At 66.3% G+C, this 112,850-nt stretch carries 116 protein-coding genes, 3 pseudogenes and 1 riboswitch (2 of these 120 cut by a window edge); of the genes and pseudogenes, 69 read left to right on the top strand and 50 right to left on the bottom strand.

Features of this window, described 5'->3' with window-relative positions; genetic code table 11:
• A protein-coding gene (locus I1A62_RS25295; protein ID WP_219460771.1) for a GAF domain-containing protein crosses the window boundary here: on the bottom strand, positions 1–326 show its beginning. Its footprint begins 1,543 nt before the window's first position; the window shows 326 of its 1,869 coding nt (coding positions 1–326); its start codon is at positions 324–326; the stop codon falls past the left edge of the window.
• A 105-nt stretch (positions 327–431) separates the two neighbouring features.
• Between I1A62_RS25295 and I1A62_RS25290 the strand changes: the two genes are divergently transcribed.
• A complete protein-coding gene (locus I1A62_RS25290; RefSeq protein ID WP_219460768.1) occupies positions 432–1,799 on the top strand; it encodes an FAD-binding oxidoreductase in 1,368 nt (455 codons plus the stop codon).
• Between the two features lie 145 nt (positions 1,800–1,944).
• Here the strand turns inward: I1A62_RS25290 and I1A62_RS25285 are convergent, their stop codons facing one another.
• The 4 genes from I1A62_RS25285 to I1A62_RS25270 form a co-directional block, all read right to left on the bottom strand.
• Positions 1,945–3,099, bottom strand: a complete 1,155-nt coding sequence (locus tag I1A62_RS25285; protein WP_257890920.1) for a Dyp-type peroxidase — start codon at positions 3,097–3,099, stop codon at positions 1,945–1,947.
• Between the two features lie 160 nt (positions 3,100–3,259).
• A complete protein-coding gene (locus I1A62_RS25280) occupies positions 3,260–3,772 on the bottom strand; it encodes a hypothetical protein (protein WP_124391568.1) in 513 nt (170 codons plus the stop codon).
• The gene (locus I1A62_RS25275; protein WP_219460766.1) at positions 3,769–5,280 is read right to left on the bottom strand and encodes a PepSY domain-containing protein; all 1,512 of its coding nucleotides are present in this window, start codon (positions 5,278–5,280) and stop codon (positions 3,769–3,771) included. The genes I1A62_RS25280 and I1A62_RS25275 overlap by 4 nt, the downstream gene beginning before the upstream one ends.
• Positions 5,281–5,550: 270 nt before the next feature.
• Positions 5,551–6,081 (bottom strand): hypothetical protein, encoded by a 531-nt coding sequence (locus I1A62_RS25270; protein WP_219460763.1) that lies wholly within the window; start codon positions 6,079–6,081, stop codon positions 5,551–5,553.
• Between the two features lie 100 nt (positions 6,082–6,181).
• Here I1A62_RS25270 and I1A62_RS25265 point away from each other — a divergent pair, with 100 nt between their 5' ends.
• Entirely contained in the window at positions 6,182–7,780 is a 1,599-nt protein-coding gene (locus I1A62_RS25265; protein WP_219460761.1) for an FAD-binding oxidoreductase, read from the top strand.
• A 264-nt stretch (positions 7,781–8,044) separates the two neighbouring features.
• On the opposite strand, the gene I1A62_RS25260 is transcribed toward I1A62_RS25265, so the two are convergent.
• From I1A62_RS25260 to I1A62_RS25250, 3 genes and pseudogenes are all read right to left on the bottom strand, one after another.
• Complete coding sequence (locus tag I1A62_RS25260) at positions 8,045–8,383, bottom strand: histidine phosphatase family protein (protein ID WP_124391565.1); 339 nt, start codon at positions 8,381–8,383, stop codon at positions 8,045–8,047.
• A gap of 81 nt (positions 8,384–8,464) precedes the next feature.
• Positions 8,465–8,681 (bottom strand): annotated as a pseudogene (locus I1A62_RS25255) (CbtA family protein); the annotation flags it as partial.
• Between the two features lie 271 nt (positions 8,682–8,952).
• Complete coding sequence (locus tag I1A62_RS25250; protein WP_124391564.1) at positions 8,953–10,374, bottom strand: short-chain fatty acyl-CoA regulator family protein; 1,422 nt, start codon at positions 10,372–10,374, stop codon at positions 8,953–8,955.
• 151 nt (positions 10,375–10,525) lie between these two features.
• Here I1A62_RS25250 and prpD point away from each other — a divergent pair, with 151 nt between their 5' ends.
• The 6 genes from prpD (at position 10,526) to I1A62_RS47280 (ending at position 16,552) form a co-directional block, all read left to right on the top strand.
• On the top strand, positions 10,526–12,046 hold the full coding sequence (prpD, locus tag I1A62_RS25245; RefSeq protein ID WP_219460757.1) for a 2-methylcitrate dehydratase PrpD: 1,521 nt from the start codon (positions 10,526–10,528) through the stop codon (positions 12,044–12,046).
• Positions 12,046–12,960, top strand: a complete 915-nt coding sequence (prpB, locus tag I1A62_RS25240) for a methylisocitrate lyase (protein ID WP_124391562.1) — start codon at positions 12,046–12,048, stop codon at positions 12,958–12,960. The genes prpD and prpB overlap by 1 nt, the downstream gene beginning before the upstream one ends.
• Positions 12,960–14,105 (top strand): bifunctional 2-methylcitrate synthase/citrate synthase, encoded by a 1,146-nt coding sequence (locus tag I1A62_RS25235; RefSeq protein WP_219460754.1) that lies wholly within the window; start codon positions 12,960–12,962, stop codon positions 14,103–14,105. Before prpB ends, I1A62_RS25235 begins: the two co-directional genes overlap by 1 nt.
• Positions 14,106–14,134: 29 nt before the next feature.
• Positions 14,135–14,270, top strand: a riboswitch (cobalamin riboswitch).
• Between the two features lie 40 nt (positions 14,271–14,310).
• Complete coding sequence (locus I1A62_RS25230; RefSeq protein WP_219460751.1) at positions 14,311–15,351, top strand: ABC transporter substrate-binding protein; 1,041 nt, start codon at positions 14,311–14,313, stop codon at positions 15,349–15,351.
• Positions 15,352–15,353: 2 nt separating this feature from the next.
• Entirely contained in the window at positions 15,354–16,388 is a 1,035-nt protein-coding gene (locus I1A62_RS25225; protein WP_219460748.1) for an iron ABC transporter permease, read from the top strand.
• Entirely contained in the window at positions 16,385–16,552 is a 168-nt protein-coding gene (locus I1A62_RS47280) for a hypothetical protein (RefSeq protein ID WP_374710830.1), read from the top strand. The genes I1A62_RS25225 and I1A62_RS47280 overlap by 4 nt, the downstream gene beginning before the upstream one ends.
• A gap of 37 nt (positions 16,553–16,589) precedes the next feature.
• Here I1A62_RS47280 and I1A62_RS25215 read toward each other — a convergent pair.
• The 4 genes and pseudogenes from I1A62_RS25215 to I1A62_RS25200 form a co-directional block, all read right to left on the bottom strand.
• Positions 16,590–16,736: pseudogene (locus tag I1A62_RS25215) on the bottom strand (hypothetical protein); the annotation flags it as partial.
• 104 nt (positions 16,737–16,840) lie between these two features.
• Positions 16,841–17,866 carry a methionine synthase gene (locus tag I1A62_RS25210; protein ID WP_124391559.1) on the bottom strand — a complete coding sequence of 342 codons (1,026 nt, stop codon included), beginning with the start codon at positions 17,864–17,866 and terminating at the stop codon, positions 16,841–16,843.
• 26 nt (positions 17,867–17,892) lie between these two features.
• On the bottom strand, positions 17,893–18,864 hold the full coding sequence (locus tag I1A62_RS25205; RefSeq protein ID WP_124391558.1) for a putative oxygenase MesX: 972 nt from the start codon (positions 18,862–18,864) through the stop codon (positions 17,893–17,895).
• 231 nt (positions 18,865–19,095) lie between these two features.
• Entirely contained in the window at positions 19,096–20,049 is a 954-nt protein-coding gene (locus I1A62_RS25200) for a LysR family transcriptional regulator (RefSeq protein WP_124391557.1), read from the bottom strand.
• 85 nt (positions 20,050–20,134) lie between these two features.
• Between I1A62_RS25200 and I1A62_RS25195 the strand changes: the two genes are divergently transcribed.
• Positions 20,135–20,281 (top strand): hypothetical protein, encoded by a 147-nt coding sequence (locus tag I1A62_RS25195; protein ID WP_192581826.1) that lies wholly within the window; start codon positions 20,135–20,137, stop codon positions 20,279–20,281.
• Positions 20,282–20,523: 242 nt separating this feature from the next.
• On the opposite strand, the gene I1A62_RS25190 is transcribed toward I1A62_RS25195, so the two are convergent.
• A complete protein-coding gene (locus I1A62_RS25190) occupies positions 20,524–21,339 on the bottom strand; it encodes an enoyl-CoA hydratase (protein ID WP_257890919.1) in 816 nt (271 codons plus the stop codon).
• Positions 21,340–21,657: 318 nt separating this feature from the next.
• On the opposite strand from I1A62_RS25190, the gene I1A62_RS25185 reads away from it, so the two are divergent.
• A complete protein-coding gene (locus tag I1A62_RS25185) occupies positions 21,658–23,013 on the top strand; it encodes an MFS transporter (protein ID WP_219460747.1) in 1,356 nt (451 codons plus the stop codon).
• A gap of 14 nt (positions 23,014–23,027) precedes the next feature.
• On the opposite strand, the gene I1A62_RS25180 is transcribed toward I1A62_RS25185, so the two are convergent.
• On the bottom strand, positions 23,028–23,501 hold the full coding sequence (locus I1A62_RS25180) for an Lrp/AsnC family transcriptional regulator (RefSeq protein ID WP_072946680.1): 474 nt from the start codon (positions 23,499–23,501) through the stop codon (positions 23,028–23,030).
• Positions 23,502–23,671: 170 nt separating this feature from the next.
• Between I1A62_RS25180 and pdhA the strand changes: the two genes are divergently transcribed.
• The 4 genes from pdhA to lpdA all read left to right on the top strand — a co-directional run bounded on the left by pdhA (position 23,672) and on the right by lpdA (position 28,464).
• On the top strand, positions 23,672–24,757 hold the full coding sequence (gene pdhA / locus I1A62_RS25175) for a pyruvate dehydrogenase (acetyl-transferring) E1 component subunit alpha (protein WP_124391555.1): 1,086 nt from the start codon (positions 23,672–23,674) through the stop codon (positions 24,755–24,757).
• Positions 24,754–25,743: an alpha-ketoacid dehydrogenase subunit beta gene (locus I1A62_RS25170; RefSeq protein ID WP_219460745.1), complete on the top strand. Its 990-nt coding sequence runs from the start codon at positions 24,754–24,756 to the stop codon at positions 25,741–25,743. The genes pdhA and I1A62_RS25170 overlap by 4 nt, the downstream gene beginning before the upstream one ends.
• 16 nt (positions 25,744–25,759) lie before the next feature.
• Positions 25,760–27,025, top strand: a complete 1,266-nt coding sequence (locus tag I1A62_RS25165) for a dihydrolipoamide acetyltransferase family protein (protein WP_219460743.1) — start codon at positions 25,760–25,762, stop codon at positions 27,023–27,025.
• Between the two features lie 62 nt (positions 27,026–27,087).
• A complete protein-coding gene (gene lpdA / locus I1A62_RS25160) occupies positions 27,088–28,464 on the top strand; it encodes a dihydrolipoyl dehydrogenase (RefSeq protein ID WP_219460741.1) in 1,377 nt (458 codons plus the stop codon).
• 109 nt (positions 28,465–28,573) lie between these two features.
• Here lpdA and I1A62_RS25155 read toward each other — a convergent pair whose 3' ends face one another.
• Positions 28,574–28,870: a HigA family addiction module antitoxin gene (locus I1A62_RS25155; protein ID WP_219460740.1), complete on the bottom strand. Its 297-nt coding sequence runs from the start codon at positions 28,868–28,870 to the stop codon at positions 28,574–28,576.
• Positions 28,871–29,421: 551 nt separating this feature from the next.
• On the opposite strand from I1A62_RS25155, the gene I1A62_RS25150 reads away from it, so the two are divergent.
• Positions 29,422–32,700, top strand: coding sequence for a protein kinase (locus I1A62_RS25150; protein ID WP_219460739.1), 3,279 nt, complete (start codon positions 29,422–29,424; stop codon positions 32,698–32,700).
• A 33-nt stretch (positions 32,701–32,733) separates the two neighbouring features.
• Here I1A62_RS25150 and I1A62_RS25145 read toward each other — a convergent pair whose 3' ends face one another.
• The 7 genes and pseudogenes from I1A62_RS25145 to I1A62_RS25120 all read right to left on the bottom strand — a co-directional run bounded on the left by I1A62_RS25145 (position 32,734) and on the right by I1A62_RS25120 (position 37,035).
• Complete coding sequence (locus I1A62_RS25145) at positions 32,734–33,039, bottom strand: DUF1416 domain-containing protein (protein WP_087555683.1); 306 nt, start codon at positions 33,037–33,039, stop codon at positions 32,734–32,736.
• A gap of 20 nt (positions 33,040–33,059) precedes the next feature.
• Entirely contained in the window at positions 33,060–33,893 is an 834-nt protein-coding gene (locus tag I1A62_RS46515) for a sulfurtransferase (RefSeq protein ID WP_225858070.1), read from the bottom strand.
• 87 nt (positions 33,894–33,980) lie between these two features.
• Positions 33,981–34,421 (bottom strand): annotated as a pseudogene (locus tag I1A62_RS46510) (DUF4395 domain-containing protein); the annotation flags it as partial.
• A 299-nt stretch (positions 34,422–34,720) separates the two neighbouring features.
• Complete coding sequence (locus tag I1A62_RS25135) at positions 34,721–35,650, bottom strand: NADP-dependent oxidoreductase (protein WP_219460735.1); 930 nt, start codon at positions 35,648–35,650, stop codon at positions 34,721–34,723.
• 414 nt (positions 35,651–36,064) lie between these two features.
• Positions 36,065–36,226, bottom strand: a complete 162-nt coding sequence (locus tag I1A62_RS25130) for a hypothetical protein (RefSeq protein WP_192581825.1) — start codon at positions 36,224–36,226, stop codon at positions 36,065–36,067.
• Positions 36,227–36,459: 233 nt separating this feature from the next.
• Positions 36,460–36,645, bottom strand: coding sequence for a hypothetical protein (locus I1A62_RS25125; protein ID WP_124391547.1), 186 nt, complete (start codon positions 36,643–36,645; stop codon positions 36,460–36,462).
• A gap of 81 nt (positions 36,646–36,726) precedes the next feature.
• Positions 36,727–37,035, bottom strand: coding sequence for a WhiB family transcriptional regulator (locus I1A62_RS25120; protein WP_124391546.1), 309 nt, complete (start codon positions 37,033–37,035; stop codon positions 36,727–36,729).
• A gap of 642 nt (positions 37,036–37,677) precedes the next feature.
• Between I1A62_RS25120 and I1A62_RS25115 the strand changes: the two genes are divergently transcribed.
• A complete protein-coding gene (locus I1A62_RS25115; RefSeq protein ID WP_219460733.1) occupies positions 37,678–38,055 on the top strand; it encodes a hypothetical protein in 378 nt (125 codons plus the stop codon).
• 36 nt (positions 38,056–38,091) lie between these two features.
• Here the strand turns inward: I1A62_RS25115 and I1A62_RS25110 are convergent, their stop codons facing one another.
• The 3 genes from I1A62_RS25110 to I1A62_RS25100 form a co-directional block, all read right to left on the bottom strand.
• Entirely contained in the window at positions 38,092–38,739 is a 648-nt protein-coding gene (locus I1A62_RS25110) for a PAS and ANTAR domain-containing protein (protein ID WP_124391544.1), read from the bottom strand.
• A 101-nt stretch (positions 38,740–38,840) separates the two neighbouring features.
• A complete protein-coding gene (locus tag I1A62_RS25105) occupies positions 38,841–39,089 on the bottom strand; it encodes a hypothetical protein (RefSeq protein WP_219460730.1) in 249 nt (82 codons plus the stop codon).
• Between the two features lie 216 nt (positions 39,090–39,305).
• A complete protein-coding gene (locus tag I1A62_RS25100) occupies positions 39,306–39,632 on the bottom strand; it encodes a hypothetical protein (protein WP_124391542.1) in 327 nt (108 codons plus the stop codon).
• A 313-nt stretch (positions 39,633–39,945) separates the two neighbouring features.
• Here I1A62_RS25100 and I1A62_RS25095 point away from each other — a divergent pair, with 313 nt between their 5' ends.
• Positions 39,946–41,223 (top strand): APC family permease, encoded by a 1,278-nt coding sequence (locus tag I1A62_RS25095; protein WP_219460729.1) that lies wholly within the window; start codon positions 39,946–39,948, stop codon positions 41,221–41,223.
• Positions 41,224–41,447: 224 nt separating this feature from the next.
• A complete protein-coding gene (locus I1A62_RS25090) occupies positions 41,448–41,711 on the top strand; it encodes a WhiB family transcriptional regulator (RefSeq protein WP_124391540.1) in 264 nt (87 codons plus the stop codon).
• Positions 41,712–41,832: 121 nt separating this feature from the next.
• On the opposite strand, the gene I1A62_RS25085 is transcribed toward I1A62_RS25090, so the two are convergent.
• From I1A62_RS25085 to I1A62_RS25070, 4 genes are all read right to left on the bottom strand, one after another.
• The gene (locus I1A62_RS25085) at positions 41,833–42,363 is read right to left on the bottom strand and encodes a hypothetical protein (protein ID WP_219460726.1); all 531 of its coding nucleotides are present in this window, start codon (positions 42,361–42,363) and stop codon (positions 41,833–41,835) included.
• 163 nt (positions 42,364–42,526) lie between these two features.
• Positions 42,527–43,474 carry a DUF808 domain-containing protein gene (locus I1A62_RS25080; protein WP_219460725.1) on the bottom strand — a complete coding sequence of 316 codons (948 nt, stop codon included), beginning with the start codon at positions 43,472–43,474 and terminating at the stop codon, positions 42,527–42,529.
• A gap of 179 nt (positions 43,475–43,653) precedes the next feature.
• On the bottom strand, positions 43,654–43,902 hold the full coding sequence (locus tag I1A62_RS25075) for a hypothetical protein (RefSeq protein WP_124391537.1): 249 nt from the start codon (positions 43,900–43,902) through the stop codon (positions 43,654–43,656).
• A 133-nt stretch (positions 43,903–44,035) separates the two neighbouring features.
• Complete coding sequence (locus tag I1A62_RS25070) at positions 44,036–44,206, bottom strand: hypothetical protein (protein ID WP_192581824.1); 171 nt, start codon at positions 44,204–44,206, stop codon at positions 44,036–44,038.
• Between the two features lie 122 nt (positions 44,207–44,328).
• Between I1A62_RS25070 and I1A62_RS25065 the strand changes: the two genes are divergently transcribed.
• The 8 genes from I1A62_RS25065 to I1A62_RS25030 all read left to right on the top strand — a co-directional run bounded on the left by I1A62_RS25065 (position 44,329) and on the right by I1A62_RS25030 (position 51,748).
• A complete protein-coding gene (locus I1A62_RS25065) occupies positions 44,329–45,729 on the top strand; it encodes an MFS transporter (protein ID WP_124391536.1) in 1,401 nt (466 codons plus the stop codon).
• A 58-nt stretch (positions 45,730–45,787) separates the two neighbouring features.
• Positions 45,788–46,447 (top strand): response regulator transcription factor, encoded by a 660-nt coding sequence (locus I1A62_RS25060; RefSeq protein ID WP_124391535.1) that lies wholly within the window; start codon positions 45,788–45,790, stop codon positions 46,445–46,447.
• Between the two features lie 17 nt (positions 46,448–46,464).
• Positions 46,465–47,901: a HAMP domain-containing sensor histidine kinase gene (locus I1A62_RS25055; RefSeq protein ID WP_219460723.1), complete on the top strand. Its 1,437-nt coding sequence runs from the start codon at positions 46,465–46,467 to the stop codon at positions 47,899–47,901.
• A complete protein-coding gene (locus tag I1A62_RS25050; RefSeq protein ID WP_124391533.1) occupies positions 47,894–48,820 on the top strand; it encodes a TAXI family TRAP transporter solute-binding subunit in 927 nt (308 codons plus the stop codon). Before I1A62_RS25055 ends, I1A62_RS25050 begins: the two co-directional genes overlap by 8 nt.
• Positions 48,821–48,968: 148 nt before the next feature.
• Positions 48,969–50,159, top strand: coding sequence for a CaiB/BaiF CoA-transferase family protein (locus tag I1A62_RS25045; RefSeq protein WP_124391532.1), 1,191 nt, complete (start codon positions 48,969–48,971; stop codon positions 50,157–50,159).
• Positions 50,160–50,166: 7 nt separating this feature from the next.
• Positions 50,167–50,946 (top strand): alpha/beta fold hydrolase, encoded by a 780-nt coding sequence (locus I1A62_RS25040; protein WP_219460720.1) that lies wholly within the window; start codon positions 50,167–50,169, stop codon positions 50,944–50,946.
• Positions 50,947–51,032: 86 nt separating this feature from the next.
• On the top strand, positions 51,033–51,590 hold the full coding sequence (locus I1A62_RS25035) for a LysR family transcriptional regulator (RefSeq protein ID WP_257890918.1): 558 nt from the start codon (positions 51,033–51,035) through the stop codon (positions 51,588–51,590).
• Complete coding sequence (locus I1A62_RS25030; protein WP_219460717.1) at positions 51,587–51,748, top strand: hypothetical protein; 162 nt, start codon at positions 51,587–51,589, stop codon at positions 51,746–51,748. The genes I1A62_RS25035 and I1A62_RS25030 overlap by 4 nt, the downstream gene beginning before the upstream one ends.
• 276 nt (positions 51,749–52,024) lie before the next feature.
• On the opposite strand, the gene I1A62_RS25025 is transcribed toward I1A62_RS25030, so the two are convergent.
• Positions 52,025–53,242 carry a fatty acid desaturase gene (locus I1A62_RS25025; protein WP_219460712.1) on the bottom strand — a complete coding sequence of 406 codons (1,218 nt, stop codon included), beginning with the start codon at positions 53,240–53,242 and terminating at the stop codon, positions 52,025–52,027.
• Between the two features lie 120 nt (positions 53,243–53,362).
• Here I1A62_RS25025 and I1A62_RS25020 point away from each other — a divergent pair, with 120 nt between their 5' ends.
• Positions 53,363–54,070, top strand: coding sequence for a TetR/AcrR family transcriptional regulator C-terminal domain-containing protein (locus I1A62_RS25020; protein WP_219460709.1), 708 nt, complete (start codon positions 53,363–53,365; stop codon positions 54,068–54,070).
• A 19-nt stretch (positions 54,071–54,089) separates the two neighbouring features.
• Here I1A62_RS25020 and I1A62_RS25015 read toward each other — a convergent pair whose 3' ends face one another.
• Together I1A62_RS25015 and I1A62_RS25010 are read right to left on the bottom strand one after the other, a co-directional pair.
• A complete protein-coding gene (locus I1A62_RS25015) occupies positions 54,090–54,473 on the bottom strand; it encodes a PPOX class F420-dependent oxidoreductase (protein WP_219460706.1) in 384 nt (127 codons plus the stop codon).
• A 63-nt stretch (positions 54,474–54,536) separates the two neighbouring features.
• Positions 54,537–55,130 carry a dihydrofolate reductase family protein gene (locus tag I1A62_RS25010; RefSeq protein ID WP_219460704.1) on the bottom strand — a complete coding sequence of 198 codons (594 nt, stop codon included), beginning with the start codon at positions 55,128–55,130 and terminating at the stop codon, positions 54,537–54,539.
• A gap of 90 nt (positions 55,131–55,220) precedes the next feature.
• Here I1A62_RS25010 and I1A62_RS25005 point away from each other — a divergent pair, with 90 nt between their 5' ends.
• Positions 55,221–55,673: a helix-turn-helix domain-containing protein gene (locus I1A62_RS25005; protein WP_219460701.1), complete on the top strand. Its 453-nt coding sequence runs from the start codon at positions 55,221–55,223 to the stop codon at positions 55,671–55,673.
• A 34-nt stretch (positions 55,674–55,707) separates the two neighbouring features.
• On the opposite strand, the gene I1A62_RS25000 is transcribed toward I1A62_RS25005, so the two are convergent.
• The 8 genes from I1A62_RS25000 to I1A62_RS24965 form a co-directional block, all read right to left on the bottom strand.
• Positions 55,708–56,313, bottom strand: a complete 606-nt coding sequence (locus I1A62_RS25000) for a zeta toxin family protein (protein WP_219460698.1) — start codon at positions 56,311–56,313, stop codon at positions 55,708–55,710.
• Positions 56,310–56,693, bottom strand: coding sequence for a ParD-like family protein (locus tag I1A62_RS24995; RefSeq protein WP_219460696.1), 384 nt, complete (start codon positions 56,691–56,693; stop codon positions 56,310–56,312). Before I1A62_RS24995 ends, I1A62_RS25000 begins: the two co-directional genes overlap by 4 nt.
• A gap of 179 nt (positions 56,694–56,872) precedes the next feature.
• Entirely contained in the window at positions 56,873–58,381 is a 1,509-nt protein-coding gene (locus I1A62_RS24990; RefSeq protein ID WP_219460693.1) for a YdiU family protein, read from the bottom strand.
• 34 nt (positions 58,382–58,415) lie between these two features.
• Positions 58,416–59,021 (bottom strand): TetR family transcriptional regulator, encoded by a 606-nt coding sequence (locus I1A62_RS24985; RefSeq protein ID WP_219460690.1) that lies wholly within the window; start codon positions 59,019–59,021, stop codon positions 58,416–58,418.
• Complete coding sequence (locus I1A62_RS24980) at positions 59,014–59,883, bottom strand: ABC transporter ATP-binding protein (RefSeq protein ID WP_219460688.1); 870 nt, start codon at positions 59,881–59,883, stop codon at positions 59,014–59,016. The genes I1A62_RS24985 and I1A62_RS24980 overlap by 8 nt, the downstream gene beginning before the upstream one ends.
• On the bottom strand, positions 59,880–60,704 hold the full coding sequence (locus I1A62_RS24975) for an ABC transporter ATP-binding protein (RefSeq protein WP_219460686.1): 825 nt from the start codon (positions 60,702–60,704) through the stop codon (positions 59,880–59,882). The genes I1A62_RS24980 and I1A62_RS24975 overlap by 4 nt, the downstream gene beginning before the upstream one ends.
• Positions 60,701–61,780, bottom strand: coding sequence for an ABC transporter permease (locus I1A62_RS24970; RefSeq protein ID WP_219460683.1), 1,080 nt, complete (start codon positions 61,778–61,780; stop codon positions 60,701–60,703). Before I1A62_RS24970 ends, I1A62_RS24975 begins: the two co-directional genes overlap by 4 nt.
• A gap of 78 nt (positions 61,781–61,858) precedes the next feature.
• The gene (locus tag I1A62_RS24965; RefSeq protein WP_219460680.1) at positions 61,859–62,392 is read right to left on the bottom strand and encodes a putative immunity protein; all 534 of its coding nucleotides are present in this window, start codon (positions 62,390–62,392) and stop codon (positions 61,859–61,861) included.
• Positions 62,393–62,583: 191 nt separating this feature from the next.
• On the opposite strand from I1A62_RS24965, the gene I1A62_RS24960 reads away from it, so the two are divergent.
• Genes I1A62_RS24960 through I1A62_RS24945 form a run of 4 tightly spaced genes read left to right on the top strand, consistent with a single transcriptional unit; the run spans position 62,584 to position 66,952 of the window.
• Positions 62,584–62,961 carry a PEP-utilizing enzyme gene (locus tag I1A62_RS24960; RefSeq protein WP_124391517.1) on the top strand — a complete coding sequence of 126 codons (378 nt, stop codon included), beginning with the start codon at positions 62,584–62,586 and terminating at the stop codon, positions 62,959–62,961.
• Positions 62,958–64,154: a hypothetical protein gene (locus I1A62_RS24955; RefSeq protein WP_257890917.1), complete on the top strand. Its 1,197-nt coding sequence runs from the start codon at positions 62,958–62,960 to the stop codon at positions 64,152–64,154. Before I1A62_RS24960 ends, I1A62_RS24955 begins: the two co-directional genes overlap by 4 nt.
• A 3-nt stretch (positions 64,155–64,157) precedes the next feature.
• Entirely contained in the window at positions 64,158–65,783 is a 1,626-nt protein-coding gene (locus tag I1A62_RS24950; protein ID WP_219460677.1) for a PEP-utilizing enzyme, read from the top strand.
• Between the two features lie 23 nt (positions 65,784–65,806).
• Positions 65,807–66,952, top strand: coding sequence for a hypothetical protein (locus tag I1A62_RS24945; protein WP_257890916.1), 1,146 nt, complete (start codon positions 65,807–65,809; stop codon positions 66,950–66,952).
• 45 nt (positions 66,953–66,997) lie between these two features.
• Here I1A62_RS24945 and I1A62_RS24940 read toward each other — a convergent pair whose 3' ends face one another.
• Positions 66,998–67,828: a helix-turn-helix transcriptional regulator gene (locus I1A62_RS24940; protein ID WP_219460674.1), complete on the bottom strand. Its 831-nt coding sequence runs from the start codon at positions 67,826–67,828 to the stop codon at positions 66,998–67,000.
• A 120-nt stretch (positions 67,829–67,948) separates the two neighbouring features.
• Here I1A62_RS24940 and I1A62_RS24935 point away from each other — a divergent pair, with 120 nt between their 5' ends.
• The 14 genes from I1A62_RS24935 (at position 67,949) to I1A62_RS24870 (ending at position 82,283) form a co-directional block, all read left to right on the top strand.
• Entirely contained in the window at positions 67,949–68,665 is a 717-nt protein-coding gene (locus I1A62_RS24935) for a PEP-utilizing enzyme (protein ID WP_225858062.1), read from the top strand.
• Between the two features lie 4 nt (positions 68,666–68,669).
• On the top strand, positions 68,670–70,229 hold the full coding sequence (locus tag I1A62_RS24930) for a hypothetical protein (RefSeq protein WP_124391514.1): 1,560 nt from the start codon (positions 68,670–68,672) through the stop codon (positions 70,227–70,229).
• 2 nt (positions 70,230–70,231) lie between these two features.
• The gene (locus I1A62_RS24925; RefSeq protein ID WP_374710824.1) at positions 70,232–71,701 is read left to right on the top strand and encodes an AMP-binding protein; all 1,470 of its coding nucleotides are present in this window, start codon (positions 70,232–70,234) and stop codon (positions 71,699–71,701) included.
• Positions 71,702–71,724: 23 nt separating this feature from the next.
• Positions 71,725–72,333 (top strand): hypothetical protein, encoded by a 609-nt coding sequence (locus I1A62_RS24920; protein ID WP_124391512.1) that lies wholly within the window; start codon positions 71,725–71,727, stop codon positions 72,331–72,333.
• Complete coding sequence (locus I1A62_RS24915) at positions 72,330–74,069, top strand: pyruvate, phosphate dikinase (protein WP_124391511.1); 1,740 nt, start codon at positions 72,330–72,332, stop codon at positions 74,067–74,069. Before I1A62_RS24920 ends, I1A62_RS24915 begins: the two co-directional genes overlap by 4 nt.
• Before the next feature lie 221 nt (positions 74,070–74,290).
• The gene (locus I1A62_RS46505; RefSeq protein ID WP_225858061.1) at positions 74,291–74,596 is read left to right on the top strand and encodes a biotin/lipoyl-containing protein; all 306 of its coding nucleotides are present in this window, start codon (positions 74,291–74,293) and stop codon (positions 74,594–74,596) included.
• Entirely contained in the window at positions 74,589–75,998 is a 1,410-nt protein-coding gene (locus I1A62_RS24905; protein ID WP_124391509.1) for an acetyl/propionyl/methylcrotonyl-CoA carboxylase subunit alpha, read from the top strand. Before I1A62_RS46505 ends, I1A62_RS24905 begins: the two co-directional genes overlap by 8 nt.
• Positions 75,995–77,497: a carboxyltransferase gene (locus tag I1A62_RS24900; protein WP_124391508.1), complete on the top strand. Its 1,503-nt coding sequence runs from the start codon at positions 75,995–75,997 to the stop codon at positions 77,495–77,497. Before I1A62_RS24905 ends, I1A62_RS24900 begins: the two co-directional genes overlap by 4 nt.
• A complete protein-coding gene (locus I1A62_RS24895) occupies positions 77,494–77,907 on the top strand; it encodes a Zn-ribbon domain-containing OB-fold protein (RefSeq protein ID WP_124391507.1) in 414 nt (137 codons plus the stop codon). The genes I1A62_RS24900 and I1A62_RS24895 overlap by 4 nt, the downstream gene beginning before the upstream one ends.
• Positions 77,904–79,043, top strand: coding sequence for a thiolase family protein (locus I1A62_RS24890; RefSeq protein ID WP_219460672.1), 1,140 nt, complete (start codon positions 77,904–77,906; stop codon positions 79,041–79,043). The genes I1A62_RS24895 and I1A62_RS24890 overlap by 4 nt, the downstream gene beginning before the upstream one ends.
• A complete protein-coding gene (locus I1A62_RS24885; protein WP_219460670.1) occupies positions 79,040–79,816 on the top strand; it encodes a tyrosine-protein phosphatase in 777 nt (258 codons plus the stop codon). The genes I1A62_RS24890 and I1A62_RS24885 overlap by 4 nt, the downstream gene beginning before the upstream one ends.
• Complete coding sequence (locus tag I1A62_RS24880) at positions 79,807–80,226, top strand: SRPBCC family protein (RefSeq protein WP_219460668.1); 420 nt, start codon at positions 79,807–79,809, stop codon at positions 80,224–80,226. The genes I1A62_RS24885 and I1A62_RS24880 overlap by 10 nt, the downstream gene beginning before the upstream one ends.
• Positions 80,227–80,848: 622 nt before the next feature.
• Positions 80,849–81,535, top strand: a complete 687-nt coding sequence (locus I1A62_RS24875) for an MspA family porin (RefSeq protein WP_219460665.1) — start codon at positions 80,849–80,851, stop codon at positions 81,533–81,535.
• 64 nt (positions 81,536–81,599) lie between these two features.
• Positions 81,600–82,283, top strand: a complete 684-nt coding sequence (locus I1A62_RS24870; protein ID WP_219460663.1) for an MspA family porin — start codon at positions 81,600–81,602, stop codon at positions 82,281–82,283.
• 119 nt (positions 82,284–82,402) lie between these two features.
• Here I1A62_RS24870 and I1A62_RS24865 read toward each other — a convergent pair whose 3' ends face one another.
• Together I1A62_RS24865 and fgd are read right to left on the bottom strand one after the other, a co-directional pair.
• Positions 82,403–82,726 (bottom strand): cytochrome P450, encoded by a 324-nt coding sequence (locus I1A62_RS24865; RefSeq protein WP_219460660.1) that lies wholly within the window; start codon positions 82,724–82,726, stop codon positions 82,403–82,405.
• Between the two features lie 221 nt (positions 82,727–82,947).
• A complete protein-coding gene (gene fgd, locus I1A62_RS24860; RefSeq protein ID WP_219461407.1) occupies positions 82,948–83,955 on the bottom strand; it encodes a glucose-6-phosphate dehydrogenase (coenzyme-F420) in 1,008 nt (335 codons plus the stop codon).
• Between the two features lie 340 nt (positions 83,956–84,295).
• Between fgd and I1A62_RS24855 the strand changes: the two genes are divergently transcribed.
• The 7 genes from I1A62_RS24855 (at position 84,296) to I1A62_RS24830 (ending at position 90,976) form a co-directional block, all read left to right on the top strand.
• Complete coding sequence (locus tag I1A62_RS24855; RefSeq protein ID WP_219460658.1) at positions 84,296–85,129, top strand: mycofactocin-coupled SDR family oxidoreductase; 834 nt, start codon at positions 84,296–84,298, stop codon at positions 85,127–85,129.
• Positions 85,130–85,232: 103 nt separating this feature from the next.
• Positions 85,233–85,412, top strand: coding sequence for a hypothetical protein (locus tag I1A62_RS46500; protein ID WP_257891005.1), 180 nt, complete (start codon positions 85,233–85,235; stop codon positions 85,410–85,412).
• On the top strand, positions 85,336–86,883 hold the full coding sequence (locus I1A62_RS24850) for an ABC transporter substrate-binding protein (RefSeq protein ID WP_308340781.1): 1,548 nt from the start codon (positions 85,336–85,338) through the stop codon (positions 86,881–86,883). Before I1A62_RS46500 ends, I1A62_RS24850 begins: the two co-directional genes overlap by 77 nt.
• A 26-nt stretch (positions 86,884–86,909) precedes the next feature.
• The gene (locus I1A62_RS24845; protein ID WP_219460652.1) at positions 86,910–88,034 is read left to right on the top strand and encodes an ABC transporter permease; all 1,125 of its coding nucleotides are present in this window, start codon (positions 86,910–86,912) and stop codon (positions 88,032–88,034) included.
• A complete protein-coding gene (locus tag I1A62_RS24840) occupies positions 88,021–88,965 on the top strand; it encodes an ABC transporter permease (protein WP_219460647.1) in 945 nt (314 codons plus the stop codon). The genes I1A62_RS24845 and I1A62_RS24840 overlap by 14 nt, the downstream gene beginning before the upstream one ends.
• A gap of 29 nt (positions 88,966–88,994) precedes the next feature.
• Positions 88,995–90,002, top strand: coding sequence for an ABC transporter ATP-binding protein (locus I1A62_RS24835; RefSeq protein WP_219460645.1), 1,008 nt, complete (start codon positions 88,995–88,997; stop codon positions 90,000–90,002).
• The gene (locus I1A62_RS24830) at positions 89,999–90,976 is read left to right on the top strand and encodes an ABC transporter ATP-binding protein (RefSeq protein WP_219460643.1); all 978 of its coding nucleotides are present in this window, start codon (positions 89,999–90,001) and stop codon (positions 90,974–90,976) included. Before I1A62_RS24835 ends, I1A62_RS24830 begins: the two co-directional genes overlap by 4 nt.
• Positions 90,977–90,983: 7 nt before the next feature.
• Here the strand turns inward: I1A62_RS24830 and I1A62_RS24825 are convergent, their stop codons facing one another.
• The 6 genes from I1A62_RS24825 to I1A62_RS24800 form a co-directional block, all read right to left on the bottom strand.
• The gene (locus I1A62_RS24825) at positions 90,984–91,841 is read right to left on the bottom strand and encodes an LLM class F420-dependent oxidoreductase (RefSeq protein ID WP_219460641.1); all 858 of its coding nucleotides are present in this window, start codon (positions 91,839–91,841) and stop codon (positions 90,984–90,986) included.
• A gap of 17 nt (positions 91,842–91,858) precedes the next feature.
• Complete coding sequence (locus tag I1A62_RS24820; protein WP_219460639.1) at positions 91,859–92,341, bottom strand: nuclear transport factor 2 family protein; 483 nt, start codon at positions 92,339–92,341, stop codon at positions 91,859–91,861.
• Positions 92,342–92,390: 49 nt separating this feature from the next.
• Positions 92,391–94,013, bottom strand: a complete 1,623-nt coding sequence (locus I1A62_RS24815) for an AMP-binding protein (RefSeq protein ID WP_219460637.1) — start codon at positions 94,011–94,013, stop codon at positions 92,391–92,393.
• 184 nt (positions 94,014–94,197) lie between these two features.
• Positions 94,198–94,875, bottom strand: coding sequence for a TetR/AcrR family transcriptional regulator (locus I1A62_RS24810; protein WP_219460636.1), 678 nt, complete (start codon positions 94,873–94,875; stop codon positions 94,198–94,200).
• 55 nt (positions 94,876–94,930) lie between these two features.
• On the bottom strand, positions 94,931–95,347 hold the full coding sequence (locus I1A62_RS24805) for a Zn-ribbon domain-containing OB-fold protein (protein ID WP_219460634.1): 417 nt from the start codon (positions 95,345–95,347) through the stop codon (positions 94,931–94,933).
• Positions 95,344–96,495 (bottom strand): acetyl-CoA acetyltransferase, encoded by a 1,152-nt coding sequence (locus I1A62_RS24800; protein WP_219460632.1) that lies wholly within the window; start codon positions 96,493–96,495, stop codon positions 95,344–95,346. The genes I1A62_RS24805 and I1A62_RS24800 overlap by 4 nt, the downstream gene beginning before the upstream one ends.
• 209 nt (positions 96,496–96,704) lie before the next feature.
• On the opposite strand from I1A62_RS24800, the gene I1A62_RS24795 reads away from it, so the two are divergent.
• The 15 genes from I1A62_RS24795 (at position 96,705) to I1A62_RS24725 (ending at position 111,383) form a co-directional block, all read left to right on the top strand.
• A complete protein-coding gene (locus I1A62_RS24795) occupies positions 96,705–97,469 on the top strand; it encodes a hypothetical protein (RefSeq protein ID WP_219460630.1) in 765 nt (254 codons plus the stop codon).
• A gap of 39 nt (positions 97,470–97,508) precedes the next feature.
• Positions 97,509–98,423, top strand: a complete 915-nt coding sequence (locus I1A62_RS24790; RefSeq protein ID WP_219460629.1) for an LLM class F420-dependent oxidoreductase — start codon at positions 97,509–97,511, stop codon at positions 98,421–98,423.
• Between the two features lie 87 nt (positions 98,424–98,510).
• Positions 98,511–99,596, top strand: a complete 1,086-nt coding sequence (locus tag I1A62_RS24785) for an LLM class flavin-dependent oxidoreductase (RefSeq protein ID WP_219460627.1) — start codon at positions 98,511–98,513, stop codon at positions 99,594–99,596.
• A 40-nt stretch (positions 99,597–99,636) separates the two neighbouring features.
• Positions 99,637–101,199 carry an AMP-binding protein gene (locus I1A62_RS24780; protein WP_219460626.1) on the top strand — a complete coding sequence of 521 codons (1,563 nt, stop codon included), beginning with the start codon at positions 99,637–99,639 and terminating at the stop codon, positions 101,197–101,199.
• 5 nt (positions 101,200–101,204) lie between these two features.
• Positions 101,205–102,785 carry a class I adenylate-forming enzyme family protein gene (locus I1A62_RS24775; RefSeq protein WP_219460624.1) on the top strand — a complete coding sequence of 527 codons (1,581 nt, stop codon included), beginning with the start codon at positions 101,205–101,207 and terminating at the stop codon, positions 102,783–102,785.
• A 2-nt stretch (positions 102,786–102,787) separates the two neighbouring features.
• Complete coding sequence (locus I1A62_RS24770; protein WP_219460623.1) at positions 102,788–103,624, top strand: SDR family NAD(P)-dependent oxidoreductase; 837 nt, start codon at positions 102,788–102,790, stop codon at positions 103,622–103,624.
• Between the two features lie 51 nt (positions 103,625–103,675).
• Positions 103,676–105,151 carry an aldehyde dehydrogenase family protein gene (locus I1A62_RS24765; RefSeq protein ID WP_219460621.1) on the top strand — a complete coding sequence of 492 codons (1,476 nt, stop codon included), beginning with the start codon at positions 103,676–103,678 and terminating at the stop codon, positions 105,149–105,151.
• A gap of 58 nt (positions 105,152–105,209) precedes the next feature.
• Positions 105,210–105,800 (top strand): LLM class flavin-dependent oxidoreductase, encoded by a 591-nt coding sequence (locus I1A62_RS24760; protein WP_219460619.1) that lies wholly within the window; start codon positions 105,210–105,212, stop codon positions 105,798–105,800.
• Between the two features lie 14 nt (positions 105,801–105,814).
• Entirely contained in the window at positions 105,815–105,943 is a 129-nt protein-coding gene (locus I1A62_RS24755; RefSeq protein WP_219460617.1) for a hypothetical protein, read from the top strand.
• A 158-nt stretch (positions 105,944–106,101) separates the two neighbouring features.
• Positions 106,102–106,689 carry a TetR/AcrR family transcriptional regulator gene (locus I1A62_RS24750; protein ID WP_219460616.1) on the top strand — a complete coding sequence of 196 codons (588 nt, stop codon included), beginning with the start codon at positions 106,102–106,104 and terminating at the stop codon, positions 106,687–106,689.
• A gap of 239 nt (positions 106,690–106,928) precedes the next feature.
• Positions 106,929–107,402, top strand: a complete 474-nt coding sequence (locus tag I1A62_RS24745; RefSeq protein WP_219460614.1) for a hypothetical protein — start codon at positions 106,929–106,931, stop codon at positions 107,400–107,402.
• A gap of 92 nt (positions 107,403–107,494) precedes the next feature.
• On the top strand, positions 107,495–108,676 hold the full coding sequence (locus tag I1A62_RS24740) for an LLM class flavin-dependent oxidoreductase (protein WP_219460612.1): 1,182 nt from the start codon (positions 107,495–107,497) through the stop codon (positions 108,674–108,676).
• Positions 108,673–109,422 carry an SDR family NAD(P)-dependent oxidoreductase gene (locus tag I1A62_RS24735; RefSeq protein ID WP_219460610.1) on the top strand — a complete coding sequence of 250 codons (750 nt, stop codon included), beginning with the start codon at positions 108,673–108,675 and terminating at the stop codon, positions 109,420–109,422. Before I1A62_RS24740 ends, I1A62_RS24735 begins: the two co-directional genes overlap by 4 nt.
• A 41-nt stretch (positions 109,423–109,463) precedes the next feature.
• Positions 109,464–110,447, top strand: a complete 984-nt coding sequence (locus I1A62_RS24730; RefSeq protein WP_219460609.1) for an alpha/beta hydrolase — start codon at positions 109,464–109,466, stop codon at positions 110,445–110,447.
• A gap of 6 nt (positions 110,448–110,453) precedes the next feature.
• Positions 110,454–111,383 (top strand): TIGR03621 family F420-dependent LLM class oxidoreductase, encoded by a 930-nt coding sequence (locus I1A62_RS24725; protein WP_219460607.1) that lies wholly within the window; start codon positions 110,454–110,456, stop codon positions 111,381–111,383.
• 58 nt (positions 111,384–111,441) lie between these two features.
• Here I1A62_RS24725 and I1A62_RS24720 read toward each other — a convergent pair whose 3' ends face one another.
• Positions 111,442–112,212, bottom strand: coding sequence for an SDR family NAD(P)-dependent oxidoreductase (locus tag I1A62_RS24720; protein WP_219460606.1), 771 nt, complete (start codon positions 112,210–112,212; stop codon positions 111,442–111,444).
• Between I1A62_RS24720 and I1A62_RS24715 the strand changes: the two genes are divergently transcribed.
• A protein-coding gene (locus I1A62_RS24715) for an SDR family NAD(P)-dependent oxidoreductase (RefSeq protein ID WP_219460604.1) crosses the window boundary here: on the top strand, positions 112,211–112,850 show its 5' portion. Its footprint extends 275 nt past the window's final position; 640 of the gene's 915 nt are visible here — the first part of the coding sequence; it begins with the start codon at positions 112,211–112,213; its stop codon lies beyond the right edge, outside the window. The genes I1A62_RS24720 and I1A62_RS24715 overlap by 2 nt on opposite strands.

Raw genomic sequence — 112,850 nt, 5'->3', positions numbered from 1 at the left:
ACCGATCCCATGTAGGCGAGATCCACACCGAGCAGTTGCCGCGCCTGGTCGACCACCTCCTGCAGCAGCGCCCGGTCGTCGCGGACAGTGGTCAGCCGGACGGCGATGTCGTTGAGCGCCGCCAGTTCCCTGCTGCGCTGCCGGCGCTGGTCGAGTTGGGCGCGCAGTCGTAGCGCGGCGGTGGCCTCGCGTTCGACCGTCGCCCGGTCGGACGGGTCGGAGCCGTCGATCAGCGTGCGCCGGAGGGTCTCGAGTTCGTCGAGGGGTGCGTCGTCGAGCAGCAGCTCCATCCAGCCGCGATCGGCAGTGCTCACTGGTGTCTCCATCCATGGATTCCTGGATTCGATAGATGGAATCTACATTGGCCGAGATCCAGATCACAGCTACGTTTGAACCATCACCTTCTCGCCCGCAAAGGACTGGTTCTCGTCATGTTGATCGATGCACTGTTGGCAGCCCTTCCGGCGGATCGTGTCGTGCGCGACCCCGACGTCGTCGCCAGGTACCAGCACGACGAGGCGGAGTGGGCGCCGTACGCGGCGCCGCTCGCCGTCGTCCGGCCCCGAACGGCGCTCGAAGTCCAGGCCGTCGTGCGCGCCTGCCTCGAGCACGACACCGCCGTCGTCACGCGGGGCGCCGGCACCGGCCTGTCCGGCGGGGCGAACGCGACCGACGGCTGCGTCGTCCTCGCGCTCGAGGGCATGACCGCGATCAAGGAGATCGATCCCCTCGAGCGGTACGCCGTCGTCGAACCTGGCGTGGTGAACGATCATCTCCGGGCCGCGTGCGCCGAACACGGACTCTGGTATCCGCCGGACCCGGCCAGCGCGCCGTGGTCGACGATCGGAGGGAACGTCGCCACCAACGCGGGCGGACTGTGCTGCGTCAAGTACGGCGTCACCCGTGACTACGTGCTCGGCATGCAGATCGTCACCGGCACCGGTGAACTCGTGCGCCTCGGACGCAAGACCGCCAAGGGGGTGGCCGGCTACGACCTGGCGGGTCTGATGGTCGGATCCGAAGGAACGCTCGGCGTCATCACCGAAATCACGGTCAAGTTGCGCCCGCTGCAGGACCCGCAGCGCACGGTGGCCGGCTACTTCGACTCCATCGTCGACGCGGGCCGGGCCGTCAGCGCGGTGGCCGCGGCGGGGCTCACCCCGTCGGCGCTCGAGTTGGTGGACAAGCAGTGCCTCATCGCCGTCGACGCGTGGAAGAAGATGGGACTGTCGGTGGAGGCGAACGTCGTCCTCCTCGGCCGCATCGACACCGCGGGCGTCATCGGTGACCAGGAGGCGGAGAAGATGCTGTCGTGCTTCGACGAAGCCGGAGCCACGTGGTCTGCCGTGTCCACCGACCAGGAGGAGGCGGATGCGTTGTTCGCTGCACGCCGCCTGGCCTACCCGGCGATGGAGCGGCTCGGACCGGTCCTCACCGAAGACGTGTGCGTGCCGAAACGGGCTGTCCCCGAGATGCTTGCCCGCATCGAGCAGATCGGCATCGCCCACGAGACCACGATCGCCAACATCGCACACGCCGGCGACGGAAACCTGCACCCGCTGCTCATCACACCCCGCGACGACGAGCCCGCTCGCGCCCGCGCGCAGGCCGCCTTCGCGGAGATCATCGACGCCGCACTCGAACTCGGCGGCACCGTCACCGGCGAACACGGTGTCGGACTGCTGAAGATGGAAGGTCTTGCCCAGGAACTCGATCCGGTCGTGCTGGACATGCACCGATCGGTGAAGAACGCCCTCGACCCGCACGGAATCCTGAACCCAGGAAAGGTCTTCTCGTAGAGTGTCGATCCGACCAGGGTCAGATGGGGGTAGAGACGAGGATGTCGACGCGCCCGAGTCGGGCGATCAGTTCCGGGGCGGTTCTCGGGCGGCCAGCATGTGGGCGACGATCGGTTCGAGTCCCGGATCGGACCGGATCCGGGCCTCAGGTGGTGTCCAGCAGGGTGTCGCCGAGGTGGCCGTCGGGGCCGGTGCCCGGTGGCAGGGCATAGACGGCGGAGCCGATCGGGGTGGTCCACTGGTTGAGGGCGTCGAACTCGGCGAGTCGCTGCTGGACGGGTAGGAACTGGGTGTCGATGTCGCGTTGGTAGGACGCGAAGATCAACCCCGAGTTCGATGTCTGCCCGGGCTGGGGTGGGTCGTCGTAATTGTAGGCGCGGCGGTGGAACCGTTCACCGTCGTGAATGTGGTGGGCGCGGGCGATGTGCGATCCCGGTGGGATCACCGGGATGCCGTACCGGTCGGTGGCGGTGAAGTCCGGTTCGTCGTGCTCGGCTTTGCCGGTCAGCGGCGCCCCGGTGTCGAGGGTGCGCCCGACCGTCAATTCCCTGCCGGGCCGATCGATTTCCTCCCAGGTGTCCAGTTCCATCCGGATTCGCCGCAGCACCAGGGACGTACCACCGGCCAGCCACCGATGGAGGCTGCCGTCGTCCCAGACCAGGCGGTCGAACTCCTCGGTGGCCGGGGCCGGGTTGACGGTGCCGTCGACCTGGCCCATCAGGTTCCGCATCGTGGTGCCGTCGGGGTGGCTGCGCCGAGCATTGCGGAACCCGCGTTGGGACCAGCGGACCGTGACCAGTGAGCGCACGTTCTTGGTCAGTGCCCGCACCGCGTGCGCCACCGTCACCGGGTCGTCGGCGCACACCTGCAGCAGCAGATCCGTTTGACCCCAAGCATTCTCGTCGAGTCGGTCGATCGGAAACGCGGGCAGCGGCCGCAGCCACGACGGCTGGCGGTCGGCGACGTCGGCGGCGCTGAACACCCCGGGACCCAGACCCACGGTGACGGTCAACCGGGCCGGGGTGGCGGCGAGTTCGGGTTCGGTGTCCGCCAGCGCGGGGGTGCCGGCGGTCAGCCGGGCCGCGTCCTGTGTCCACACCTTCAGCAGCCCGGCGACCATGGCGCGGTCGGCGTTCTCCCGCAGGTCCAGGCCGACGAACTGGGCGTGCGCCTGTGGCGGGGTGGCGATCCCACCCTGATGTGGGCCGTGGAACGGTTCGGTCAGCCCGCCGTCGGTGTCGGTCTCGGCGGTGCTGTGGTCGACGATCTCCTGTGCGCGTCGTCGGTGGTCGAGGAGCATCCGGTCAGCAGCACGGCCGCGCAGGCGCTACCGACGGCGAGACGCCGAAGAGTGAAGGAAGACATGTCAATTCTCCATGATGTGTGGGCATGCGGAGGGCATGCGGGTGTACCGCTACCCCGCACCGAGTGCGAGTCAGGCGTCGGTGCGGGTAGTGGTGTCAGGGGCGGTCGGTGTCGCCGGGCGGGGGCAGGATATTGCTGCGGGAGGTGACGATCGGGATCCACAGGACGGCCAACGCGGCCATCGCAGCCCACGTGAGCATCAGCCCGATCCCGGCACCGCCACGCAGGGCGGTGCCGGGCATGGCCTGCTGGGACCAGTACGCGAACATTCCCAGCAGGGCGCCGAGACCGGTGCCTGCCATCGCAATCCACGCCGCCACCCACCGGCGGGTGGTCACCGCGACCGCGGACACCACGACGCCGAAGACGATCGCGAATCCGGTGAACACCCGGAGCGGGACCCCGGCACCGGAGTGTGCGGTGGTGGCGACCGACCACCCCGGCACCGCCCCGGTCCCGGTGTGGGGCAGGGCGAGACCGACGACGAGGACGGTGACGGCGGCCGCGATCGCCGGCCCGCGCCACCCGGTCTCGACCTCGCGCGCCACCCGGGATTCGATCGCGACCAGATCGTCGCGGTACTCCGACAGGTCGGAGTCGACCATCACTGCGGCACGGCGGTGTTCGCCGACGGCGGGCGGTTCGCCCGGGCCCGGCCGATCGCACCGACGGCCACGTCGACGAGCAGGAACGCCGCCAGCGACAGCCCGAGCAACGGCACGAACCAGCCCACCGCCACCGTCCCGACGACCACCGCGACCGCGGCGACCGGATGGATACGACGCCACGCCCCGCGCACCGGCGGGCGCCCGACCCGGCGGGTGCCCCGCGTCGGGCGGCGGCGCCACCACAGGATGTAGCCGCGGACGATCACCGTCAGCAACGCCACCGCCAGCGCGGCGAGGGCGAGCTGACTGAGGAGCCCGAACAGCAGGCCCATGTGCAGGGCGATCCCCCAGGAGGTGAGTTTCGCGGCCAGCGGCCAGTCCGCGAACCGCTGCACATCGGTGACAGTCCCGGTGGCACCGTCGACCGCGACCGAATCGGTCGAGAACTGCCAGGGCTGGCGCGTCTCGGTGACGGTGAACGCGGTGCCCGCGTCGGCAGGAATGCCGGCTTCGACGGCACCGGTGACCCCGTTGCTCGCGGCGACATCGAGGACGATGTCGAGTTCGCTGACGTTCCGATCGAGCAGACCGGGATCTGCGGCCGCCGGGGTGTGCCCGCCACCGTGCCCGTCGTGACCGTCCGACCCGCTGCTGTCGGTGGGTGTGGCAGCCAGTTTCTTGTTCAGCGTCGGGGTCGTCCAGCCCGAGGCGGTACGCAGTTCGCTGACGTTCTCACCCGCATACTTCGACCAGGTCAAGCCGGTCGCCGATAGGAACACCAGACCGACCGCCATCCAGATGCCGGCCACCCCGTGCCAGCTCAGGGTGCGGGCCCGCCCGCGGGCCGACCGATCCAGGGTGAACAGGCGGGCGGCGTCGGCGCCGCGGGCGCGGCGGACGGTGCGGTACCGCTGCACCCACAGGTAGATTCCGCCGAGGGCGATCACCCACAGCCACGAGGCGGCCAGCTCGCTGTATATCCGGCCCGGCTCCCCGAGATGCAGATGCCGGTGCAGCTGCGAGATCCAGGTCCGCATCGGCAGTGCGCTGCTGCTGCCGTAGACCACCGACTCGCCCACGGACCGGGCGGTGGCCGGGTCGATGAACACGGCGCGGCGTTCGGATTCACCGAGACTGGGGTCGGTGAACAGCACCCGCGTCGTCTCGCCCTCCGACGCGGCGGGCCGCACCGCCGCGACCGTCAGGTCGGGGCGGATCCGCTGGGCGGCGCCCACCTGCTCGGCCACCGGCACCGCCGGACCGGTGGAGTCGACGTGCAGGTAGTCGCGGTAGACGAGCTGCTCCATCGAGGGCGCCAGGGCATAGAGGCCGCCGCTGACGGCGGCGATGATCAGGAACGGTGCCACCAGAATCCCGGCGTAGAAATGCAGTCGCATGATCAGTGGCCGGAAGCTGTGCGGCGGCGACGAATCCTTGCTCGCCGCAGACGAGGGCGGCGGCGCGGTATCGGCGACAGGGGCGTCGCGTTCGAGTTCGGGAATGGACATGGGCATATCTCGATTCGGTATGGGGCGGCCGCCGTTCACCCCCGCGCCAAGCATTCGGGGAGGGAGGGCGACGTCGCTTCAGATGGGGTCGGCGCCCGGACTCGCGCAACGAATCCGGCCGGCGCCGACAAGGCACGCGCGTACCGCAGCCCACCCACAGCCGGGTGGCGCCGGGACGGCGGAAGAGGAGGGGCATCGAACCTACGGACACCTTCCGTGCGCGACGCAACACATCGCGGAAACGGACGGAATCCGGAACGGGGTAACGACTTACGCGAGGGCGGGCGGACCGCGGGTGCCGGCGGCCGAGCCGACCAGCAGCCAGAGCGACAGCTTCGCCCGATAGACGGGGGTCGCCGACCAGGTTCCGGTACTCACCGGCGCCGGGGCCAGAATCGCGAGGACGATGCGGGTGACGGCCGCCAGTGCTCGCAGGCAGGCGCGTTCGGCGCCGCGCACCAGCCCGGCGGAAATAGCGATCGCGGCGAGGTGGGCGGCGATCATCGGGGTGGACAGTCCCAGGCTGTGGGCGTGCTCGCCGGCCAACCCGAGGGTGGTGTGCCCGATCAGCTGCCCGGCGGTCAGCGCCGCCACGAGGACCAGCCCGTCTCGACCGGCGATCCGGATGGCGGCCACGGCCGCACCGACCGCGGCGCAGGCGACCAGTAGCAGTACCACCGACGCCTCGCTCGGCGGCATACCGCCACCGGCGATGCCGTGGGCGGCGACGCTGACCGCGCCGGATGACGAACCCACGACGGCGCCGCGCACCTGCGCGAGCACCTCGGTCCGTGAATTCACCCCGCGAGAGTACCGCTGCTACTACCGGGACTAGTACCCCGGACCCGGGGTTCGCGTCGATTCCCACAGCCCAGGCGCCCCCGACCCGTACACTGACGCGATGCGCGCACTGTCCCGCCGGCGGCTGCTCCTCGGTGCTGCGGCGCTCGCCGGGGTCGCCGCGACCGGCGTCAGGCCCCGGACCGCCCTCGCCGCCCCGACTCCCGTGCCTGTTGCCGCAGCGGAGCTCACGCCCGCCGATCCGGGATTCGCCGAGCTTGCGCAGCGCGGATACAACCCGCGCTTCGTCGCTCACCCCCGGTCGATCTTCGTGCCAACCACCACCGAGGAGACCGTCGCCGCGGTCCAGCGGGCGGTCGACAGCGGGCTGCGCATCGCGGCCCGCTCGGGCGGGCACTGTGTCGACGGTTTCGTCGACAACCCCGCGACCGAGGTGATCGTCGACCTGCACCAGCTGACCGATATTCATTTCGACCCGGCGCACCGGGCGTTCTCGGTCGGGGCGGGCGCCGACCTCGGCACCGTCTACGAGCAGTTGTACCGCGGCTGGGGTGTGACGATCCCTGGCGGCAGCTGCCTCGGGGTCGGCATGGGCGGCCACGCCGCCGGCGGCGGCTTCGGTCCGCTGTCGCGATTGTTCGGCTCTGTCGTCGACCACATCTACGGTGTCGAGGTCGTGGTGGTCGACGCCGACGGGAACGCATCGGCCGTGCTCGCCACACGCGACGGTCCCAATCCGGATCTGTGGTGGGCGCACACCGGCGGTGGAGGCGGAAACTTCGGTGTGGTGACCAGGTACCTCCTGCGCTCGCACGACGCCGACGGGTCCGATCCGGCGCGGATCCTGCCGATACCCCCGGCGAATCTGATCACGAGCCAAATTGTCCTTCCCACCGCGACGGAAGAATCCTTCGTCCGATTCGTGGGTAATTTCCAGCGCTTCTTCGAATACAACAGTGAACCGGGGTCACGGTTCGCGAGCCTGTACGCGCAGTTCTTCGCCAGCGCGTTCCTCGGCGGGTCCTGTCAGCTCACACCTCGTCTCGACGCCGGCCTGCCCGGCGCCCGGGGACTGCTCGACGAGTTCGTCGCCGCGGTGAGCGACGGGGTGTGGCCGCCGCCGGTGGTGGTCCCCGCAACCGAGGGCCCGTTCCTGGACGTCTCGACCCGCCTGTCCGCACCTCGCGGCCGGGCTCCGTTCCTGGGAAAGTACAAGAGCGCCAATCTGCGCCGGTCCCACACCCCCGAGCAACTGCGCACACTGCACCGGTACCTGACCGATCCGCGCTTCCAGAGCCCCGACTCCGGGGTGGAGTTCTTCCCCGCCGGCGGCGCGATCAACGCCCGCCCCGCCGACGCCACCGCGATGCCGACCCGTAACTCGTTCATGAAGGCGGTCTTCGTCACCGCCTGGCGCAACCCCGCGGACGAAGCCGCGTACCTCGAATGGTCACGGAACATGTACCGCGACATCTACACCGACACCGGCGGCGTCCCCGCACCGAACCACGCCAACGCCGGCAGCTACATCAACTACCCCGACCCCGACCTACAGGACCCGCGGTGGAATACCTCCCCGGTGCCCTGGTCCACCCTGTACTACGGCGACAACTACCCACGGCTGCAGCAGATCAAAGCGACCTGGGATCCCGGAAATCTCTTTCACCACGACCTGTCGATCGAGCCCCCGGGGCGTTGAGGCGGATGGAAGACCCGCGCCACTATGCGTCGCGTCCGAGCACCGCTGCCCCGGGTTCGCACCCGCACGAATGAGAGAAAGCACCCCGGGACGATGCCGGTCGGGTGCAACAGACCCCGCTCTGGATGTGTGGCCCGGCCCGGGCTTCGCCGGCGGTCCCCGATCGGAAACGCAGTGCGCGGTCGCGGGCGATGAGCGCGGCGAGTGCTGATGCCCGCGAAATCGCCACCTTCGTGAACACGTAGCCGATCAAGCGCCTCGACATCATCGACTCGACGTCAGGACAGGTGCGGGGAGGTCGATCGTAATGTCCACCCGGACCCGGTCGATCAGATCGGTGATGCTCTCGCCGCCGTGGAGGCACGCGGTGGGGTCGGTCAACCAGGTCAGCAGCTGATCCTGCGGTATCTCGTCCATCTCGAGGCCTGCCCAGCGGCCGTAGTCGAGGTCGCGCAGCGCCGACGCAGGCTCGGCAATGATTCCGAGTTCCTTCGCGGTCTGTATCGTCCGGGTTTCCGGGGCGGTGAGCACCGCGTGCGCGCGGTCCGCGTCGACGACGAGACCGCGAGCTTTCCCGAGGTCCCGCAGGCCTACGAGGTTCAGGGGTTTCGTCGATCGGGAAGCAGGCGGTGCGTGTCGCGTGTGTCTGGGCGTGCGCGATCAGGATCAGCCGGGAGATGCCGTTCACGGGGTCTGCCGCACCGACGATTGGTGGGTGCGGTCGGTGTCGGTGCGTCGGCCGACGCGCCGGTCGGCAAGCGGGGCGAACGCGAGTCCGATCGTTGACCACAGGATCAGTTGCGCGGCAACCGAATAGAGCCGGAACTGGTAGAGGTCGTCGGCGGGGAACCCGGGGGTAGACGATGGTGCCGGCGGGATCGGTGAGCGGTTGCGGGGTTTCGGTGGCGTAGTTGCCGTATTCGGCGGTGTTCGCCGCCAGCTGCCCGAGGGACGGGGATGACGCGTCCCCGTCGTCGCGAGTGGTCGGTGAACCGAGTGCCTGACTCCATCACCGGGTGGTGATGTGCACAGTGGCGCAACCGTTCTGGTTTTCACCAGATTCCTCGGTTCATGGGGTATGCGAGCATAGAACCGCCCGTGGGGACGGGCAACGCCACCCTGGAAGCTCAACCGCAGGTAAAGTCAGGATTATGTGCTGCCCCGACGTGGGTTCAGTGGGTGCCGGGAGTGTAGGGGATGTTGGCGGCGCTGTTCTCGTCGACGTTGATGCTGCACCCCAGTTGCGGAAAGGCACGTTGGGCGCAGTCGGGGCGCTCGCACACCTTGCAGCCGGGGCCGATGGGGACGGCGGCGGACGGGTCGTCGATCTGCAGGCCGTGGGAGTAGACGAGTTTGCTCGCGTAGGTGAGGTCGCAGCCCAGGCCGATCGCGAAGTCCCGCTTCCGGGACAGGTAGCCGGGGGTGGACTCGTCGGTGGTGCGGGCCAGCCACAGGTAGGAGCGCCCATCGGGCATCTGCGCGATCTGGGTGCGGATCCGGCCCGGGGTGGCGAACGCGTCGTGCACCACCCACAGTGGGCAGCTGCCGCCGACCCTCGAGAAGTGGAAAGCGGTGGCGGACTGGCGTTTGGAGATGTTGCCGGCGCGATCGGTGCGGACGAAGAAGAACGGCACCCCACGCCGGCCGCGGCGTTGCAGGGTGGAGAGGCGGTGGCAGATGGTCTCGAAGCCGACCTCGAATTTCATCGACAACAGGTCGATGTCGTAGCGCAGTGCCTCCGCGGAGGCCAGGAACGGGGTGTAGGGCAGGATCAGTGCGCCGGCGAAGTAGTTCGCGAGCCCGATCCGGGCGAGGTCCCGGGACTGCGCAGGAAGTGATTCCGCCGTCCCGATGATCACGTCGATCGTCTCGGCCTGGGTGAGAAACGCCAGCTGCGTGGCGAGTTGGAAGGCGCGCTGTCCGGGGCTGAGCCTGCGCGCCAACGTGAGGATCCGGGCACCGGGGTCGAACGTGCGTTTCGGGCCGGGCCGGTCGGGGTCGTCGGTGCGGATGGTCACGGTGATGTCGTGCTCGTCGTGCAGCAGCCGGCTCAGTTGCAGATCCATCCCACCGAGGGTCAAACCCCGGGAGGTGAACAGCTTTTCGGCGGCGGTGTCGAGTTCGGGAATGTGATTGCGGCGGTCGTAGAAGAAGTCGCGGACATCCTCGTAAGGCATCGCCGTCGACGGGTCCGCCAGTGCGCCATCGACGCCGGAGGAGAACTGCTCGAGTTGCGCGGTGGCGCCGCGCAGCCGCCGGTGCAACCCGACCAGCACCCGGGCGGCGGCCGGGACCCGGGAGATGAGTTCGTCGATATCGGTGGTGGACAGGTCGGCGGCCTCGGGGTTCTCCCCGAACACCTCCTGCAGGTCGGCCAGTAGCCGGGCGTCGGTGTCGGCGGCGAAGAACGACATGTCCAGATCGAGTTCGGCACCCAGGCGCAGCAGCACCGGGACGGTCAGCGGGCGTTGGTCGTTCTCGAGCTGATTGACGTAGCTGGTGGACAACCCGAGGGTCCTCGCGAGCGCGGCCTGGGTCAGCCCGCGTTCCTCCCGGAGCCGTCGAAGCCGGCCACCGGCATACATCTTCTGCATACCCGAAAGGTAGCACCCACCGATTACGCAAAGTTCGCAAATTTGCAGGATGAGATCCGCAAAAATACTCATTTGCGGCGTATTTCGCAGGTAGATGCATCTGTGTAGCGTGCGAAAACGAGACAGCTCAACGATGCCCGGAGGCACACCTGTGAAGACCCATCTCGTACGCACACACCGCTCCGTCGAGGACTTCCCGCGCGACGAGCACCTGGCGTGGAAGATCGCCGAGGTCGCCACCGACCCCGCCCCGGTGCCCGCCGAGACCGCGGAGATGATCGTCAACCGGATCATCGACAACGCCGCCGTCGCCGCGGCCTCCCTGACCCGCCGCCCGGTGTCCAATGCCCGGGCCCAGGCGCAGTCGCACCCCTACCCGCAGTCGCCATCGAGCGCACACGGGTCGACCGTGTTCGGCATCGACGGCACCTTCTCGCCTGAGTGGGCGGCGTGGGCGAACGGTGTTGCGGTGCGGGAGTTGGACTTCCACGACACGTTCCTCGCCGCCGAGTATTCACACCCCGGTGACAACATTCCGCCGATCCTCGCGGTCGCCCAGCACACCGGCCGGTCCGGAGCCGACCTGATCCGCGGCCTGGCCACCGGCTACGAGATCCAGGTCGACCTGGTCCGCGCGATCTGCCTGCACGAGCACAAGATCGACCACGTCGCGCACCTCGGGCCCTCCGCCGCGGCCGGGATCGGCACCCTGCTGGGTCTGGACACCGGCACCGTCTACCAGGCGATCGGGCAGGCGCTGCACACCACCACCGCCACCCGTCAGTCCCGTAAGGGCGAGATCTCCAGTTGGAAGGCGTACGCCCCCGCGTTCGCCGGCAAGATGGCCGTCGAAGCGGTCGACCGGGCACTGCGCGGCGAGGGGGCACCGTCGCCGATCTGGGAAGGCGAGGACGGCATCATCGCCTGGCTGCTCGGCGGACCCAATGCCGAATACCAGGTGCCGCTGCCCGGACCCGGCGAGGCCAAGCGGGCGATCCTCGACACCTACACCAAGGAACACTCCGCCGAATACCAGAGCCAGGCCCCGATCGACCTCGCCCGCCGGATGCGCGGCCGCATCGGCGATCTCGACCAGATCGCGTCCATCGTGCTGCACACCAGCCACCACACGCACGTCGTGATCGGCACCGGCTCGAACGACCCGCAGAAGTTCGACCCCACCGCCTCCCGCGAAACCCTGGACCACTCGGTGATGTACATCTTCGCCGTCGCGCTGCAGGACGGCACCTGGCACCACGAACGTTCCTACGCCCCCGATCGCGCCCAGCGCCCCGACACCATCGAGCTGTGGCAGAAGATCTCCACGGCCGAGGATCCGGAGTGGACCCGCCGCTACCACTCGACCGACCCGGACGAGAAGGCGTTCGGCGCCCGCGCCGAGATCACCCTGAAGTGCGGTGAGGTGATCGTCGACGAACTCGCGATCGCCGACGCACACCCGCTCGGTGCCCGGCCGTTCGCCCGCGAGCAGTATGTCGCGAAGTTCCGCACCCTCGCCGAGGGTGTGATCGCACCGGACGAGCAGGACCGGTTCCTCGCCGCCGCCGCACGCACCCCCGAACTGCAGGCCGGTGAGCTGGGCCAGCTCACGTTCACCGTGACCGGCGACGTCCTCGCCCGCGCACCGAAGTCGCCGAAGGGACTGTTCTGATGACCGGCCTCATCGCCGCGGCCACCACCGCCACCGACAAACGGGCCGCGTTCCGGGCCGGTCTGACCTCGGGCACGATCCAACGGCTGCCCGGTGCGATCAACCCGCTGACCGCGAAACTGATCCAGGAGATCGGGTTCGAGGGCGTCTACGTCTCCGGCGCCGTGGTGTCCGCGGACCTGGCCCTGCCCGACATCGGGCTGACCACCCTGACCGAAGTGTCGGGCCGGGGCCGGCAGATCGCCCGCGTCACCGACCTGCCGGTGCTCATCGACGCCGACACCGGGTTCGGGGAACCGATGTCCGCCGCCCGCACGATCACCGTCCTCGAGGACGCCGGGATCGCCGGCTGCCACCTCGAGGACCAGGTCAACCCGAAGCGGTGCGGGCACCTCGACGGCAAGGCCGTGGTGCCGACCGAGGAGATGATGCGCCGGCTGCGGGCGGCGGTGTCGGCTCGGCGGGATCCGAACTTCGTGATCTGCGCCCGCACCGATGCCGCCGGGATCGACGGCATCGACGCGGCGATCGAGCGGGCCAAGGCCTACGCCGACGCCGGTGCCGACCTGATCTTCACCGAGGCCCTGCACACCGAGGAAGAATTCGCGAAGTTCCGTGCGGCCGTCGATATTCCGTTGCTGGCGAACATGACCGAATTCGGCAAGTCGCAGCTGATCCCGGCGCAGGCCCTCGAGGACATCGGCTACAACGCGGTGATCTACCCGGTCACCACGTTGAGGCTGGCGATGGGTGCCATCGAGGCCGGGCTCCGCGAAATCCACGACACGGGCACGCAGGAAGGGCTCCTCGGCCGGATGCAGACGCGGTCGCGCCTGTACGAGCTGCTCGAGTACGAGCGCTACAACGAGTTCGATTCCGGAGTCTTCGACTTCACACTCACGGGGAGCCAGTGATGACCGAAACCGCGATACCCACCATCTACAAGGGGCTGGCCGGTGTCGTCGTCGACACCACCGCCATCTCCAAGGTGGTGCCGGAAACCAATTCGCTGACCTACCGCGGCTACGCGGTGCAGGATCTGGCGGCGCACTGCAGCTTCGAGCAGGTCGCATATCTGCTGTGGAACGGGGAGTTGCCCACCGACGCGCAGCTGGCCCTGTTCACCCAGCGTGAGCGCGCCGCCCGCCGGGCCGACCGGTCCCTGCTGTCGCTGGTGACGAAGCTGCCGGAGAACTGCCACCCGATGGACGTGGTGCGCACCGCGATCAGCTACCTCGGCGCCGAGGACCCGGAAGAGGACGACAACACCCCGGCCGCCAACCGGGCCAAGGCTGTGCGGATGATGGCGGTGCTGCCGACCATCGTGGCCGCCGATCACCGTCGCCGCCGCGGTCTCGACCCGATCGCCCCGCACAGCCATCTGGGGTTCGCGGAGAACTTCCTGCACATGTGCTTCGGGGAGGTGCCGGCCCCGGAGCTGGTGAAGGCGTTCGAGGTGTCGCTGATCCTCTACGCCGAGCACTCCTTCAACGCGTCCACGTTCGCCGCCCGGGTGGTGACCTCGACGCTGTCGGACATCTACAGCGCCGTCACCGCCGCCATCGGCGCGCTGAAGGGGCCGCTGCACGGCGGCGCCAACGAGGCCGTCATGCATCACATGCTCGAGATCGGTGACCCCGCCCTCGCCGAGCAGTGGCTGCTCGGCAAGCTCGCCGCCAAGCACAAGGTGATGGGCTTCGGGCACCGCGTCTACAAGAACGGCGACTCCCGCGTCCCCACCATGAAACAGGCCTTCCTCGACGTCGCCGCCCGCACCGACGGCGACAAGTGGGTGCAGATGTACGACATCCTCGAGAAGACGATGAACGAGGCCACCGGCATCAAACCGAACCTCGACTTCCCCACCGGCCCCGCCTACTACCTGATGGGCTTCGACATCGAGGTGTTCACCCCCATCTTCGTGATGAGTCGCATCACGGGTTGGACCGCGCACATCATCGAGCAGGGCGAATCCAACGCCCTGATCCGCCCACTGTCCGAGTACACCGGGGTCGGACAGCGTTCCGTGATGCGCTTCGCACCTGTGAGTACTTGTTAACCGCCGGCGGTTAACAAGTACTCACAGGGGGTTATGGTGTCCGAGGCCGTCCGTACGGCCACGATCGGCGAGGGAACCCGGTGTGAATCCGGGGCTGACGCGCAACGGTAACGGTCCCCGAAGGGGAGCGGAGCCCGACTACTCCCGATCGAGTTCGGTGATCCTCGGCTCCGCGACTGGGCCCTGATGAAGGAGTTCGCTCTTCATGCGCACGTCTTGGCGGCACCTCGCTGCTCTCACTGTCGGCTCGGCCCTACTGGTCTCCGCATGCTCGGCGTCCCCGGACGAACCGGCGCCCGAGAGGGCTTCGGAATCCTCCGCGTACCCGATGACCGTCGAGAACTGCGGGCACACCGTCACCATCGACGCACCACCGCAGCGCGCGGTGTCGCTCAATCAGGGCTCGACCGAGATCCTGCTCTCCCTCGGCCTCGCCGACCGGATGGTGGGCACCGCCACCTGGACCGACCCCGTCCGCGACACTCTCGCCGCCGACAACGCGAAGGTTCCGCGACTCGCCGACAACAAGCCGTCCCTCGAGGTGGTCCTCGACACCGAACCCGACTTCGTGTCGGCCTCGTTCGGCGGCACCCTCGGACCGGGCGGTGTCGCCGACCGGAACCAGTTCGACCAGTTGGGTGTCCCCAGCTACCTCTCGCCCACCGATTGCCAGGGCAAGACCGACGAGAGCGTCAACGCGGACGGGGCACGCACCGAACCGCTGCGCATCGACACCGTATACCAGGAGATCCGCGAACTCGCCGCCATCTTCGACGTCCGAGACCGCGGTGAGCAGTTCGTCGCGGAACTGCAGCAGCGGTTCGACGCCGCGTCGAGGGAGGTCGAGGCCTCCGGGGTGTCCCTGGCGTACTGGTTCGCCGACACCAGCACCCCGTACATGGCGGGCTGCTGCGGATCCTCCGGCATCATCACCGACTCCGTCGGCGCCGGGAACATCTTCGCCGACACCACCAACGAATGGCCCCAGGTCAGCTGGGAGAGCGTCCTCGACCGCGACCCGACCGCCCTCGTCCTCGCGGACCTCAGCCGCCGCAGCATCGACGGAGACGCCCTCGACAGCAAGATCGCGTTCCTCGAAACGAACCCGGTCACTCAGCGGCTCACCGCCGTTCGCGACAAGCGGTACATCGTCGTCAACGGCGCCGACCTGAACCCGTCGATCCGCACCATCGACGGCGTGGAGAAGACGGCGGCCGCGCTGAAGCAGTGGGGACTGGCGAACTGACCGTGGTGACCACACGAGTCGACTCCCGGCCGCTGCTCGGGGCATGCCTGCTCGGCGGCCTCGCGGTGCTGGCGGCGTCGATCGCCGTCGTCATCACCATCGGACCCGCCAGCCTGTCCGTCGGTGACGTCTACGCGGTCGTGTTCGAGCGTCTCGGATTCGGGAACGCCGACATCAGCCGCATCAAAGAGGGCATCGTCTGGGAGCTGAGACTGCCCCGCACCCTCCTCGCCGCCGTCTGCGGCGCGGGACTGGCGCTGTGCGGGGCGATCATGCAGTCGCTGCTGCGCAATCCGCTCGCCGACCCGTTCGTCCTCGGCATCTCGTCCGGCGCGTCGACCGGAGCGGTGCTCGTCGTGGTGCTCGGTGTCGGTGCCGGGGCGGTGTCGCTGTCGGCGGGGGCGTTCGCGGGCGCGGTGATCTCGTTCGCCCTGGTGATGCTGCTCGCCGCCGGCGCAGGCGGTGGCCCGTCCCGGGTGGTACTCGCGGGAGTGGCGGGGACGCAGCTGTTCTCGGCGTTGACGTCGTTCATCGTGATCTCGTCGGCGGACGCCGAGCAGACCCGCGGCGTGCTGTTCTGGCTGCTCGGCTCGTTGTCCGGTGCCGACTGGGCCGACGTCACGCTGTGCGGGGCAGTCACTCTCGTCGGACTGCTGGTGTGCCTGACCCAGTCGTCCGCGCTGGACGCCTTCACGTTCGGGAACACCGCGGCCGCCACCCTCGGGGTGTCCGTACGGTGGATCCGGATCCTCCTGCTGACCGTCACCGCACTCGTCACCGCCGCCCTGGTGAGCGCCGCGGGCGCGATCGGGTTCGTGGGACTGGTCCTGCCGCACGCCGCACGGTTCCTCGTCGGTCCCCGGCACAGCCGGCTGCTCCCCACCACCGCCGTGGTCGGTGCCATCTTCATGGTGTGGGTGGATGCGATCGCGCGCACCGTGTTCGCACCGCAAGAGGTTCCGGTCGGCGTCGTCACCGCCCTGATCGGCGTCCCGGCCTTCGCCGCCATCCTCTTCCGCATGCGGACCAGCCGATGACGCTGCACGCGAAGAACCTCGGCTGGAGCCGCGGCGGACACCTCGTGCTCGACGGAGTGACCGTCGACCCCGCGGCCGGTGAGACCATCGGGCTACCCGACCGTCACGTACCGGCCGCGGTCCGCACGGCATTTCGCCGACCGCTGACCTGTGAGTACTTGTAAACCGCCGGCGGTTAACAAGTACTCACAGGGGGTGCGGTCAGAGGTCGGCGCGGACCAGCTTCGCGGCGTCGACGAGATTACGCAGCGACGCCTCCACCTCCACCGGGCCGCGGGTCTTCAGTCCGCAGTCCGGATTGACCCACAAACGCTGCACCGGAACCGCTTCGAGCGCCTCATTCAGCGACGGTACGAAACATCAGTTCTCCAGCCGTTCTATCCACGGCAGCACGGGCAACGCCACTGTGCCGATGTGACACGCACTCGGGTGCCGCCGAGTCGTCGGAGTCGCTAGGGCAACTCACGTCGCAGAAGTTCAGCCCCAGCGGCGAGCGCGACCATCTTGTCTTGGGCGACGCGTCGGCCTAGTGGCGCCATACCGCAATTGGTACTCGGGTAGAGTTTGTCTGCGTCAACAAACGGGAGTGCGCGACGAAGGGTCGCGACGACCTCTTCGGGCGTCTCGACGGTGTCGCTCGCCACATCGATCGCACCCAGCATGACCTTCTTGCCCCGAAGCAGTTCGATCAGGTCGACAGGTACCCGCGAATTGTGACTCTCCAGCGACACGATGTCGATCGATGACTGTTGCAGCAGTGGAAACGACTCTTCGTACTGGCGCCACTCGGCCCCGAGCGTTACCTTCCAGTCGGTGTTGGCTTTGATGCCGTAGCCGTAACAGATGTGAACGGCAGTTTCGCAGCTCAGCCCTTCGGTCGCACGCTCGAGCGCCGCTACTCCCCAGTCTTTCAGTTCGTCGAAGAACACGTTGAACGCGGGCTCATCGATCTGGATTATGTCGACGCCGGCCGCTTCCAAGTCCTTTGCTTCTTGGTTCAGGATAGTCGCGAACTCCCATGCGAGCTTTTCGCGACTCTTGTAGTGGTCGTCATAGAGCGTGTCGATCATTGTCATAGGGCCAGGCAGGGCCCATTTGATCGGCTGGTCGGCCGCTGCTCGAAGACGCGTCGCATCCGCTGCGAACACTGACTTTTCGCGGCTCACCGCGCCGACAACCGTCGGGACGCTCGCATCATAGCGGTCACGAATTCGCACGGTCTCGCGCCGGTCGAAGTCAACGCCGCTGAGGTGCTCGATGAACGTGGTCACGAAATGCTGACGCGTCTGTTCACCATCGCTGATGATGTCGAGCCCGGCACGACGCTGCTCATGTGCTGCGAGCGTCTGGGCGTCGAGTTTCCCTTCGCGCAGTTCGTCGTCTCGCAACTTCCACGGCGACCAGAGCTTCTCTGGCTCCGAAAGCCACGAGGGCTTGGGCAGGCTACCGACGATCGAGGTGGGCAGGAGTGTGTTCATCTCTGGTACCTTTCGGTCTCGCACGGTCAGGCGGATTGCTTGGTAGCCCACCGTTCAAGAACAGGGCCATACGGTTTCATGAGATTCACCTCGGTGAACTTTCCCTGTGTGGTCGCGAGCTGAGTGCGCTCAACACGGTCGTAGCTCACTTGCGGAAGTGAATAGTTGCCGTTGTCGAGACTCGGCTGGTACACCTCCGACGCCGCAGTGTTCGCGTTGTAGATCTCGGGACGATAGATCTTCTGAAACGTCTCCATCGTCGCGATCGTTCCCGCGAGTGCGAGGAATGAATAGTCGTTGAGCAAGTCACCGCGGTGGTAAAAGGCCAATGGAGCGACGGACCCCTGAGGCATGAAGTAGCGAACCCTGAGCCCCATCTTCCCGAAGTACTGATCGGTGAGCGACTTCTCCTCTGCCACATACTCCACCCCAAGAATCGGGTGGTAATTCGTGAGTCGGCGGTACGTCCTGGACGTCGAAACGCTGATGCAGATGACTGGTGGCCGCGAGAACCGTTCGCGATACTCGTCCGATTCAACAAAACGCTGAAAGACCTGCCCGTGCAGATCGCCGAAGTCGCTGGGGATTCCCGTCGCTTGGTGCCCCGGGAGCCGAACGCTGAAATCGTAGTCGCGAATGTATGAGGAGAAGTTGTTTCCGACGATGCCCTCCGTGCGGGCGCCCGTGGTGGTATCGACGATGTCAACGTCGAGCACTTCGATCACCGGAAACGCGGCGTCATCCCCGGCCGACGCGAGATGCAGGTCCACCGAGACGATGTCGAGTTCGAGTGCGTAGCGGTCACCACGCGGATTGTCCCAGTGCACCACCTCGTTGACACGGGTGTTCATCATCGTCACCGCGTTGCGCAGATTCTGCCGACGGCCCTCGCCGCGTGCGAGATTCGCGAAGTTTGTCGTGCTGCGCGAGTTGGTAGACGGGGTGTACTCCTCATTGAAGCGCGTCGTGCTAATGCTGAAAACACAGTCGTTCGTCATGCTGATCAGTTGCCCCAATCACTTGCGGTGAGTGCAGCGACGAGCGCGTCACCGCACGGGTTCACTGCCTGAGTTTTCGCAGCACTTCAACAGAATCGCCCGAAGGTCTAGGGCCGATCTTTCCGGCCGAAACCCAGGGAGCCGACTGTTCGAAGTGGCGTGGAAGTCAGTGTAGGTAGGCCCGCCGCCATAGCCTAATTGCCACAAGCGATAGCTGGACATAGTCAATACCTATGTCAGCAGATCAACTCCGAACCCCGAAACGACGTCGCGCATCTCCGCCACGAAGCGTTGAGCCTGGGCGGTCAAAGACACCGAGGCATGACCGATCCAACCGATCTCGATGCGATCGTCCACGTCGAGCGGAACAGCGACGATAGACGGATCGAGATCGTCCGAGACGATGCCGGTAGAGATGGTGTACCCGCCCAGACCGATCATGAGGTTGAAGATGGTCGCTCGATCGCTCACCCGAATGTCTTGCTTCGATGAACGGGTGGAGAGGATCTCTTCAGCGAGGTAGAAGGAGTTGTTCACACCCTGGTCAAACGTGAGCCGGGGCAAATCTTCAAGATCACTCAGCGCCACACTCTTTCGGCCTGCGAGAGGGTTCGTGCGGGCGATGAAGATATGTGGCGACGCCAGAAACAGCGGCGTGAAGACCAGCCCTGCTTCGCGAATCAGCTTGTTGATCACGTTTGCGTTGAACTCGTTGCGATAGAGCACACCGAGCTCACTTCGCAGCGTGCGAACATCCTCGATGATGTCCCACGTGCGGGTCTCTCGAAGACTGAACGCGTACTCCGCTGCCTCAGACGCTTTCACCATGCGGGCGAACGCGTCGACGACGAACGAGTAGTGCTGAGTTGATACGGCCAGGAGCCGGCGCGAAGGCCCGCGGCCAAGATATCGCTGTTCCAGGAGTTCCGATTGCTCGACCACCTGGCGCGCGTAGCCGAGAAATTCCGCCCCGTCTTCGGTGAGCGTCACCCCACGGGGCGAGCGAACGAAGAGCGTACGTCCCACGCGACGTTCGAGGTCTTTCAGCGCGGCCGACATGGTCGGTTGCGCGACATAAAGCAGGTCCGCCGCGGCACTGATGGATCCTTCGGCGGCCACCTCCACGAAGTACCGCAACTGCTGAAGGGTGATTCCCCGCACCGTTCTCGCGACGTCCCGTGCCATGGCAAAAACCTATCGCACCTGTACACCTCGCCGACGCTGCGGATGCCCTGGTGGAACCGCTCATCGCTCTCACCGGACAACGGCTGTGAATGCACCTCTTGGGACGCTCGCCGACGGACCTGCGGCGGACACCATCGAGCGGGGAGAATCGAACGCCCAGATCCGCCCACTGTCCGAGTGCACCGGCGTCGCACAACGCTCCGTCGTCACCCAGCGTCCCGTCGTCGCCTGACCCCACGCACTGTGTCCCGGGGTCAGCGCGTGGGCATCACCGTCTCCTGGCCCCGGGGACAGTCCCGGATTCTCACCGGGTTCCCTCTCACACCCCGAAACCCCGGCAGGGATCCGCGGTGCTTCGACGCCCGATGCGGTCTTCGGGGCTCCTCACGACCGTGCCGGGCGAACCAGCTGCACCGGTCAGCATGAGTCAATCCCCAGGTCGGTGGGGAACCCACACCACGGGCACCGGAATGCTCAGGACCCGGACCACTCCGCGCGCCCACCCTGCAGGAACGCGGTGACCCCGGCCCGGAAATCAGCGCTGCCGTACACCGCGCGGATCAGATCCGCGGACTCCGGCAACCCGGCCGTGCGGATCCGGCGCAGCACCTCACGGGTTGCGACCACCGTCAACGGCGCCGCCGCGAGAAGCTGCCCGGTCACCTCCGTCATCAGGTCGTCGAACAGCCCGGGGCCGGCGGGCTCGACCACGAATCCGATCGAGGCGGCCTCGGCGGCCGGCAGCATCGTCGCCCGTGCCACCATCGACGCCAACCGGGCCGAGCCCAATCTGTCGGTGAGCAGCGCCAACGGATACGCGGACAGCGCGTTGCCCAGGGTGCGGGCGATCGGCAACCCGAAGAAGGAGCGCGTGGTCGCGATCCGCACGTCGCACGCCGCCGCGACGATCAGTCCCGCACCCACACAGGCCCCGTCGATCACCGCCAACGTCGGCACCCGCACCTGCTCCAGGCGTTCGAGCACCTGCACGAACCGGTCCTCGTATGCCACCCCGTCCGCACCATCGGTGAACGTCCGGAAGTGCGCGATGTCGGAGCCGGCGGCAAACGCCCGGCCGGCGCCGCGGACGACCAGCAACCGTACCGTCGGGTCCGCGTTCACCCGCTCGCACACACGCCCGAGGTCCTCGTACATCTGCGGTGTCAACGAGTTCAGCTTGCCGGGCCGATTGAAGGTGACCGTCACCACCGCGTCCGCATTCTCGATGATCAGGTCCGGGGCCTCTGGTCCCGCGGCCACCTCTGCCACGCCGGTCGTCATGGTCGTCATCGCATTCCCGCCCTCACTACTCATTCCGCTCGCCCACAGCCTCGTTGTGGGGCACCCGCAACGCTACGTCGCCGATCGGAACAGTGAAATATGTTGCAGCTGAGTAATCTTGCAACATTCGACGGATCGGTCTGCGAATGTTGCAACCACGATGAGGTGAGTTTCCGGGGAGGTGCCCGGCTGAGGATCCCTCCATTCATCCGGGCGTCGCATGTGTGGTTTCTCCATAGTTTCGAGCGGATCCGGCTCATACAGTGGTCCACGTCACGTCACGTCGCCCGGCCGGGTGTGCCCACTCTTCAGAAAGCCGAGACATTCATGTCGTCTGTACTGCAGAAACCCGAGATCGAGGCGAGGGTGGTCCGGAAGGTCGCCCGGCGGCTCATTCCGTTCCTCGGCCTGGCCTATTTCGTCAACTACCTCGACCGGACCAATATCGGACTGGCGAAGTTGACCATGAGCGCGGAACTCGGCCTGACCGAGACCATGTTCGGCCTGGCCTCCGGACTGTTCTTCATCGGGTATCTCCTGTTCGAGGTGCCGAGCAATCTTGCGCTGCACAGGTTCGGGGCACGCCGCTGGATCGCCCGGATCATGCTCACGTGGGGAATCATCGCGGCGGCCATGGCCTTCGTACCCAATGTCGGATCGTTGTACGGGCTGCGCATGCTGCTGGGTATCGCCGAGGCGGGCTTCTTCCCGGGAGTCCTGCTCTACCTGACCCTGTGGTTCCCCCGCGCCTACCGGGTCCGGCTGATGGGTCTGTTCCTCCTCGCGCTCCCGGTGTCGTCGGCGCTCGGGGCACCGTTGTCGAGCGCCATCATCCAATACTGGGACGGCCTGTTCGGTCTGTCCGGTTGGCGCGTCATGTTCCTGATCGAGGGGATACCCGCCGTCCTGCTCGCGGTGGTCACCTGGTTCTACCTCACTGACCGTCCGTCGCAGGCCACGTGGCTGAACGAGGACGAAAAGGTTTGGCTGACGCGTGAACTCGAATCCGAGGCTTCGGAATCCGGTTCCCACATCACTGGATCGGTGCGTCGGGCACTCACGGATTCCCGTGTGTGGATGCTGGGCCTCGTCTACTTCGGGATCACCTACGGGCTGTACTCGCTCAGCTTCTTCCTGCCCAGCATCGTCGCCGGTTTCAAGAAGACGTTCGCCACCGATTTCTCGCTGTTCACCACCGGGTTGATCGTCGCGGTTCCGTTCGCGGTCGGCGCCGTCGCAATGGTGTTGTGGAGCAGGCACTCCGACCGGACGGGTGAGCGGATCTGGCACGTCGCCGTCCCCACCCTGATCGGAGCCGTCTCGATCCCGGTCGCCCTGTACATGCAGTCGCCGCTCACGACGATGATCGCGGTCACCGTCAACGCGGTCGGTGTGTTCTGCGCGCTGCCCGTGTTCTGGTACCTGCCCAGCACGTTCCTGACCGGTGCGGGCGCCGCGGCAGGCATCGCCGTCGTCAACTCGGTGGGCAACTTGAGCGGTTTCGGGGCCCCGTACGTCACCGGGTGGCTGTTCGACGCCACCGGGAACTCCCGCGCCGGACTGTGGGTCGTGGGGGCGGTCATGCTCGTCGCCGTGATGCTGGTTCTCGTCCTCAGATCCCGCGTAAATACCACGCGCAGTACCGAAGACGCCGACACCCGCGTGTTCACCGCGAGTCGTTGAGCGTGCGCCCGGGGTCAGCGCTCCTCGGCGATCCGCTCGAGCAGTGGGCGGGTCCGGTAGGGGATGGCGTCGCGCATGGCGACGGACACCGTGGTGCGCTCGATCCCGGGCACGGCAAGAATGAGGCCGGCGACGCGGTACAGGTCGTCGGCATCGACGGCGACCACGCCGATGTGCAGGTCTGCCGCTCCGGAGATGCCGACGACCTCGACGACCTCGGCGATGTCCCGGAGGTGTTCGATGACGTCCTCGAGGCGGTGCTGGTCGACCACCGCGGTGACGAACGCCTGCAAGGGGTACCCCAGGTCGCGGGGTGACACGCAGCGGTCCACGGGCGCGAGTACGCGCTGTTCCTCCCAGCGAGACATTCTTGCCTGCACGGTATTCCGTGCCATCCCCAGCAGGGTCGCCAATTGGACGCCGGTGGCGCGGGGAGCGTCGCACAGGGCGAGCAGCAGGCGGGCGTCGGTTCGATCGAGTCTCGTCATATAGCGCAGTATCCCACACTCCCCGCGTTCCGTGTTGGGCATTCTGCTTAATTTTAGAGACAGCACTTGCGCATGCTGGCTCCTGATGCTTGCATGAGTGCATCATTCTGACCGAAACGGTCACACGTGGGCGGCGGTGCCTCCCGTTCCATCCCCATTCGGAGGTTTTCGTGTTCGACAACGATGATGTGGTGCAACTGGTCACCGAAACCGGTGCGCGAGTAGATCACCCCGACTACTCCCGGTACGTCGAAGACGTGGACGTCGCCGCGGTGCGCGCGCTGTACGAGGACCTCGTCGTGGTGCGGCGCATCGACGCGGAGGCGACCGCGCTGCAGCGTCAGGGCGAGCTGGGGCTGTGGGCGCCGCTGCTGGGGCAGGAGGCGGCGCAGGTCGGGTCGGCACGCGCACTCGATCCCGGCGACTTCGTCTTCGCCAGCTACCGCGAACACGGGGTGGCGTATTGCCGCGACGTCGATCCCACCCACATGCTCCGGTTCTGGCGGGGGTCGACGCACTCGGGCTGGAACCCGTTCGAATACAACATGACAACCCCGGCGATCATCGTCGGCGCGCAGGCGCTGCACGCCACCGGGTACGCGATGGGCATGCAGTTCGACGGCTCCGATGGCGCCGCGATCACCTACTTCGGCGACGGCGCGACCAGTCAGGGCGACATCTCCGAAGCCTTCGGATTCGCTGCGAGCTTCAACGCACCGGTGGTGTTCTTCTGCCAGAACAACCAGTGGGCGATCTCGGAACCGGTCAGTCTGCAGTCGCGGGTGAGCATCGCCGCGCGGGGCCGCGGGTTCGGTGTCCCCAGCGTGCGCGTCGACGGCAACGACGTGATCGCCGTCATCGCCGTGACCCGGGCCGCGCTCGAACGGGCACGGGAAGGCAGCGGACCGACGCTGATCGAGGCCGTCACCTACCGGATGGGCCCGCACACCACGTCCGACGACCCCACCCGGTACCGCCCGGCCGCGCTCGACGAGGAATGGAAACGCAAGGACCCCCTCGACCGCATCCGCGCGCTCCTCGAGTCGGCGGGCGCGATCGACGACACCTACCTCGCCGCGGTGCAGCAGCGCGCCGACGACACCGCCGCCGCGCTGCGCCGCGGATGCCTCGAGACCGTCGAGCCCGGGCCGATGTCGTTGTTCGACAACGTCTACGCCGAACCCCATCCCCTCGTCGACGAAGAGCGGCGTCAGTTCGCCGCCTACCTCGACAGTTTCGAAGGAACCGACGCATGAGCACCGCCACCCCGACCACGCTTCCGCTCGGCAAGGCCCTCAACGCCGGCCTGCGCCGCGCCCTCGAAAACGACCCGAAGGTCGTGCTGATGGGCGAGGACATCGGCAAACTCGGCGGCGTCTTCCGCATCACCGACGGACTGCAGAAGGACTTCGGGCCCAACCGCGTCATCGACACCCCGCTCGCCGAATCCGGGATCATCGGCACCGCAGTCGGTCTCGCGATGCGCGGCTACCGGCCGGTGTGCGAAATCCAGTTCGACGGGTTCATCTACCCCGGCTTCGACCAGATCGTCTCGCAGGTCGCCAAACTGCACTACCGCACGGGCGGCAACGTGAAGATGCCGATCACCATCCGCGTCCCGTACGGCGGCGGCATCGGCGCCATCGAGCATCACTCCGAGTCGCCGGAGGGCTACTTCGCCGCGACCGCGGGACTGCGCGTGGTCACCTGCAGCAACGCCGGCGACGCGCACACGATGATCCAGCAGGCCATCGCCTCGGACGATCCGGTGCTCTTCTTCGAACCCAAGCGCCGCTACTGGGAAAAGGGACAGATCGACCCCGCCGCCGAGCCGGGGTCACTGCACAAGGCCCGGGTGGTCGCCCCGGGCACCGACGTCACCGTCGTCGCGTACGGGCCGCTCGTGACGACGGCCCTGCAGGCGGCGAAAGTCGCTGCGGGCGAAGGCCGGTCGATCGAGGTGATCGATCTGCGGTCCATTTCCCCGCTCGACGTCGACACCGTCGCCGCATCCGTGCAGCGCACCGGACGCCTGGTGATCACCCACGAGGCGCCCGTGTTCCTCGGCATCGGCGCCGAGATCGCCGCCCGCATCAGCGAGCGCTGCTTCTACCACCTCGAGGCGCCGGTCGCCCGCGTCGGCGGGTTCACCGTCCCCTATCCGCCGGCGAAGCTCGAACAGCACTTCCTGCCGGACGTCGACCGCATCCTCGACGCCGTCGACCGCACCTTCACCGCGTAAGCACCAGGAGTTCTCCATGCCCACTGTCAAGACATTCCTGCTGCCCGACCTCGGCGAGGGCCTCACCGACGCCGAACTGCTGACCTGGCAGGTCGCGGTCGGCGACACCGTGACGCTGAACCAGAACATCGCCGAGGTCGAGACGGCGAAGGCCTCCGTGGAGTTGCCCTCGCCGTACGCCGGAACGGTGGTCGCGCTGCACGCGGCGGAGGGGACGACCGTCGACGTCGGCAGTCCGTTCATCGACGTCGAGATCGGCGGCGAGGAACCGAAGGCGGACCCCGCGCCCCCGGCCGAGCGGACCCCGGTCCTCGTCGGCTACGGCGTGGCCGAGGACTCGTCCAGCAGGCGCCGCCGCAGGCACACAACCACCGCGGCCGCTCGCGTCGACGACGTGCCCGCCCCGCACCCGACGCGTCCGCTGGCCTCGCCGCCCGTGCGGTTCGCCGCGAAGCGACACGGAGTCGACCTCACCGCGGTGGACGCCACCGGGGTGCACGGTGAAGTGACCAGGGACGACCTCGAACGCCATCGCGACGCCACCCCGGTGCCGACGCCGACGGCCACGGCAACGCCCGACGCCGACGAGGAACGCATCCCGATCAAGGGCGTCCGCAAGCACACCGCCGCGGCGATGGTCCGCAGCGCGTTCACCGCCCCGCACGTCACCGAGTTCGTCACGGTCGACGTCACCCCGACCATCGAACTGCTTGCTCAGCTACGGGACACGAAGCACTTCACCGACGTGCGCCTGACACCACTGACGTTGGTGGCCAAGGCCCTGCTCGTGGCGCTGCGCACCAACCCGACCCTCAATTCGTTCTGGGACGAAGACGCGCAGGAGATCGTGGTCAAACGCTCCGTGAACCTCGGCATCGCGGCCGCCACCCCGCGCGGACTGATGGTGCCCAACATCAAGAACGCACACACCCTCGGTCTGCGCGACCTCGCGATCGCCCTGTCGGATCTGACGACCACCGCCAAGGAGGGGAAGACCGGACCGGCCGACCTGGCGGACGGCACGATCACGATCACCAACGTCGGTGTCTTCGGCATCGACGCGGGCACACCCATCCTCAACCCCGGCGAGGCGGCGATCCTGTGCTTCGGGGCGATCCGCAGGCAGCCGTGGGAATACCGGGGCGAGATCGCGTTGCGGTCGGTGACGACCTTGAGCCTGTCGTTCGACCATCGACTGGTCGACGGTGAGCAGGGATCGCGATTCCTCGCCGCCGTCGGCCAGATCCTGGCGGACCCGATGACGTTGATCGCGCTGAGCTGAGCCCCCGTTCGATCCGACCTTCCGGCACGTCCCATGGCGTGCCCGACCCAGGGAGTTTCCCCATGTCTGACCAACCGGACGTCCTGATTCTCGGCGGTGGATCCGGCGGGTACGCCTGCGCCTTCCGCGCCGCGCAACTGGGCAAATCCGTCACCCTGATCGAAGAGGACAAGGTCGGCGGCACCTGCCTGCACCGTGGGTGCATTCCCACCAAGGCACTCGTGCACGCCGCCGAGGTCGCCGACACCGTCGCCCACGCGTCGGCCCTCGGGATAGGTGCGACACTCGACGGGATCGACCTCGACGGTGTCCACGCGTACAAGAACGCGACCGTCGAACGCCTCTACAAGGGCCTGCAGGGGCTGGTCCGCAGTCACCGGATCGAGGTGGTCCACGGCACCGGTCGCTACGGCGGAGGCCGCACCGTCCACGTCGGTGACCGCACGATCACCGGCGCGGCACTGGTCCTCGCGACCGGCTCGGAGGTCCGGAGTCTCCCCGGACTCGAGATCGGCGGCCGAATCCTCACCAGCGACGAAGCATTGACGTTCCCCGAGCTTCCGCAGCGCGTCGTCGTACTCGGCGGCGGTGTCATCGGCGTCGAGTTCGCCGGCATCTGGGCATCCCTGGGCGCGGACGTCACGATCGTCGAGGCGCTGCCCCGGCTGATCGCCGCCGAGGACGAATGGGCCTCGAAGCAACTCACCCGGGCCCTGCGCAAACGCGGCATCACGGTCATGACCGGCACCCGGTTCGCGAAAGCCGTTCAGGACGACCGCACGGTCAGCGTCACCGTGGAGTCGGGCGACACGATCGAGGCCGACCTGCTGCTCGTCGCCGTCGGCCGCGGACCCCGCACCGCCGGCCTCGGACTCACCGAGCACGGCGTCGACGTCGACCCCCGCGGGTTCGTCACGGTCGACGATTCCCTGCGCACCTCCCAGCCGGACGTGTACGCGGTCGGCGACATCGTCGCCGGGCCGCAACTCGCGCACCGCGGATTCCAGCAGGGCATCTTCGTCGCCGAAACGATCGCCGGCCTGAGCCCGACCTCGGTGGAGGACAGCGCAATTCCGCGGGTGACGTACTCGAACCCCGAGGTCGCGTCGGTCGGGCTCACCGAAGAACGGGCGCGGGAACGCCACGGCGACGTCGCCACCGTCGTCTACGACCTCGCCGGCAACGGCCGAAGCCAGATCCTCGGAACCAGCGGCGGCGTCAAACTCGTCCGCGCCGGAGCCACGGAGGGACCGGTCGTCGGTATCCACATGGTCGGAGAACGCGTGGGTGAACTCATCGGCGAGGCCCAACTGATCGTCAATTGGGGTGCCTACCCGAACGAGGTCGCCGCACTCGTGCACGCGCACCCCACCCAGGCCGAGGCGCTCGGCGAGGCGCACCTCGCCCTCGCGGGAACCCCGCTGCACAGCCACCGCTGATCGGGCTGCTCACCCGAGCAGCACCGTCCGACATGCGTGACATCGAATGGTGTGTTGCACAATTCAATCCGCGAAGACCATGCGGTGTCAGCCGTCCGGGACTGTCGTCTCACGCCGAGAGTGGGACGATGCCGGCGAGTGTGTCGCCGAGCTTGTCTGCGGCGAGGTCGAGGTCGTAGCGGTCCTGGAGGTTGAGCCAGAACTGCGCACTGTTCCCGAACACCTTCGCCAGTCGCAGCGCAGTGTCTGCGGTAATCGATCGCTTGCCGAGCACGATCTCATTGATCCGCCGCGGCGGAACGCCGATGAGGGTGGCGAGCCGATTCTGCGTAATGCCGAATGGCTCGAGGAAATCCTCACGCAGGATCTCACCGGGGTGGATTGGGGAGCTGAGGTCTGTGGTCATGGTCGCTTCCTTACGTGTGCGAGACCCAGCCGGTTGCCGGAGAGCTTCCCGAGCCGCGAGGAACCAGCATGACGCAACGCGCTGACAACGCGCAACGGTCATTGGTGTCATCAGTGCGCCGGACGAGTGTGACGGCATGGTGCCGCCCGCAGGCGAGGAAGAGGGGGGCTCCTCGGCCGCGGGCGGCTGTGGCCCTCCAGCCGAGGGGTGACCGGTCAGGGGGCCTCGCTGGTCCGTGGGGCCGCCGGGCCCGCGGAACAGCGTAGGTGTCGGGTACCCGATCTGTGCGGGACTATTCACTGCGGGATAAACGATTCGCCGGGGTCGATTCCCCGAAAACGGCTGGGCGAGTGTCCAGTTGTAGCGGAAACCCGGAGGGTTCCCGATCGAACCGACCGGCCGGTTATCGCGTCGTGTTCCGTCCACAGTCGGGTAGAACGCAAGTCGGCCATCGGAGGAGGCGGACGGCGATATCCTGGGGTACAACGTCGAGAGGTGGGCAGTGTGGCATGCGTCGACCGTGTTTCGAATGGGACGAATCGATGTAGTCGATGACTGACGTCGATCCGTTCGCCACCCAACGCGACGTGTCCGGTTCGGTCACGGCGGAGTTGGCGACGGCCGGATTCGAGGGCGCCCAGGAGATCGGCCGCGGCGGATTCGGGGTCGTGTACCGCTGCACTCAAACTGCGCTCGATCGCACCGTGGCCGTCAAGGTCCTCACCGCCGACCTCGACGAGGAGAACCGGGCCCGATTCCTGCGGGAGCAGCGTGCAGCGGGCCGGCTGACCGGTCACCCCAACATCGTCAACGTTCTGCACGCCGGCGTCACCGAGAACGGCAGGCCCTACATCGTGATGCCGTACCAGGCGCAGGGGTCGCTCGACGAACGGATCCGCCGCCACGGACCGCTCCCGCTGGACGAAGCACTGCGGCTCGGGGTGAAGATGGCAGGCGCCCTGGAGACCGCCCACCGGCTCGGGATCCTCCATCGCGACGTCAAACCGGCGAACATCCTGATCACCGATTACGGCGAGCCCGCACTCACCGACTTCGGCATCGCCCACATCGCGGGCGGGTTCGAGACCAGCGCGGGCATCGTGACGGGGTCGCCTGCATTTACCGCCCCCGAGGTCGTGGCGGGCGAGGCCCCGAGCCCCGCCGCCGACGTCTACGGGCTCGGCGCCGCCTTGTTCGCGGCGATCACCGGTCACGCGGCGTTCGAGCGCCGCAGCGGTGAACAGCTCGTGGCGCAGTTCCTGCGGATCGCCTCCGAGCCGGTCCCGAACCCGCGCGAGCACGGCGTGTCCGAGGACATCAGCGCGGTCATCGAACGTGCCATGTCGTCCGAACCCGGGGCCCGCCCGTCCGCCGTGGAACTTGGACGGGAACTCCGCGACGCGCAACTGCGTCACGGCTTCCCGGTCGACGAGATGGCGATGTATGCGGGAACGGTTGCAGCGCAGAGCAGTGCGTCACACCCGGGCGCCGGTTCCGAGGGTGAAGGCGCGTGGCGCCGGCCTGCCGGAGCGCCGGCGGATTCGGGCCGGACAGGTGGACTACCGCTGGAGCTGACCAGCTTCGTCGACCGCCGCACGGAACTGGCGGAGGCGACGAACTTGCTGTCGACGTCGCGGCTGGTGACGTTGACCGGGATCGGCGGGGTGGGGAAGACCCGGCTCGCCATTCGCGCGGCCACCAAAGCGCAACGGAATTTCGCGGACGGCGTGACGCTGGTGGAACTGGGTGAACTACTGGATGATTCGCTGTTGGCGGGAGTGGTCGTCGCTGCCCTGGGATTGCGGGGTCAGTCGACGCGACACCCCCACGAGATGCTCGTCGAGTTCCTCGCCCCGCGGGACATGCTACTCGTGCTGGACAACTGCGAACAGGTGGTGGCGGCGGCCGCGAAGCTCGCCGAAATCCTGCTTCGCGCGTGCCCGCAACTGCGGATTCTCGCGACGAGTCGCGAGCCGCTCGGGATCGGCGGGGAAGCGGCGCTGCTGATCCCTCCGCTGCCCGTCCCGGATCCCGATCACCTCCCGAAAGGGCTGCCCCGCAACGACGCGGTCACCTTGTTCGTCGAACGGGGCGTCGCCGCAGTCCCCGGGTTCGAGCTCACCGAGGACAACAAGGTCACCATCGCCCGGATCTGTCAGCGGCTGGACGGGCTGCCGCTGCCGATCGAGTTGGCTGCGGCCCGGCTCCGTGCGATGACACCTGACCAGATCCTGCAGCGCCTCACCGATCGGTACCTGCTGCTGACCCGCGGCAGCCGGGACGCGCCGTCGCGGCAGCAGACGCTTCGGATGTGCATCGACTGGAGTTACGACCTGTGCACGCCTGTGGAACAACGGATGTGGGCGCAGCTGTCCGTGTTCGCGGGCACATTCGAACTCGAGGCGGCCGAACAGGTCTGCGACGGTGACGACGTCGACGATCTTCTCGACACGGTGACCTTCCTCGTCGACAAGTCGATCCTGACGCGAGAGGAGTCGGGTGCCGCGGTGCGGTTCCGGATGCTCGAGACCGTGCGAGCCTACGGGCGCGAAAAGGCGCAGGAGAGTGGCGTGTACACCGAACTGCGCCGTCGGCACCGGGACTGGTGTGACCGCCTCGCCGTCGAAGCGGAATCCGAATGGATCAGCTCCCGGCAACTTCCGTTGATCGCCAAATTGTCACGGGAACTGCCGAATATCCGCGAAGCGCTGGACTTCTGCGTGTCCGACAGTCCGGACATCGGAGTTCGGATCGCGGCCGCACTGTACCCGTACTGGCTGGCCCGGGGGCTGTTCGTCGAGGGGCGCCGGTGGCTCGGTCGTTTCCTTGCCCGGCCGCCGTCCGAGCCCACGATCGATCGCGCCAAGGCCCTCTACGGCGCCGCCGTGCTGGCCGGAGTGCAGGGCGACATCTCGGTGTCGGACACGTTTGCGGAGGAAGCGCAGGCGCTCGCCGCTCGGACGCCCGACCCGGAAGTGCGCGCGCACCTCGACCACGCAATCGGATACGCAGCCTTGTTCGCGGGCCGCCTTCCCGAGGGTCGCGCACATCTCGAGAAGGCCGTCCACGTGTTCACGGCACGCAACGACGTCTTCGAGGTGGCCGCGGTCGTGGGTCTCGGCATGATGTACGACCTGTTGAACGACACGGAACGTGCCGTCGAATGCCACGAGCGCATCCTCGCGATCACCGAAGCTCAGGGCGAATCGGTGTACCGGTCGTATTCGCTGTGGGCGCTGGCCGTCGCCGTGTGGCAGAAGGGGGAGAGAGCCCGAGCGGTGCGACTCCTCGGCCACGCGCTCCAGGTGGACCGCCGGGTGAACGACCGGCTCAATTCCAGTGTGTGCCTGCAGGCACTCGCGTGGATCGCCGCCGAGGAACAGAACATGGAGCGGGCCGTCGTGTTGATGGGAGCCGCCGAGGCGCTCGCCCGGTCGGTGGGCAGTTCGGCGGTGCTGGTGCCCGGATTGAGCGTGTACCAGGACGAGTGCGAACGTCTGACCCGAGGTGCGATGACCGAGTCGGCGTTCACCGCCGCCCACCGAAAGGGTGAGGCGCTCGGGTTCGACGCAGCCGTCGCCTACGCACTGGGCGAGCAGGTTCTACCCTCGTCGACCTCCACCGGCCAGTCCCCCAAACCGACGAAGCGGGAGCGTGAAGTTGCCGCTCTCATCGCCGAGGGACTGACCAACAAGGAGATCGCCGCCCGACTCGTCATTTCCCCCCGCACCGCGCAGGGGCACGTGGAACACCTGCTGACGAAGCTGGGATTCAACTCGCGCGCGCAGATCGCGGCGTGGGTCGTGGAATCACAGGGCGAGGGGTCCTGAGCTGCTGTTCTCGTGGTGTTCGGCGGCGAAATGCTATGCGGTGAGGGTGATGTCCACGGTGTGGAGGCCGCTGGTCGTGGGCTTCACCGACGCCGTGCCGTTGCCGACCGGTGAGAGGGCCCGCACGGTCCAGTCGCCCGGTGCGACGAAGAAACGGAAGTCCCCGGTGCCGGAGGCGACGATCTCGGCGGTGAACGTGCCGGTGCCGTCGAGGAGTCGAACGAAGGCGCCGCCGACAGGTTCGCCGTCGCCCGTGACGACCTTGCCGGTGATGGCGGTTTCCTTGCCGAGGTCGACGCCGGCGGGAATGGTGTGGGTTTGCGTTGGTGCTGCGCTCATGTGCTTGCTCCCGCGCTCCGCTACTTGCCCAGCTCGATCGGCACACCGACGAGCGAGCCGTATTCGGTCCAGCTGCCGTCGTAGTTCTTGACATTCTTGTGTCCGAGCAGTTCCTTGAGCACGAACCAGGTGTGGCTGGAGCGCTCACCGATCCGGCAGTACGCGATGGTGTCCCGAGATCCGTCGAGCCCGGCTTCGCCGTAGATCGCGGTGAGTTCCTCGTCGGACTTGAACGTGCCGTCCTCGTTCGCGGCCTTGCTCCACGGAACGTTCAGCGCGCCCGGGATGTGGCCGGGACGCTGGCTCTGCTCCTGCGGCAGGTGCGCAGGCGCGAGGATCTTGCCCGTGAATTCGTCGGGTGATCGGACGTCGACCAGGTTCAGCACCCCGATCGCGTCGACGGCCTCGTCGCGGAACGCGCGGATCGACAGGTCCGGCTCGGACGCCCGGTACGTGGTGGACGGGCGGGTGACGGTGTCCTCCGAGAGGGGGCGTTCCTCGAGTTCCCACTTCTTGCGGCCGCCGTCGAGCAGCTTGACGTTGTCGTGGCCGTAGAGCTTGAAGTACCAGTAGGCGTACGCCGCGAACCAGTTGTTGTTGCCTCCGTAGAGGACGACCTCGTCGTCGTTGGCGATCCCGCGGGCCGACAGCAGATCGGAGAACTGCTCACGGTCGAGGAAGTCGCGACGGACCTGATCCTGCAGATCCTTCTTCCAGTCGAGCTTGACGGCGCCCTCGATGTGGCCGCCGTCGTAGGCGGACGTGTCTTCGTCGACTTCGACGAACACGACGTTGGGCGCGTTCAGGTTCTGCTGAGCCCAGTCGGTGGAGACCAGGACGTCGGAGCGAGCCATGTTCTTTCCTTCACTGTGAACTTGCCGGGGGTTTCCATCTGCGGTCGAGTGGGCGGCGGAGGTGGACGGTCGGAATCGGGCGACGAGCGGATAGATCTGGCAGCCGAGGCAGATGCCGAAGGCCGCGTTGAGGAACGCCGCGAACAGTGCGAAGCCGGTGAAGACGGCACCGACGACGGGCGCGCTCAGCGCGAATCCGAGGAGGCCGGCCGCTGAGAAGATGAAGCCGACCAGTTGGGCGAAGCGCAGCGGCGCGGTGGGTTCACGCTCGGTCGGCGGGCTGATGCGTGGGGCGACCAGCTTTCCGAAGATCCGGCCGTAGGGGCCGCGCCGCGGTCCGACGGCGGCGCTGACGGCGAACACGACGGTCTGAACAGCCAGGATCACACCGGCGACGACGGCCGAGAAGGATGCTGCGAGCAGGACGGCAACGAGAACCGCCGTGGTGATCCAGGCGGCGAACCGGGGGCCGCGGACATCGACGTGGTCGACGGCGGTCGTCGTCGTGGTTGTGGGTGTGGTGGACATTGACTGTGCTCCACGAAGTGTGTCGGATGGCCGAAAGAATGCGATGGAACGCGATCGAGTCGATCACCGAAAAAGACGGGAAGTCAGCAAGTGGCCGCAGGGCGAATCGAAAAACGACGCAGAAATGCGGTCAGCGACGCCAAAGACAACAAGAACCGCCGACGCGCCACAGGTCCACTGTGCGGCGACGGGTGAGCAGCAGCTCGCGGCAGGTCTGCACCCGCCAAATTCTACGCGCCGCACCCCTGCGCTGAAGATGGACAATTCGAGTCGCCGCACAGGGGCACGGTCCCGCGCCTTTACGGGATCAGAATGAACTTCCCCGCGGGGTGAGATTTCGCCAGTTCGGTGTGGGCCTGCGCCGCATCCGTCAGGGGAAACGTCTTGGCGATGGTGACCGTCAGGTGTCCGGCGCCGGCTTGCTCGACCAGTTCGGCGCGCGCCTTCAGCCGAGCCTCGGCGCTTGCCGGGTTGCCGCCGCCGACCGACGCGAAACCGTCGTCCTGCGCCCGACCGAACGCGGCGATGGTCACGATCCGGGTCTTGTCCTTGACCAACGCCAGCGACACGTCGACGGCCTCGTCGGTTCCGACGGTGTCGAGGGCCGCGTCGATGCCCTGGGGTGCGACCTCCCGCACCCGATCCTCGAGGCCGTCGCCGTAGAGGACGGGAGTTGCTCCTAGGTTCCGGACGTAGTCCTGATTCGCCGCTCCCGCGGTGCCGACGACCGTCGCGCCGCGGGCGACCGCGAGTTGCACGGCGAGGGCACCGACGCCGCCGGACGCGCCGTGGATCAGGACAGTGTCACCGGAACCGACGCGGATGGTGTCCAGGGCATCGACCGCGGTGCCGCCCACCAGCAGCAGGCCGGCTGCCTGCTCCCAGCCGAGGCCGGCCGGTTTGCGGGTGATTGCGGAGACGGGCACGACCACTTTCTCCGTGTACAGACCGCTGCCGGGACTGACGATCACCTCGTCGCCGACCGAGATCTCGGTGACTCCCGTCCCGACTGCGGCGACCACGCCGGCGGCCTCGCCGCCGACCTTGATCGGCAGCTTGTCGGGATCGTTCCCGAAGGCGCCGCTGTAGAGCTTGTAGTCGAAGGGATTGACGCCGATCGCCTTGACGTCGACGAGCACCTCTCCCGATCCGGGTGGCGAAACCTCCACATCGACCACGGCCAGGGCCTCGGGTGTTCCGTATGATTGCGCGACAACAGATTTGGTCATGAGTTGCGCAACCTTCATCAGGAAGCTGTTTATTCCTGCCGTGCGCGATTTACTCTCACGGATCCGAACACTTGCTCGGTGAAGCGAAATCGACAGGCGACTACAGAACCGAGGCCGCCGTCGTTCAGGAGCCGTGGAAGTGGTCCCGGCACTGGCAGAACCCGATGAGCCAGATGTACGGATCCATCATCATGATTTCGGCGCACCGGGCCGGCAACGGCGGAAGGCGCAGAAACCGCTCCACCCACCGCGACCCTCCGGCAGAGGTCGCGGGATGACCACAACGAGGGCATCGGCCGGGCCGTTCCGCAATCAGCCCGCCGATATCAGACCAGTACACGGATGCCAGACTGCTGAGCCGCCGGCGGATCGACAACAGTTTGGCGCACCGAGTGATGAAACCGTGGTGGGAACCTACTCCGCTGTGGGCGACAGTCGTTGGATGTGTTCGAGCAATTCGGTGAGTTCGCAGATGGTGAGTTCGACGGTGCCGAACAGGGGATCACCGTTCTTGGCGGCGCGGGCGACGGCCTGTCCGATGCGTTCGGTGAGCTCTTCGATCAGTGGGTCGGCCATGACTGAGCATTCTCCTGGAAAGCGGGAACGTTGTCTTCCGGATCGGGCGTCGGGTAGTTGAGGTCCGTCCGGCGACGACTTAATCTGGAAGGTGCGGGCCGTATCCCGTCGGGTCGAGATTTGGCAGTCCGGGATACGACTCGCCGGAGGGGGCTTGTCGAGCACACTGCCGGCGGCGGTTCCGGTCGGGTCCATAGAGTGGCGGGCCCGCGGTCCGCCACAGTTTGATCGCTCTAACGAGCGCCCTCGGTGTCGTCGAAGAACGACCAGCCGTCGGTGTGCTGCACTTCCATCCGCCAGCCGAGTTCGCTGTTGTCGGCACGGACGTCGACGAACCAGGCGTGTGCATCCTCCGCGCTTGTGATGTCCTTGGTCTCGACGACATTGCCGCTGGGATCGAGTACTCGACACGTAGCCATGCCGTCCGAATGCCCAGGGAAGGTCCGGGTTAACCGCTGCGACGGGACAGCGCAGGTGCTGTGGGTGTTTGGTCCACCCCGTTAGTGGGTTCGCCGCTCCCACGCGCGTGGGGGTCGGGCGACGTGGCGGGTGCGTCGGGTGTGACGGGTGCGTTCGGTTTCGGACATGCCGCCCCATATGCCGTAGGCCTCGGTGGTCGTGAGGGCGTGGTCGCGGCATTCGGCGAGGACGGGGCAGTTGTGGCAGATCTGTTTGGCGGCGTGCTCGCGTCGGGCGCGGACGCTGCCGCGTTCTCCGTCGGGCGAGAAGAACATGTCGGTGTCGGTGCCGCGGCAGGAGGCGAGATGCTGCCAGTCCTGATCGATGGGGTGGTGCGAATGGTCGAGCATGGGGGAGTGGGTCGCTTTCGAAAGTCGAACGGGGAGAGATCTTCCCGGGAGGTGCGGGTGTTCATCCGGGGCCGCGGTCGGGCGGACGGTCGTCGGTGGTGTGACGGCACATCAATGACATGGGCGGCCTGGGTTGGTGGGACCTCCTCGACAAGCGCGTGCAATGGACGGGTTACGACCCCGCCTGCTGTGGCCCGGAGGAGTGTGTGCGAGGTGACCCCTCGACATATCGCGTGCACACTCGCTCGGCCCGGGGCGTGGTCGCCGCCGGGAGCAGCGACGGACCGGATCCGGGACGGCAATTCGGTTCGCCGCCACATCCACAGCAGTAGGTGTCTGGGTGCGTTGATGCCTGGTCTCGACATCGGTGATACCGGGAGTTACCCCGGCTGCTTCACGCCCTGTGTCGCCCGGAAGGGGCGGGTGCAGGGTGTGCAGTCAAGGGTAATGACCCGGTGCTCGGCGCTGACGAGAATCGCTGGAAAGTAACTGCCATCACATCCGGTGAGCGCCGTCAGCGCTTCTTCCAGACCGAGGAGGCGGCGCACGATGACGCTGCCGGCCCAGGGCAGGTGCGGGCGATGAGCCGGTCGGGTGGGCGGTGGGAGCGTGGGCCACGCCGGTGCGGGGTATACGGCCGCTATGTCGACTTCCGCCGCGCGTGTTCTTCCCCGGGTTCTGGGTGTCCTGACCGCCGCATACAGTGTTGCGATCATCGTCTCACCGAAACTTCTCGCGAAGCCCTGCAAACTCACCCGCGCCGACGGCGTCGTCCCTCCCGAGGTCGCGACGGTGATCCGGGCGGTGGGGGTGCGTGATGCGGCGAGCGGCTTGGCCCAGGTCACGGCACCTGCCGGGGCGGCGCTACGCGCCGCAGTCGCGGTCCGGGTGGTCTCCGATTTCGGTGATGCCGCGGTCTTCGGACTCACGCTTCCCGATGCGGCGACCAAGGCCAAGGCTGCAGGCGTCGCCGCGGCATGGGGCACGTTGTGCGCGTACAGCGGGCGTCACACCGGATAGGGGCGGCGGCGCGCTGAACAGCCCGCGGGCCGTCCGCTACTGCGGTCGGTGGGATGGTTGGTGGGCGGTGAGCAGCAGGTGGTCGAATCGGGTGCGCAGGCCGGTGTCGGGTTCGAGTTCGTCGAATGCGGCGACGATGTGTTCGGCGATCGTGCGGAGCCGGGTGTTGGTTTCCTGGGAGCGCCAGGTAAGAATGTCGAACGCGCGGTCGGCGGGGATGCCGTAGACCAGCATCAGCGCCCCCTTGGCCTGTTCGATCACCGCCCTCGATTGCTCGAGTTCGGCGACGGTTTCGTCGACCGAGTCTTTGACGTCGCTGCGGTGGGAGTCGGTGATGTCGATGTAGAACCCGCTCGTGCCGATCACGGCGCCGGCGTCGTCGTGCATGCGGTCGCCGACGACCACGACGTGGCGGACCTTTCCGGTGGCGGTGATGATGCGATGTTTGCTGGAGAACGGTTCGGCGTCATTGATCATCCGGTCCAGGACCCGCGCGACGTGCGGGTGGTCCTCGGGGTGTTTGTGGGACAGCAGCAGTTCGGTGGTCGGAGTGACCTCGCCGGGCCGGTAGCCGTGCATCTGTTCGACGGCCTCGGACCATTCCCACCGTTGCCCATCCAGGAAGAAGCGGAAGCTGCCCACTCGTTGCGGCTCACCGCCACCGAAGACCTGTTGAGAATCCACGCCTCATTTTCTAGCAAATCGCGCGGCCCGAAATTTGCCGGGCAGTCGGTTCTGCCCCCGAACCGTGGGTCAGTGGCGGGTGGTCGAGACTGCCGTCTCGTCTACGAGCGCCGGGACCAGGACAGACCGCCGGGCCGGGCCGCGCAGGCATTCTCGTGGGCGACGATTGCTTCCTGCCAGTCCCGATCGGTCATCCCGAGCCCGCCTCGGATGGCTGGAGGCGGAACCCCCAGATGCGTGGCGATGTGCGCCCACGACCTGCCCGCCCGGAGGGCCTCGATCACCGCGCGGGCGAGCCGCTCGTCGGTCTGGTCACCGTCAAGGACGGCATCAGCGCTGTCAACGGCCACGGGAAGGCTGTCCGGTCTGGTGCGCGCGACGAGCACGGAGTCGTATTTGCATCCATGCGACTCTAGCGGTTGCAGTCAAATGATGATATAGCCGTGAGTTCGATGGTGGCGCGCAGCGACGCTCACCGTGCAGCCGGGGCACGGTCAGAACCGGACGAGGTCACCACCCGACCGATATCAGTGATCCTCGTCGGGTGGTTTCAGGTCGGGTTCTTGCTACTCGGCGCGTCCGGACGGGAAATGCACCGATCCGTCGTTGCCGACGCAACCACCCTGGACGGGGCCGCTACCGAAGAAGACGCCGTTGAGCTGCCCGCTGCCTCCGGGAGAGTTCGATCCGACTCCGGCACCCCCGACGCCGATCGCCCCACACTGGTAGCTGTTCATGTCGTTGGGGGTGTCGTTGTGGACGTGGAGTTGCGTGCCGGGTGTGTTCGGGTCTCCGTGAAATGCCGGTGCCGCCGCTGCGACGCCGGAACCGAGTGCAAAAGCGGTGGCGATCGCGGCCGATGTCACCGCCGTGCGCAATGCGAACGTGTTCATCTGATCTCACCTTTTGATTCGATTGTCGCCCGGCTGCCACCGGCCGATGAGTTTCGGGTTGCAGACAATGTCCGGAGTGTCCGTTTCCCGATGGACCAATTATGGTCCGAGCGGTTGGTGGAAATCACCTCTTCGCGTGGTTACCGACAATCCGAATGTGAAGTCCACACCCGGCCGTCGCGGCCCTGCTCGCGGCCGCGAGCATGCCGCAGAGCCGAAACCGTGTGACCCCGTGGAGTTCACGTCTGCGTACCGGAGGGCGCTAGCGTTGGGCGGCCAGACATCCGCACGTTCGAAGGGAAAAGTGCCTCGCATGGCCGGTGACGAGATTTCGGACGGCGAGAACGCGCACCCGGCTGCGACTCCGCAGTTGCGTCGGCGGTTGGGGGTGTTCGACTCGGTGATGATCGGCCTGGGGTCGATGATCGGGGCGGGGATCTTCGCCGCGCTGGGGCCTGCTGCGTCCGCTGCCGGCGGCGCACTGCTCGTCGGGTTGGCGGTGGCCGCGGTGATCGCCTACTGCAATGCCAATTCGTCGGCCCGGCTCGCCGCGTTGTATCCGCAGTCCGGTGGCACCTACGTCTACGGGCGTGAACGTCTGGGACCGTTCTTCGGGTATCTGGCGGGCTGGGGCTTCGTGGTCGGCAAGACCGCCTCGTGTGCTGCGATGGCGCTGACCGTCGGCGCCTATGCCTGGCCTGGCCGCGAGCATCTCGTCGCGGTGGTCGCCGTCGTCGTCATCACCGCTGTGAACTACTTCGGTGTGCAGAAGTCGGCCCTGGCCACTCGGGTCATCGTGTTCACGGTGCTTGCCGTCCTCGCCGCGGTCGTCGTCGTGTGCCTGACCGGCCCCGACACCGGGTTCGACGGCCTGGGGATCACGTCCGGCCACGGCGTGACCGGGATTCTGCAGGCTGCCGGTCTGCTGTTCTTCGCGTTCGCCGGGTACGCCAGGATCGCCACGCTCGGCGAAGAGGTGAAGGACCCGGCCCGGACCATCTCCCGGGCGATTCCCGTCGCCCTGGCGATCACCCTCGTCGTGTACCTGTGCGTGGCGGTCGCCGTCCTGAACGCGCTCGGTGCCGACGCCCTCGCGGCCGCGACGGATCCGCTCGCCCAGGCGGTTGCCGCTGCGGGATTCGGGAGCCTCGAGCCGGTCGTCCGGGTGGCCGCGGTGATCGCCTCGCTCGGCTCGCTGCTCGCCCTGATTCTCGGGGTCTCGCGGACGACATTCGCGATGGCGCGCGACGGCCACCTGCCACGTCTGCTCGACGCCGTCCACCCCCGGTTCGCGGTGCCCTACCGGGCCGAGTTGGCGGTGGGGGTGGTGGTGGCGCTCCTCGCCGCGACGGCGGACCTGCGCGGCGTCATCGGGTTTTCCTCGTTCGCGGTGCTGTTTTATTACCTGATCGCCAACGCGTCCGCCTGGACCCTGTCCGCGAAACCGTGGCCGCGCCTGGTGGCGGTCGTCGGCGCCGTCGGTTGCATCGTCCTCGCCGCGTTCCTTCCCCTGGCCTCGGTGGTTCCGGGTGTGATCGTCCTCGGGCTCGGGGCCGTGATCTACGCGATCCGCTCGTCGCGTCGTCCCTGATCCGCGAGGAAGGGTATCGCTGTCCACCCGGGCGGGCTTCGACGCGCGATCGGCACGGGGTGCAGTTAATCTGTCATCGGTGCGATTTCGATCGCGCCTCGTCGCCGGAGCCGATGTGTTGCGAAAACCTGTCCGCAGCTGAATCTTTCACTTGCTTCATCGGGCTGTGCCCGCATTCCCAGTGCCCTGACCGTGTTCGGTGTTCGAGAGGGGAATGACTCCAGATGTCGGAACTCCACTGGATAACGCGAGGCCGGTGCCGAGACGGAGACCCGGATCGGCTATTCGTGAGAGGCGCCGCGCAGCGCAAGGCCGCCGCGCTGTGCCGGCACTGCCCGGTGCTGATGGAATGCGGCGCGTATGCGCTCGACAACCGCGTCGAATTCGGCATCTGGGGTGGGATGACCGAACGTCAGCGCCGGGCACTGCTCGAGGCGCATCCCCATGTCCGCTGGTCCGATCTCTTCGAGGCGCAGCGCCGGCAGTGAACGGGCACAACGCCGTCGCTGGAACGAAGCGTCCTTCTTCCCGATGCTGATGAGGTATTCGTCGGCTTCGGGTTCTTCGGTGAGGGAGACGTGCGACTCGACCTCCGGTAGGCGGTGGCGCTCACTCGGTGAGGTAGAGAACCACCCGGGAGTACCGGGAATCCCGACGGAAGGTCGGTGTGGCGACACCGTACCGCTCGAAGAATTCATGCTGCTCGATGAACCGGAGGTCGCCGGTGGTGCCGGGTACCGAACATTGCCGATTCGGCATGCGCCACGTGCCCGTGTCGGGCACGCACCACATCTGCACGGTGCCGGGCAACAATTTCCAGCCGTCGTCCGTGCTCAGTGCGAGGTTCGCGACGACCTCGATCGACGCGACCACTCCGCGCACGGACACTACGTGCGCGGTCGATGACCCCGGGTACCTGTCGACGTAGAAGGCTCCTCTGCCGTAACCGTTCGGTCCCTCTTCGGCTAGTGATCGGATCTCGGCGGGAAGATGCTGTTCGTCGAGCCACGAGAGTGTCGTGGTCACGGTGTCAGCGGGGTGCCAGAGACGGTGCGCGGGGACGGGTTCGTCGTCGACGAAGACCGTGAGTGTCTGCTGCGAGCCGGGTTCGGGTGTGAGTCGTTGTCGGTCGGCGAGCATTGTCGTACCTCGCGCAGTAGGCGGGCCGATGGACGAAGCGATCGGGCGCGGGGTTACCTTGCCGCAGACGATACGCCGCTGCCGCAGTGATTGCGGCAGCGGCGTTGTGTCCGGGGGTCAGTACGGCAGCGAGGAGCAGCTGGGGCGGTGTCGGCCACCTCGGTCAGTCGGCGCGTTTCTTCCGTTTCGGGATCAGGTGCATGATCAGGACGACGATCGCGCCGACGACGAGCCCGACCAGTGCGGATACCACGGTCCCGGCGGTCCAGGACAGGACACCGCCGAGGCCACCGTGGACGAGATCGCCGAACCAGTGTTCGAGATCGTGGAGGCGATCGGCCGGCCAGTGGAATCCGGCCTCGCCGATGTTGACGAGCAGGATGTGGCCGCCGACCCAGAGCATCGCGGCGATCCCGACCACGGTGAGCACTGCCATGACCTTCGGCATCGCCGCGACGAGTCCTCGACCGATCCGCTGACTGAACGCGGACTCGCGTTGGGCGAGCGCCAGGCCTACGTCGTCCATCTTCACGATCAGGGCGACCACTCCGTACACCAGGACGGTGATGAGGATCGCGACGACGACGAGCACCAACAGGCGGGTGAGGAACGGTTCGTCCTCGACCGACGACAGTGAGATCACCATGATCTCGGCGGACAGAATCAGGTCGGTGCGGATCGCGCCGCTGACCATGGTCTTCTCGAATTCGGGTCCGCTCTGCCCTGCGGTTGCGCCCGCGGCCTCGTGATGGTTGCCGGTGAGCGCTTCGTAGACTTTTTCGGCTCCCTCGAAACACAGGAACAGACCACCGGCGATCAGCAGGTACGGCAGTGCCTGGGGCAGGAACTCGCTCAGGATCATCGCCACCGGCAAGATGATCAGGAGTTTGTTGCGGATCGACCCGACCGCGATCTTGCGGATGATGGGCAGTTCGCGGTTGGGGGAGAACCCGTGCACGTAGCGGGGGGTGACGGCGGTGTCGTCGACGACCACTCCCGCTGCCTTGACGCTGGCCTTGCCGGCCGCGGCTCCGATGTCGTCGATGGATGCCGCGGCCGCTTTCGCTAGTGCCGCGACGTCGTCCAACAGGGCGACGAGTCCACCAGCCACGAAAAACCTCCCACAGTTCGGATGTGTGCCGATCCAATGACCCGCGCTCGCGGGTCGACACGAACGGTACCGAATCGGTGGCCCTGCACAACCGGTAGTGCCGTGGGGTTACCTTGCCGCAGACGATACGCCGCTGCCGCAGTGACTGCGGCAGCGGCGTTATGTCACCTCGATCGGGGTCAGTACGGCAGCGAGGAGCAGCTGGGGTGGTTTACGACGGCTTGACCCTCGCACATTGCGCCCTGCGCGTCGTCGTCGAAACGGTCGCGCCGATCCCGGTCGCGGTTGTCACGGTCCGACTGCGAGGTGACGGCGACGTCACCGCCCGTCGAGGCGGGCATGGCGTGCGCGATTCCGGTCGCGCCGGTGACGGAGAATGCGACTGCGGCGAACATCAGGCCGGCGCGAATGGCGGTGTGGCGAAACATGCGGAGTCCTTGCTGGTGTGGGGTCGAGTGTTCCTTGACCACACCAACATTGCCCCCGGAACGCGCCGGTCGACAGCCACCCAAGGGTGCTCATTACCCACCCCCTGTGCGGAAGCTCACCGGCTGGTCGACGTCAGCGCATGACGAACGGGTTGCCGGACGAGGCACCGGTGTTGAGCCACACGGTTCCCGACTGGATCGCCTCGGTCATGCGGAATGCCCGGGCCGAGCCACCGAGCACCGCGCGGGCGGCGTCCTGCTCGGCCAGGTCCGCGAATGCGCGCGCGGCACCGTTTTGCGGCACGCGCCGCGGTGTCGTCTAAAGCGAATGTAAGGAAAGCCGCTCATCCCTTCCCTCGCGCTGTGGTGGCGGCCACATTGGTTTCAGTGGCTACGCACGATCACAGCAGTCGAGGAAGGAACATCATGCGACACACGACTTCGAACCCAGCGTCGTCGACCGGCGAGAGGCGGGTTGTTGCGAACGTGGTTCGCGGCTGCATCGGCAACCTCGTGGAGTGGTACGACTGGTTCGTCTATGCAGCGTTCAGTGTGTTCTTCGCGGCATCGTTCTTCCCGAAGAGCAGCACGACCGCCCAGCTGCTCTCCACGGCACTGGTTTTCGCCGTCGGATTCCTCATGCGCCCGATCGGTGGCTACATCCTGGGCCGGTACGCGGACCGCTACGGGCGCAAGAACGCGCTGACGTTGTCGGTGCTCATGATGGCCGCAGGCTCGCTGATCATCGCCGCGACACCGAGTTTCGAGGCGATCGGGATGCTCGCCCCGGCGCTGCTGGTGACAGCGCGACTGATCCAGGGACTCTCCGTGGGAGGCGAATTCGCTTCCAGCGCCACGTATCTGTCCGAGGTCGCGACTCCCGGCCGCCGCGGCTTCTACTCGAGCTTCCAGTACGTCTCGATCATCCTGGGTCAGCTCGCCGCACTCGGCGTCCAGATCATTCTGTTGCAGCTTCTCACCCTCGATCAGATGCACGCCTGGGGCTGGCGTGTCCCGTTCGTGATCGGCGCGATCGCCGCCGTGACCGTGATGCTCTTCCGGCGCGGCATGGACGAGTCGGACCAGTACAAGGACGAGGCCGCCCGGATCGCGGCCGAGAAGGCGTCCGGCACGACGCCGTCGGCCAAGCGTGGCACCCTGCGTCTGCTGCTGCAGTACCCGAAGCAGCTCGCGATGGTCTTCGGCCTCGCGATCGGCGGCACGGTCGCGTTCTACACGTACACCACCTACCTGCAGAAGTACATGATCAACACCTCGGGCATCGCCCCGGAAACGGTGGCGTGGATCAACTTTGCCGCACTGTTCGTGTACATGCTGCTGCAGCCCGTGGCCGGCATCATCTCCGACCGCATCGGCCGCCGCAAGGTCATGCTGTTCTTCGGTATCGGCTCGACGGTGCTGACCGTGCCGATCCTCACCGTCCTCGGCAACACCACCAACGCGTTCGTCGCGTTCGGCCTGATGATGACCGGACTGGTCATCGTCACCGCCTACAGCGCGCTGAGCGCGATCGTCAAGGCGGAACTGTTCCCGACGAAGGTGCGCGCACTCGGTGTCGGCCTGCCGCACGCGATCACCGCAGCCCTGTTCAGCGGTACCGCCGAACCGCTCGCGCTCGCTCTCAAGCAGGCCGGACACGAATCGGCGTTCTTCTACTACGTCGTCGGCTGCTCCGCGCTGACCCTCGTCGCGGCACTGTTCATGCCCAAGGGCAAGGGCGGCACCACCCTCGATCCCGCGACGGACAGCCCCGTCCGCGACGGCCGCGAGGACGACCGCGACGGCCGCGAACTCGAGCGTGTCTGATCCCTCCGCCTCCGGCAATGTTCCCCCGGCCCACCGTGGCCGGGGGACAATGCCGGTTATGCGCATCGCGGTGGTCGAGGACGACGACGGCGTCGGCAACGCACTCGTCGCGGGGCTGACCCGGCAGGCGCACCAGCCTGTGCGGATGAAGTTCGGGTCGGAGCTGCTGCTGCACCATGGCGAGGTGGACTTCGTCCTGCTCGATCTCGGGTTACCGGACCGCGACGGACTCGAAGTGCTTCGCCAGCTGCGCCAGGTCAGCGCCGTCCCCGTCATCATCCTCACCGCCCGCGACGACGAGCGGTCGGTGGTGCGCGGGCTGCGCGGCGGCGCCGACGACTACCTGGTCAAGCCGGCCCGGATGTCGGAGCTCTTCGCGCGCATCGAGGTGGTGCGCCGGCGAAGCCTGGCCGTCGAAGGCGGCGCGCCGCGGGAAGTGGTCACCGGGGATGTGCGCGTCGACCTCGATTCGCGCACCGTCACCGTGGCGGGCACCGACGTGGACCTGACGTCGAAGGAGTTCTCCCTCCTCGAAATTCTGCTCGAGAACCCGGGTGCCGCGGTCAGTCGTCAGCAATTGATGGATCGGGTCTGGGGTGACGCGTTCGTCGCGGTCTCACGCTCGCTCGACGTCCACATCGGCACACTGCGGGCCAAGCTGAACCGGCCCGGGCTGATCAGCACCATCCGTGGTTTCGGCTACCGCTGGGTGTGCTGACCGGAGGTAGAAACGATATGCGCCGACGGCTACTGCTCATCCTCGCGATCCTCGGATCCTGCGCGGTCGCGAGCTTCGCGATCCCCCTCGCGATCGCGACCGCCGACTCACGGACACAGGAGTTCACCCTCGGCCGCGAGGGCGACATCCAACGGTTCGCCGTCCTCGCCGAGGAATACGTCCGGACCGGCGACCCCGCCAGAATCGCAGGCGAGGTGGACGCGTACGACGACGTGTACGGCGAGGGCGTTCTCGTGGTTTCGACGCGCGGTGTGCCCACCCTCGGTGTGGGCCTCGACGGCAGCGAACCCGGAATCGAGGCCGCGATTCGCAGCGGACTGCGCAACGAGCGGGTCTCCACCGTCGACCGGCTGTTCCCGTGGAGCGACGACGACGCGCTGTTCGTCAAACCCGTGGGGTCGGGCGCTCAGGTGAACGGCACCATCGTGCTGCGCGCCTCGACGGCCGAGGCGCGCTCCGACATCCTCCGGCAGTGGGCCGTGATCGCGGCAGGCGCGGTGCTCGCGTTGGTCGCGTTCGGTGTGCTCGCGATCGCCTTGAGCCGGTGGGTACTCGGACCGCTCGCGAACCTGTCCACCGGAATCGTGCAACTCATCCGCCGCATGCCCGACGCGGGGACGCCGCCGGCGTCCGAGCCTCCGCCGTCCATTTTGCCCGTCACGGCCGCGGGCGGTCCTCCCGAGGTGCGCCGGCTCGCGCATTCGTTCGACGTGATGTCGTCGGCGGTGTTGCGGGCCGCGGACGCACAGCAGCGTCTGATCGCCGACACCGCGCACCAGCTGCGGAATCCGCTTGCGGCGTTGCAGTTTCGCCTCGACCTCCTCGACGAGGGGATACCGGACGACGCCCGCGAGGACTATCACCTCGTCACCGAGGAGGCTAAACGTCTGCAGACGATCCTCGACAGCCTGCTCTCCCTCGCCTCCGCCGAGACGCCGCGCTTCGGAGCCGAAGCGACCTGCGACGCCCTTTCGGTGGTCGCCGACCGGGTCGACTTCTGGTCGGTGACGGCCCGGGAACGCGGTGCGCGCCTGACGACCGTCGCGGCGCCCGGAGTCGACCGTGTTCCGGTCGCGATCGCGGAGAACGATCTGTCCCAGGTGCTCGACGTGCTGATCGACAACGCCTCCCGGCATGCGGGCCCCCACCCCACCATCGAGATCGGCGTCGGCGTGGAGCGCTCACAGGACCACCCGCAGGTGTGCGTGTGGGTGGCCGACGACGGCCCGGGCGTCCCCGCAGAGCTGCGCGGCAAGCTCACCGACCGCTTCTTCCGGGCCAGCGACCAGGCGGGGACGGGACTCGGCCTGTCCATCGTCGAGGTGGTTGCCGCCGCGTACGGTGGCCGACTCGCCATCGACGAGGCCCCGGCCGGTGGTCTACGCGTACGCTTGTGGCTCGAACCGCACGTGGAGACGCCCGACGATGATTAACCGGCGACAGTTCCTCGGCGGTGTGGCCGCGGCGGTCGCACTGTCCGGGTGTGCACGGACCCAGCAGTCGGGGACGTACGAGATCGCGTCCGGTGAGCGCGACGGTTTCCAGTCCGAATTCGCCGAATTGCTCGCGGACGCGCCGTCCGCCTCAGGTGGCGATCTCCGGTTCACGGTGCGGTACACCACCGGTTCGCTGGAGAATCTGTCGCTGCTGGCGTCGGGGGAGGTCCTGATCGGGCTCACGTTGGCCGATTCGGCCGTGCTGTCGGACACCCCGATGCTGGCCATCGGCAGGGTGTACGAGAACTATCTCCAGTGCGCGGTGCCCGCGCGCTCACCGATCCGGTCGATGAAAGATCTTCGCGGGCATACGATCAGCCTCGGTTCCCCGGGTTCGGGGACCGCGCAGACTGGGCGGCGGGTGCTCGAGGCGAGCGGGCTGACCGTCGACGACGTGACTGTGCGCCCGGTCTCGCTCACCACCGTCCTCGACTCCCTCGCCGACGGTACGGTCGCGGCTGCGTTGTGGGCCGGGGGCGTGCCGACTCCGGCGGCGGTGCCGCGGCCCGGGCACGGTCCGGACGGGGGGATCCGGCTGCTCGACCTGTCCGCCGAGTGCGTGGAGATGCGCAGGGTCTACGGGCCGATGTACGAACCGGTTTCGGTGCCGGCCCGGACGTACGGTGACACCGCCGAGACCGCGACGGTCGGCGTGCCCAGCCTGCTCGTCGCGTCCCCGCAGCTGTCGGACGCCGTGGCCGGTGCGCTCGTGGACCTTCTCGTCGACCGGGCGCAGGACCTCATTCCTCCCGACACCGTCGGAGCCCAGTTCCTCGACGTCCGGTCGCTGATCCAGACGGCGGGCGTCCCGCGTCACCCGGGAGCGGTCGAAGCGTACCGCCGCCACCACGGCTGACGGCCGTCATGTACGGCCATAAACGGCCGGCGGTCGCGGATCGGCACCGCCGCCAATCTCAACTTCAGGTAAAACTCCGGGTCCACGTGGTTGACTACTGCCGCATCTGCCTGCAAAATGGCCGTACATTTCTAGGAAGGCTGGCTCCATGGCACCGCAGACCGCCCTACCGCTCGCAGGGATCACCGTCGTGAGCGTCGAACAAGCCGTCGCCGCGCCTTTCGCGACCCGGCAACTGGCCGACCTCGGTGCCCGGGTGATCAAGGTGGAACGTCCCGATGCCGGCGACTTCGCACGACGGTACGACGAGACCGTGCACGGCGAATCGAGCTATTTCGTCTGGCTCAACCGCTCCAAGGAGTCCCTGACACTGGACCTGAAATCCGACGAGGGCCGCGACATCCTCGAAAAGCTGTTGTCCACCGCGGATGTCTTCGTGCAGAATCTCGCCCCCGGTGCCGCAGCCCGGATGAACCTCGACGCGCAGTCGCTCCAGCAGCGCTACCCCTCGCTGATTCCGTGCGACGTCTCCGGCTACGGCAACACCGGCCCCTGGTCCGATCGCAAGGCCTACGACATGCTCGTCCAGGGCGAATCCGGCCTGATGTCGCTGACCGGCCCCGACGAGTGCCCCTCCAAGGCCGGAGTATCGATCGCCGACATCGCGGCCGGCATGTACGCCTACAGCGGGATCCTCTCCGCGTTGTACACGCGCGCCACCACCGGCACGGCCCGCGCCGTCGAGGTCGCCTTGTTCGAGGCGCTCGGTGAATGGATGGGCTCGCCCGCCTACTACACCGAATACGGGGGCCGGCAGCCGAGCCGCGTCGGAGCGGAACACGCGACGATCGCCCCGTACGGTCCGTTCCCCACCGCCGACGGCACGGTCCTGCTGTCGATCCAGAACGACCGCGAATGGTCCGCGTTCTGCGCGGAGGTGCTCGGCGACGCGTCGATCGCCACCGACCCGCGCTTCTGCCGCAACTCCTCGCGGGTGGAGCACCGCGAGGAGTGCAACGCGTTGATCTCCGAGCGGACGCGTCAGCTCAGCACCGACGACGCCCTCGCGCTGCTCGACAAGGTGTCGATCGCCAACGGGCGGCTGGGCACGGTGTCGGACTTCCTGTCGCACCCGTCCCTGGCAGGCCGCGATCGTTGGCGGGAGGTGCAGACCCCGGGCGGCCCGGCGCGGGCGCTGCTGCCGCCGGCGAACCTCAGCGGTGTGGAACCGCGATTCGATCCGGTCCCGGCCCTGGGCGCGCACACGGATGCCATCCTGGGGGAACTCGGCTACACCGATGCCGCGATCTCCGAACTCCGCACGGCAGAAACGGTCTGAGGTCCGAATGCCCTATGCCGTGGCGTCCGACGGAACGCCGATCGCGTACCAGGAGTCCGGCACCGGACCGTCGCTGCTGCTGCTCGCCGGTCAGGCCAACAACCATCACTGGTGGGACCACGTTCGCACGGACTTCGACCGGCATTTCCACACCGTCACGATCGACTACCGCGGAACCGGATCCAGCGGAAAACCCGAGACCGGGTACAGCACAGAACTGTTCGCCGAGGACGCGATGTGCGTGCTGGACGCGCTCGGCATCGAGACGGCGCACGTCTACGGCACCTCAATGGGAGGCCGGGTGGCGCAGTGGGTCGCGGAGCGTCATCCCCGGCGTGTCCGCGCCCTGATCCTCGGCTGCACCTCCCCGGGCGGAACCCACGCGGTGGAGCGAAGCCGCGAAGTGCGCGCGAACCTGGCGCACCCCGATCCCGAACGGTCGCGTAGCGCCCTGCTGGAGTTGATGTACACCCGGGAGTGGCTCGATCGAAACCCCGGACCCTACAACACTCTCGGGGATTCGGACATGCCCGCGCACGCCCGGCTCGCACACCTGCGGGCAAGCAACGTGCACGACGCGTGGGATGCGTTGCCGTCGATCAGCGCGCCGACCCTCGTTCTGCACGGGACCGACGACCTGCTCTCCCCGGTCGACAACGCGCCACTACTCGCCGAACGGATCCCGGACGCGCGCGTGCAATTGCTTCCCGGCGCACGGCACGCCTACTTCGAGGAAGAACGCGAAGTCGCGAGCACCGCGGCGATCAGCTTCCTCGCCGGGCACTGACATTCTTCCTTGTTATCGAAGTCGCCGTCAGATGTCGCGTGCTGATGGTGCGGGGCGGCGAGTAGCCCGGGAAGGTGGGTCGTCCGGTGGACGTCAAGCAGTTGACCGCACTCGTTGCGGTGGCCGACGCCGGGAGCGTGACCCGCGCGGCCGAACTCCTCCATCTCGTTCAGCCGGCGGTGACACGCCAAATCCACACGCTGGAGCAGGAACTGGGTGTTCCCCTGTTCGAGCGCAGCCGTGCCGGAATGGAATTGACCGAGCCCGGCCGGCTCATGCTCGAACGCGCGCGGAGGGTGCTGGCCGAACTCGAGCGTGCCCGAGCCGAGATCCGACCGAATCCCGAAGTGCTGCAGGGAATCGTGACGGTCGGGCTGCTGGCATCCACGTCCGAACTGCTCGCCGAACAACTGGTCGCCGCGGTATTGCGGGAGCATCCCGCGGTCCGGTTGCGGATTGTGTCGGCCGGTCCCGGCTCGTCGTCGGCACCGGAGCTTCGGTTCTCGGTCCGATTGGTTGGAGAGGACTTTCTCCTCTACCCGCCCCGATGCCTGAATAGGCACACTGGGGATGATCGGGAGGGGTGCCGCCGCCGTGGCCGCTCCGCTCGGTCCACCGACGTGCGACTGAGAGTATTCACATGACCCGCCTGCAAGCTTCGTCCGTGAGCGCACCGCATCACTCGATTCCCACCCGTCGGGTACTGAGCACACCGGAGATCTTGCATCGGATTCAGGCGATGTTTGCCGATCGCAATGACCCCGGTTCCGCCGCTCCCGACCAGAACCCGTCGGCCACCTGACATGCACTATTCCTGCCCGCCGCCGCGACCCGCCACGCAGGTGTCGCTGGTGCACGCCACCGAACCCGACGAACATCCCCCGACCACAACCTCGCCCCAGAGCCACTCTCGCGGCCACGCCGACGATGAGCCGATCCGGTGGCCCGATCCCGGTCCGCTCGACTCGTGGTGGCGGCGGGTGATGTCCGACCGACACGGGCAGGCGCCAACGAGGTCAGAACGTACGCCTGAGGCTGATGGGCCGCGATGATGGCCACCGCGCGTGGCCGACGGGCCTCAGTGCCTTCTCGTTCGAGAGCGTGCCTCGCGCAACGCGGTGCGCAGTCCCGTACGGCGCCCGGTGCCTCCGTCGGAAGATGCGTTGAGGGGAGTGCGGAATTTCAGTTCGGACGCGGTCTCGGGAGCGTCGTCGGCGGTCGCGGACAGGAACCGGTCCGGGAACGCCAGCTTGTGGATGGTGCGCAGGGTCAGGAAGTATTGCTTGGCAAGCGAACCCGTGGTGTAGGGCAGATCGTATTTCTCACACAGGGCGCGGACCCTTGTTGCGATTTCCGCGTAGCGGTTGCTGGGAAGGTCGGGGAAGAGGTGATGCTCGATCTGGTAGCAGAGGTTGCCGCTCAGGAATGCCAGCACCGCTCCGGCCCGGAAGTTGGCGGTGCCCAGCATCTGGCGTAGGTACCACTCCGCCCGGGTCTCGTGTTCCAGTTCGGCGGGCGTGAACTTCTCTGCGCCGTCGGGAAAGTGCCCACAGAAGATCACGACGTACGCCCACAGGTTTCGCAGCAGGTTGGCCGAGACGTTCGCCTTCAGTGTCCGTCGCCACCGCCGCCCGCTGACGGCGGGGAAGAGCACGTAGTCCTTGCCGGCCTGGCGAACGATCTTGCCGAGCAGTGCCCGGGTGTGGGCGCTCTTCTCGGCGGCGGTGTCGACGCGGTCCCGTTCGGAATACAGGCCGTGCAGGGCGATGCCCCATTCGAATATGAACGCCAACAACAGGTTCCGCAGCGGCTGCAGCAGATGTTCGGGTTTCCACGGCTGGTCGCGGGTGATACGGATGACGCCGAACCCGAGATCGTCGTCCATCCCGACCACGTTGCTGAACACGTGGTGGCGATAATTGTGCGAGTACTGCCACTGGGACGACACCCCTGCCATGTCCCACTCCCACGTGCTGGAGTGGATTTCCGGGTCGTTCATCCAGTCCCACTGGCCGTGAGACACGTTGTGCCCGATCTCCATGTTCTCCACGCTCTTGGCCACGGCCAGGGCCGTCGTCCCGAGGATCCACCCGATTCGTGTCCGGCTGCAGTGGATCACCAGGCGTGCTGCGGCATCCAGCACACGCTGGAACGCGATCGTGCGACGGATGTACGTGGCGTCGCGCTCACCGAGCGAATCGGTGACGTCCCGCCGGATCGCGTCGAGTTCGGAGCGGAGCGACTCGACATCCTCTTCGGTGAGATGTGCGTATTCCTTGATGTCGGATATCGCCATTCTCGACTCCCGATTTCCCGACCCGTTCCGTGCCTCACTGTGAAGTGAACGCCGGATTCCGCAGACTGTCAACACTGTAGATCTACAGTTCAGGCCTACAGTGTTGGTGGAGGTGTCGTGATGGCCGATGAGCCCGAACGTCGTTCTATCCACTCCGACGGCGGCCCGGTCACCCGGGAGCGGATACTCGAAGCAGCGCTCGCAATCGTCGACCGGGACGGAATCGACGGTCTGTCCATGCGTCGTCTCGGTAAGGCGCTCGGCCGCGACCCGATGACTCTGTACCGCCACGCCCCGAACAAGGCCGCGTTGCTCGACGGTCTCGCCGAGCGGGTACTCGACGAACTGGAGGTCGATACCGGCGACGGCGACTGGGCCACCCAACTACGGGAGGTCGCGCGGGGCTTCCGCCGACTGGCCCTCGCTCATCCGCAGGTGGTGCCGCTCCTGGTCACCCGGCCGCTGTCGACGCCGCTCGGGCTCAGGCCGCTCGGCACCCTGCGCCCCCTCGAGGACATCCTGACCCTGCTGATCCGGGCGGGGTTCACCGACGCCGACGCCCTGCACGTCTATCGGGCGTTGTTCGGTTTCCTCTACGGCCACATCCTCAACGAACTGCAGGAACTCGTCGAGCGACCCGACGAATCCGACGACCTCCTGCGCCTCGGGCTGCACCGTCTGCCGATCGGTGAATTCCCGCTCCTGCGAGGTCTGGCGCCGGTGCTGGCGTCCTACGACGGCGCCGCCGAACTCGAACGTGGAGTCGACATCCTCCTGGCGGGCCTGACCGCGACGCTGAAGCGCCGGGACGGCGCACCACCGGAATGAGCGCGCGTCGGTGATCGGCTCAGCCGACGCCGACGGTCTGTCGCTCGGGCTCGATCACGGCCACGACGCGCTCTTCCTCTCGGGGGTACGGCGCACCCATGTACTTCGTGGACAGCTCGTCGATGATCTCCCACGCGGCATCGCCGTCGAGCCATTCGACCACCCGCCCGCGGACGACGACGGGCTCGAACGGGTTGTCGACGGGCGCGATGGACAGCGCCATCCGCGGGTCGCGGCGCAGGTTGCGTGCCTTGCGTGAGCCGGGGCCGGTGAGGAAGACGATTCGGTTGTCGTGGGTGCCGATCCAGAGGGGAACGGTGTGGGGCGAGCCGTCCGGGAGGGCGGTGGCGAGGTGAGCGATCGAGGTGCCGTCGAGTACTCGGCGCACGTCGGGGTCAAGCATGGAGCTGCTCCTTGATCTGAGGGCGCCGGCGCGAGGCCGACGTCGTGGGGTAGGCGGCGAGGGTCATCGGACCACCGCGTAGTGGAGATGGGTCACGCCGGGCGCCGGGACGGCCTCCAGCAAACGGAGTTGCACGTGCTCCGGGAGTTCCTGGAAGAAGCGGCGACCGGCGCCCAGCAGGACGGGCACCTGGTGCAGGACCACCTCGTCGACGAGTCCGACTTTCAAGGCCGCGGCCAGGACTCCGCCGCCCATGAGGCTGACGTCCTTGTCGCCGGCGGTCTCGCTCGCCACCGCGACCGCGTCCTCGATTCCGCCGGTGACGAGCGTTTGCTGCTCGGACATCTCCGGCGCAGGCCGATGGCTGAGGACGAACACGGGAGCCGTCGGGTGGGGGCTGCCGCCGCCGAAACGACCGGAATCTTCATAGGTGTTGCGTCCCGCAACGACCGCACCGACGCGTCCGGCGAGGGTGTCGAAGATCTGAGCACTGGGCTCGCTCAGGCGGAACCCGTCGAACAGCCGGCTGGCGGTGTCGCCGTCGCCGTACCAGTCGAACAGGGATGTCCCGTCACCGATTCCGCGGTCGGGTCCCGGATTTCGGCCGGTGATGTAACCGTCGACCGAGACCGCGTGGGCACTGATGACCTTGCTCATCTTCGTGTTCCTTTCGGAGTTCCTTCAGGAGACTCCATGAGCGTAACAGTTTGAGTTCCTTCAGGGAACCCCGATTGTTAGACTGGTTCCATGCAACGCACAGATTTCGGTGGGATGGCGTGCTCGATCGCGCGAACCCTCGACGTCATCGGGGAGCCCTGGTCGCCGTTGATCCTGCGTGACGTGTGGGCCGGATTCACGCGATTCGAGCAGATTCAGGCCGACCTGGGCATCTCGCGCAAGGTCCTGACCGAACGACTCAACCACCTCGTGGAGCGCGGAGTGCTCGAGCGCCGGCCCTACGACCGACGGCCGCGGTACGAATACGTCCTGACGGAGAAGGGCGTCCAACTCCTCGACGTTCTGATGGCAATGGCCACCTGGGGCGACAACTGGCTCGCGGGGGAGGCGGGCCCGCCCGTCCTCTACCGCCACCACGCGTGCGGCGAGATCAGCACAGCCGACCTGCGCTGCGCATGCTGCGGCGAGTCGATGCACGCCGGAGACGTCGAACTACTTCAAGGACCCGGCGCCGCCGTGTGAACGGTGCGGCCCGCCCCGCCCTCCCGGTGATCGGTCAGACGTTCGGGTCCTTTGGTTGTGCGCCCGGGCTGGTGCTCGCGGTCAGTTCTGTGGGTGTCCAGGAGGGCCAGTTGGCTTCGCCGACGAGGTATCCGTCGGTGAACTGAGCGACGATGCGCGGGCCGGTGCTCGCGCTGTTGTCGTACACGGTCACGTGATCACAACGTGGGAACGCTTGAGCGACGAGACCCCACAATCTTTGGTATCGCTGGCGGATCTTGTCTTCCGGCACATCGTGTCCGCCGGCTCGCACCCGATAGCGCACACGCCGGACCGCTAGCTCCTCGGGAATAATGACCACATGCAAGACGACGGTGTACTCGTGCGTGCGCGCTTCGTCGATCAGCTCCAGCTTCGACGGATGGGAGAACACCGTCTCGGCGATGAACGACATTCCCCGGCTCAATAGGTGTGATCGGGTCTTCGCGGCGATCTCTGCCGCCGCGTAGGAGTGTGCAGCCGGATTCGCCGGCCATCGTTGTCTGGCGATCTCGTCGGCATTGACTAACGGGCTGGCCGGCAGCAGGGGAGCAAGGGTGAGCGCCACGAAGGTGGACTTGCCGGCGCCGTCGCAGCCGACCACCAGGTCGAGTCGTTTCACTCGGGCAGGACTGCGTGGGTGCCGTCGGGACGGTACTCGATGATCTGACCGTCCTCCGACAACGCGACCGTGGTGACTCCCTGGGCCGCGAGCGCGGCGCCGTAGTCGGTGGTGGCCAGTTGTTCCTCGATCGCCGCGTTGATCTCGGCGTTGAAAACTGTGCCTTCTTCGGTTCCGAGTTCATCGATCGGCAACCGGCCGGCGAGGGCTTCCTCTACTCGGCGCCGGGCCGCGGTCTGCCGGCTCGAGACCGCCCGTCCCACCCGGGCCCAGTGTTCGAGTTGCTGACGTCCTGTGCGGTGCTGCCGTTCTCCTTCGGCCATGGCGCTGGCTACCAGGTCTGCTGCCAGGCGGGTGACCTTGTCTCCACTACTCGGCATTGCTGCCCTCCTGTGGTGTAGCTACTTGCTACAAGTGTAGCTAACGGCTACAGGCTGTGTCGGCGATCGCCCAGCGGGGCTTTCGGCGACTTCTGTTCCTACCCGACGCTAACTAATGGGTACCCATCGAGCACGCAAGTCGGCCTGCCGGCTCGCGGCGAGTGAATTCGGTCCAGTGGTTATGTGCCGCAGAAGGTTTGGAACGTTTGGCTGAATGACGGCGGGGCGGGTGTGGTGTAGTCGGACCATTCGTCGCGGCGGTCGAACGGATGGGTGACGACCTCCAGTAGTTTCTCGAATGGGGCGAGTTCGCCGTCGGTCGCGGCCCGCAAGGCAGCGTCGAGTTGATGGTTGCGTGGGATGTAGAGCGGGTTGACGCGGTCCATCGCGTCCGCGGTCTCCGCTGCCCCGCGCCCGTGGTGGGTCAGGGCGCTGCGCCAGCGTTGCAACCACGGCTCGGTGTGCTCGCGCGGTGCGAGGCTGTCGAGAGGTGCCGAATTTCCGCGTAGTTCGTCCGCGAGGGCACGGAAACCGCTTGTCCAGTCGACACCGTGGTCTTTCATTATCGTCAGCAGGTCGTCGATCAGTGCCGGGTCGAGGGCCGTGCCGGCCATACCGAGCTTGGCCGCCATGCCGGCAGCGTAGTGGCCGTCGTAACGCTCGTCGAAGGTGTCGAGGACTGCCGATGCCGCGGTGATCGCGTCATCGGGCGTCTGGCCGATCAGCGTGAGCAGGGTTTCGGCGAAGCGCGCCAGATTCCATTTCAGGACGGCGGGTTGGTTGCCGAACGCGTAGCGGCCGCCGTGGTCGATCGAACTGAACACTGCTGCCGGGTCGTAGGTGTCGACGAAGGCGCACGGACCGTAGTCGATGGTCTCCCCGGAGATGGTCGTGTTGTCGGTGTTCATCACCCCGTGCACGAAACCGGCGAGCATCCACCGTGCCACCAGTGATGCTTGCGCCTCGACCACGGCCTCGAAGAATGCCAGGTAGCGGTTGCCGTCACCGTTCGCGGGCAGTTCGGTGAGCTTCGGGTAGTGGCGGGCGATCGCGTAGTCGGCGAGCGGCTGCAGCAGATCGCCTTGCCGCGCTGCGTATTCGAACGTGCCGACCCGCAGGTGACTGGCCGCGACTCGGGCGAGCACGGCGCCGGGTTCGGCGCCGTTCCGGTGAACGGGCCGGCCCGTCGCGACCACCGACAGTGCGCGGGTGGTGGGGATGCCGAGGGCGTACATGGCCTCGCTGACGAGGTATTCACGCAGCATGGGGCCGACAACCGCGAACCCGTCGCCGCCCCGGGAGAATGGTGTTCGCCCCGAGCCCTTGAGGTGCAGATCCACGCGCTGACCGTCACCATTGGTCAGTTCGCCGAGCAGCAACGCCCGACCGTCTCCGAGGAGCGGCACATATCCGCCGAACTGATGGCCCGCATATGCCATCGCTACCGGCTTGGCCCCGGTCGGTGCCGTCGATCCGGACAGGACGCCGACCCCGTCCTCGCTTCGCAGTGCGTGGACATCCAACCGCAGCGCCGCCGCGAGCTGCTCGTTGAGCACGAGCATCGTGGGGTCGGGCGCAGGGGCGCCCTGCCACGGCACCGTCAGGGCGCCCAGCTCGTCGGCGAAGTTGTTCGCGAGGCCGGGCAGCGCGGTGTTCGTGCCCACGGTGGAATCGGGGATTGCAGCCATCAGCTCAGGGTAATCGCTGCACAACCGCGAACAGTTACCCGTCGAAGTCGCTGAAGAGGTAGTTGTCGATGTTCGGCCCCACGCGCTGAGCGAGGGTGTCGATGGGGGCATTGGCGACGTCGGGTAGCAGGAGGATGTATTTCGATATCGCCAGCCCGGCCGTTTGGCTGACCACCAGTGCGTAGCGCTCGTCCTGGTGATCGCGACGGACGACATCGCCGAGTGCAAGCTGTACGAGTCCGAGGAAGAAATCGCGTACCCGCATGGCGATCTCGTCGTGCGTGACGGCGACCCGCAGAAGCGCTATTGCTCGTGCTCGTTGCTGTGGGTTCGTCTCCCAGAATTCGAGTACGCGTCGGACGAAGATCTCACCGGGCCCGTCGGTCTCGGGGGTGATGCCGGAGAACACGGTCTTCGTGTCGACCTCCGGCTGCAGGGCGGCCACCAGCAGCGCGTTCTTGTTGCCGAAGTAGTGATGGATGAGCGCCGGGTCGACTCCGGCCTCTTTGGCGATGGCGCGCATGGTTGTTCGGTCGAATCCTCGATCGGAGAACAGCTCTCGCGCCGACCGCAGGATGGTGCCGCGCTTGTCGGCGGAGTCGGCGACGACCTTCGGCCGGCCGGGCGCACGACTATCCATGTGCTCCGGCGCGCGCGAGGACCAGCATGCGCTCTTCGATGGTGGCGCGCACGGGCCGGATGTCGGCGGCGATGCCGGCTGCGTCCAGTACGGAATCGATCGTCGCCGGATCGGTGTCCGGAACTCGGATCGCACGGCCGTCCAGAATCACGGGGACTCCGGCATCGTTCAGTGCCGCGAATGCCTGTGCCCATTCCGGAGTGTGCACGGCGACCGCGCGGGTGTCGCCGATGATGTCGTCCTCGCTACCGGCGCCGACGAGTTGCCCGGACGACATGAGCAACAGGCGATCACACTGCTGCGCTTCTTCCATGTAGTGGGTGGTCACCAGGACGCCGACGCCGCTGTCGGCCTGCTGCCGGATCGTGTCCCACAGCCTTGCCCGGGACAGTGCGTCCACGCCGGAGGTCGGCTCGTCCAAAACCAGCACGTCGGGTTCGTGTGCCAGGGCCACGACGAACGCCACCTGTCGTTGCGAGCCCAGGGCCAGTTCGCGGACGAGGGTGTTGCGCGCGTCGTGGAGTTCGGCAGGAACACCGGGCACGGGGACACCGTAGGCCTCCGCGCTGAAGGCCAGGTTCTCTGCGACGGTCAGATCGCGGTAGAGACCGAGGTTCTGGGGCACGTAACCCATGCGCGCCCGGCGCGTTCGGTCCGGCGGGCCGCCGAGCAACTCGACCGCACCTTCCGTCGCGGCGAGCAGACCCAGGAGCATCCGGATCAGCGTGGTCTTCCCGGCACCGTTGGCCCCGAGAAGACCGACCACCTCGCCGGGGGCGACGGTCATCGACATCGAGTCGACGGCCGTGAAGTCACCGAACTTCCGGGTCACCGAGCGTGCCCGCAGCACCTCAGCGGTCATGATGCCCCGACCTCCCGCCGACGTGAAAGAGACAGCGCGATGACGATGTCTTCGAGGTCGGGCGTGATGGTCGCGGCGTCGGTGCCGGGGTGTCCGTCCTCCCAGTACTCGTGACGGTCCCGTCCGCGGCGCCACGACCACTCCGGTCGCACCGGATCCGCTGCCGAGGTGATGGCGCCGGTGAACCCGGCGCGCACCTCGTCGTAGGAGCCCTGGGTCAGGATCCGGCCGGAGTCGAGGACGACGAGATGCCCGGCTCGCTCGGCCTCGTCGAGGTATGTCGTCGACATCACCACGGCTGCCCCGTCAGCGGCGGCTTCCGAGATCAATCGCCACAGGTCGATGCGGCTCACGGGGTCGACGCCGGTGCTCGGTTCGTCGAGGATCAGCATCTTGGGTCGGTGCAGCATGGCCATCGCCGTGCCCAGTTTGCGCCGCATCCCTCCGGACAGCGCCGAGGCGAGTCGGTCCGCCGCATCACCCAGCCCGGCCCGGTCGATGAGTTCCTCGCGCCGCTCGGCCAATTCGTTGCCGCTCAGGCCATAGATGCCGCCGACGAAATCCATGTTCTGCCGGACCGTCAGCGCCGCCCAGCTCCCCGGGCCCGCGCAGAGGAACCCGATGTCGTGCTTACCCGGGGCGTGAACGGTCCCGCTGTCGGGGAGGACTTCCCCGACGAACGTCCGCAACAGGGTCGACTTTCCCGCGCCGTCTCCTCCGACCAGGGCCACCACCTGGCCGGCAGGCACGTCGATGCTCACTCCGTCGAGGGCTGTCCGGTCGCCGAACCGGACGACGACGGACTCGGTCGCGGCGATCATGCGGCGTCCGCACCGGTCGGATCGACCGATTTCGACCCCTCGGGCTTACTCGCCTTCGAGACGTCCGGCGCGAGGTCTCGCCGGAAACGAAGCGTCGACCCGGTGAAGACCACGATCGCCATCACGGCCAGCACGACCAGCGGCAACCACAACGACGAAATCGGCGCATCACGCAACATCACGCCCTGCGAGATCATCGTGAAATAGGTCAGCGGAAGCAGATAGCCGATCCAGCGAACCCCTGCCGCCATTGCATCGAGCGGAAAAATCATGCCGGACAACAAAATCTGCGGCATCAGGAACAGGAACGCCGTTTGGATCGCTTGTCCGGTCGTCTGCGAGATCGTCGATATCAGCACACCGAGACCGAGGACGACGAACAGGAAGAGCGCGGCGCCCAGCGCGAATACCAGTACGTTGCCGTTGAACGGCACCCCGAACAGCACCATGCCCAGCACCGTCACGACGGTCATGTCCAGTGCGGCGAGCAGAAAATAGGGCACGATCTTGCCCAGGATCACTTGACTCGGCCGGATCGGCATGACCGCGAGTTGTTCGAGTGTCCCGGCCTCGCGTTCCCGGACCAGACCGATGCTGGTGACGATCGTGCCGATGAAGGTGAGGATCAGGCCGATGATCGCCGGCACCATCACCCACGACGTCTTCAGCTCGGGATTGAACAACACCTCGGTGCGGACCTGGTCGCCGAGTTTGTTCAGGATCGACACCGTCGACTGGGCAGCGAACAGATTCGAGCCGTCCACCAGTGCCGTCGACTGCTCGGCCGGGGTCGATCCGGTCACCACCACGACGTCGACCTTGTTCTCCCGCAACAAATCCGTCGCCTGCGCGGTCGAGCCGTCGACGTCTGTCTGCGTCACGTCGAAGAACGGCGGCAACGACGTGCTCACCTGCTGAGCCGAGGGGCCCATGACTGCCGTCTCGACCGAGGACACATAGAAGTTGGCCGCGTAGCCGAAGATCACGAGCAGGAGAAGCGGCAGCGCGATCAACATCGCCAATGTGCGGGGGTCCCGCCGAAGTTCGCGAAATTCCTTGAGAATCATGGCGCGCATATTCGATGCTAGGCACGCCGAGTGGCCTGGGTCAACGGTTGATGAATTACACGCCGTGCCGGCGATCCGCCGCGTCTGTCACTGCCGGAGGGCGGCGTCCAGCATGCGGATCAACTCGCCGACCCGTCCGCCGCCACCCGGTGCCGCCGGAAAACGTGCGAGTACGTCGACGACGACCGGTGTCGCACGCTGGACCTCTTGCTCGAGGTGTTCGGCGCCGACGGTCCGATCGTCACCGGCGACGAGTTCGGCCGCTCTGGCCGCGTACGCGGCCGCTCCGAGTATGTGCTTGACCTGGGTCGCCTTCGCCAAGGGATGCAGGTAGGCGGAGCCTGCCGCAGCCATCGCCGCCCACGCCGCCTCGCGCGCCGCCTCGGTATCCGTGCCCTTGGCGGCCGCGAGCGCCGCCCACGCCGCGTCGCGCAGAGGTTTCCCGCGCTCACCACCCCGAGCGAAGTCCCACGCGGTCGTGATCGCGTCGCGAGGCCGGGGGTCGTCCGGCTGATCGGCCTCGAATATCTCGAGTACCCCCTCCGCGCACCCCGCGGCGAACGCGGTGACCTCACGAAGATCCTGATTACTCAGAACGACTTCCGTTGATTCCCCTGCCATGGATCCATTTTCGACCATCGGCCGCAGCTGGGAGGAAGTCGGTATGCGTGCCGCCGCTGTGACCGGTATCGAGACTGTCCCCCAAAGTGGACTGTGGCGCACGACACAGCCGCTCGTAGCCTTCCTGGCACCGACGAAAGTGCGTGTTCAAGACAATCCCACGCCCACGAATGGGCCGAACGGAGTATGTGATGAGCGGAGACCTGAACGAGGTCGGGACCGGTGTCAACCTATTCACTGCAGGGGAGGTTCGCGGTACCGCGAGGTGGTTCAACGACACGGCCGACGTGCTGTCGATCGACGACGACGATCTCGAGGACACGATCGCGTTCGTCAGCAAGGGTGGGATGACCTTCCTGTCGCCGATCCTGCCCGACCTGCGCGCGATCGTCTGTACAGCCGGTAGCCGGGAATCGCACCTCGCGATCCTGTCGCGAGAGTCCGACGTGCCCTGCGTGCTCGCCGCCGAACTGACCGGAACCGTCGCAGACGGCGACACCGTGGTGCTGGACCTGTCCGATACCGAGACCGCCCGCGTGGCCGTCGCTGCAGGGGTGGTGACGGCGTGACCGCGCAACTGACCACTCCCGTGAACGTGGAGGCTCTGTACACAGACCCGGCCTACGAGCCCACACTCGAGGAGTGGAACTGGCTCGTGCACGCCGCCGGTGCGGCCTACAAGTCCGAACTATCCGCGCGGACCGTGTTCGAGTCGGAACTGTTCGGCATGAACACCTACATCCTGATGTCGATGATGGAGGACTACCTCAGGGTGCCGGAGCGCATCCGTACCATCCGACAGCACGCCACCCCCACCGAACTGGTGCGCAAGGCTCTGCCCATCGGCAACAAGCGCAGCTTCATCAACCTCGCGGCCACCCCCCTGCACTACCTCACCGGACGTGAGCTGTTCGTCGACCTGGGTGAGAGCGCCCTGTCGGACGGTCTGGAGGATCAGCTCGAGGTGCTCCGCTTCTGGCGCGAGGCGACCATCGCCATGCGCACCGACAACGTCCTGTTCAACATGGACGCGGAGCCGGAGAACAGTTCTCATGTCATCGACGACGACGTGCTGGCGGAGATCCGGTCCCATCTGGTCCCCGCCGACGACGAGGTCAAGGCGGGGATTCGCAAATTCGGTGCGCGGCTGACCGCGTACGCATTCCTGGAGAACTGCGACGCGCGGACCGCGGTGTGCGACACCGGGCCCTATCAGCTCGAGGACGGCACGTTCCTCGCGCTGCGCGAGACCTGCACGGACGGCGACGGAGACTTCCCCTGGGTCGACGGCATCCGCGAAACACTGCCCTACCATCATTTCGTCATCGCCTACCGGCTGCCCGCCACGGTGAAGATGGACAACAACGTCTGGGGCACCGCCTGGTTCACACCCAGCGACTACCAGGCCGACATCATCGAAACCCGGGTGTTCTGCACCGACGGCGGCACCCTCCGCCCCCTCGGTGCCGACGAGGTCGAGGAGGCCACCAAGGCGATCCGCAAGGCGCATAGAGCGCTGTACCAGCGGTTGGCCGAAACCGATGCCGAGGAACGCAACCTGTACGCGACCGAGATGTACGCGTGGAAGCTCAAGGCGTGGGCACGACTCGCCGGCTGCTACGACGAGATCGATTGGTCCATAACGCCGCGGATCGCCGAATCCTTCCAGAAGTTCAGCGATCCCGACCTCGCGCTGCAGCTGATCGGCGGCGTCTTCGTTCCGCAGGACCGCGACGGTTGCTTCCGTCCTCTGGGAGGCTAGGCGATGTCGATTCTCGGGAAGGGAAATCCGTCGTACGCCTTTGCGCCGGTCACCGGAACAGTGCGCCATTTCCGGTCGCCGGACGACGTGATCGCCTCCCTCGACAGCGACCTCGAGTCCACGATCGCTCTCGTCGCGTCGGGCGGCACGACATTCCTCTCACCGATCCTGGGCCGGCTCGGGGGAATCGTCTGTCTGGATGGGACACTCCGCTCACACCTGGCGATCGTCTCACGAGAGTTCGAGGTCCCGTGTCTGGTCGGTACCGAACTGTCCGAGGACATCCCCGACGGCACCGACGTCACGCTTCGTATCGACGAGCAGACGGGAGTCGTTGCTTCCCCGGATCCTGACACCGCATCGGACCCGTCCGCGGATGTGAGCGCCGCGTGGTGGGACTACATCCGGCGTGTGGGAGACGAGATCGCCGTCAAGGACTTCACGGTCGACGTCTCGGGCGCTGCGCTCGAGGCACTCCTCTCCGAGGAACTCACCGACGACCGCCTCGACGACCTCGTCCAGCACATGGGCCGGGCCATGAAACCCGAATTGACGCGCCGGTCCGGGTTTACGTCCGAACTGTTTCCGATGCTGCCCTACATGACGCTGTCGGTCATCGAGGATTTCCACAGCTACGTGGATCGGATACGTGTGATCGACGCGGCTGTGCCGGCGGAAGAGCTGGGTCGCCGGTTGCGTGAGGGGCCGAACAAGATCAGCCCGCTGTGGATCTGGATGATCGGCTACCACTTCCTCTGCGGTCGAGAGTGCCTGATCCAGATGGGCGCCATCGAGCCCGGTGACCACCGGGAGGATATCCGCACCGTCGTGGACTTCTGGCGCCGGCTCACCCTGGCACATCGTGGTGACGGCACACTCGACTACAAGGACGCCGGATTCACCAACCGGTACCTGTCGACGGCCGTCGTCGACGAGCTGGTCGGCGCGGCAACGGTGTTGGATGCGACCACCGCGAAGAGCCTCAAGCGGCTGAACGCCACGGTGTCGGGATACTCGTTCCTGTATTTCTGTGATTCACGGGTCGGCATCTGCGACTCCGGTCCGTATCCGCGGCCGACGGGAAACCGGCAGACGATCGTGCGGGATTATCTCTCCCTCGGTCCCGGTGCATGGGCGTATCCGTGGGCGGACGATCTGGACCCGCCCTACACCGGATTGACGATGGTCCTGACGTTCGACCGCTCGAAGTTCACCGAGTTCGAAATCAACGACTGGGGAACCACGTTCACCGAACCGGATCAACTTCTCGCCGTCGTCGACGAAGCTGCCGTGTACGGGTATCGCGCCGACGGCACCCGTGAGCTGATCGCGCCGGAAGACTGGCCGGGTGTTGCGGCGGATCTCAGCCGATGCCACATGGGCCTGTATCAGAAATTCGCCACCATGGACCGGAGCGACCGAATCATGGCCGCCACCACCATGTACACCTCGGGGCTTCGCCCCTTTGCCGCCGAGGCCGGGGTGACGGATCAGGTCGACTGGGCGATGTCGCCGAAGACGCTTGCGTTTTATCCCGATCCGTTCGACGACGACGACCGGGCCGCGGCCGTATTCGGAGGTGCCCTGGTGGCACACGATAGGCCCGGATCCTTCTCACCTATTCGCTGAACCATTCGAGAGGAGGCGCTCCCATGCGCCAATCGATGCAGAAACTCATTCACGCCGACGAGCTGTTGTGTCATCAGACGCCCGAAACCTTCGCCACCATCAGCCATGCCGACACGTCCTGGACAGAGAAGCTCTGGTCTTCGCTCTTCGCTCGTGACGGGTCCATCCAGGTCGATATCGGTCTCGGGAAATACCACAACCGGAACGTGATGGACATGTTCGCCGGCGTCTCGCGGGGGAAGGAGCAGCTGACGGTTCGAGCCAGTCGCCAACTCGATCTCGACGGCGAGCGGATCGGCGTGGGGCCCTTGGACTACGAGGTCATCGAGCCGCTCCGTCAGGTGCGCTGGGTCCTGCAGGAGAACGACGTGGTCCCACTGCGATTCGACCTCACCGTCACCGGAGTGCTGCCGCCGTTCCTCGAACAGAAGGATGCCCAGCGTGAGCCGCAGGGCTTCCGGGTGCAGTCCGACCTCCTCCGGTACCACCAGGCATCGACGGTCAGCGGTGAGATCTGGCTCGACGGCGAGCGCATCGAGGTCCGCGACGAGGAGTGGTTCGGCTTCCGCGACCACTCCTGGGGAGTGCGGATGGACGTCGGCGAGCCCGCACCGGATGTCTTCAAACCTCAGCGGCTCGATGGCGACTTCATTCTCACCTGGAGTCCGATGTGGATGCAGCGTCCCGACGGGTCCAGCTACGAGATCCACCACTACCTGCAATGGGTCGACGGTGCGGTGACCTACTTCTCGGGCTTCGAGAATCTTCCCGACGGAACCCAGCGCCCGCTGCAAGGATTGAGAGACGACCTCAAGTACGACCCCGACAACAGGCGACTCCTCGGTGGGACGCTGACCTTCGATGCGGGGTGGGGCGAGACGCGCACCCTCGAGATCGAACCGGTCAGTGACACCGGGTTCCACCTCGGCACGGGACTGTACTTCGGGTTCAAGGGCCAGCGGCACGGGCAATGGCAGGGCCCCGAACACCTCGACGGTGAACGATACGCGGACGTCTCCGATTCCGATACCGCACGCGAGGTACACCAGTTGCGGGACTGCGTGATCCGCTGCCGCGAAGGCGACGCCGTCGGGTACGGCATCTTCGAGTCGATGGTGATCGGTGAGCATCCCCGCTACGGGCTGACGAAGGAGACGTCCTTCCTCTGACCGGAGCGTGACGGGGCCGCGGACGAACAGTCCGCGGCCCCTTTCTCATATCCGCTGCGCCCGTGCCAGCAGCGCCAGTTCCATCCGGGACTGGCAGCCGGTGGTCGTGAGGATTCGGGTGACGTACTTCTTCACGCTGTCCTCGGCCAGGGAGAGGATCTCGGCGATCTGCGCATTCGACAATCCGTCGGCGACGAGCCGGACGACCTGCCGCTGCCGCACGGAGAGCCGCGCAAGGGCGGCCTGCGACTTCGACGCGGGCAGGCCGCGAGCCATGGCCGACATCTGCTGGCTCAGCAGGCGCAGCGTGGCCGCCTCGGAGGCGCCGATCTTGCCGGGTTCCGGGTCGAACATCCCCAGCAGTGCCGTGTGTCCCGCGCTCAGCTCCAGGCGCAATGCGGCAGCGGTCTGCATGCGCCACGTGGAGGAGAGGAAGTATCTGACGTAGGCGTCGGCCGCCGCCGGCAACTGGCCCATCGCCTGCAGTTCGTCCAAAGACGACACCCCGCTGGAGACGAGTTGCCGCATCGCCGCCGGCGTGCCGAAGATGTCGTAGCGGGCCCACCGGTCCTGGTACTCGGGCAGCATCTTGGCGGTCTTGCCCGCCGTCAGGGGTGCCGAGTCCTCGAAGACGGTGTGGAAGGTCGCGCCGGCGAAGAACGAGACGTGTCTCAGGGCGAAGTGCTCACTGATCGCCTCGACGGCCCGTTCCTTGAAGTCGGGAAGGCAGGCCGCACCGGAGCACTGTTCGAGGATGTCGAAGGCGCGCTCGTAGTCGGCCTTGCTCAGGTTGGCTCGGAACGGGGAGCGGTTTCGGGACGAGGACTTTGCACTCGGCGTTGTCCCGGAAGTGTCCCCCAACGTGGACTGGGTCACACCACGGAGCGTAACTAGTTTTAGGTCACAACGCCAAGAAGCCGGAGAAAAAATACCAGGTAGCCACCTGTTTCCGGCCGCGTCGGCGGCTGCGTCCGTCCCGAGGAAACGTGAGGTGACATGTCCGACTCCGTGGTTACGCCCCCGAAATGGGGATCGACCGAGATGCTCCCATTGCCGGGCCGCTTCAACACCGCTGTGCGGTCGTTGGCGGCACAACGATTCTCCGCCACCGGCGAGCGGTGGAAAGACAGCGTGTTCGAACGTCAGTTCGAGATCTTCTCGGTGGAGGATGCGCGAGCGATCGAGCAGGAGGCCCTGGATTCCGGGTACCGGTTCGAGTACTCCGCGACGGTCTCGCTCGAATCCGAGCCGCACAAGTACAAGCGAACCGACCGAGAGGCGCGGGAGTTCTCGGAAGACCGGGACTCTGACGGTCGCCGTCACGTGGGTATCGGCGACAACGTGATCAAGAAGTCCCAGACGGTCATCGGGCCGGTCGCGTTGATCTCCGCCGTCGAGCAGGTCATGGAATTCCTCACCGACGGCATCCCGCCCGGCACGATCGCCGTGATCGACGACTCGGGCGGCACCTTGACCGCACCGATCATCGAGGGGTTCGCCGGCGTCATCTGCCTCGGCGGCACCGTGCGCTCGCACCTGGGCATCCTCGCCCGTGAGTACGACGTCCCCACACTGATGAACTGCAAGATCAACGACCTGAAGAACGGCGACCTGGTCGAACTCGAAGTGACCGCGGCGCCCCCGGCAGCGGATGCCTACGAGACGGGCGACACCGGGCATGCCCGGATCTGGCTGATCGAAAGCGAGAGCTGAGACCATGGCGAATCTGAACTACCGGACCCTGCTGGAGACCAACAACTACCTCCGGAGTCTGTCCGACACCACCTACTGGCTGTGCATCACGCGCACGGTGCAGGAGTCGAAGCTGTTCCCGATGAACCCGTACATGCTGGTGAGCTATCTCAACAGCTTCTACCGGCTGCCGACCCTACTGCGCGAGATCGACGCGGCGACCCCCGCCGAGGAACTCGGAGACCGCGCCCGCGAGGTCAGCCTCAAGGTGGACACGGTCAACGCGGCGTGGGGCATGCCCGCGTTCTACCTCATCGGCCGCGAAATGCTGATGAACTGGGGGCTCCTGCGGCCCACCGACGCGGTCGACGACGTCGTCGACGTGCTCGACTTCTCCCGGCGGTTCAATCTGGCCTACCACCGCAACGACGGACACCTGACGAACAAGGAATTCGGCGACCGCAGCCAGTTCCTGCCCGAACGCACCCTGCAGGTGTTCGAGTCCGACCTGCACGGTGTGGTGCCCGGTGACCGGCTGCACACCGCCGCAACCAAACTCGTCGCCCAACTGTCCCAATACGCGTTCCTCGCGCACTGCGAGTGCCGCATCGGCCTGCACAACAGCGGCCCCTACGACTTCGGCAACAACCGGCAGATGATCATGCGGGACTTCTTCGACCTCACCGAAGGCGACTACCCGTGGCTCGACGGCATCGCCACCCAGTTGCCGTTCAACAACCTCACGATCCCGATCGTCTTCAAGGGAACCAACTTCCACTTGATGGACGACTGGGCGTCCTTCGAGGCCGAACCCGGATACAACGCCGCCAACATCGAAGCGGTCGGGATGTACACCTCGGACGCGTTGACCGACGGATACATTCCGGTCGGCATGGACGACGCCGACACCCTGGCCGACACCATGGAGCAGTACCGGGAGATCCTCAACGAGGCGACCACCGACCTGTGGAAGCGGATCGCGACCTGGTCACGCGAGCAGATGATCGACGCCGGCGCCCTGGTCTACTCCTCGGTCGGCAAGGACTTCGCTCATCTCGCCGGAACCTACCGGCAGGACGACTGGTTCCAGGTCGACGAACGAGTGCAGCGGTTCAAGCCCCTGCTCAACGACGAATACGGACGCGACAACCTCGGCGAGATGGTGGGCCTGCTGGGATTGCCCCACCAGACGAGCAACGAGTACACCATGGCCCGCTACTCCGACCTGAACCGCAACATGCTCACCGGCATCCCCTACTCGGTGCTCACCGACGACGACTACGCACCGACCGCGGGTGACCGGTTCACCGGCTCGTCGAGCCTGCCCGGCAAGACCGGTGTGTGGACCACCAGCGCCGGGCGCATCGACATCGACGACTACAACACGCGCGCACGGGGATTCACTCCCGCCGTCCTCGACGGCGGCAACCGCTACCTCGACGAGGAATGGGTGAAGTGGAACCACGGGACCCCGCAGGCGGACGAGCTGTACCGCCTCGCGCAGCGCGGCTCCCGAAACCTGGAGGGTCGCGGCTCCGGGCTGCGTCGCGCCGACCTGCCCGCCGCGAGCGAGACGAAGGAATGACGATGCAGATCGGTGACCTGATCCGCCGCGCCGGGCGGCAGTTCGGTTCCGCCCCCGCGTTGATCGACGGCGACCGGGTGGTGAGCTTCGCCGAGTTCGACGCACTCACCGACCGGCTCGGCCACGCGCTGCTGGCCCGCGGTCTCGACGCCGGTGACCGCGTCGCGGTCCTGATGCCGAACGGGATCGACGGTGTCGTCGTCTACTACGCCCTCGCGAAGGCCGGGCTGGTCCGGGTGCCGCTGAACGTCCGAGAGACCGCGCACGAGCACGCCTACAAGGTCGAGGATTCGCAGGCACGAGCGCTGGTCTACGCCGGGGAACCACCCGCACGGGTCGAGGTGATGATCACCGCCGACGAGCTGGCGGGCCTCATCGCCGGCGCCGCCGAGGGCCCCTGCGACGTGCGGCGTGACCAGGACGAACCGCTGCGGTTGGCCTACACCGGCGGCACGACCGGCAAGCCCAAGGCGGTGGTCCTCACCACGCGCAGCGAGCTCGCCGAAGTGGCGAACTTCCTGGTCGACCTGCTGCCCAACCTGCGACCGGACTCGGTGATGCTGCACGCAGCACCGATCACCCACGGCAGCGGCGCGTTCTTCCTGCCGCACCTGGTCAAGGGCGCCCCGAACGTCATCGTGTCGAAGTTCTCGCCCGGCGCGTTCCTCGAGGCCGCGCAGAAGTACCGGGCCACGTCGACGTTCATGGTGCCGACGATGATCGCGATGCTGCTCGAGGATCCCGCCACGGCAACCGCGGATCTCGCCCTCGAGCGCTTGTGCTACGGCGGAGCCCCGATCGCGACCAGCGTGCTCCAACGCGGAATCGACCTCCTCGGACCGGTTTTCGCGCAGCTCTACGGTCAGGCGGAGGCCCCGCTGGCGATCACCTGCCTGCAGCCGTGGGAGCACACACCGGAACGACTGACCTCCGCCGGTAAGCCCTACACCTTCGTCGAGGTGCAGGTCCGGGCCGCCGACGGCACCGTGCTCGGACCGGACGAGGTCGGGGAGGTCCTGACCCGGGGGCCGCACACGATGAGCCGGTACTGGCGTCGCCCGGACGCCACCGCCGAGACGATCGAACCGGACGGTTGGCTGCACACCGGCGACATCGGACGCTGGGACGACGACGGGTACCTGCACCTGCTCGACCGCAGGCACGACGTCATCATCTCGGGCGGCTTCAACGTCTACCCCCGCGAGGTCGAAGATGCCCTGCTGACACACCCCGCGGTCGTCGAGGCCGCCGTCGTGGGCCTGCCCGACGAGAAGTGGGGCGAACGGGTCGCCGCCGCTGTCGTCACCCGCTCCACCGCCGAGCCCGACGAGATCCTCGAGTTCTGCGCCGATCGACTCGCCGGTTTCAAACGGCCTCGTTCCCTGGAGATCTGGCCGAACATCCCCACCAGTCCGGTCGGGAAATCCCTGCGCCGCGAAGTGCGCGACCGCATGGTCGCCGCGCAGGTGTGACCCCGACACCGAAAGGACCCATCATGCTCGACCCCAACGAACTCACCGTTCACACCCTGACCCTGCGTCAGCTCGGATCCGCCGAGCAGCTCGCCGAAATCAACGCCCTCCCGATCGCCGACGTCGAGGCGGCGCTGGAGAAGGCCGTCGCGGACGGCGCGGTGATGGCCGCACGCGGCAACTACATGATCACCCCGGCCGGCCGCGAGTTCCTCGACGACGTGTACGCCCGCGCCTTCGCCGGTCTGCGCGCGGACCCGGCCGTCACCGACGCGATGGACTCCTTCGAGACCGGCGTCAACAAGCAGGTCCTCACCCTGACCACCGATTGGCAGACCATCGAGGTCGACGGCGCCCGCGTCAGCAACGATCACGCCGACGCCGACTACGACGCCAAGATCGTCGAGAAGCTCGGCCGCGTGCACGAGAAGACCCAGAAGGTCCTGCAGCCCCTGGCCCAGCAGAACCCGCTGGTCGATCGATTCCTCGACCGGATAGGCGCGGCGCTGATCCGCGCAGAGGGTGGCGAGACCGACTACGTCAGCGGCGTCCGCGTCGACTCCGTCCACACCGTGTGGTTCCAGATGCACGAACACATCCTCCGCCTCACCGGACGGGAGCGCCCCGAATGAGCACCGCGACGAGTTTGCGCTGGCTGATCATCCCCGACGAGAACGCCGCCGAGCCGAGCCGCGATCTGGTCGGCGGGAAGGCATGGAGCCTGTGGCGGATGCGGTCACTGGGCCTGCGGGTGCCACCGGCGTTCGTCGTCACCACCGCGGCCTGCGAGGCCTATTTCGCCGACGGCGGCCTGCCGGAGGGCCTCGCAGACGAACTGATCACCGGAATCCGGTTGCTGGAAAGGCAACTTGGCCGCACGTTCGGTGGCACCGAACGCCCGCTGCTGGTGTCGGTCCGCTCCGGCGCCGCGATCAGCATGCCCGGCATGATGGACACCATCCTCGACCTCGGCTGCAACGACGAGGTCGAGGCCGCCCTGGCCGCAGAAAGCGGCGACCGCGACTTCGCCGCCGAGGTGCATCGCCGCTTCACCGGCTTCTACGGCCGTCTCGTACTCGGCTGCACCGAGGAACTCGAAGACCTGGCCGATACAGCGTCGGTCCGGGCGGCGATCTCCTCCGATGTCGGTGAGACCGTGCCGGCCGACCCGTGGGAACAATTGCGCGCCGCCGTCGCCTCGGTCTTCCAGTCGAGCCGGTCCCGGCGTGCCCTCGCCTACCGCAAGCACTACGGCATCCCCGACGACCTCGGCACCGCGGTCACCATCCAGGCGATGGTGTTCGGCAACCTCGACGACGACTCCGGCACCGGGGTTCTGTTCACCCGTAACCCGGTCGACGGCGCCCGCGAACCGTACGGCGAATACCTGCAGCGCGGGCAGGGCGAGGACGTCGTGTCCGGCCGGATCACCCCGAAACCCCTGACCGACCTGGAAGAGCGCTGGCCGGCCGTGCACGCCGAATTGCTCGACGCCGCCGAGCAACTCGACCGGGAGGGCCGCGACGCGCAGGACGTCGAGTTCACCGTGCAGAGTGGCGAACTGTTCCTGCTGCAATCCCGGCCGGCGAAGCGCACCGCCCGTGCCGCCGTGCGGATCGCCGTCGAACTCGTCGACGAGGGTGTTCTCGAACCGGGGGAGGCCCTGTCCCGGGTCACCGCAGAGCAGATCCGAACTCTGCTGCGCCCGGAGATCGCACCCGGCGCCGCCGACACCGCTGAGGTACTGGTGACCGGTGTGGCCGCCAGCCCGGGCGTCGCCACCGGTGTGGTCGTGGACACTCCCGAAGCGGCACAGGCGAACCCAGGAAGCATTCTGGTGCGCAAGTCGACCAGCCCGGACGACGTCCACGGCATGATCGCGGCCGCCGCGGTGGTCACCGAGCAGGGCGGCGCAACCTCACACGCCGCCGTCGTCAGCCGCGCCCTCGACACCCCCTGTGTCGTCGGCTGCGGCACCGACACCGTGGCAGGCCTGGTCGGCCGCACCGTCACCGTGGACGCGACCACCGGCCGGGTCTACGCCGGCGCGCTGCCGACCTCAGCGGTCGACGAGAGCGAGGACGAGGATCTGCGTCGCCTCACCGGCTGGGCCGAGAGGGTCACCTCGCTGCAGGTCGGCCCCGACGTCGCCGTCGAACCGATCTTCGACGCGGACACCGTCGCCGCCGAGGACCTCGGCGAGCAGCTGCCCGACATCCCTGACGGCACCAAAACCGTACGCGGAGCCGTGTTCTGCGCCCCCGACGGCGTGCGCGCTGCCCTGGACGCCGGTGCCGAAGCAATTGTCACCACCCATCGGCTGCCAGTGTTGCTCGCAGCCATCGCACACCAGAGGAGCACGTCATGACCACGGCGGATCGTGTGACCCATCGCGAGGTGCAGGAGATTCTCCGTACCTTCAAAGAGTCGGGATGGGCTTCGATGACCCTCGAACTCGACGGTATTCGCGTCACCGTCGGCAAGGACGGCCCCCCGGCACCGGCTCCGACCGCTGTGGCTCCGACCGCGGTGGCTCCATCCGCGCCGGCGGCTCCTGCTCCTGTGTCAGCGTCGTCTGCTCCTGCCCCTGTGGCAGCGTCGTCTGCGGCCGCGCCTGCCCCGGCCGCGCCTGCCGTCGACACCACCGGCTGCATCGAGGTGCGAGCCCAGACCGTCGGCGCCTTCTGGGTGGCCCCCGGCCCCGGCGAGCCGCCGTTCGTCCAGGTCGGGCAGACCGTCGAGGCCGGGCAGCAGATCGCCATCGTCGAGGTCATGAAGTTGATGAACCCCGTGGTCACTCCGCACGGCGGAGAGATCGTGCAGATCTGTGCCACCAATGCGGACCTGGTCGAATTCGATCAGGTGCTGTTCCTGATCAGGCCGACCGATGGCTAGCCCGGCGACCCTGTCCACCGAGTCACCGCGCCGCACGCCGCTGCGGCGGGTCCTGGTCGCCAACCGCGGGGAGATCGCGGTCCGCGTGATCAAGGCCTGCCGCGCCCTCGGCATCGAAACGGTGGCCGTGACCTCGACCGTCGATCGCGACGGACTCGCCGCCCGGATGGCCGACCGCGCCGTGTGCATCGGTCCCGCCCCGGCATCGCAGAGCTACCTGGCGATCCCCGCGGTGCTCACCGCCGCCCTCGGGGCCGGGTGCGACGCCGTGCACCCCGGCTACGGATTTCTGTCGGAGAACCCGGAATTCGCCGCCGCCTGCGTCGCCGAGGGACTCACCTTCGTCGGTCCGCGGCCGGAAGCGGTCGCCGAGGCCGGCGACAAGGCCCGCGCCCGTGAACTCGCCCGCTCGGCCGGCATCCCCGTGCTGTCGGGATCGCCGGTGATCGACTCCACCGAGGCCGCGGTCGCTGCGGCCGCCGAGCTGGGTTATCCAGTGCTGGTCAAGGCCGCCGCCGGCGGCGGCGGGCGGGGAATGTCGGTGGTCGAGAACGAATCCGAGCTGAGGGCCCGCTGGTCGTCGGCTGCGGCCGAGGCGCAGTCGGCGTTCGGCGACGGACGACTGTACGTCGAGCGATTCATCCGCAACGCCCGCCACATCGAAGTCCAGGTGCTCGGGGACAAACACGGCAACGTCATCCACCTCGGTGAGCGCGACTGCACCCTGCAACGTCGTCACCAGAAGGTCGTCGAGGAATCGCCGGCACCCAACCTGCCCGAGAGGATTCGTCAGGACATCCGACGCAGCGGGGTTCTGTTCGCCGAGGCGCTCGGGCTCGACAGCGCCGGGACCGTCGAATTCATCTACGACGCAGACTCCCACGAGTTCGCGTTCCTCGAGTTCAACGCCCGAATCCAGGTCGAGCACCCGGTGACCGAGATGGTCACCGGCGTCGACCTGGTCGCCGAGCAGTTGCGTTCGGCGGCAGGGGAGCCGCTGCGGTTCACCCAGGACGACATCGACCTGACCGGGCACGCCATCGAGGTCCGCATTACCACCGAGGACCCGGCCCGCGGTTTCATCCCCAATCCGGGCACGGTGCAGAGCTGGGATCCCCCGGAGGGCGAGGGCATTCGCGTCGACAGTCACTGCGAACCCGGCTACGTCGTCACCCCCTACTACGACTCCCTGCTCGCCAAGATCGTGGCACATGGACCCGACCGGGACGTCGCAGCGGACCGGATGGTCGCTGCCCTGGGCCGCCTCGGGGTGACCGGAGTTCCCACCACCGCCGATTTCGCCCGGGTGGCACTGGATCATCCGGACTTCCGGGCCGGCACCGTCACCACCGACTGGATTGCCTCTCGGGGCCTCCCCGACTATCTGGAGAAGATCTCATGAGTTTCCTCGACAGTGCCCCGCGCAACGCCGACGGCAGCCGGCGCAAGATCGACATCGTCGACCAGACCCTCCGCGACGGCCCCCAGAGCTGGTGGGGCATGCGGCTACGCAAAGACATGGGCCTGCCCATGGCGTCCGAGCTGGACCGCACCGGCTTTCACACCATCGACCTCGCCGGCAGTTCGATCTTCGAGGTGCTCGTGCGGCACTGCAAGGAAGATCCCTGGGAGCAGTTGATCTCGCTGTCGAAGTCGATGCCCGAGACGACGGTCCGGGCAGGAACCCGCAGCAACGGCATCGTCACGTTCGGCCTCACCGCCGACAGCGTGATGGACCTGTGGGTGCAGCGACTCAGCGCTCACGGCGTCGGCAGCTTCTGGATCTACGACGGACTGTTCAACATCGACAAGATCGGCCGCCTCGTCAAGACCGTGCAGGCCGAGGGTGGTCAGGCGCTGCCGTGCATCCTCTACGCCGACACGCCTTACCACACCGACGATTACTACGCCGCCCGCACACGGGAGCTGGTCGCGACCGGTGCGGACGGTATCGAACTCGAGGATGCGGCCGGGCTGCTGACCCCCGAGCGCACTCGCTCGCTCATTGCGGCCATCAAAGGTGCGGCCGGAAACCTGCCGGTGGAGGTCCATTTTCACAGCAACAACGCGCTCGCGCCGCTGAACTACCTCGAAGCCGTCCTTGCCGGCGCAGATCGTGTGCACACGGCAAGCCGCCCGCTCGCGGCGGGGGTGTCGCTGCCCTCGACCGAGAACACGGTGGCGAACCTGCGCTACGCAGGCTTCGACGTCGACATCGACGAGTCCCGTTTCGCCGCAGTCGAACAGCACCTGCTGCGCGTCGCGGAGTACGAGGACCTGCCGGTCGGCCAGCCGGCCGAGTACTCCCTGTTCCAGTACCGGCACCAGCTTCCCGGCGGAATGGCGGGCACGTTCAAGGCGCAGCTACGCGACCGCGGCATGGAAGATCGTTTCGAAGAGGTCCTCGACGAGATGTCCCGGGTGCGAGAAGAACTCGGCTACCCCGTCATGGCCACCCCGTTCTCGCAGCTGGTCGGCACGCAGGCGGTGCTGAACGTGGTGACGGGATCCCGGTATTCCGTGGTTCCCGACGAGGTGATGATCTATTCGCAAGGCTTCTACGGCAAACCCGTCGCCCCGATGGATCCGAATGTGTACGACACCATCATGAGCTCGCCCAAGGCGAAGAGCTACGAGAACTGGGAGCCTCCGCAGCCGAGCCTGGGCGAACTGCGGAAGAAGTTCGGCGAGTCGATCAGCGACGACGAGTTGCTCCTGCGACTGCTCGTCCCGGCGAACGACATCGACGTCATGCGCGCGACCCCGCAACGCAACCGCGACTTCGCCCCGACCAGCAAGCAGATGAAGTACATCCGTGAACTCGTCGAGACGTCCGTGGGTGCCTACCTGCACATCGAGGCCGACGACTTCTCGCTGACTCTGGAAGGCGATCACCGATGAGCGAGCTGGGGGTGGGGCGGCCGACCAAGCGCCGGGCCGGTTCCGCCGTCGGGGGACTGCCCGTCGCCGACTCGCGGCCGGTTCTCGACGGTGATGCCGTGCTGGGCTCCCGGTGCACGGTGTGCCGGTACCCGACCGCGCAACAGCATCTGCCGTGGTGCCCGGTGTGCTACGCCGCCACCGAACCGGCCCGCTTCGCCCGCACGGGCAAGACCTGGTCATCCACCGTGGTTGCGATTCCCGTGGGCACCCGCCGGCCACCGTTCGGGCTGGCGTACGTCGATCTCGACGACGGCCCGAGGGTACTCGTTCACCTCGGCGAACCCGCGGTACTCGGGCTCGGTACTCGCGTCGAGATCACCGGAACGGACGACGGCGACCTCGTCGCCACTACGGAGGTGCAGCGATGAACCAGGCCATGTTGTGGGGCGTCGGGACCTCGTCCTACGGCCGATTCCCCGACCAGCGAGTCGAGTCACTCGCCTGGACTGCGGTCGCCGAGGCGGTCCAGGACGCCGGCATCCGGCCCGACGCGATCGATGCGATCATCGTGGGGTCGGTGTTCGGCCCGCCCGGTGTGGCCACCCGCATCCAACGCGGACTCGGCATTCCCTCCGTGCCCATGTGGACCGTCGAGAATGCCTGCGCCAGTGGCACCGCCGCCTACCACGAAGCAGTGGAGGCCGTGCGGCACGGTCGATTCACATGCGTTCTGGTCCTCGGGGTCGATCAGATGTCGACCCTGTTCTCCGGGGCCATCGTGCCGGAGGCGACCGACCCGGAAGGCGCTGCATCGCTGCCGTTGCCGGGGCTCTACGCCCTGCAGGCGCAGCGGTACGTCGGCGAATTCGGTGTCACTCCGGAACAACTCGCGGCCATCGCGGTCAAGAACAAGACCAACGGGATGGACAACCCCCGTGCCCAACTGCGGGACACGGTGCCCACGGTTCAGGAGGTGCTCGACTCCCGCATGATCGCCGAACCGTTGACGTTCCTGCAGTGCTGCCCGACCAGCGACGGGGCCGGCGCCGCCATCGTCGGCGGCGACCGCGGCAACCGCAACGACCTGCGGATCGAGGCCTCGGCGATGGTCTCCGGTGCCCTGTGGGACCAGCGCAGCGAGGACGTCTGGGGATTTGCCAGCGTCGCCCGCGCCGCCGAGAAGGCCTTCGCGCAGGCCGATCGCACCCCGCAGGAGATCGACGTGCTCGAGGTGCACGACGCCTTCACCATCGGCGAGATCATCACCCTCGAAGCACTCGGCATCGCACCCCGCGGCAAGGGTGCCGAACTCGCCCCCTCCGGCCACACCACGCGCGGCGGTGCGCAACCGGTCAACCCGAGCGGGGGCCTGCTCTCACGCGGGCATCCGCTCGGCGCAACCGGAATGGCGCAGCTCGCCGAAATCGCCTGGCAACTGCGCGGGCAGGCCGGACCGCGGCAGGTAGACCGGCACCGTGTCGGCCTCGTCGAGACGATGGGTGGGGGAGCGGCCGGAATGGACGGCAACGCCTGCGTCGTCACCATCCTGTCCACACAGTCATGACCACGACCTACGCAGGGCTTCTCGGCTTCCGGGACGTCGGCGGACTGCGCACCCGGGACGGCGGCCGCGTCCGGTCGGGAGTGCTCTTCCGCAGCGGGACACCGCAGTTCCTGGACGAGGCGTCGGGGCGGGCTCTGATCGCAGACACCGGGATCCGGGCGACCATCGATCTGCGGCTGCCTCACGAGGTCGCGGTGGAGGGGCGAGGACCTCTCGACGCGTTGGGGGTTCGCCATTTCCCCCACCCGTTCAGCATCGGGGACCGCGTGGCCGAGGACTCGGCGGTTGCCCCGATGGACGGCGACGATCCGCTGGTCACCCGCTATCTCACATACCTGTCCGAGGACGCCGCCGGGGTCGTCTCCCTGACCACACGGCTTCTGGAACCCGCCGTTCTCCCGGTCCTGGTGCACTGCACCGTCGGCAAGGACCGGACCGGCGTGGCCATTGCACTGCTCCTCGACGCCATCGGGGTGCTCCGCGAGGACATCGCCGCCGACTACGCCGCCGCCCCCGACGACGTCGCTGCCTCCATGCGGCGTCTGCGGCAGATGACGTCGTACGGCCCCGCCGCCGACCTCTACCCACCGGAGGCATGGACGGCGCCTGCGGATGCGATGGAACGGTTCCTCGACAACGTCGACCGGCGGTACGGCGGAACCCATAACCTTCTCCAGGACAACGGCATAGGGCCGGAGGAAGTCCGCCGACTGACCGAACTGCTCCTCACCCACGAGGACGCAACGAAGAAAGTGAGCGCCGCATGCGAGTAACTGAAACCTACGTCATCCGGGCAACACCCGATGCCGTGTGGAAAATCGGCGGAGACACCGCGAACGTCGCGGACTGGATCCCCGCGCTGGAAAAGTCCCACCAACACGGTGACCTGCGGTACGCGACCTTCGCCAACGACGGAGGCGAAGCGACGGAGCGGATCGTCCACCACGACGATCCGCAGCGAAGCTACACCTACGAATACGTCTCCGGGCCCCTGCCCCTGTCGTTCTATTCCTCGAACTTCACCGTCAACCCCCATCCCGAGGGCGCCGAAGTCGTGTGGAGTGCCGAGTTCGCATCCACGTCCCCCGAGAGTGAATCCGAACTCGCAGCGGCGATCACAGGCATCTACCGGTCCGCGTTGATCGAATTGGCCAACCGCACAGAAACCCTGGACGCGAACTAGGCAGGGCCCAGGCCCACCCGCATCTCACGACCTCGCTTCGGCGGCAGGTCCGCGCGGGTCCGCCCGCAGCTGCCACCACTCGATCTTCCGAACCAAGAATCAGAGTGATCCAATCCGATTCGACGGCAATTATTCTCGGGTCTGCCGATGCGATCCACGGTTTCCCTGTCGCCGACAGCAGCGGTTCCTGGATCTCGCACCGCGCGTCGGTGACCGACGAGGAGCTCGCCATGCAATCGTGCCCGTCAGCACGATCCTCGGCGACTCGCATCACTCCTGTCGAGTCGCCCGGTCGACATCGTAGTTCGCATTCCGCCTTCGGTATCTCCGGTAGTCGCGATGGAAATGGGCTCACGTCCCGAAGAACATAGTATGGATCGATTGTTTGTGTCAACTGATCCACATGCTTTCTCCTCGGTAGAGGGTTCGAAATCTGGCAAACCGAAATGGCATTCAGGTTTCGAGAGATGCGTTGATGATTCAATAGACTACGCGACTCTTGCCAAGACTTGCTGTCTAGTTTACGGTCTTGTGACCGGCGGCACAGTCCGAGGGATCAACACGTTCCGGGAACTCCGTCAGCCCTTCATACGGAGCCTCCCGACCTCAGAAGGAGAATCAAGTGAGCACCACCGAACACAAGACGGGCTTTCGTCGAAACGCCCGCATCGCAGGACTGGGTGCCGCGGCGGCGGTGGCCCTCTGCGCGATCGCCAATGGCGTGGCGAGTGCCGACACCTTCATTCCACTTCCTGACGGATCCAAGGCTGGTCCGAACGCGACGGTGACGCGGACGGCGGAGAGTGCGTTGGTGTCGCCGTCACTGGCGGCCAATGGTGCAGGCCGCACGGCCTGGGTATCGGGAACTGTGACCGTGGATGTCACGGGCTTGAAGGAAGTTGCCGAGGTTCCCAGTGCAAACGGAACTCCGAACACGGCTGGAACATACAACGGAACGAACGGATCGACTACACACGGAGTTTCGAGAGTGTCGACCGGCTATATCGTGGGGTGTCAGGTGGACGTCACAGGTCTGTCGGCCACCCCATCGTTCAGTCTGGGAATGGATTCGCTGTCGACATCGGCTGGTCTCACAATTCCGCTGAACTCCGGCGAAGTAAAGTACGTTCCGGTAACGGCAAAGGACATCCCGAAGGACGGTGTGTACACGTTGCAGTACCACGACGCCGAACTCCAGGTCCAGAACTGTGGCGGTTTCGCGCAAGCGCGTTCGTACACGGTCATGGAGATCGTGGGCAACGACTACTCGAAGACCGTTCTGTACGGAGCCCCGTTCGGCATCGGCTGAAAACCGCGGTATCTTTCCTGTTCATTCTCGCGCGTGCGAGGTTTCACATCCCTGAGAGGGAACAATGATCAACAACCGTAAGAACGGCGTGCGCTTGGCCGCGGTCGGCGCCGCGGCAGCCGCGACCATGGGCTTCTTCTCCGTCGGTGCAGCGCAGGCTGATACGTTCGTTCCCCTGCCCGGTGGCTCGACCACACAGACGCTGGCCGACGGCACCGTCGTGACGGTGAACCTCACCGGCGAGAGTGCGAACATTTCGCCGTCGCTGGGCTCGACCCCGTTGCATCGAAACGTCTGGGTGTCGGGCAAGGCGTCCGTCAACCTTCAAGGCAATCCTGCGAAGACGGCCTATATCTATCCCGGGTACATCTTGGCCTGCCAGGTCGACTTCGGTGCCGGCGTGGGCGGCAACGCGGGGGCCTCCGTGACTCCCAGCCAACTTGCAACCGGAACTGCGTCGATTCCGGCCTCCGGCGGCGCGAACGGTGGTGTCACACTTGGTCCAGGCCAAGCCGTCGACACCGCCGTCCTCGACATCGAGATGGCCGACGCGTACGGATCGGAGATCCACTGGGGCGCTCACTATTTCCAGGGCGAAGCAGGTTCGGTCGCGTGGTCCGATTCGACCCTCGGTGTCAGCGGCTGCGCCGGCTACGCCCAGGCGCGGTCGTACGTGAAGGTCGAGGTCGAGACGGAGAGCGTCAAGAGCACGGTCACTCTGTGGGGGCAACCGTTCAGTATCGGGTAACTGGCACCCGCGTGGTGCGGGCCGGAGGACCGATGTCGATCGACTCTCGATTTCGAAGGCTTCTGGTCCGCACTGCCGGGGTTTCCACCAGCCGAAGCGATACTCCCGGTCGAGGAGGGTCACTTCAACCGGAGCTGAATCCTTTCGGGCCCTCGGGTCGCTGCAGCGGATCCCGAGTAGGTCGGTGACTCGGCGAGGTGTGCGTCCGGGAACGAAGTCGCCAATACCTGCAGGGCCTCGGTCATCTCGGTGCGTGCAAGGCCATGGCCGAGGCAGAGTCGGTGTCCGCGCCCGAACGGCAGATGCTGTGCAGCATCGGCCAGCGTGGTGTCGAGGGTGTGGAGTGCTTCGTCTATCTCCTCCTCGTGCGGTCCGATAGCGTTGTGCGAGAGGCGGGCAAGGCTCAATGTCCATGCCTTGAACAGTGGAATGTCGACGCGCACACCGAACAGTCGGCAGACGACCTCGATCTATACGCACTGTTGAAGTCGGTGACCAGATCGATTTCGCCGCGCAGCGTGTGGGCGCCGAGCAGCCTCGCGGCGCAGCCCCGCATGGTTGGCCGAAGTTGCTTCACCCGTGCCCCAGGAAGGCCCGTTGCAGAGTTTCGACCGGGTGGGTCCGAGTCGTCATCGCCGTCCTTCCGGTGGGGAATATCCCTTCCTCATGCCAGCGCTCGGAGGCGCGGTGCCAGGTCACGTTCGAAGAGGTTCAGAAAGCGCCGCTGATCGTGCCCAGGCGCGTGGAACACAAGGTGATTCAGCCCTGCGTCGAGATACTGCCGGATCTGATCGACTGCATCGTCCGGATCCGAGGCGACGATCCAGCGCTTGGTGACCTGTTCGATGGGGAGGGCATCTGCTGCTGCTTCCATCTCGATCGGATCGTCGATGCTGTGCTTCTGTTCCGGAGTCAGCGACAACGGTGCCCAGAAGCGGGTATTTTCGCGCGCGCTGGTCGGATCCGTGTCATACGACAGCTTGATCTCGATCATTCGATCGATCGACGTCGAATCGCGGTCCACCTTCTGTGCGCCTTCGGCAACTGCGGGTAGGAGTTTCTCCGTGTACAGGTCCATTCCCTTGCCCGAGGTGCAGATGAATCCGTCGCCGGCCCGACCGGCATAGCGCGCCACCATCGGACCGCCGGCAGCGATGTAGACAGGAATTCCATGTTTGGGAACGTCGTAGATCGACGCGCCCTTGGCGTGGTAGTACTCGCCGTCGAAATCGACACGCTCCCCACTCCAGAGGGCGCGCATCAGGTTCACCGACTCGCGGAGCCTGCCGAACCGTTCCTTGAATTCAGGCCACTCGCCGTGGAATCCCGTAGCGATCTCGTTGAGCGCCTCGCCAGTCCCCACACCGAGCATGATCCGGTCCGGGTAGAGGCAGCCCATCGTCGCGAATGCCTGCGCGATGACTGCGGGGTTGTACCGGAACGTGGGAGTGAGAACGGATGTGCCCAGCTGCACTCGCTTCGTTCGTTCGCCCACCGCAGTCATCCATGCGATCGAGAACGGGGCATGCCCGCCCGTGTGACGCCATGGTTGGAAATGGTCCGAGACCGTGACGCTGTCGAAGCCGTGCTCCTCGGCGGCAACACCGATCTCGACGAGCTCACGGGGGCCGAACTGCTCTGCAGATGCTTTGAGGCCAAGCTTCAAGTCCATGTCTCTCTCCTGACGTCGACGTATGGTCGGAACGATCGCGCGGGGTGCTCGAGAGCGGCGCGCGCTGTGATCTGCGGCATACAGTAGCAGCAATAAAGCAAGCGCATGCTTGGTAGTGCGAGCGGTCATTCTCGAGCTGCAAGGGCCTGTCGATTTTCCATTGGGCTTGACAGCTGTGACGCACCTCATAAGAATGCCCTGTAGCAAGCGCATGCTTGGTTTTGGATAGCCTGCCGTGATGGACCGTTGCCGTACCTCGGCGGATGGCTGGGCACGCCGTGAGAGAACGCACTCGGTCAGTCTGGTTGGGCCGGCGACACGTGAGAAGGAGGCAACCGCCATGGGACGAGTAGCGGGGAAAGTTGCGTTCATCACCGGGGCGGCGCGCGGTCAGGGCCGCTCGCACGCGTTGCGTTTGGCGGAGGAGGGCGCCGACATCATCGCCGTCGACATCGTCCAGGACGTGGCGACCGTCCCGTACGAGGGTGCCTCGGCCGAGGATCTCGACGAAACAGTCGCCCTGGTGGAGAAGGCGGGTCGGCGGATCGTTGCACGGAAGGTCGATGTCCGCAATCAGGACGCCCTGGAGGACGCGGTCCGAAGTGGCGTTGCCGACCTCGGTCGGTTGGACGTTGTCGTGGCCAATGCAGGAATCTTCGGCACTCCCACGAGGGTGTGGGAGATGAGTGAAGCGCTGTGGCAGAACACGATCGACGTCAACCTCACCGGGGTCTTCCATGCGGTCAAAGCGACTGTTCCGCACCTTCTCCGGCAGGGCGACGGCGGCTCGATCATCGTCACCAGTTCCGCCGCGGGCCTCAAGGGTGTGCCGCACTACGGCAGCTACGCGGCGTCGAAGCACGGCGTAGTCGGTCTCGCGCGTTCGCTGGCGATGGAACTCGCCGAGCACAACATTCGGGTCAACTCCGTGCATCCCGGCAATGTCGACACCAAGATGATCATCAACGACACGACGTTCAAGGTGTTTTCCCCCGACAAGGAACACCCCACGAAGGACGACGTCCGCGCCGCGTTCATGTCGACTCTGATGATGCCGATTCCGTGGCTGGACGCGACGGACATCTCCAACGCGGTGCTGTGGCTTGCCTCGGACGAGGCACGATATGTCACCGGCGTCGCTCTGCCGGTCGACGCGGGAATGTCCGCCAAGTAGTCGCCGTTTGCGTCCAAGTACGACTTCTGTTCTGCCCGTATCGGTCCGACGGAAATTTCGAGTGGGCCGAATTTCGTTCAGGCTGCCGGCGTGTCTCGCGACCGTGACCAGTAACCTGCCTTCCCATGCCGGTTTCCGGCATCTCCACAACTTCGAGGAGTCCTTGCATGAGACTGCGAAATCCAGCCATCGCGGCATCAGCGTTGATGCTGTTGATGTCGGTGAGCTGCAGCGGTTCCACTGGCGACAGCACCGCAGCGGCGAGTGGGACGTGCACGAGTGACCGAGTCGGCGGGTCGATCACGCACGGCACGTTGCTGTCGCCCCGTGGACTCGATCCCGTCGGACAACCAGGGGCCGCCGGCAGTGGAGGGACGGAGGTCCAGGCACTTTTCGACACCCTGATGACGTACAACACCGTCACCCAGCAGTACGAACCCCAGGTTGCCCGGTCCCTCGAACCGAATGCCGACCACACGGTGTGGACGATGACCCTGCGGGACGGTGTGAAGTTCGGCAACGGGGATCCGCTGACCGCCGACGACGTCAAGCGAAGCATTGAGCGCCACCAGTCCCCGGCCAATACGCAGGTTTCACGCGGCGAGGCGCTGACCATTGCCTCCATGGACGTACTCGACCCGGTCAGCGTCCGCTTCACTCTCGACGGCCCGTATCCGAGTTTCCCCCATGTGCTGGCGACAGACATCGGAATGGTGACCAATCCGCGCATCGTGGACTCGATGGGACCGGACCAGTTCGCGCTGAATCCGCGCGGCGCCGGGGTCGGACCGTACGAGCTCGTGAGGTACGCGCCGGGCGAGGAAATCGTCATGGCCGCCAAGAACGACTACTGGGGTGGACCGGTCTGCGTTCAGTCGCTGCGGTTCATCAGCATCTCGGGCGCGGATGCCACGATGGACGCGTTGCGGACGGGCGAGTTGGACACTGCGCTACTTCGTGAACCCCCCGCGATCGCGGAGGCGCGGGACGAAGGGTTTCAGACTCTTCCCACGCTCTACAACTACGGCGAGGGCATCGTCATGAACGCGGCGTCGGGGCGGCCGACAGCAGATGTCCGGCTGCGCAAAGCGATTGCGGCCGCAGTCGATCCGGACGCCATCAACGCGCGAGTCTTCAACGGTACGGCCCTCGCCACCTCGGCCCTCATTCAGCAATCGACGCCGGGGTTGTACTCTGGGCAGGAGGGGCCCTCGTACGACCCCGAGGCGGCAAAGCGGCTCGTCGCGGAAGTCAAGAGTTCAGGGTGGAACGGTACGATCCGTCTGCTGGCTGACAACAGTCCGATCCGGGTCAACGAGGCGATCGCGGTCAAGGCACTCCTCGAGAACGTCGGGCTCACCGTCGAGCTGACCAATGACATGTCGCTGGCGGAGGTGCTCGGCAGGGTCGCGTCCGATCGCGACTACGACCTGGTCCTCTGGGGTCCCAACTACACCAATGAAGGGCTCTGGGCCCTGATGAACCGACAGCTCAACAGTCAGAGCAAATCCAACTACTACGGGTACGCGGACAGCCGCATGGATGCAGCGTTGGCGGACCTGAGGTCTGCGGGCACCGTCGAAGAGCAACAGCGGATCACGGCGCGAATGCAAGATATCCTCAATGACTCTCCCGTCATCGCGAACTTCGCAGCGTACGAGGAAGACAACATTCACTCGAACCGTATCGGCGGACTGCTGCTGACCCGTGGCAGCGTCCTGCGGTTCGACAAGGCGTTCGTCACAGGGTCGTAGGCACCGGCGGCGAGAGGAGTGTCGACATGATCCACAGAGTTGCAAGTGTGCTCCTGAGAATCGTTCCTGTCCTGATCCTCGTGAGCGTGGGCACCGCAATCCTGACCGAGCTCGTTCCAGGCGACCCTGCCGTCGCCGTGGTGGGCGCCGAGGCCACGCCCGAGCAATACGCGGCAGTGCGAGAAAGCCTCGGGCTGGATCGTTCGTGGTTCGCGCGCTACTTCGATTGGCTGGGCGGACTACTGCACGGCGACCTGGGCCGGACGCTCGTTCCACCGGTCCAGGACGTCGCGACGCTGATAGCGTCCCGTCTTCCGGTCACGCTGGAAATCGCGGTTCTCTCGGTTCTTCTCGCCCTCGCGATCGCGGTGCCGGTCGGTACCTGGTCCGCGTATCGCTACGGGCAGGTCTTCGATCGCGTGGCATCGGGTGTGTCCTTCGCTGTGATCTCGCTGCCGAGCTTCCTGCTCGCACTGATCATGATCTACTTCGCCGTCTTCCGCCCGGAGTGGGTGAAAGTTGCCCTACTCGCGGCGTGTTCGGTCGCGGTGCTCGTCCTCGTCGGCGCGACTCTCGGTAGTCGGGGTGCACGCGTGACCGCCAACTCACGTCGGACTATCCGGCTCTTCGCCCTCGGTGTCGCGGTAGCGGGGATTGCGCTCGCTGTCATCTTGCCGGACTTTCCTCGGCAGGGGTTCGCCCGAATCGGGGACACCGGGCTTGCCGAGAATCTCCGCACCGTCCTGCTGCCCGTCCTCGTGCTCGGCGTGGCGGAAGGCGCCCAACTCACGCGCCTGCTGCGCAGTGACATGGCGACCACGCTGAACGACGACTTCGTCCTGTCCGCACGCGCGCGGGGAATGCCCCTCCGGCACATCTTGATCAAAGAGGCGCTGCGTCCATCCACCTTCTCGCTCGTCACCGTGGCCGGGATCAGTTTCGGCAGGCTTCTGGGTGGCACGGTGATCGTCGAGACGATCTTCCGACTGCCGGGCATGGGCACCTTGATCGTAGACAGCGTGGCCAAGAAGGAGTTCATGGTGTTGCAGGCTGCCGTTCTCGTAGTCGCCGCGCTGTACGTACTCGTCAATGCGCTGGTCGACATCTCCTACCTGTATCTCGACCCGAGGACCCGCCATGTCCGTGTCTGAACGCATCGAAGAGCCGATTCGAGTCGGCATTCTGTCCGAAGTCACGCCTGCGAATCCCCCGACGCCAACCGGCCGCCGATCGCGGCGGCGGAAGCTCCGGCTGTGGATACGCGACGTCGGCCTGTGGCTCAGCGTCGCGTGGCTGACGGTGGAAGCCGTCGCTGCCCTCTGCGCCGGAGTGCTGCCGCTCCGTGAAGGGCGAAACCCCTCTCTCACGCTGGACGCTCCCATTCTCCAGCCGCCCAGCGTCCTGTCGGCGCATCCGCTCGGCACCGACCGCCAAGGGCTGGACATCCTGAGCGGGATTGTGTTCGGGGCACGCACCTCTCTGGTCGTGGGATTCGGGGCAGTGCTCATCGGAGTAGCGATAGGTGGCGTTCTCGGCTTGATCGCGGGTTACAGACGCGGCAAAGTGGACGCGGCACTGAACTTTCTGAACGATGCCCTGCTCGCTTTTCCCCCACTCATCCTCCTTCTCGCCCTCTCGTCGGTGGTTCGGCCGGACTTGAAGAACGTCACCCTCGTCCTCGGCGTCCTGGCAATTCCGGTGTTTTTTCGACTGACGCGGGCGAACGCGATGACCTACTCTCAACGAAACTTCGTGCTGGCCGCACGAGCGCTCGGTGCGCGAAACTCGAGAATTCTCGTGCGCGAGCTCGCGCCGAACGTCGCGGCGTCTGCCCTGTCCTACGCGTTTGTGGTCGTCGCGGTTCTGATCGTGGCAGAGGCATCTCTGAGCTTCCTCGGATTGAGCATTCAGCGACCCGAACCGACGTGGGGAAACATGATCGCCTCCGGCCAGAACGACCTCGAGAAGCACCCACACCTGGTGTTCGCGCCTGGCATCGTGCTGTTCCTGACGGTGCTGTCGCTCAACAGGATCGGGGACTGGGCGCAGCGGCGGTGGGATCCGCGTTCGAGAAAATTGTGAGACCTCCTTCGACGACCACGGAGACCGGTATGCACGAAATACCGTTGCTGGAAGTGCGCGATCTGACGACTCGCTTCGACACACCACGGGGCTCTCTGTGCGCCGTGGACGGCGTCTCGTTCAGTGTGGAACGGGGTATGTCCCTCGGTATTGTGGGCGAATCCGGTTCGGGGAAGTCGGTACTCGTTCGAACCATCATGAACCTGCTTCCGGCGAACGCGTCGGTAGCGTCCGAATCGCACGTTGGTTTCGACGGTAGAGACATCGCGACGATGACTCCGGAAGAGAAGCAGCATCTCTGGGGACCCAGGATCAGCATGATCTTCCAGGACCCGATGACCGCACTGAACCCGGTGCGCAAGATCGGTGCCCAGATCGCCGATCCCCAGCGGTACCACCTGGGCCGCACGAAACGGCAGGCGCGAGCGAATGCTGCCGACCTGCTCGCCCAGGTCGGCATCTCGGATCCGCGTCAACGCCTCGAGCAGTATCCACACGAGCTATCGGGCGGGATGCGTCAACGTGTCATGATTGCCATTGCCATCAGCTGCGAGCCGGACCTGCTCATCGCCGACGAACCGACCACGGCACTCGATGTCACAGTGCAGCGTCAGATTCTCGACTTGCTGTCCGCGATTCAGCGCGACCGGCAGATGGGGATGCTCCTGATAACCCATGACGTGGGCGTAGTTGCACAGCATACGGATCGGGTCGCCGTCATGTACGCGGGCAGATTCGTCGAATCAGCACCGACCGGGACCTTCTTCCGGAACATGGGACACCGCTATTCGGGTGCGTTGCTGCGCTCGACTCCGCAGGTCGGTGCGGCCCCGCACACACGCTTGCACTCCATTGCCGGGCGGCCACCCGACATGGTGAACCCTCCCGCGGGGTGCCGGTTCGCGCCCCGCTGCGAGCACGCTGTCGGCGAGTGCTCGATGCCGCCGGACTACCGCGAGATCGCCGATGCGCATCTCCTGGCATGTCACAACCCGAACGCGGCAGCAGTGCGTACCAAGGAAGGAACTGCGCAATGACCACGACAGACGTTCCCGGACCCGCCGAGCGGGATATCCTTCTCGAAGTCGATGGGCTCGAGGTCGACTTTCCGACCGGACGAAACTCTGTCACGCGTGCGGTGGCCGGCGTCAGCTTCGACGTTCGCCGGGGTGAGACACTCGGCATCGTCGGGGAGTCGGGATGCGGGAAATCGACGACCGCGCGGGCAATCCTCCAGTTGCCGAGGCCGACGCGGGGATCCGTGCGGTTCGACGGGCGCGACCTCGTTGCGTTGTCGGACAAGGAGATGAGGTCTGTCCGCCGGCGCTTGCAGGTGATCCTGCAGGATCCGATCGCCTCACTCAACCCGCGGCGCAAGGTCCGTGACATCGTCGCAGAGGGGCTCACAATATGGGGAGTCGCCGACGTACGTGACCGCGTACGCCGAGCGATGGAAGCGGTCGGTCTCGATCCGGATCTGACGGGTGACCGGCTGCCGAGCGAGTTCTCCGGTGGACAGTGCCAGCGCATCAGCATCGCGCGCGCCCTCGCACTCGAGCCCGATATGATCATCTGCGACGAACCCGTCTCGGCGCTGGACGTCTCGGTCCAGGCGCAGATCGTCAACCTTCTGGAGGATCTCAAAGATCAGTACGGACTCACGCTGGTCTTTGTCTCGCACGATCTCAGTGTCGTGCGGGTAATCAGTGACCGCGTGATGGTCATGTATCTCGGCAAGGTGTGTGAGATCGGATCGGTCGCTGATGTATTCGACGATCCGAAGCACCATTACACCCAGATGCTCCTCGACGCACTTCCGCTTCCCGACCCCGACGCCACCCGTGCATCGGCTCCGCCTCGCGGAGAGATTCCGTCCGTGGTCTCTCCTCCCAGCGGTTGCCGATTTCGTACGCGGTGTCCGCGTGCCACCTCGTTCTGCGCGGAGGTGGAGCCGATGCTCACCGATGTGGGCAACGGGAGATCCGTGTTCTGCCATTTCCCGTTGACGTGAGGCTCGACTACCGGAACAACGCGTCGAGGCGGTGCAGGGTGTCGACGGTATCGTCGGTACCGAGACTGGGCAGCCAGAACACGACTCGGTCGATTTCCATCTCTCGGTATCTGTCGAGCGCGGCCCTGTGCGGACAGGCGTTGAACAACGTGACCGACGGGCGGTCACGACCCACGACTTCCGCGAGGCGCCGAAGTCGGGCCACCCGTCGTGTGAGTTCGTGCTCGAACTCTTCGACCGCACCGGTGAGTGCATCGCTCACCTGATCGGTTCCCTCCCGAAAGGGCATCCACCCGTCACCGTACGAGAGAACGCGGTCGAGGACTTTCGGCCCGCCGCCCCCGACGAGAACGGGCGGCCGTGGCACCTGAACAGGTTTCGGCCACGACCACATTCGATCGAATGTGACGTGCTTTCCCTCGTACGACGCTTCCTTCTGCTGCCAGATCGCACTCATGGCCTCGACCCGCTCACGGAGAACGCCGAATCTGGTCGACGGTTCGGTGCCGTGATTACGCATCTCTTCGTCATTCCAGCCGGCGCCCACACCCAGGATCACCCGGCCGGCCGACAATTGGTCGATCGACGCAATCTGCTTGGCGAGGATGATCGGATCGCGTTGGGCTACCAGGCACACGGCCGTGCCGATCCTGATGCGGGTCGACGCCGTGGCCGCCGCCGTCATGGCCACGATGGGATCCATCGTGGTTCGATAGAACTCCGGGACGTCGTGCCCGGAGTACCCTGGTGGTCCATCCCCCAGAGGCACGTGCGTGTGGTCGGGGAAGAACACCGACTCGAACCCGCACCGCTCGGCGTTGAGCGCGAGATCGGCCGGGGTGATCGAGTCGGCAGACGGAAACATCTGGACACCCGCGTGCATCACACGTCCTCCCACCGCTGGGGGCGAATCTCGTCGCGAACGTTCATCGGCTCGCGGAGATGGTGCGACATGTCGCCGAACAGGTCGTTCCCGACGCGACGTTCGCTGAAGCGCCAGACGCCACCCACCTTGACGAACCGGTCCAGATAGTCGCCGGCAGTGATGGGATTGAGGGGCACGCCCGGCGGATTCTGGACGACGAGTACGTAGGAATGCGCGCGAATCGCATCCGGGCCGTCGTCCTCGATGATGACGTTCGTGGCGACATGATGCGTCCTCGGAGTGCCGTTCGGAAAGATCCGGACGTAGCGTGCCCAGAGGGCGGCGACTGCACTCGCATCGTGTCGAACGGCGAGACTGCCGTCGACATAGATGTCGGCGTGCGCGAACAGTTCTCCCATCTCGGGAAGCCGACCGGCGTCGAGTAGGTAGGGATACCGGTAGATCAGGTTCTCGACCTGGCGGTAGTCATCGAACTCCACTTGGGCTCCTCGTTGCGTTGGTACCGGTGGAAGGGCGTGTGCTCGTGGTTCAGGCCGAGGTTCTCAGCTGACCGACACGCTCCCGCAGTGACGCCTTGGCGATCTTGCCGTTGGCTGTCACCGGGAGTGCATCCAGAACGAAGACACGGCGCGGGGCCTTGTAATTCGACATGTTCGCGCGCGCCCACGCGACGATCTCCTCCTCGGTCGGATTTTCGCCCGCATTCGGTACGACGAATGCCCACACCACCTCGCCGAGAGCGTCGTCCGGTACGCCGAGTACTGCGGCCTGTGCGAGCTTGGGGTTGTGCAGGAGGAGGCTCTCGATCTCCGCTGGGTAGGCGTTGAAGCCGCCGACGATCAGCATTTCCTTCGTGCGCCCGACGATGCGTAGGTTGCCATCACTGTCGAGTGAACCGACATCCCCGGTGCGGAGCCAGCCATCCGGCGCGAAGGCGTCTGCGGTGAGCTGCGGTGCATCCCAATACCCTTGCATCACGCCGTAGCCGCGGATGTGGATTTCACCCTGCTCGCCGACGGACGCCGGCTGGCCGTCCGCGTCGACGAGTTGTATCTCCATCCCGGGTACAACGCGACCGGCCGAACCCGCAACCACGGCTGTCGGGTCACCCGGGCGGGTCATCGTCACCACCGAGCCCTCGATCAAGCCGTACGCGTTGGTGATTCGCTCGAAGCCGAGTTGCTGTTGGAGGGCGACCACGAGTTCGTCCGGAACGCTGGCAGCACCGACGATCGCCCAGCGGAGCGAAGACGTGTTCCTCTGGGCAAGTTCGGGATCCGAGAGGATTCGACTGAAGAGGTTCGGCGGCCCGGCGAGTGTCGTCAGACCGAGTTCCTCCACCATGTCGAGCGCGCGATCTGGATCGAAGACGGCGACAGGCACCATCGTCGCCAGACGTTCGACGCACGCGATCATCCCGGCATTGATTCCGAAGCCGTGTGCGAAGGGGCTGACCACCGGCAGTCGGTCCCCTTCGCCCAGCCCACAGACTTCCGCCCAGTCCCAGTAGGCACGCAGTATCTGACCGCCGTTGAGCATGACGCCCTTCGGCTGGCCGGTCGTGCCGGACGTCATGAGAATTTCGAAGATGTCGGTCGGCTCGACGGCCAGTGCACGTCTCTCCGCCGCTTCGAGGGTTACCGTGTCGTGCAGATCGAGGAACGCATCCCATGTGAAAGTCCCGGGAAGAGGCTTGCTGCCGCCCAGTAGGACGAGGGTGTGCACGTCAGGGAGATTGGCGAAAGGTAGGTCGGAGCTGGGGCCGCCGGCGGCAGTGGCGAGTTGATCGATATACGAGGTGCCGAGAAAATCGTCGATGGCGACAAGTGCCCGACATCCCGTCCGACGAAGGACTTCTGCGGTCTCGATCCCCTTTCCCCGGGTGCTGAGAGGAACGACGACGGCGCCGCAGTCCCAGATCCCGAAGGCGGTGATGACCCACTGCCAGCAGTTCGGGGCCCAGACCGCGACCGGATCGCCGGCGCCGATTCCTCGTGAGATGAGGGATCGCGCGACCTTCGACGCCTGAGCTCGAATGTCGGCGAGGGTGAGAGTGGTGTCGCCGTCGAGGACGGCAATGCTCTGCGGATGGTTGTTCGCGCGGTGGCGAAGCATCCGCGGGACGGTTCCCCACTCGGGGATTTCGTTCATGAGACGGCATTCCCTTCGTAAACAAGCAATCGCTTGGTTAAGACGCTAGCCTCTCACATCGGTAGCTTCAAGGGGAAGTCCTCGGTGGGCCCTGCGGAAACGCCGAAGGTCGCCACTCGGCTGGAGTGGCGACCTTCGGTTGGTCGGCCGCAGCATCGGACACGCGGCATCGTATTTCGCTTTGTCAGCCCGAGAACAGTGGCCGATCAGGATTCGCCCAGGGGCTCGGCTTCTCGAGGCCGCTCATCACCAACTTTGTGTACTGGTCTGCCAACTCGTCCGCGGACAGGCGGCCGGAGGGGGTGAACCACCGGACGGCGACCCACAGCGAATCGCGCAGGAAGCGGTAAGTGATGGCGGTATCGAGGTCCTCTCGGAAGATCCCGGACGCCACACCGTCGTCGAGAACCTTGGTCCAGATCCGTCGCACTTCGGCCTCGGACTCCGCGACGTAGGCGAATCGTGGGAACTGATTGAGGTAGCCGCGCTCGTTCTGGATCACCGTGATGGCGGCCCGGTGCTCGTCCAGTGAGTTGAACGCCGCCTTTACGAGATGACGGAGCGCGACCGCAGGTTCCGCATCCTTGTCGACGATCTCCTCGTACGTCGCCATGAGACTGGTGAAGTACTCGGACAGGATCTCGTCGACGATCGCCTCTTTGGACTCGAAATGGTGGTACAGGCTTCCCGAAAGAACCCCGGCCGCGTCACCGATCTGGCGCACGGTTGTCGAGCGAAAGCCCTGCTCGGCGAAGAGGTCGGCCGCGATGTCCAGCAACGCCTGGCGCCGCTGGGAGCTGGCTTCTCCCTGCTCCGTCCGCCGCCGGGTGCCGCGTCGCGGGCGCGTCGCGGGTTCAGACATGGTGGTTCGGGATTTCGGTGCCATAGGTACAGTATGCATTGTTTTCACCCAAGCGCTAGTTTGCTTGGTTTCTCCGTGTCCAGCGAATCAGCGCGGTCGGATCGCCGTGCCCCGGGGCGGAGGTGGTGAACTCGGCGACCACCTGCTGGCCGACGGTCAGGTCGGAACCGTGCCGATCTCCGCCCCAGCCGCCGGGCACGAGCAGGTTCTCGCCCGCGTCGAGTCGAACGAGAACAACCACGAACGGCACGTCGGACCCGGGGGAGAAGGCCCGGTGCGTGGCGGTCCAGGTCACCACCGTCCCCGTGCCGTCCGTCGTGAACCACTCCCAGTCGAAAGAGCCACACGCGTTGCACATCGCCCTGGGCGCCCACCGGAGTTCTCCGCACTCGCACCGTTGGACCTGCAGTTTCCGTTGCTCCAGCCCCTGCCACCAGGCCGTCGAGTCGCGATCGCCGTATGAGTTGTTCATCGGGCACCCCGGAGGATCAAGGCGGACGTGACGCCGGAGACGTATCCCGGCTGGCCGGTGCACAGTGCCGTTCGAGCGTGTTCGACCTGGCGTGGCCCAGCCTCTCCGCGCAGTTGCAGTACGGCTTCTGCGACGTGATTGAGACCGTGTGCGTAACCCTCGGACAAGTGTCCTCCGTGCGTGTTGACGGGAAGGCTTCCGCCGAAGGTCGTCTCGCCGGCGGCGACGAACGCGGCTGCCTCGTTGCGCGGCGCAAGCTCATAGTCCTCGAGCTGCATCAGCACCAGCGGGGTGAAGGCGTCGTACAGTTCGGCGACGTCGATCTCCTTCGGGCCGATACCCGCGCTCGCGTAGAGCCGTGGCGCCATCTCGCGGGCTGCGCTCGTCGAATAGTCGGTTCGCCTGCCCGAGAAGAAACTATGGCCACCCCCGGTCGAAGCAGCGCTGACGAGCACGGGTGACCGGCGGAGATCGCGTGCCCGCGCCGCTGAAGTGACGACGACGGCAATTGCGGTGTCCGTTTCGAGGCAGCAATCGAACAAACGCAGCGGATCGCTGACCAGTGGTGAATTCAGATATTGGTCCATGGTCAATGGTGTCGTCATCATCGCCAGGGGATTGCGCATCGCGTGCGACCTCTGGTTGACCGCGACGCGACCCAGGTCCTCGGAGGTTGCACCCGATCTCGCAAGGTATGCCCGCGCCACGAGCGCGAACTGTTGCGGTGGCGCGAGCAGGCCGTACGGGACCTGGTACTGGAATTCGACCAACGTGGGCGCCGAGCGTCCGGTGCCGCCCATCCGGAATTCGGAGCGGGCGTTCAGTGCACGCCAGACCACCACGACGTCGGCCTGGCCGCTTGCCACTGCCATGGCGGCGGCGCCGACCGCGGCGGCCGACATGCTGCCACCGCCGACGAGGTCGAGGAGGACGTGGGGGTCGTCGACACCGAGGCTGTGGGCTACCGCGGATGCCGGAACGGCGTCGCCCACGCTGTGCGTGATCAAGCCGTCGACGTCGTCGAGTCCGAGGCCGGCATCGTCGAGTGCCGCCGTGATGGCCCGAAGCGCCAGTTCCAGTGTGCTCACGCCGGAGTTCTTGAAGTATGGCGTCCGTCCGACGCCGACGATGGCAGTCTTGTCACGCACAGTGTTTTCCTCGGTGGTTCGTGAAGGTGCTTCCCGTTTCGCTGATCGTCACGTTAGACTCCGTTTGAACTAGCGCTTGGTTTTCATGCAAGGCTAGAGTCGACTTCGGGGGCTGTCAAAGGCTCGTTGGCGGCATTGACCCGAACTGGGTGAACTCGTACATTAGAAATTGAGCAAGCGGTTGCTTGTTTTCGATGAAGGGACGAAGAGTGGCACGCGGCATCTACCTCCTCGAAGAGGTCTACTTCCACCCGATGAATTCGACGAATCCGCGGGAGTATCTCCAGTGGTTGGTCGACTACAAGAGGGAAGACGAACAGCGCACCAACTCCGACGCGGAGCTGACGCAAGGGCAGTCGGTCCGGTCGCGCGCGATCGACCTGATCGGCGCGTTCTACGCGATCGGAATCACCGGTCACGAACAGTTCAAAGCTGTCACCTTGTGGGACTGCCACGGCGGGTGGGACGGCGGTTGGCGTCAGCAGTTGGAGATCTACAACGGTGTGAAGCCGGAACTCTTCCTGTCCAATATCGACGACCTTCGGCACAAGGCCTTCTCGCGCCCCATGGGTGCGGTGCGAGGGACTCCTGATCTGCAGGAGTTGCGAACGGAAAAGTACACGGCACCGTTCTTCCTGCACGAGATCGCCCAGGTCCGCCCCGGTGCAGCGCAGGACTACCTCGCTGCCGTGCGCGAGGAGAGGGCACCGATCCTTGCCGACCACGGCCATCGGCTCGTCGGGCTGTACGAGGTCATGCTCTCCGACACCGAGGTGGTCACCTTCTGGGGAACGGACATCGACAGTCATCTCGAGACACAGCGCGCCTACGACGCCGCGGTGGGGCTCGACGCGGAAGCCGCCGCGGATCCCAGGCTGGTCGAATGGCGCAAGAGTGCACGCCAGTACCTGGACGGACCCTGGCGTGAGACGTTGCTGGCGCCGTTCCCGGGATCAGTTCTCGCCCCGAAGTAGGTCGTCCCCCTGCGCTGCGGTACATGAAAGAAGGATCTGATGCGGTATGTACTCGGTCTGCCGACCGATCAGGTCGACAGGCCCTCGGAGTTCCTCACAGCCGATGCCGTCGCCGATGTGGCTCTCGCCGCGGAGGAGGCGGGATTCGATGCGGTGTCCGTCACCGATCATCCTTTCCCGCAGGACAAATGGTTGTCCAGGGGAGGTCATCAGGCTCTCGATCCGATGGTCGCACTCTCCTTTGCGGCCGCCCGCACCACCCGGGTCCGGCTCCTGACGAATGTGTTCGTGCTTCCGTATCACAATCCGTTCCTGACGGCACGGGCAGTGGCGAGTCTCGATGTATTGTCCGGGGGTCGGGTCATCTTCGGAACAGCGGTGGGATATCTCAGATCCGAGTTCGCAGCGTTGGGCCTGGACTACGACGATCGAGGCGAGCGCACCGATCAGGCGCTGCGACTGATGAAGATGGCGTGGTCGGGGGAGTCGGTCACCGTCGAAGATCCTCCCTACTCGGTGGTCGAGCACACGATGCGGCCCGCGCCCCTGCAATCCCCGCATCCCCCGATCTGGTTCGGCGGGAACAGTAAACGCGCGATTCGCCGAGTCGTCGAATTCGGACAGGGGTGGATGCCCATGCCGCAACCGGCCGCAGCAGCGAAGCTCACCAGAACACCGGGACTCGAGACGATCGACGACCTGGCCGGCCGCATTCAGTACCTCCGGTCCAGTGCGCGCGAGGTGGGAAGGGATCGCCCGGACGTGTGCTTCGTGCCGTTCGGGATGCGTATGACCGACAGCCCGGACCTCGACACGTTCGACCAGTTGGGCCAGGAGGTCGGAACTTATGCCGAGGCCGGCGTCGACTGGCTTTCGGTTCCGTTCTCGGGCGCGGACCGGGACTCGTTGCTGAAGTCGATCGAAGAGTTCGGCGCGCGGGTGATCGATCGATAGTCGTCGCACTGTTCCTGCCCTCATGAATTGTCGAGCGCCTACTCTCCGGCGAAACCGCGCCGGCCGGCGCAAGAAAGGTTGTCCACCATGAATGCTCCTCTCGAGCACCGACCGATGAAGTTCTCGGCGTTCCTGCTGTTCCACCGCCCCGATCAGAGGAACAGCATCAAGGAGGTGTACGACTACAACCTCCGCGTGGCAGACCTGCTCGAAGAGCTCGGTTTCGACGGGCTCTGGGTGTCCGAACACCACTTCCGAGACTACGGAACGGTACCCAGTATCTTCACCATGCTGGGATATCTCGCTGCTCGAACGGAGAACCTCCGGCTCGGCACCGGCGTCGTGGTCCTGCCCCTGCACAATCCGATCCATGTTGCGGAGCAGGCTGCGCAGTTGGATCTGCTGTCGAACGGCCGGCTCGATCTCGGTCTCGGCCGGGGATATCAGAGCATCGAGTTCGACGGCTTCGGAATGAGTCTCGCGGAGGCTCGCGATCGATTCGACGAGGGGCTCGAGGCGATCACGGGACTGTGGACGAAAGATCCCTACACGCACGACGGCCAGTACTACCGCAGCGGCGAAGTCTCCCTCACACCCAAGCCGCTTCAGGATCCGCACCCCCCGATCTATGTCGCGGCGGTGAGTCCCGAAACAGTCGAGCGCTACGCCCGGCGAGGGTTGCCTATTCTCGCTGACCCGGCGGCACCGTTCAAGAAGATCCACGGCGCGGCCGAGACGTGGCATCGAATTGCCGCGGAATCCGGATACGACACATCGGAAAGCGACCTCGTCGTGTCGCGGTCGGTATGGCTCGCGCCGACGGTCGAACAGGCCAGGAAGGACCAGGCGGCCTTCGAGGCATCTTTCGATCGCTCACGGATCTTCAACGAGAAGAGCGCGCCGATCGACTCGAAGACCGGCGAGGTTGCGAAGGGCTTCGAATTCTGGGAGGGCCGCTATCTCAAGGGTGGCGAGGTCGGCAATGATTTCCGCTGGGAGCAACTCGAAGTCATCGGCGATCCCAAGCGGGTCATCGGTCAGGTAGCGATGTTGCAGGAGTTCGGTTTCAACCATCTCATGTGTGACTTCGGCAGTACCCGTCACATGCCCTTCGAGGAGATGGCGAAGGCGATCACCTTCTTCGCCAAGGAAGTCATTCCCGCGTTCCGCTGACGTTGCCGGCACCATCCACTCCTTGTGAAAGGCACGCCTCGTGTATTCAGAGCTGTCCCTTGCCGACATCGTTCGGGAGAACCACCGTGGCCGCGGCGACATGGTGGCACTCGTCAACGGTGATGAGCGCATTACCTACGCCGAGTTGGACGAGCGGACGGACCGGCTGGCGAACGCACTGACGGGCGAGGGGGTTGTACCCGGCGATCGAGTGTTGTGGATCGGTGCAAACTCCCACCGTGTCTTCGAGTTGCTGATTGCGGCCGGCAAAGTGGGCGCTGTACTGTGCCCGGCGAACTGGCGGCAGAGTCCGGATGAGCTCCGCTTCGTCGTCGACGATCTCCAGCCCAAGCTGATCGTCTCCGAACCGAAGGTCGTCGGAAACCTCGATGACACTCTGGGTGAGGGCCGCACGCCTTGGCTTCGCAGCAGCGACGACGAGGGCGACGAGTACCAGCAGTGGCTGGCATCCTTTCCGTCCACTCCGGCACCGTCGTCGAAGTCGATCGTCGCCGAGGACCCGGTCCTCCTGCTGTACACCGCGGCCTTCGACGGGCGTCCGAACGGTGCACTCGTCTCCCATCGCGCCCTGATCAGCCACTCTCTGGTCGTCGCGGTCCAACGCCAGATCACGGAGGGATTCGTCTTCCTCGACAGTGGTCCGCTGTTCCACATCGGGACCTGGATGTTCGCGGTGGCCACTCTGGTGTGCGGCGGGACCAATGTGGTGCTTCCCCAGTTCGATCCCCGACGGGCATGTGAACTGATCGAGCGGGAGCGATGCCAGGGCGCGATGCTTTTCCCCGCGATGATCGATCAATTGGTCGCGGCGAACGGGGACGATCGGTACGACCTGTCGAGTCTGCGCTTCGCTCCCGCCGGCTCGACGTGGAATCACATGATCACCCCCGACGGGAGCCCGTGGGGCCAGTCCAATGCGGGCTACGGGCAGACGGAGGTCGGAGGCATGCTGACGTATCACGCTCTCGGTATCGGAGGGCTGGGCACTCATGGACGGTCGAGTCCGCTCATGCAGCTGCGAATCGTCGATGTCGACGGACGAGATGTGCCGGCCGGTGATGTCGGTGAGATCGTCACTCGCGGGATGCATCTGTTCAACGGGTATTTCAACCGTCCTGAACTGAATGCCAGGCGATTCCGGGACGGTTGGTACCACACCGGTGACCTCGGCAGGAGGGAATCCGACGGCACTGTGTCGTTCGTGGGCCCGAAGTTGCGCATGATCAAGTCCGGAGGGGAGAACATCTATCCGGCCGAGGTGGAACGCGCACTGCTCGGACACCCCGATGTCGATTCGGTGGCCGTCATCGGCCGCCCGGACAATACCTGGGGCCAGTCGGTGGTCGCGGTAGTGGTGCGGCACGGGTCGGCGTCGGTATCCGAGCAGGAGCTGATTGCGCACGTGCGTGATCGCGTCGCGTCGTACAAGAAGCCGAAGTCAGTCATCTTCGTCGAAGCAATCCCCAGACGCGGATTCGTGCCCGACTACGACCTCCTGGACGCACAGCACGGGGGTGGCGGATACCCCGGCAGCGAACCGGCTTCGGTGACCGCAACACGCACGAGCGAGACGACGAGGTGAGATCGATGGAACAGAACCCCTTCTCGAACTTTGGTTATGCGATTCTCTCGGCGCAGCGCAACCGGTCACCGCACCTGCCGGCGCTGGCGTACTGCGGACGAGAGCAGCTGACGTACGCCGAACTCGACGGCCGAGTCAACCGAGCAGCCAACGCTCTTGTCTCGGCGGGCGTCCGTCCCGGAGAACGTGTCGCGACACTCCTGGACTCCACGCTCTCGGTGGCCGAGATCTATCTGGCACAGACGAAGGTCGGCTCTGTTCTCTGTGCGTTGAATCCGTACTGGACACTAGGGACGTTCGAGCAGATCGTCACCCGGATCGAGGCCACCACCTTCGTCTACGATGCGAAGTTCGACGGGGTCATCGCCCGGCTGCGCCCTCTGCTTCGGCATGTCCGGACCTGGATCCGGACCGGTGGCTCACCGGGCAGCCACGATGCCGTCGACCTCGACCAACTCACCGCAGCGGCCTCCCAAGCGGAACCGCCGCTCGGCGCAGGGGGAGACGATCTGCTCGCGTTGTTCTTCACCTCGGGTACGACCGGTTTGCCGAAGGCGGTTCAGTACACGCACGCGTCGGGAATTGCGATTGCCCAGGGGTTGTGGGCGGATGTCCCTGTGCTGAGGCAGGCGGCGCTGGGAACCGGCCCGATCATCTGGGGTGTCGGTTTCATCGCGGTCGCCGCGCCGGCATTGGCGGCCGGAATCACTCTCGTGCTCGAAGACAACTTCGGCCCGGAGCAATTCTTGAAAACGGTTCCACGGGAGTGCATCACCCATATCAGCGTCACTCCGAGCTTCTTCGCGGAGCTGTTGTCCACCGAGGACCATGTGGGGGTCGACCTCAGCTCCCTGCGTGTTGCCATGCTCGGTGGAGAGCCACTGTTGTCGTCATTGCAAGACCGGATTTCCCGGCGTCTGCCGGATCTTGCGCTGTACGGGTATTACGGTCAGACCGAGGCGCCGTACAGCGTGATAGGACGGCGCGAGGACGGGAGCGTCCCGGACGGAGTAGTGGGGTGGGCGCGCTTCGGGGGCGCAGTCCGAGTGGTCGATTCGCTCGGAGCGTCCGTGATCGACACGGTGGGGGAGATCCAGATCAGCGGACCTCACGTGTCCGCCGGCTACTACGGACAGCCCGACGCCACGGACGAGGCCTTCCGGGATGGTTGGTTCGTCGGGGGCGACGTGGGTTCGCTGGACGAGCACGGACGCCTCACGGTTCTCGGGCGGCGAACCGACGCCGTCGAGCGCGGCGGTGTGCTCACGCTCCCGGCGCAGATCGAGGATGTCGCGTCCCGGGTCGACGGGGTAGCGGAAGCGGGTGCGGTCGGGCTGCCCGTTCGGGATTCGGATCCGCAGATCCTGCTGGTCCTGGCCCCGAAGCCGGGCTGCGAAGTCGACCGGGTGGAGATCGCCGCTCGCCTCGCCGCGGCCCTACCGCCCGCCTCCCGACCGGACCACATCGTGGTGGTGGACGGCTTGCCGCACGCCAACGATGGATCCGGCGGCAGGGGCAAGCTTCTGCGACGCGTGCTCGTCGAACAATTCGGTCATCTGGTCGATTCCTCCGTAGTGAAAGGCTGACAGTGGGTTACCTCGAAGGTCAGGTTGTGGTGGTCACGGGTGGTGCGCGCGGCCAAGGGCGTTCACACGCCGTCGCCGCAGCGCGCCAGGGGGCCGACATCGTGCTGCTCGATCGATGTGCGGACGTGCCGTGCATCGGTTACCCGCAGGCCGGCGACACGGACCTGCGGGACACCGAGGCTCTTGTCCGCGAGTGCGGCACGCGTGCCCTCGGCCTGGTGTGTGATGTCGCCGATCGTGAGCAGATGCTCTCCGCAACGGACAAGGTCCTCGACACGTTCGGGCGCATCGACGTCCTGATCGCCAACGCCGGGGTCTACGGGGGCGGGTCGATCCAGGACGCCGACTTCGACGTGTGGAACGAAGTGCTCGGAAGCAACCTCACCGGTGTCTTCCACAGCATGCGCGCGGTGAGTCCCCAGATGATCAGGCAGGGGTACGGGCGCATCGTGGTGACGGCTTCCAATCAAGGGCGGACCGCCGTGCCAGGATCCGTTCCCTACGTCGCGTCCAAATGGGGCGCGATCGGACTGGTGAAAGCCGCGGCCCAGGATCTGGCGCCGTTCGGGATCACCGTCAACGGTGTGGCACCCGGAAACACGTCCACGAAGATGGTGCACAACGAGGCTCTCTACCGCGCGATGCGACCCGACCTCGCCGACCCCTCCTGGGACGATGTCGAGCCCGCGCTGCGCGTGCACCACGTGCAGCCGATCGCCCTGCTCGAGCCGCACGAAATCACCGCAGCGGTGATGTTCCTGATCGGCCCGGACACCCCGCACATCACCGGGAGCATCATCGACGTCAACGCCGGCACCGCCGCCCGGACAACCGCGTAGCCACATCGACCCGCCGACCACTGTGCTCACCGCCCGAAGGGACACGACGACATGACGATCCACGACGATCCGATCGACTATCCGCAGCTGATCGACGGAGAACTCCGGCCGTCGCGGAACGGGCAGTGGATCGACAGCGTGAATCCGGCGACCGGACAGGTCTGGGCGCGCATCCCCGCGGGCGGTCCGGACGACGTCGACGACGCGGTACACGCGGCGCGGTCGGCGCTCGGCTCCTGGCGCGCCCTCCCGGCCGCACATCGTGCCGCCTTGCTGCGTGCCTGGGCGGCAACGGTCCGTGACAATCTCGACACGTTGTGGAGTCTGGACGCAACCGACAACGGCCGGGCACGCCGAGAAGCGGAACCGGCTATCGCAGGCGCCGCGTCGCAGATCGAGTTTCACGCCGGGCTCGCCGAGACGATCACCGGCGACACCGTTCTCGTATCGGACTCCGCGACGACCTACTCGGTCCGTGAGCCGTTCGGCGTGGTGGGTCTGATCATTCCGTGGAACGCGCCGCTGGCGATGTTCCTGGCCAAGGTTTCCGCGGCCATCGCTGCGGGTAACACGATCGTGGTCAAACCTCCCGAGCGGGCGTCGGTGTCGGTGCTCGTCGCTGCGCAGCTTCTCGAGAAGGCCGGGATTCCCCGTGGCGTGGTGAATGTCGTGACCGGAGAAGGTTCGAGTGCCGGTGAGGCGCTGGTGAAGCATCCGGACGTCCGAAAGATCAGTTTCACCGGTTCGACCGCGACGGGCCGACGGATCACCGAGAACTCGGTGGCCAACATCAAATCTCTCGCGCTCGAACTCGGTGGGAAGTCGCCGAACATCGTTTTCGCGGACGCCGACCTCGAGCAGGCGGCCGACGTGGTAGCGGCCGGAATCTATACCGCCTCCGCAGGACAGGCCTGTATCGCCGGATCGCGAATCCTCGTCGAGGATACGATCTTCGACGACTTCGTGGAGCGACTGCGGTCGCGGGCCGCCGCGATGGTGCTGGGGGACCCCCTCGATTCCCGGACCGACATGGGTCCCCTTGCGTTCGACGGCCAATACGACAAGGTCCGCGAGTACCTCCAGAGCGGCCGGCGAGAGGGCGCGGCCCTTGCCTTCGGTGGGCGTTGCGGCAACGAGCTGTTTCCGCCCGAGAGCCCACTGGGCGGCGGGTACTTCGTCGAGCCCACCCTCTTCCTCACGGAGGATCCGCATCTTCGAGTGTGCCGGGAGGAGATCTTCGGTCCGGTCGCCGTGGCCATGCCGTTCACGAGTGAGGCCGACGCCATAGCGATGGCCAATGACAGTGGATATGGTCTCGCGGCCGGTGTCTGGACCCAGAACCTCTCGCGAGCACTTCGTCTCACTCGCCGGCTCGAGGCCGGCACCGTGTGGGTCAACACGTATCGCCGACTGCATTGGGCGCTTCCGTTCGGCGGGCAGAAGGAAAGCGGGACGGGCACGTCGAACGGGCCCGCCACATTGGACGAATGGCTCGAGCACAAGAGTGTGTGGATCGAGCACGGGTAGTCCCGGCGCCGGCAATCCACTCCGCACGACATTTATCCGCGAGCGACGGGAAATCGCAATGACTGGAAAGATCCGGTTCGGCGCTACGCTGGCGCCGAATGTGTCGGCCAAGCAATGGCGGGAACGCGTCCTCGTCCTCGCGAACGACTACCGGCACCCCGCTGTGCTGGCGAAAGAGGCCGCGACGCTCGACCTGCTGTCCGATGGCCGCCTCGAGTTGGGGATGGGCGCCGGGTGGATGCGCTCCGATTACGACAGTACCGGAATGGCGTTCGACCCGGCGCGCGTACGCCTGGCGAGGCTCAGAGAAGGCGTTCGGGTTGTTCGGGAAGCGTGGAAGGGCGGCCCGTCCGATTTCACCGGTCAGTTCTATACGGCAACAGGTCTCGACCACGCGCCCCTGCCCGTCCAAGTCGGTGGACCGCCTCTGCTTCTCGGTGGGGGAGGTCCCCAGATGCTTCGGTTTGCGGCTCGCGAGGGCGACATTGTCAACGTGACCACGCGAACAGCGCGCGATGGACGCGGAGTCGCCCCAGATGACGTCGGTCTCGACCCGCTGCTCCGGAAGTTGGAACTGGTTCACGACGCAGCCGAGGAAGCAGACCGAGAGGTGGAGGTTTCGGCCCGTTCGGTGGGGCCATTGCGATAGGTCACGCGCCGGGGATGACCGGCGCGCGGCTGGTGATGACTCTGATCAACGGACTGACGCGTCGCGATCAGACGATCGGCGTTGCGACGACCTGTGTCGCAGGCGGGCAGGGCCTCGCGCTGATGCTGGAACGTCTTCGCTGACCCGAACCCGCCCTTCTCCAACCCCGTGGGTTCGCGAACCCGGGTCGCAGGCCGGCATCGTCACGTGGGGGCGGCGGGAGCTATCCGTGAACTAGAGTTGCAGGTCGAACGTATGTGGAAGGCGGGACTACGCGATGACCAAGGCTGCGCGCGGAAACATGCGCGACCTCCAGAAGGAGCTGACGAAGACTCGGCTGAAGGAGGCCGCAATCGCCTGCTTCGTCGAGAGCGGTTACCTCGCGACCGCGGTCACGGACATCACCCGTACAGCCGGCGCCACAAGGGCCACCTTCTACCTGCACTACAAGACAAAGGCCGAGGTCGTGGACGCGCTCCTCGACGAGCTCGACGTGGTGTACGCGGAGCCGTTCTCGCGATTCGCCGCTGTTCTGGTCGAACCCAGCCTGGACTCGTTCCGGGGCTGGCTCCGCGAGATCGTGAAGATCTGGGAGACGACCCGCGACATCTCGATCGTCGTGAGTGAGGCCGCAGGCGTCGAGAAAGAGATCGGCGACCGGAGGGCTCGCAGTTTCGAGTTCGAGACAGACAGGATCGCGAAGGCCCTGTCGGCGACAGGGCGGTGGACGCCCAAGCAGGCCAGAATCCGGGCACTACTAATCTTCTCCCAGCTCGGAAGCCTTTTCATGCAGTGGTCAACGCCTGATTCCGACCTGGACGCGGAGGAGGCGGTCGACGTGATGGCAGCGATGTGGATGGCCGCGCTCGCCACTGAAAATTTTCACTAGACTCACTGCCTCTTGACTAGACGCTGTGATCGGGGTTACATGGGCGGCACCCCACTCCTCGGAGGAATCGCCTGATGTTGGTTACTTCAGTTCTCGCCCCCAGTTTCACCCCTGATCATGTCGATGGTTCGTCTGTGGCCGCGCCGGCGCTCGTGCGGGGGTTGCCGCGATTGGCTCGTCACGGCGATGTGCGAGGCGTCCGGGGCAAGGCTCGCTTGCGTGCGTATGCGTTCCGAGACGTGGGTGTACCCGGAGTCGAGGCGGGCCGGTCGATGCTGGACGCGGCGCTGCATTCCATCTTCGACGCAGACACCACCTGTCCCGCCGGCGGCGATTCCCCGCTCAGTGCGCACGGCATCGTCTTCCTGGTCGAACCGGGAGACCGTCCTGCCGGCATCGATGAAATGAAGCGGCTTCTCGCCGAGGTGAGCGAGCATGAAATCATGCGCTGCGCGGCAGTGGGGATCGTAGTGATCAGCGGTTCGGCCGCCGCCGCTGCAATCGACATCGACTTCCTCGCCCGCACCGTCCGTGCATCCGGTGGATATGTCGTGGGCTCGGGAATGGCCATCGCGAAACGCGAGGCGGCCACCGTGGTCCGCTCCGACGGAGCCGTCGAGTTCGAAGACGTCACACTCGCGTCGAGTATCAGCCTTCTCGGTCGCAGAGTGGCTACCCTCGCCGCGTCCGGCCGCGCCCTCCGTACTGCCTGACCGGCATTCCTGATCCACCCCTCAGGTCGGCGTCGACTTGTGCGCTCAATGCACAAGCAAACGCTTGACCAAATTCTACGAAAGGATTCTGTATGAAGTTCTCCATGATTTTCGAGGCGCAGATCGCCGATCCCACACCCGCGAAAGAGCGCCAGACCTACCTCGATTCGATCGAACAGGCGGTGTACGCCGAGGAGATGGGCTTCGACGGAGTCTGGGCGGTCGAGCATCACGGCCTCGAGCACTACTCACACATGTCGGCACCCGAACTGTTCCTCGCAACGGTGGCTGCGAAAACGTCCCGCATCCGGATCGGGCACGGTGCGGTCTGCATGCCGTTCAACTTCAACTACCCCACCCGGGTGGCCGAACGGGCGGCAATGCTCGACGTCCTGTCGAACGGCCGACTCGATCTGGGCGCGGCCCGCGGCGGCACCCTGCAGGAGGCCGCGATGTGCAACGTGGACCCGGCCGAAACCGCTGCGCAGGTGGAAGAGGCGCTCCGGATCGTCTCCGCGGCCTGGCGTTCACCCGACTTCGAGTACCACGGTGAACTCCTCGACATCAAAGCACCGGAGGGCAATTCGCCGCTCCGTGTGCTCCCGCGGCCTGTGCAGACCCCGCATCCGCCGCTCTTCCTCGCCAGCACGAAACCGGACACCGTCGTGCATTCCGCGGAGCTCGGCGTGGGCGCGCTCGTGTTCGGCTTCGGCGGACTCGACAGCATCAAGATGCAGCACCAGCTGTACTGGGACCGGGTGAAGAGCCGTACGGGCGAGAAGTTCGTCTCGGATGTCACCAACGACCATTTCGTCGCGCTGTGCCCAACGATCGTCCTCGACGACGAGCAGCAGGCGAAGGAGATCGGTGCCCGCGGCCAGCGGTTCTTCGGCGAATCCATCGGCTACTGGCATCTGGGTGGAGCGAAGCCGCCCACCGGAGCGACTGTCGACGAGGACAACATCGCCTACATGCGCGCCAAGGCGGAGTCCGAGGAGGCAGCATTCGACCGAGGTGACCGCCCGCAATACTCCGAACGATCCCTTGCCGCGGCGAATTTCAACATCGATCACGCATACGGCACGGTGGAGACCGCTATCGAGCACGTCGCGGAGCTCGAGAAGGTCGGAGTCGACGAGGTTCTCTGCCTCATCCAGATGGGGACCGTTCCGCAGGACGTCTGCATGGCGACCATCAAGGCCTGGGGCGAGCACGTCATTCCGCATTTCCGCCTGCCGGTGGCCGACCGTCAGCGCGCCGCAGCCGCAGTATGAGCCGGCTCGCCGGAAAGACCGCACTCGTCACGGGCGGCGCGCAGGGGCAGGGCGCAGCCGAGGCACGGGCATTCGCCCGTGAAGGCGCCCGCGTCATCATTGCCGACGTGAACCGCGAACTGGGACTCGCCACAGCAGCCGAGATCGCCGGAGACGTCCGGTACGCGTATCTGGACGTGTCCGAGAACGACTCCTGGAAGCAGGTCCTCGCCGAAATCGACGACGTGCACGGTCGTTTGGATGTGCTCGTGAACAATGCGGCACGATACTGGACCCGCCCGATCCTCGAGGAAAGCGACGACGCGCTCGACGCCATCATCGGAGTGAACCTGAAGGGCGCATTCCTCGGTATACGTGCCGTCGCTCCGCTCATGATCGCAAGCGGCGGAGGGTCGATCATCAACGTCTCGTCGACCGCAGGATTCGCAGGCCATGCCGGCCACGCGGCATACGGCATGACCAAGTGGGGAGTTCGCGGTCTGACCCGGGTTGCGGCTGCGGAGTTGTCGCCGTCCCGGATCCGCGTAAACTGCTTGGTGCCCGGCGCTGTCACCGGTCCCATGCTGGGAGTGAACATTCCGGACTCCGAACAGCGTGATCCGGAGCGGTGGACCGGATTACCGCTACGCCGGCCGGGCGAGCCCGAGGAGATCGCCGAAGGCGCCGTGTTTCTTGCTTCCGATGAATCCTCATACATCACCGGCACGGACCTCGTACTCGACGGCGGCGCGACGGGAACGGGATAACGAGCGGAACTGTCGCGCCCATCATGAATACAGGAGGTCCAGTGGACGCAGAGTTCGAGGACGTGGTGGCACACTTTCCGCCGCTGCAGTTCGAAGATCCTGCCGCGCAGCGCGCGGCTTTCGAGGCAATGAGGGTATCCGCGCCGCCGCCGCGGATACCCGAGGGTGTGGAGATGCACGAAGACCGCAGCATTCCCGTCGGCGACCGGCATCGCGTCCCGGTCCGGATCCATGTTCCCCGCCAACTTGCACCCGACGCACCGACGCTGGTGTGGATTCACGGTGGTGGGTACGTCGTCGGCACCGCCGACGAAGACGATGCCCTGTGCGCGCGACTAGCGTCCGACGTCGGCGTCGGCGTGGTGTCGGTCGAGTACCGGTTGGCGCCCGAACATCCGTTCCCCCACGGACTCGACGACTGCCATGCCGTGGTCGCGACGCTCACCTCAGGTGGTCGTCCCGGGGATTTCTCGGCTCTGGGCACTGGGAAGGTCGTGATCGGCGGCGGCAGTGCCGGAGCCGGATTGGCCGCCGCGGTCGCCCTGAAACTGCGCGACGAGGGCCGGCGCGCACTGGCGGGGCAGATCCTGCTGTACCCGTTCATCGACTCGACGCTGAGGTCTCCGTCGATGACCTCACTCGCGGACAGTGCGATCTTCGATGCTCACGATGCGGAAGTGTGCTGGCAGCACTATCTGGGCGAGCAGCGGTTCACCCCGCCGGCGTATGGTTCGCCCACGGCGGCAGTCGACCTCAGCGGTCTTCCTCCGGCCTATGTGGCTGCGGCCGGCGCCGATTGTCTGCACGACGAGGCCGTGGACTATGCGTTGAGGATGAGAGCTTCGGGAGTGCCGGTCGAGTTGCACTCCTTCGCCGATGTGCCACATGGTTTTACCGGGGTCGCCCCATGGACGTCCGCGAGTCGGCGAGCCATTGCCGGTGTCGTCGACGCGATCCGGCGATTCAGCGGATTGCAAGAGATATCACCACCGAAGCCTGCCCTTGCGGCAGCACGCGAGGAATGAAGGTCAATGTCACAAGACAAGTCGACGAAAAAGTTCATGTTCGGTGTCGTTGTGCGGAAGGCAGACTCCGGAAAGGCGTGGGCCGAGCGCGCGCGCCTGGTCGAGCAGTCGGGCTTTACGACAATGCTGATGCCGGATCATTTCGTGGGTCCCCGGTTCGCCCCGATCGCGGCGCTCTCGGCGGCAGCCGCCGCCACGTCTACACTGCGGATCGGCACCCTGGTGTTCTCGAACGACTACCGGCACCCGGTCGTGCTGGGGAAGGAACTTGCCACCCTCGACGTGCTGTCGGACGGCCGGCTCGACGTCGGCCTCGGCACTGGATGGATGCGTGAGGACTACGACCGGGCGGGTTTGAGCTTCGACCCACCGAAGGTCCGGTTCGACAGATTCGTCGAGTCCCTGGAGGTCCTGCGCGGTGTGTGGGGCGAGGGAGCCTTCTCGTACCGAGGGCAGTACTACCAGATCGACGAACTGGTACAGGAACCGAAGCCGGTGCAGAAGCCGTACCCGAAGTTCCTCTTCCCCGGCGGCGGGCCGAAGATGCTGAAGCTGGCTGGGCGGTACGCGGACTATGTCAATCTGACGTTGCGCGTGCGGGCCGACGGCACCGCACCGGACGCGAAAGATGGCGGTCTGGAGTCCTTCCTCGGGAAGATCGAGACGATCCGGGATTCCGCCGGCCCGCGATTCGACGACATCGCGATCGGCACGAGCATCCAGGAAGTCGGCATTCCCCAGAGCAAGGAGACCTGGAGTGCAGTGAATCTCTCGCAGCAGGAGGAGACTCCACAAATCCTGCGTGGAGATGTCAGTGAGATGGTCGACAAGCTTCGGTACTGGCGTGACACGCACGGCCTCAATTTCTTCGTGCTCCACAACGACAAGGACCTGGAGACCTTCATCCCGGTCGTCGAGAAATTGGCCGGCGAGTAGATGACGAACGAGGGGCGGGCCTGTCGATCGACCCGCCCCTCGTTTCTGCTCAGGTCCGTCAGACCCCGTACCCGCCGTCGACGTCGAGGGTTTGCCCCGAGATGAAGTCGGCGCGATCGGACGCGAGGAAGGCGACGGCCTCGGCGATGTCGTCGGCGTCACCGAAGCGGCGCAACGGAATGTTGCGCCGGGTGATCTCGAGCGCGCGGTCGTCGAGATCGCCCGACCCGATCAATCGCGCTGCCATCCCGTCAGTGAGCATCCCGGGGCCGACGCAGTTCGCGCGCAAACCGAATCGGCCTTCCTCCGCTGCCAGCGCTCGGATCACGGCTTCCACTGCCCCCTTGGGGCCGGAGGACAGTCCATCACGCACCGGGAATCGCCGCGTGGCAGCGGTCGTTACCGCCACGATGTTGCCGCGTGATTCGCGGAGGAGAGGCAGCGTCGGATGCACGAGGTTGAAAAAGGCCGCCGCGTCACCCTCGAGCTGTGCCCGGAACTGTTGGGGGGTGACCTTACTCAGATGCGTCATCGGTACGTGCGGTCCGGCGGCATAGACCACCGTGTGGATCCCACCGAACGCGTCCCGCACACCCGCTGCGAGCTCGGATGCCTCCTCGATGTTCGCGAGGTCGACGCGTGCGAACTCGGCCTTGGCGCCCAATGCGCTCAGCTCCGTCGCCAAGCTTGCCGCGCCCTCCTGGTTGCCGCGGTAGGTGAAGAAGATCTGGCTTCCCCGTTCGGCGAGCAGGCGGCAGACGGCGCGCCCGATACCGCCGGTCCCGCCTGCAACAAGTGCTGCACCGGGTCGTTTCTCGAAGTCGAGCATGCGCTCGCCCCTTTCCTGCTGGATTGTCCGGCAACTATACCAAGCAATCGCTTGCTCTAGTACCGTGAAAACGTCAACTTCCTACAGAAGGGATCACGCGATGGTCAATTGGGACGGCAAGGTAGTGATCGTCACCGGCGCGGCGCAGGGCGTCGGCCGAACTGTTTCACTGCGGCTCGCCGAAAAGGGCGCCTCCGTGGTGATCAACGACATTCAAGAGGACAAGCTGGATTCGGTCGCGGAGGAGATCGCCGCGAACGGAGGGACGGCGCTTGCCGTTCGGGCCGACGTCGGAATCCAATCCGATGTCGAGAAACTCGTCGCGCAGGCAGAAACGGCATTCGGGCGGATCGACACTCTCGTGAACAACGCGGTCGCCTACGGCGGCGTGGAGAAGAGTGACGTGAACGTCGAAATCACACCCGACGACGCCTGGGAGCGAACGTTCGCCGTCAATTTCTACGGTGCCGTATGGGCAACCCGCTTCGCCATCCCGATCATGCAACGCGGGGGCGGAGGTGTGATCGTCAATGTCGGCTCCACCTCCGGATTCAGCGGGGACACCGTGCACGTCGCCTACGCGGCGTCGATGGCGGCCAAGTACTCGCTCACCCGGTCGGTGGCAACATCCCACGGAA

It is taken from the genome of Rhodococcus sp. USK10, assembly GCF_019378875.1.
Classification (GTDB): domain Bacteria; phylum Actinomycetota; class Actinomycetes; order Mycobacteriales; family Mycobacteriaceae; genus Rhodococcus_F; species Rhodococcus_F pseudokoreensis.
The sequence above is the reverse complement of the archived record's forward strand: the minus strand, read 5'-3'. Positions and strand labels throughout refer to the sequence as shown.

Coding starts and splice junctions, on each gene's coding strand:
- I1A62_RS25290 (WP_219460768.1), top strand. CDS start 432: ATGTTGATCGATGCACTGTTGGCAGCCCTTCCGGCGGATCGTGTCGTG.
- I1A62_RS25285 (WP_257890920.1), bottom strand. CDS start 3,099: ATGCTCCTCGACCACCGACGACGCGCACAGGAGATCGTCGACCACAGC.
- I1A62_RS25275 (WP_219460766.1), bottom strand. CDS start 5,280: ATGTCCATTCCCGAACTCGAACGCGACGCCCCTGTCGCCGATACCGCG.
- I1A62_RS25265 (WP_219460761.1), top strand. CDS start 6,182: ATGCGCGCACTGTCCCGCCGGCGGCTGCTCCTCGGTGCTGCGGCGCTC.
- I1A62_RS25250 (WP_124391564.1), bottom strand. CDS start 10,374: ATGCAGAAGATGTATGCCGGTGGCCGGCTTCGACGGCTCCGGGAGGAA.
- prpB (WP_124391562.1), top strand. CDS start 12,046: ATGACCGGCCTCATCGCCGCGGCCACCACCGCCACCGACAAACGGGCC.
- I1A62_RS25235 (WP_219460754.1), top strand. CDS start 12,960: ATGACCGAAACCGCGATACCCACCATCTACAAGGGGCTGGCCGGTGTC.
- I1A62_RS25230 (WP_219460751.1), top strand. CDS start 14,311: ATGCGCACGTCTTGGCGGCACCTCGCTGCTCTCACTGTCGGCTCGGCC.
- I1A62_RS47280 (WP_374710830.1), top strand. CDS start 16,385: ATGACGCTGCACGCGAAGAACCTCGGCTGGAGCCGCGGCGGACACCTC.
- I1A62_RS25210 (WP_124391559.1), bottom strand. CDS start 17,866: ATGAACACACTCCTGCCCACCTCGATCGTCGGTAGCCTGCCCAAGCCC.
- I1A62_RS25205 (WP_124391558.1), bottom strand. CDS start 18,864: ATGACGAACGACTGTGTTTTCAGCATTAGCACGACGCGCTTCAATGAG.
- I1A62_RS25200 (WP_124391557.1), bottom strand. CDS start 20,049: ATGGCACGGGACGTCGCGAGAACGGTGCGGGGAATCACCCTTCAGCAG.
- I1A62_RS25190 (WP_257890919.1), bottom strand. CDS start 21,339: ATGACGACCATGACGACCGGCGTGGCAGAGGTGGCCGCGGGACCAGAG.
- I1A62_RS25185 (WP_219460747.1), top strand. CDS start 21,658: ATGTCGTCTGTACTGCAGAAACCCGAGATCGAGGCGAGGGTGGTCCGG.
- I1A62_RS25180 (WP_072946680.1), bottom strand. CDS start 23,501: ATGACGAGACTCGATCGAACCGACGCCCGCCTGCTGCTCGCCCTGTGC.
- I1A62_RS25170 (WP_219460745.1), top strand. CDS start 24,754: ATGAGCACCGCCACCCCGACCACGCTTCCGCTCGGCAAGGCCCTCAAC.
- I1A62_RS25165 (WP_219460743.1), top strand. CDS start 25,760: ATGCCCACTGTCAAGACATTCCTGCTGCCCGACCTCGGCGAGGGCCTC.
- lpdA (WP_219460741.1), top strand. CDS start 27,088: ATGTCTGACCAACCGGACGTCCTGATTCTCGGCGGTGGATCCGGCGGG.
- I1A62_RS25155 (WP_219460740.1), bottom strand. CDS start 28,870: ATGACCACAGACCTCAGCTCCCCAATCCACCCCGGTGAGATCCTGCGT.
- I1A62_RS25150 (WP_219460739.1), top strand. CDS start 29,422: ATGACTGACGTCGATCCGTTCGCCACCCAACGCGACGTGTCCGGTTCG.
- I1A62_RS25145 (WP_087555683.1), bottom strand. CDS start 33,039: ATGAGCGCAGCACCAACGCAAACCCACACCATTCCCGCCGGCGTCGAC.
- I1A62_RS46515 (WP_225858070.1), bottom strand. CDS start 33,893: ATGGCTCGCTCCGACGTCCTGGTCTCCACCGACTGGGCTCAGCAGAAC.
- I1A62_RS25135 (WP_219460735.1), bottom strand. CDS start 35,650: ATGACCAAATCTGTTGTCGCGCAATCATACGGAACACCCGAGGCCCTG.
- I1A62_RS25130 (WP_192581825.1), bottom strand. CDS start 36,226: ATGGCCGACCCACTGATCGAAGAGCTCACCGAACGCATCGGACAGGCC.
- I1A62_RS25125 (WP_124391547.1), bottom strand. CDS start 36,645: ATGGCTACGTGTCGAGTACTCGATCCCAGCGGCAATGTCGTCGAGACC.
- I1A62_RS25120 (WP_124391546.1), bottom strand. CDS start 37,035: ATGCTCGACCATTCGCACCACCCCATCGATCAGGACTGGCAGCATCTC.
- I1A62_RS25115 (WP_219460733.1), top strand. CDS start 37,678: ATGTCGACTTCCGCCGCGCGTGTTCTTCCCCGGGTTCTGGGTGTCCTG.
- I1A62_RS25100 (WP_124391542.1), bottom strand. CDS start 39,632: ATGAACACGTTCGCATTGCGCACGGCGGTGACATCGGCCGCGATCGCC.
- I1A62_RS25095 (WP_219460729.1), top strand. CDS start 39,946: ATGGCCGGTGACGAGATTTCGGACGGCGAGAACGCGCACCCGGCTGCG.
- I1A62_RS25090 (WP_124391540.1), top strand. CDS start 41,448: ATGTCGGAACTCCACTGGATAACGCGAGGCCGGTGCCGAGACGGAGAC.
- I1A62_RS25085 (WP_219460726.1), bottom strand. CDS start 42,363: ATGCTCGCCGACCGACAACGACTCACACCCGAACCCGGCTCGCAGCAG.
- I1A62_RS25075 (WP_124391537.1), bottom strand. CDS start 43,902: ATGTTTCGCCACACCGCCATTCGCGCCGGCCTGATGTTCGCCGCAGTC.
- I1A62_RS25065 (WP_124391536.1), top strand. CDS start 44,329: ATGCGACACACGACTTCGAACCCAGCGTCGTCGACCGGCGAGAGGCGG.
- I1A62_RS25060 (WP_124391535.1), top strand. CDS start 45,788: ATGCGCATCGCGGTGGTCGAGGACGACGACGGCGTCGGCAACGCACTC.
- I1A62_RS25055 (WP_219460723.1), top strand. CDS start 46,465: ATGCGCCGACGGCTACTGCTCATCCTCGCGATCCTCGGATCCTGCGCG.
- I1A62_RS25050 (WP_124391533.1), top strand. CDS start 47,894: ATGATTAACCGGCGACAGTTCCTCGGCGGTGTGGCCGCGGCGGTCGCA.
- I1A62_RS25045 (WP_124391532.1), top strand. CDS start 48,969: ATGGCACCGCAGACCGCCCTACCGCTCGCAGGGATCACCGTCGTGAGC.
- I1A62_RS25040 (WP_219460720.1), top strand. CDS start 50,167: ATGCCCTATGCCGTGGCGTCCGACGGAACGCCGATCGCGTACCAGGAG.
- I1A62_RS25030 (WP_219460717.1), top strand. CDS start 51,587: ATGACCCGCCTGCAAGCTTCGTCCGTGAGCGCACCGCATCACTCGATT.
- I1A62_RS25025 (WP_219460712.1), bottom strand. CDS start 53,242: ATGGCGATATCCGACATCAAGGAATACGCACATCTCACCGAAGAGGAT.
- I1A62_RS25020 (WP_219460709.1), top strand. CDS start 53,363: ATGGCCGATGAGCCCGAACGTCGTTCTATCCACTCCGACGGCGGCCCG.
- I1A62_RS25015 (WP_219460706.1), bottom strand. CDS start 54,473: ATGCTTGACCCCGACGTGCGCCGAGTACTCGACGGCACCTCGATCGCT.
- I1A62_RS25010 (WP_219460704.1), bottom strand. CDS start 55,130: ATGAGCAAGGTCATCAGTGCCCACGCGGTCTCGGTCGACGGTTACATC.
- I1A62_RS25005 (WP_219460701.1), top strand. CDS start 55,221: ATGCAACGCACAGATTTCGGTGGGATGGCGTGCTCGATCGCGCGAACC.
- I1A62_RS24995 (WP_219460696.1), bottom strand. CDS start 56,693: ATGCCGAGTAGTGGAGACAAGGTCACCCGCCTGGCAGCAGACCTGGTA.
- I1A62_RS24990 (WP_219460693.1), bottom strand. CDS start 58,381: ATGGCTGCAATCCCCGATTCCACCGTGGGCACGAACACCGCGCTGCCC.
- I1A62_RS24985 (WP_219460690.1), bottom strand. CDS start 59,021: ATGGATAGTCGTGCGCCCGGCCGGCCGAAGGTCGTCGCCGACTCCGCC.
- I1A62_RS24980 (WP_219460688.1), bottom strand. CDS start 59,883: ATGACCGCTGAGGTGCTGCGGGCACGCTCGGTGACCCGGAAGTTCGGT.
- I1A62_RS24975 (WP_219460686.1), bottom strand. CDS start 60,704: ATGATCGCCGCGACCGAGTCCGTCGTCGTCCGGTTCGGCGACCGGACA.
- I1A62_RS24970 (WP_219460683.1), bottom strand. CDS start 61,780: ATGCGCGCCATGATTCTCAAGGAATTTCGCGAACTTCGGCGGGACCCC.
- I1A62_RS24965 (WP_219460680.1), bottom strand. CDS start 62,392: ATGGCAGGGGAATCAACGGAAGTCGTTCTGAGTAATCAGGATCTTCGT.
- I1A62_RS24960 (WP_124391517.1), top strand. CDS start 62,584: ATGAGCGGAGACCTGAACGAGGTCGGGACCGGTGTCAACCTATTCACT.
- I1A62_RS24950 (WP_219460677.1), top strand. CDS start 64,158: ATGTCGATTCTCGGGAAGGGAAATCCGTCGTACGCCTTTGCGCCGGTC.
- I1A62_RS24945 (WP_257890916.1), top strand. CDS start 65,807: ATGCGCCAATCGATGCAGAAACTCATTCACGCCGACGAGCTGTTGTGT.
- I1A62_RS24935 (WP_225858062.1), top strand. CDS start 67,949: ATGTCCGACTCCGTGGTTACGCCCCCGAAATGGGGATCGACCGAGATG.
- I1A62_RS24930 (WP_124391514.1), top strand. CDS start 68,670: ATGGCGAATCTGAACTACCGGACCCTGCTGGAGACCAACAACTACCTC.
- I1A62_RS24925 (WP_374710824.1), top strand. CDS start 70,232: ATGCAGATCGGTGACCTGATCCGCCGCGCCGGGCGGCAGTTCGGTTCC.
- I1A62_RS24920 (WP_124391512.1), top strand. CDS start 71,725: ATGCTCGACCCCAACGAACTCACCGTTCACACCCTGACCCTGCGTCAG.
- I1A62_RS24915 (WP_124391511.1), top strand. CDS start 72,330: ATGAGCACCGCGACGAGTTTGCGCTGGCTGATCATCCCCGACGAGAAC.
- I1A62_RS24905 (WP_124391509.1), top strand. CDS start 74,589: ATGGCTAGCCCGGCGACCCTGTCCACCGAGTCACCGCGCCGCACGCCG.
- I1A62_RS24900 (WP_124391508.1), top strand. CDS start 75,995: ATGAGTTTCCTCGACAGTGCCCCGCGCAACGCCGACGGCAGCCGGCGC.
- I1A62_RS24895 (WP_124391507.1), top strand. CDS start 77,494: ATGAGCGAGCTGGGGGTGGGGCGGCCGACCAAGCGCCGGGCCGGTTCC.
- I1A62_RS24890 (WP_219460672.1), top strand. CDS start 77,904: ATGAACCAGGCCATGTTGTGGGGCGTCGGGACCTCGTCCTACGGCCGA.
- I1A62_RS24885 (WP_219460670.1), top strand. CDS start 79,040: ATGACCACGACCTACGCAGGGCTTCTCGGCTTCCGGGACGTCGGCGGA.
- I1A62_RS24880 (WP_219460668.1), top strand. CDS start 79,807: ATGCGAGTAACTGAAACCTACGTCATCCGGGCAACACCCGATGCCGTG.
- I1A62_RS24870 (WP_219460663.1), top strand. CDS start 81,600: ATGATCAACAACCGTAAGAACGGCGTGCGCTTGGCCGCGGTCGGCGCC.
- fgd (WP_219461407.1), bottom strand. CDS start 83,955: ATGGACTTGAAGCTTGGCCTCAAAGCATCTGCAGAGCAGTTCGGCCCC.
- I1A62_RS24855 (WP_219460658.1), top strand. CDS start 84,296: ATGGGACGAGTAGCGGGGAAAGTTGCGTTCATCACCGGGGCGGCGCGC.
- I1A62_RS24850 (WP_308340781.1), top strand. CDS start 85,336: ATGCTGTTGATGTCGGTGAGCTGCAGCGGTTCCACTGGCGACAGCACC.
- I1A62_RS24845 (WP_219460652.1), top strand. CDS start 86,910: ATGATCCACAGAGTTGCAAGTGTGCTCCTGAGAATCGTTCCTGTCCTG.
- I1A62_RS24840 (WP_219460647.1), top strand. CDS start 88,021: ATGTCCGTGTCTGAACGCATCGAAGAGCCGATTCGAGTCGGCATTCTG.
- I1A62_RS24835 (WP_219460645.1), top strand. CDS start 88,995: ATGCACGAAATACCGTTGCTGGAAGTGCGCGATCTGACGACTCGCTTC.
- I1A62_RS24830 (WP_219460643.1), top strand. CDS start 89,999: ATGACCACGACAGACGTTCCCGGACCCGCCGAGCGGGATATCCTTCTC.
- I1A62_RS24825 (WP_219460641.1), bottom strand. CDS start 91,841: ATGTTTCCGTCTGCCGACTCGATCACCCCGGCCGATCTCGCGCTCAAC.
- I1A62_RS24815 (WP_219460637.1), bottom strand. CDS start 94,013: ATGAACGAAATCCCCGAGTGGGGAACCGTCCCGCGGATGCTTCGCCAC.
- I1A62_RS24810 (WP_219460636.1), bottom strand. CDS start 94,875: ATGTCTGAACCCGCGACGCGCCCGCGACGCGGCACCCGGCGGCGGACG.
- I1A62_RS24805 (WP_219460634.1), bottom strand. CDS start 95,347: ATGAACAACTCATACGGCGATCGCGACTCGACGGCCTGGTGGCAGGGG.
- I1A62_RS24790 (WP_219460629.1), top strand. CDS start 97,509: ATGCGGTATGTACTCGGTCTGCCGACCGATCAGGTCGACAGGCCCTCG.
- I1A62_RS24785 (WP_219460627.1), top strand. CDS start 98,511: ATGAATGCTCCTCTCGAGCACCGACCGATGAAGTTCTCGGCGTTCCTG.
- I1A62_RS24775 (WP_219460624.1), top strand. CDS start 101,205: ATGGAACAGAACCCCTTCTCGAACTTTGGTTATGCGATTCTCTCGGCG.
- I1A62_RS24765 (WP_219460621.1), top strand. CDS start 103,676: ATGACGATCCACGACGATCCGATCGACTATCCGCAGCTGATCGACGGA.
- I1A62_RS24760 (WP_219460619.1), top strand. CDS start 105,210: ATGACTGGAAAGATCCGGTTCGGCGCTACGCTGGCGCCGAATGTGTCG.
- I1A62_RS24755 (WP_219460617.1), top strand. CDS start 105,815: ATGACCGGCGCGCGGCTGGTGATGACTCTGATCAACGGACTGACGCGT.
- I1A62_RS24750 (WP_219460616.1), top strand. CDS start 106,102: ATGCGCGACCTCCAGAAGGAGCTGACGAAGACTCGGCTGAAGGAGGCC.
- I1A62_RS24740 (WP_219460612.1), top strand. CDS start 107,495: ATGAAGTTCTCCATGATTTTCGAGGCGCAGATCGCCGATCCCACACCC.
- I1A62_RS24735 (WP_219460610.1), top strand. CDS start 108,673: ATGAGCCGGCTCGCCGGAAAGACCGCACTCGTCACGGGCGGCGCGCAG.
- I1A62_RS24725 (WP_219460607.1), top strand. CDS start 110,454: ATGTCACAAGACAAGTCGACGAAAAAGTTCATGTTCGGTGTCGTTGTG.
- I1A62_RS24720 (WP_219460606.1), bottom strand. CDS start 112,212: ATGCTCGACTTCGAGAAACGACCCGGTGCAGCACTTGTTGCAGGCGGG.